Consider the following 115,343-nt stretch of genomic DNA (forward strand, 5'->3'; position numbering starts at 1 on the left):
AATAGTGGTGACGTAGAAACATCGCGCATAAAGCTGGTTTTAAATGTGCCATTGGCAGTACGAGAGAAAAAAGATTACTTGGTATTAGGCGCGGAGTACAATAGGTATAACTTTGAAGTGCCAGATGATTTGTTTCCTAATTCTGACGATTTAAGTAAGTTTCATGTATTGGATGTCAACTTAGCATATATGTATAAGCTAACTGAGAAATGGCGCTTAATAGCAGTGGTAACCCCACGGTGGTCTACTAACTTTGTGGAAGAGTTACAGGAAGATGATTTTAACATGAACTATACCGCAGGTGCATACAAAAATGTAAAAGATGTTGAGAAACCTTATATGCTAGTGTTAGGTATTTCTTATAATGGTACCTCACCAATAGATATTCCTTTGCCTTTTGTGTACTATGAGAAAAGATTTCACCCTAATTGGTCATATATACTTGGAGCACCTAAGTCTGGTATGAAATACTTCACTAAAAAGGGACATTTTTTTCAGACCGAAATTTTTTTAGATGGTTATTACGTTAATATTCAAAACGATATTTTATTACCTGGTAATAATTTATCTACCGATGTTTCTTCTACGGCATTATTATTGACATTAGGGTATCAGTATAAAATAACTAAAGATATGTCCGTTTACTTTATAGGTGGTCGTTCTATTTATCAAAACAGTGCACTAAGAAATGAAGAAAGAGATGATATTTTTACGTTGAACGATGCATCAGGACTTTATTTTAGAACAGGAATAAGAATAGGAATTTAAAAAGCAGTTATGTCAAAAATATTAGTAATCGAAGATGAAGCGGCAATTAGAAGAGTTTTGGTTAAAATTCTATCTGAAGAGAATGATGCGTACTCTGTTGAGGAAGCTGAAGATGGATTGAAAGGAATTGAAACCATAAAGAATAATGATTACGACTTGGTGCTTTGCGATATAAAAATGCCAAAAATGGATGGTGTAGAGGTTCTAGAAGCTGCTCGAAAAATTAAGCCAGAAATTCCTTTTATCATGATTTCTGGGCATGGAGATTTAGATACTGCAGTTAATACCATGAGATTAGGTGCCTTTGATTATATATCAAAACCACCAGATTTAAATAGATTACTTACTACAGTTAGAAATGCCTTAGATAGAAAAGTTCTGGTTGTAGAGAATAAGAACTTGAAGAAAAAGGTGAGCAAGAACTATGAGATGATCGGTGAAAGTGGCGAAATTAATACGATCAAGGAAATGATCGAGAAAGTAGCTCCTACAGATGCCCGTGTATTAATTACAGGGTCTAATGGTACCGGTAAAGAGCTTGTAGCACATTGGCTACATGAAAAAAGTGCAAGAAGCTCAGGTTCGTTTATAGAGGTCAACTGTGCTGCTATTCCTTCAGAATTAATAGAGAGTGAACTATTTGGGCATGTAAAAGGTGCATTTACATCTGCCGTAAAAGATAGGGCGGGTAAATTTGAAGCTGCTAATAAAGGAACAATCTTTTTAGATGAGATTGGTGATATGAGTCTTTCCGCGCAAGCAAAAGTTCTAAGAGCACTTCAAGAAAGTAAGATTTCTCGTGTTGGAACGGATAAAGACATAAAGGTTGATGTTCGTGTAATTGCTGCAACCAATAAAGATTTAAAAAAGGAAATTGAGGAAGGTAACTTTAGAGAAGATTTATACCATAGATTGGCAGTTATTCTAATTCAAGTGCCTAGTTTAAACGATAGACGTGATGATATACCATTACTGATTGAGCATTTTTCTAAGAAAATTACAGAAGAGCAAGGCATGGCTGCTAAAACGTTTTCAGATACGGCTATAAAACTGCTTAAAGCCTATGATTGGACCGGTAATATTCGTGAACTAAGAAATGTTGTAGAACGACTAATTATTCTTGGAGGACAAGATGTATCGGAAGATGATGTAAAACTATTTGCAAGTAAATAACTTGGCCAAATTATTTTTTTGCACAGTCACCTATTTTGTTCAAAGCTTCTTGGGTAATTTCTTTGGTACGTAAGTTGTAATATTTGCTTCCTTCTGAGATGTTAGGTTTTAGCAATTGAGCTTCGCTTTCATTGAAAATTCTTGTAGCAAAAGCAGTAGCATCTTTACAGTTGACAGTTTGAACAACTTTATCTAATGAAACTCGATATTTTTCTAGTGAAATATCAATATTTTCAAATATGTTTTTATCAAATTTTACTTTTTTTCCTGTTTTAACTTCCGTGGATGAATTTGTATTTACCGACAGTTCATTATTAGAGTATATACTATCATGAATATCATGAGATTCTAATACTAAAATTGTGTTATCCGTAAGTTCAATAGATTCGTTCAAATAACTAATTGTTCCTTCTAGTGTAGTTGATTTTGTTGCAAGTGTTAAAACCTCAATGTTCTCGTACACACTTGTTTTGGCATACGTACATCCACAAACCTTTAATTGATCTTTTGATTTTTCTAAGGCGTTTAATGCTTTGTAAGCATAAAACCTAGCTTGGTTTATATCTTGGGTACTTAATGCAGCAGTTATCTGTGATTTTGCGTAACCCATGTTAGAATTTGCATATTCACATTCTACATTAGCTGTAAATGAGGACAAGGATACTAGTGCAATAACGCAGAAAAAATAGATATTTTTCTTCATAAGTAGGTGTATTAGCTGTAAAATTTGGGGTCTTACACGGGTAAATTTATATGCTTTACCTTGTTGAAAATATTATTTTCGATACAATACCTATCAATTTCGATAAACGGAATTTAAATGGTTTTGGTTATGTAGGATATTTTATAGAATTAGTATTCATAAATATTATATTTTATATTTCGGTATGGATAAGATAAAAGTAGACAATTATAGAACCAATAAAAATTTCAAAATAGCTGATAATGAGACTTTTGAAGATTTTGGAAAATCTGATAAAGAACTTAAAAAAGAATTATCAAGCATTAGAAGAGAGCTGGGAGAGTTTCAAGATACCATATATGCACATGGAAAATACAGTATTCTAGTTTGTTTACAGGGTATGGATACCGCAGGAAAAGATAGTTTAATACGTGAAGTGTTTAAAGATTTTAATGTTAGTGGTGTTGAAGTACATAGTTTTAAGGTGCCAACAGAATTAGAATTGAGTCATAACTATTTATGGCGTCACTATTTGGTTTTACCGGCAAAAGGAAAATTCGGAGTTTTCAATAGAACTCATTATGAGAATGTATTGGTAACAAGGGTACACCCAGAGTATATATTAAGTGAGCATATACCAGGTATACATACTGTAGATGATATAGACCAAAATTTCTGGGATAAAAGATTTGAACAAATCAATGATTTTGAGCGTCATTTAGCAGAAAATGGAACATTGATATTTAAGTTTTTTCTAAACCTGTCTAAAGAAGAGCAAAGGCAACGTTTATTAAGAAGACTTGCAATTAAAGAGAAACATTGGAAATTTTCTCCAGGCGATTTAAAAGAACGAAAGCTTTGGGATGTTTACCAAAAGTGCTATGAGGAAGCTATTTCTAAAACAACTCATGATCATGCACCATGGTTTGCTATTCCTGCAGATAATAAAAAAGCTACACGTATAATAGTTGCTTCAATTTTGCTTCAATCGTTAAAAAAATACAAAGATATTAAGGAGCCTATGTTGAGCGATAAAATAAAGGCTAATTTAGACAGCTATGAAGAACAATTACAAGGTGAACAGTAAACTGGTACTATTATTTGTTATTGCTTGCACATCTTTCGGGTTTTCGCAAAGTACAGACCAATTACAGATTAAGAAGCTTTATGATACTGCCTTAACAGAGGGTAAGGGTTATGATTGGTTGAATTACCTATCTAATCAAATAGGTGGTAGGTTATCTGGATCAATACAAGCACAGCAGGCAGTTAATTATACCAAATCTCAGTTAGATTCTTTAGGGGTCGATAAGGTTTGGCTACAACCGGTTATGGTACCAAAATGGGTTAGAGGTACGCCAGAATTTGCATATTTTGAAACGTCTCCTGGAGCCACTACAAATGTACCCATTTGTGCATTAGGAGGTTCTGTACCTACACCACCAAGGGGAATAAAAGCAAATATTATAGAGGTAGAGGGCATTGAGCAACTGGCAATTTTAGGCAAAGAAAAGATAGAAGGTAAGATTGTGTTTTTTAATAAACCAATGGATGCTACACAGATAGATACTTTTACAGCCTATTCTAATTGCGTTGATCAACGATATGCGGGTGCTTTGGAAGCATCTAAATATGGTGCATTTGGTGTAATTGTTAGATCAATGAATCTTCGTTTAGATGATTATCCACATACGGGTTCAATGGGTTATGGTGATCAGGTAGAATCGGAAAGAATACCTGCAGCGGCAATTAGTACTAATGCTGCCGAATTGTTAAGCACTTCCTTGAAATTGAATCCTGAAATTAAATTCTTTTTTAAGCAGAATTGCAAGCAGTTTAATGATGTTGAATCTTATAATGTTATTGCTGAAATTAAAGGAAGTACTACGCCAGAAGAGGTCATAGTAGTTGGTGGGCATTTAGATTCTTGGGATCTAGGCGATGGTTCTCATGATGACGGTGCAGGTTGTGTTCAAAGTATGGAGGTCTTAAACCTTTTTAAGAAAACAGGTTATAAACCAAAACGAACAATAAGAGTGGTTCTTTTTATGAATGAAGAAAATGGTTTAAGGGGAGGAAATAAATATGCAGAAGTTGCTGCGACCAATAATGAAAAACACATATTCGCTTTAGAAAGTGATTCTGGTGGGTTTACTCCACGTGGTTTTACTTTTGACAGTTCAGATAAAGACTTTGAGAAAGTGTTGGAGTGGAAAAGCCTTTTTGAACCATATTTAATACATTCTTTTAAAAAAGGATTTAGTGGTGCAGATATTGGTCCGTTGAAAAAAGAGGGTTTAGTACTTGCGGGATTAAGACCAGATTCTCAACGGTATTTTGATCACCACCATGCTGAAAACGATACGTTTGAACATGTGAATAGACGCGAACTTCAGTTAGGAGCAGCATCAATGGCAAGTTTAATTTATTTAGTAGATACGTACGGGTTTTAATTAACTATGTTCTTCTATCAACATTGATTTCAAAGCATGGTATAGATTTAAGCTTATTAGGTATTAATTATTTGTCATTTGAAATTGTTAAAATGTTCAAATCGTTAAATTTCTTTACCTTTGCGGCATACTTAAAAAAACTAAAATGGAAGAAGGAATTTACGCCAAGTTTAATACAAATAAAGGCGAAATACTAGTTAAATTAACTCATGACAAAACTCCGGGAACAGTTGGTAATTTTGTTGCTTTAGCAGAGGGTAATAAAGAAAATAGCGCCAAAGGTAAAGGTGAGCCTTATTATAATGGTTTAAAATTTCATAGGGTTATTCCAGATTTTATGATTCAAGGTGGTTGTCCGCAAGGTAGAGGTACTGGCGATGCTGGTTACAAGTTTGATGATGAATTTCACCCAGAATTAAAGCATGATGCTCCAGGGGTACTATCTATGGCTAATTCTGGTCCTGGAACTAATGGTAGTCAGTTCTTTATTACACATGTACCAACACCATGGTTAGATAACAAGCATACTATTTTTGGACATGTTGCTGCAGGGCAAGAAGTTGTAGATGATATAGCACAAGATGATGTTATTGAGTCTTTGGAAATTGTAAGAGTTGGCGATACAGCCGAAAAATGGAATGCATTAAAAGCTTTTGAAGATTTCAATGCTTCTGGTGAGGCTAGATTAGCAGCAGAAAAAGCAAAAAAAGAAGCAGAACTTGATAAAGTTGCTGCAGGTTTTGAGTCTACGGCTTCTGGACTACGTTACAAAATGATTCAGAAAGGTGACGGAGATAAAGCCGAAAAAGGGCAAAAGGTCTCTGTACATTATGAAGGGTCTCTTTTAGACGGTCAGGTTTTTGATTCGTCTTACAAGCGTAATTCTCCTATAGATTTTCAATTGGGAATTGGTCAAGTAATCCCAGGTTGGGATGAAGGTATCTCTTTATTACAAGTTGGTGATAAGGCACGTTTTGTAATTCCATCAGACTTAGCTTATGGATCTGCAGGTGCAGGTGGTGTTATACCACCAGATGCCACATTAATATTTGATGTAGAATTAATGAAAGTTGGTTAAGTAGCTTACTTTTTAAATACTATTAAAACACCTGTATTGTAATGATATAGGTGTTTTTTTTGATGCTTATTTTTTTCGGGTAATAAAACTTCCTAAAAGCAATATTACATTAACAATCATTAAAACTAAAAATACGGTCAAAAATGTGGTCATAACTATAGGTATAAGGTCGGGGAACCGTTCTTGTTTAATCTATAGATAGGTATTTATATAAAAGGTTGCGTTTAAGTTGAACAAATTTTAAAATAAAGCGCATAAAAAAACCCAAACCAATTGGTTCGGGTTTTATACTATAAAAAAGTTAAATCGTTACCTAGTCAATTACTTTCACATTAACGGCGTTTAATCCTTTTTTACCTTGTTGTAGTTCAAATTCTACAACATCACCTTCACGAACTTCATCGATTAAGCCAGAAATGTGTACAAAATGATCTTCGTTTGAACCATCTTCAGTGATAAATCCGTAACCTTTAGAATCATTGAAGAATTTTACTGTTCCTTTACTCATAATAGAAAAATTAAATATTAATTAAAGTGCGAAGATAGTTTTTTTTTGTTTAAATACTTAAAAACTTACGCGTTATCTTAATGTTAATAATAATAGTCTAAAGTATTGAGAATGAACTTGTTTTTAAGCCTATGCAGTAGGGTCTGGCGTCATTCTTAAATATGGTTTTACTTCGGTAACTCCCTTAGAAAATATGTCCTTTGCATCTGCTGTAGATATAGCAGGACTAACTACTACATCCTTTCCATGTTCCCAATTTGCTGGTGTTGCAACTTTATGATTAGCTGTAAGTTGCAAGGAATCTATTACTCTTAAAAGTTCGTAGAAATTTCTTCCTGTAGATGCTGGGTACGTCAATGTCAACTTAACGGATTTATCTGGAGCAATTATAAATACAGAACGAACGGTAAGATTGTTGTCTGCATTTGGATGAATCATGTCATATAAATCTGAAACTTTTTTGTCCTCATCGGCTATAATAGGAAAATTAACTACCGTATCCTGAACTTCGTTAATGTCTTTGATCCATTCTGCATGTGATGCTGCGCCGTCAACACTCAAAGCAATCATTTTTACATTTCTCTTATCAAATTCTCCCTTAAATTTTGCAGCTGTACCTAACTCTGTAGTACATACTGGTGTGAAATCTGCTGGGTGAGAAAATAATATTCCCCAGCTATCACCAAGGTAATCGTATAAATTTATAGTTCCTACTGAGCTATCTGCTGTGAAATTAGGAGCTTTGTCTCCTAAGCGTATTGTTGCCATAATGGTATGATTTTGTATAATTAATTTTATATCCTATAAAATTAGTAGATTATATAACCTTGGCTAAAGGTTTTAGGTTAAAAGTCTATTAAAATTTCTACTTTTAAATTATGGAAGAATTAGAAAAATTAAAATACCCGATTGGACATTTTGAATGCCCAAAGGATATCTCAAAAGATGATATTGAAATATGGATTAAGGTATTGGAAACCCTACCTGAACGTTTGTCAAATCTTGTAAATAATTTTTCTGAAAATCAACTCAATACCCCTTATAGAAAAGATGGTTGGACGGTAAGACAGGTAATACACCATATGGCAGATAGTCATCACCATAGTTACACACGTTTTAAATGGGCATTGACAGAGAATAGACCATTGATTAAGGTTTATGAAGAAAAAAAATGGAGTGAGCTGATTGATGCTAGAACGGCCCCAATTTCCTTATCCTTATCCTATCTGACGGCCTTGCATGCCAAATTGGTTTATTTGTTAACCAGACTTTCGGCAGAAGATTTAAAGGTAAGTTACATACACCCAGATGGAAATGTAAATGTTTCTGTGGCAGAGAATATTGGTAAATATGCTTGGCATAGTAATCATCATTTTGCTCACATTGAAAATTTATCTTTGAGACAAAATTGGTAAGATTTTTAAATATCCTTTTTTAATAAATACATTGGTTTTTCTTCTTCAATAACATTGCTGAAAGGTACTTTGGTAGTGCCTACAATTGAGAAATTATTATTTATGTAGAATTGTAGTGCAGGTCCTTTTTGCATAGATTCTAGAAAAATGGTCTTTTTTAAATGCTTCTTGGCTATATTTTCTACAAAATGCAAGCTTTTGGTGCCTATACCTTTGCCAGAGAATTCTTTGAGAATATAAATCTTATCTAGGTAAAGAGCATCAAGCTTATTGTAGGTTTGTAATTCTTTGTGAAGCGTAATTTTAAGTATTCCTATATATTCAATATTTACTTTAATCAAATACAGAACAGTATTCTCATCTTGTTCTTCATTCAATAAAACTTGATGTGTAAAACTGCTTTCAATATAGGTGTCAGTAACTCCATTGGGCCATAAATGTCTATAATGCTGGTTATAAGCTTTTGTGCCTATTTCTATATACGTTTGGTAATGAGATGGCTGTAGTACTTCAAATTTAATAGTATCATCCATAAACTTAACTGATTTACGAATTTTATTAGCTGTTTTTCTTCCATTTAATATTACAGCCAATGCTGGGCTTTTGCATAGGGTCAATTTCTTTCCCGGAGATTAAATTGTCAATCGCATTTCTAAGATCCTTACCATTTAAAGGTAATTCGTTTCCAGGTCTAGAATCGTCTAACTGCCCTCTATAGACTAGCTTAAGCTTATCATCAAAAAGATAGAAATCTGGGGTGCAAGCCGCATCGTATTTTTTAGCTACACTCTGGTCTTCATCATATAAATATGGAAAAGTGTAATTTTCAGCTTTTGCCTTAATTCGCATGAATTGCGGAGCGTCTTCAGGATAATTTTCGACATCATTACTAGAGATAGCAATAAAATGAATACCCTTTTTCCTGTATTCTATAGCCATTTTAGTGATTTCTGGATTTACATGAATAACAAATGGGCAATGATTACAAATGAACATTATTACGGTGCCCTTTTCTCCATTTAAAGCATGTAGGTTCAACGTCTGTTTGCTAATAGTATCTAACAAACTAAATTCTGGAGCCAGTGTGCCTAGTGCCAACATTTTGCTTTCCGTTCTTGCCATATCAACTAAAATTTTAGTGTACTAAGTTAACAAATTAATACCCCTTGCTTTTACTTTATACTATTCTTAAATTCATTAATCCATTAAAAATTATAGTTATGGAAAAATCATATGTATCATTGTCTATTGCAATTAAAGCGTTACAAGAAGAAGGCTATACCGAAGATTTTAACCTTTGTGACGCTGGGGTTGAAAATAAAAACAAAAAGAAGATTCATTCGGCAACCGAATTGGATGTTGTGAAATTTTATCGTTTTGAAGGTATGAGCAACCCAGATGATAACACCATTCTGTATGTTATAGAAACCAATAAAGGAGAGAAGGGCTTGTTAGTAGATGCATATGGCATGTATTCAGGAAATGTACCAAAAGAATTAATAGAAAAACTCAGAATTACATAATGGAAGAAACTATTACATGGGGCGATTTTAGTAAAATTGATATGAGGGTAGGTACTGTAATTGCAGTTTATGACTTTCCGGAAGCTAGAAATCCATCTTACAAATTAGAAATAGATTTTGGTTCGGAAATAGGCGTTAGAAAAACATCTGCCCAAATAACCGAAAAGTATAAAAAAGAGGAAATTATAGGTAATCAAGTTATAGCGGTGGTAAATTTTCCTAAGAAACAAATTGCCAATTTTATGAGCGAATGTCTTATATTAGGTGCTGTAGAAAAAAGTTCGGTGGTGCTAATTCAGCCTCAAATGAAAGTGCCTAACGGATTAAAAATTTCCTAAATTTTTGACAGAAAGTATTTTAGATAAGGTTCTTATTAATTTTGATTCTGGTTCGTTATGGGTTATGAACTTAGTTTTAGGTTTAGTGATGTTTGGGGTTGCATTAGAGATATCAATTTCAGATTTTAAACCTCTATGGTCAAAACCAAAAGCACTATTGGTTGGGTTAACTAGTCAATTCATTTTACTGCCTGCAATTACTTTTTTACTGGTTTTGATTATTGAACCCTTCCCAAGCATTGCGTTAGGAATGTTTATGGTTGCAGCCTGCCCTGGTGGTAATATTTCTAATTTTATTTCTTATCTGTCAAAGGCTAATACTGCATTATCTGTAAGCCTAACGGCAATTGCAACTATTTTGGCAATAGTAATGACACCATTGAATTTTCATTTCTGGTCTATGCTGTATGAACCCAGTTCAAGTCTAATAAATGAAATTTCTATATCACCTTTAGAGATGGTCAAACTGGTCTTTTTGTTGTTAGGTCTTCCGTTAGTATTGGGTATGTATTTAAATTATAGTAACCCTGTGCTAGCTTTAAAAATAGCTAAAAAGCTGAAAATAGTTTCACTAGTATTCTTTATTTGCTTAGTGTTTATAGCACTATATAATAACCGAGTAATTTTCATGGATTATATTCTTTATGTTTTTTGGATTGTTCTAATTCATAATCTGGTAGCTTTTTCTACAGGATATAGTATGGGGAGATTATTTCATTTGCCAGAAGATAGTTTACGATCGATTACCATAGAAACCGGAATACAAAATTCTGGACTTGGGTTGTTATTAATTTTTACCTTCTTTGATGGTTTAGGAGGTATGGCATTACTTGCTGCATTTTGGGGGATTTGGCATATAATTTCTGGTTTAATTTTAGCTGCTTTTTGGAATAGAAAGTCGGTTGTTAAAGAGACTGTAGCTTGAGCGGATTTATTTATTCCATAGTGAAAGTAATAGTGAAAACCGGACTTTACGGTTATCATAAAAAAATTACTATTTCAGGGCTAGAAAATATACCAGTAGATAAACCGGTAATGTTTCTACCTAACCATCAAAGTGCCTTAATGGATGTGTTGTTGATTGCAACAGATTGTAATCGTAAACCTTATTTTTTAACCAGATCAGATGTTTTTAAAGGAAAATTTTTAAAACGTGTTTTTAACTATTTTCAAATGTTACCCATTTATAGAATGCGTGATGGTAGGGGCACACTTTTTAATAATGATGCGATTTTTAATTCTTGTGCAGAAATTTTAAATAGGAGAGAGGCATTGCTTTTATTTCCGGAGGCAAATCATAGTTTGCAGCGAAGGGTTAGGCCGTTAAGTAAAGGGTTCACTAGAATATTATTCAGGGCTTTTGAGCTTTACCCGGATTTAGATGTTCAATTAATTCCTGTAGGGTTTAATTATAAAAATGCAACACATTTTCCAGATGAAGTTTCTATTTATTATGGTAAACCTATATCGGCTAAGAGGCTATTTAATGCAGCGGATTTAAACTCCTCTAGTCTTACTATCAAAAATAAGATTACAAGCAATTTACGGCAATTGACAACTCATATACCAAATGAAGAGCAATACGATGCTATAAACAATAGGCTGATAAATGAAAAAGCAGATTTTTTGAATCCTATTGCTATAAATAAGAAAGTTAAGGCTTATTCAAAGCAGCATTTAGGCGATTCTAATGAAGTGGTTATTCCGAATCAAAATACTGATTTCTACAAATCAGTATTTAGTATTTTGAATTTTCCCGTTGTTATTGTCTGGCGATTATGGCTAAAGCCGAAGGTGCCAGAAGATGAGTTTATGGGAACTTTTAGATTCGCATTTGGCTTACTATCATATCCTATTTACCTACTGTTACTTTTTATACTGTTATCAATATTTTCTACACTTAGTATTGCACTATTGATTACTGTAGTTTTAACTATGATAAACATTCTGCTGGTTAAATATGCTTTACGGTAAAGTATGAAATAAAAAGCCGTAAAATAAAAACGACCCTTATACTTAAGGGTCGTTTTTGATATTTTAGTAAAAGATTTTAATTAAATATCCTCGAAGCTTACATCTGTAAAACTAGAAGTGTTGGTAGATGTATTTTCTACTGGTACTTCAATTTCAGCTTCTTCTTTTTTAAAGTCTTTTTGGTGTCTCTCAGAGATAACTTCAGAACCTTTTTCGTTAATTATAAAATCCATCATTTCTTCAACGTTCTCTTTAAAAGCATCAAAGTCTTCTTTGTATAAATAAATTTTATGCTTTTTGTAATGGAACGATCCATCGTCATGTGTAAATTTCTTACTTTCTGTAATTGTCAAATAATAATCCCCAGCCTTAGTACTTCTTACATCGAAAAAGTACGTTCTTCTACCTGCCCGTAAAACTTTGGAGTGAATTTCTTCCTGATCTGATAAATCTCTTTCGCTCATTTCTAATGTTTAGTGTCGTTATACTATCAAAAATGAAAAAAAAAACGCTATCCGACAACAATTTTCTAATTTTCTTTCTCGGAGAGCTGTTTGTGATAGAGGTCTTTATAATACCCTTCTTGGGTATTTAATTCATCGTGGGTACCCTCTTGAATGAGTCTGCCATCATCTAAAACCAAAATTTTATCAGCATTTTTAGCCGATGATACTCTATGACTTACAATTAATGTAGTTCTATTCTTAGAAGCTTTTTTAAGATTATTTAAAATTTCTTCTTCGGTTTCGGTATCAACTGCAGAAAGGCAATCATCGAATAAATAGATTTGTGGTTTTTTAATTAAAGCTCTTGCAATTGAAACTCTTTGCTTTTGTCCTCCACTTAATGTAATGCCTCTTTCGCCAAGAACAGTATCGTACTTTTTAGAGAAGCCCATAATATTTTCATGAACTACAGCATCTTTAGCTATATCTATAATTTCTTGGTCTGTTGCATTTTCTTTCCCAAACTTAATGTTGTTCTTAATACTGTCAGAGAATAAGAATGCATCTTGCGGTACTGCACCAATAGATTCTCTTAAACTAGTAAGGTCTATGCTCTTTATTGGCTCGTTATCAATTAAGATTTCTCCAGAAGTAGTGTCGTATAATCGTGCTACCAAATCAAGAATAGTAGATTTTCCAGAACCTGTTTTGCCAATAATAGCTGTAGTCTCGCCTTCATTTATAGTGAACGATAAATGTTTTAGGGCATTTATGTTAGTGTCTTGGTAAGTGAAATCTACATCTTTAAATTCAATTTTGCCTTTTACCTTGTGCTCATGAGTAGGAGTGTTTTTTAATTCAGATTCTTGATTTAAAAATTCATTGATACGCTCTTGACTTGCTGCTGCTCTTTGTACAATAGAAGTTAGCCACCCAACAATAGCAACTGGCCATGTTAACATATTTACATATAATATGAATTCAGCTATAAGCCCAACTTCAATTTCACCCGCTAAATATTGTTTGCCTCCAATATATATGACCAAAATATTACTGATTCCTATTAAAAGAATCATTAAAGGAAAAAACCAAGCGTTTACTTTTGCTAGACTTACACTTTTTTCTTTTCCCTCGATGGCAAGATTTACTAAGTCATTATTTGTTTGTGGTTCTAATGCGTACGCCTTAATAACAGATACCCCAGAAAATATTTCTTGTGTAAACGTGGATAAAGTTGATAGGTATTGTTGTACTATAGTGCTTCTTTTATGGATTACTTTACTTATTTGATAAATTAAAACAGATAAGATTGGTAAAGGCAATAGGGTGTAAGCAGCCAATGTTGGTGCTTTAATAAACATTAATGGTATTAAACATGCAAACAAGGTTAAGGTCTGTATACCATACATAATTGCAGGTCCTGCGTACATTCTAACTTCATTAACATCTTCACTAATTCTATTCATTAAATCTCCTGTTCTATTTTTTTTGTAGAAGTTGAGACTTAGTTTTTGGTAGTGATCAAATATTTCATTTTTAAGATCATATTCAATATACCTAGATATGTTGATAATTAGTTGACGCATTAAAAATGTAAAAAAACCAGATAATAAAGCAGCGCCAACAATAATTAAAATATATTCCATTAATAATTCTTGCGCAGTAGATTTTTCTATTTCTGCCTTTATATATTGCTCTACTACGGTAATAGAGTTATTTACATATGAGGGCATAATCAGTTGAAAAAGCCTGGCTACCACGGTAATAATGATTCCGAGAAAAAGCTTAAGCCAATATTTTTTAAAGTATTTATTAAGGTGCTTAAGTTCTTTCATAGGTAGTAAAAAAGAGAATAATATAGATTTCTGAGGTCAAAGATAGTTTTTTGACCTAAAACCATATGTTATAAATAAGCTAAGATAAATACGATTGCTATTGTGACCCTTTAAATAGATACTTACCTTTGCGGCTTTAATTAATAATTTATTAAAAAAAGTTCTTTAAAAATGCTTACAAGAAGGCACATTAGGGTTAAGGTAATGCAGAGTATATATGCTCTTATCCAATCTAAGGATGATTCATTACAGAAACAAGAGAAGTTTTTAAAAGTAAGCATAGAGAATACATATACCCTGTATTTGTTGTGGCTTAGTCTTTTCGTAGAAATACAAAAAAGGGCTGCAGACCAAATTTCTCTTTCTGCTAACAAATATATTAGCGATAAAAAGAATGAATTTCCAAATCCTAAAAAGTTTATTCAAAACAGATTGTTATTACAAATTGTAGAGAATAAAACCCTAGAGGAAGAAATTACCCATAGAAAATTAGACAACTGGTACTTGAACGAAGAGTATGTAAAACTTATCTATAAAGAAATTATAGAGAGCGAAGTATACCAAGAATACATGTCTACACCAGAAAGCGATTATGCTGCAGATAAAGAATTGGTATTGAACTTGTTCAAAAACATCATAGCGCCTAACGAGAAAATCTACGATTATTTCGAAGATGATAAATTAACATGGGTAGATGATATTCCTATTGTTAACACCTTTGTTTTAAAGCATCTTAAAAAAGTAAAGCAAGTTCATCCAGAATCATACTTTTTGCCAAGTCTTTTAAAAGATGATGAGGATATGACTTTTGCTATGCAATTACTTTCTAGAACATTATTGAAAAATGATGCTTTAGAAAAGGAAATTGAAGGCAAAACACCAAATTGGGATAAAGATCGTATTGCAGGTATTGATAGTATACTATTGAAAATGGCAATTTGTGAGTTATTACATTTCCCATCTATACCAGAAAGGGTAACAATAAACGAGTATTTAGAAATTGCTAAAGAATATTCTACGCCAAAAAGTAGCATCTTTATAAACGGAATTTTGGATAAGCTTACTAAAGAATACAAGTCAGAAGGAAAGCTTAACAAAATGGGTAGGGGTCTATTATAAAAATATTTTATAATTTTACAATTAATTGATAAATCTAAATAGTATGAAAAAATTAGTTCTAATTGTTGGTCTTGTATCAATGGTAGCTTTTACTTCTTGTAAAGATAATGCGTCTAGCAAGATAAAAACGGATAACGTAACAGAGGCTGCAGTAAGAGATGAGGCAGCAAAAGCAGTACCTGTAATGTCTTTTGAAAAGGCAGAACATGATTTTGGTACAATTGAGCAAGGAACACCTCAAGAAACAGTTTTTACATTTACCAATACAGGTAATGCGCCACTTATTATTACTGATGCAAAAAGTAGCTGTGGTTGTACTGTGCCTAACCCACCAAAAGATCCAATCGCACCAGGTGAAACAGGTGAGTTGAAAGTTAATTTTAACGGTTCAGGTCAAAACCAAGTAACTAAAACTATTACGGTTACTGCAAATACAGAAAAAGGTTCAGAGCTTTTAAGAATTAAAGCTTTTGTTAACCCAAAAGGAGCAGCTCCATTAGGACCTGTTAAATAATTATAAATTACAGATATACCAAAAATGGGTGATATAGGGCAGTTTCTTCCGATGATTTTAATATTTGTGGTCGCATATTTTTTTATGATCAGACCTCAAATGAAAAGACAAAAGGATGAAAAGAAGTTTTCGGCAGAATTAAAACGTGGTGATCGTGTTATTACCAAAAGTGGTCTGCACGGAAAAGTAGTGGATTTGAATGATAAAGATTTTTCATGTGTAATTGAAACAATGGCTGGAAAATTAAAGTTTGATAGATCTGCCATCTCCATGGAAATGAGCACTAAATTAAATGCTCCAGAAAAAAAATAGATTTTTTTCAAAATTCATATTAAAAACACCGATGTAAACATCGGTGTTTTTTTTTGCTCAAATGTGGTATATTTAAATACACTTAAATCAACAACATGCCACATAACAGAAGAAATTTTATTAGAAAAAGTACTGCAGGATTAGTATTGACAGGTGCCTCGTTTATGTTTCCAATGGAACTCCTGTCAATGATGCGAAAAAAAGTTGGAGCCAATGACACTATAAATGTTGGCTTGGTTGGTTGTAAAGGAATGGGATTTTCCGATTTAACTTCATTTCTTAAAATAAGTGAAATTAATGTCATTGCCTTATGTGATGTTGATGAAAATGTATTGCGAGAAAGAACAGCCGATTTGGAAAAGGCAGGTATTAAGAAGCCAAAATGGTATGTAGATTATAGAAAGTTATTAGAGAATAAAGATATTGATGTGGTGATTATTGGTACGCCAGATCATTGGCACTGTCTGCAATTAACCGATGCATTACAGGCAGGTAAAGATGTATACTGTGAGAAGCCTATAGCCAATTCCGTACAAGAGGCAAATATAATGCTAGACTTTGTGCAGTCTAGAGATAGAATGGTGCAAATAGGACAGTGGCAACGTAGTCAGCCACATTTTGTAGATGCTATTAAATATGTCCATTCCGGTGCGCTAGGTGAAATTCGATTGGCAAAAGCATGGGCGTACCAAGGCTGGATGAAACCTGTACCTGTTGTACCAGATACCACTGTGCCTGCAGGTGTGGATTATAAAATGTGGCTAGGTCCAGCTCCAGAAAGAGCGTTCAATAAAAATAGATTTCATTTCGATTTTAGGTGGTTTTGGGATTATGCTGGCGGATTAATGACAGATTGGGGAGTCCATTTAATGGACTATGCTTTATATGGTATGAAAGCAGAAACTCCAAAATCGGTAATGGCACTTGGTGGAAAATTTGCTTACCCGAACGATGCCTCTGAAACTCCAGATACATTACAGACCGTTTACGAATATGATGGATTTTCCATTTTATGGGAGCATGCAACAGGTATTGATGGTGGTAATTATGGAAGAAACCACGGCATAGCCTTTATAGGTAATAACGGTACACTAGTTTTGGATAGAGGAGGTTGGGAAGTAATTCCCGAAAAAGAGTTTCAGGGTTGGGGCAAGGAAGGTATTCCTAAGATGGAAGCCATGTCTCACGATAATGGTGGTTTGAGTGGCTTGGACCTACACACCCAAAATTTTATAGAAGCTGTAAAAAGCAGAGATAATTCTAAATTAAATGCACCTATTAAAGTGGGGTATGATGCTGCATTAGTTTCACATATGGGGAATGTGGCTTTTAAAACGGGAAACAGAATTTATTGGGATGAAACTGCAGGTCAGTTTAAAAATGAAGAAGCTAATCAGTTCCTAAAAGCTAATTATCATAATGGTTGGAAACTGCCAACCTTATAAAGTATTTATTTTCGGTAAATGTCATTAAGACCTTTACCTGCTAAAATTAACGGAACTATTTTGACAAGTCTTGATAGTTTCGTTTTTTCTTGCTTAGCTGTAGTTATATACTCAACGTATTCTTGTTGTTTTGAATGGGTAAGTTTGCTAAATGAGTCTTTAAGCTCAGAGTTTTTATTAAACTCCTGAGTTAAAAGTAGCGGAACTTCAATTTTACCTTTTGGTTTTTTAGAGATTTTTAATTGTAATCCTTTTTTTTGGTTTTCAATGGCTTCATTTATATAATCTGTAACGCTCGTTTTCTTAACTTCCTCTAGATTTAAAAATTTCCAATGCCGCATGGCTTTTGTTTTGCCTTCTTGTGCATTTTCAAGCACTTTCTTAGGGTCATTTAAAAAGACACCATTAAAAAACCAAATACCAAAATGGGTTTTAAATTTACCGATGGCGATAACATTTTTGCCATCGATCATATAGGTGGGGAAACTCCATTTATAAGTTTCCGTTAAACCACAAGCTAAAGCAAGTTTTCTCAATGCGGCAACACCATTTTTAAAATGGTGCGGCTCATCATAGAATTTATCTAATTTCTCTTGTTTTTCCATAGTGTTACTGGTGTGCCGTCAATTGACAAATACGTACAATAACTTCAACAGCTTTTTGCATACTTTCTACCGGTACATATTCATATTTACCGTGAAAATTATGTCCGCCTGCAAAAATGTTAGGGCATGGTAAGCCCATGTAGCTCAATTGAGACCCATCGGTACCACCACGTATTGGTTTAATAATTGGTTTTATGCCGATGTCTTCCATTGCTTTTTTAGCAGTTTCAACAATATGAAAAACTGGTTTAACCTTTTCTTTCATATTAAAATATTGATCTTTTAATTCAAGTGCTACACAATTATCAAATTCATGATTGTACTTTTTTACAATGGCTTCTACTAATTCTTTACGCTCATTAAAACGTCTTAAGTCATGGTCCCTTATGATAAGCTCTACGGTAGCATTTTCAATTTCACCTTCCATATGGTGTACATGAAAAAAGCCATCTCTACCATCCGTTTCTTCCGGTATTTCATGTTTAGGTAATTCGTTTATAATCTTATTGGCAATTAGCACGGCATTGACCATTTTACCCTTCGCATATCCAGGGTGTACGCTTTTACCTTTTATAGTGATTTTTGCTCCTGCAGCATTGAAGTTTTCATACTCTAGTTCTCCTATTTGACTGCCATCCATAGTGTACGCCCATTCAGCACCAAATTTTTCTACATCAAACTTATGAGCCCCTCTGCCAATTTCTTCATCCGGAGTAAACCCAATTCTAATAGTACCGTGCTTAATTTCAGGATGATTAACTAAATACTCCATAGCGGTTACTATTTCTGTGATACCTGCTTTATCATCGGCACCCAAAAGTGTTGTGCCATCTGTGGTTATAATCGTTTGCCCAATGTATTGCAATAAATCATCAAAATAACTTGAAGATAGTATGATGTTTTCTTCCTTGTTCAATACAATGTCCTTACCATCATAGTTTTTGATTACTTGTGGTTTTACATTGGTGCCAGAAAAATCTGGTGAAGTATCAAAATGAGAAATAAAACCTATGGTAGGTACATCATGTTCTACATTAGATGGCAGTGTTGCCATTATATAGGCGTTTTCATCTATGGTAACGTCAGATAAGCCTATAGCACGTAATTCATCAACTAATTTGTTGGCTAAATTCCATTGCTTTTCAGTGCTCGGTGTGGTCTCTGATGATGAATCGCTCTGTGTATCAATAGTGATGTAGCTTATGAAACGATCAATAATATGTTGCATTGTAAATGGGTTTTATCAAAAATAAGCTTATAAATTGTAAATTAGTAAACGTAATATTCTATATATTTTGGCATGGAAAAATTTAAGTATTTAATAATCACAGCTTCTATTTTATTTTTTGTAAAAGTAAATGCACAGGCAGATTGTGTATTAGGGGTTGGGGTTACCAATGATTCCGTGATTTCAGATATCTTTCAGCTTAATGAAATGCAAAATGAGAAGCTAATAAGTTTTAGTGCCGAATTAAAATATAGAAATGATGTACTGAGTAATGAATTGCAGAATGTTGCAGAACGGCATCCACAGAGCAATGTAACCGAATTACGCCAACTAGCAGATAAGTATAAGGCTGTTATGGATAGTATGAACAGTGTTCAGTCACTTATTGACAAAAGAATGTTGTCTTTATTCAATCCTAAGCAATATGAGTTATACCGAACATTGTGTAAAGAAGCCAATCGTTCTCCATATTTAGTTATGCCTACAATATATGCCGATAGTATTGTTGATGAAAACAGATAAGTTATAATTAACTTTCTCGTTTACAGTTTGTACTTTTGCGACTTCTAAAATATATACATGTACAGGCTTATTATCAGACCTATTTTGTTTCTGTTAGACCCAGAAAAAGTTCATCATATTAGTTTTTCGAGTATAAAGTTTTTTTCTAAAATAGGACTTACTAGTCTTATGAAATCTATGTTTGCCGTCGAGGATAAACGTTTGGAGAAAGAACTTTTTGGCTTAAAATTTAAGAACCCTGTAGGGTTGGCAGCTGGTTTTGATAAAAACGCAGTGTTGTATAACGAGCTATCGGATTTCGGATTCGGATTTGTAGAAATAGGGACACTTACACCCAAACCACAAGAAGGAAATCCTAAAAAGAGATTATTCCGTCTTAAAGCGGATAAAGCAATCATAAACCGAATGGGTTTTAATAATAAAGGTGTTTTTGAAGCGGTAGAAAATTTAAAAAAAGAGCATAAAGTTTTAATAGGTGGTAACATTGGTAAGAATAAAATAACACCTAATAATGAAGCTATCAAAGACTATTTAATTTGTTTTGATGCCTTGTTTGATCATGTAGATTACTTTGTGGTGAATGTTAGTTCACCAAATACACCAGGTTTAAGAGAGTTGCAAGACAAAGAGCCTTTAACGGCATTGTTGAACGAACTTCAATTGGAAAACTCTAAACTTAGTAAACGTAAAAGCACAAAGCGTAAGCCAATTCTACTAAAAATAGCACCAGATCTTACAGATAGTCAGTTGTTAGATATTATTGAAATTGTAAGTACTACTACCATAGATGGCGTTATTGCAACAAACACAACCATTTCTAGAGAGAATTTAAAATCGCACGCACTTTTAATAGAAGAGGCTGGCGGACTTAGTGGTGCTCCTTTAAAAGACAGAAGTACAGAGGTGATTAGGTTTTTAGCGGAAAAAAGTAACAAAGCATTTCCAATTATTGGGGTAGGAGGTATTAACTCTGCCGAAGATGCTATTGAAAAATTAGATGCAGGTGCAGATTTAATACAACTTTGGACAGGTTTTGTATATGAGGGACCGGGTTTGGTAAAGAAAATTAATGAAGCTTTATTAGAAAGAACAGCAGAAGCCTAATACAATATACTACAGCTAAAAAGAATAAATGCCTTTGTACGAACGTGTACAAAAGCATTTGTTTTTATTTGAGATTTTATTTTAATTTTTGATCCAAAAATCAACCACAAAAACATCTTCCAAATGTGGGGTTAAAACTGCACCAAAGGCTTTGTGGTCAGGGTGAGGTAAATATATGGCACGATCTTCTTCGCTTTCAAAAGTAAGAATGAAAGCATGGGTAAACCCTTTATCCAGTCCTTCTGGGCTATTGTTCAAGCCCCATTCATAACCTTTGATTTGTTCAATTTTAGAAGGTAATGCGCTAAAAGCATCTTCAACTTGCTTTATTTGAGCAGGTGTAGTCCCTTCTTTAAATTTAAAAAAAACGGTGTGCCTTAAAAGGCTGTCGGTTTTGATCATTTTAGTTGCTGTTATATTTTCATTTGTTGAAGCAAATGCAGAGGTCATAAACGAAATGCTAATTAATAATACCAGTACTTTAATTTTCATAGTGTCTTTATTTTTAAACAAGATATTAAAAATAGGTGTAATTCTGGGTTATTCGTACATTTCGAGAAGAACTTAAAACTCCTGAATTGAATTACGATATTTTACTTGCCTTTTCTGTAGCTACCTTCATTTTGTCTCTATCGCCTGGTCCTGATAATATTTTTGTTCTAATACAGAGTATAAGTAATGGTAAAAAACAAGGACTAGCAGTTGTTGCAGGTTTAATGTCCGGTTGTTTAGTACATACTTCTCTTTTGGCATTTGGTGTGTCTGCCATCATAAAAAATAACCCAACCATATTTACGGGTATTAAAGCATTTGGAGCTGCGTATTTACTGTATCTCGCAATACTGGTATATAGAGGAGGTGATGCTATAGCCATAGAGGGGGAATCAAAGAATAAAAAAAGCTTAGGGGCATTATATAAACAAGGATTTATAATGAATGTATTAAACCCAAAGGTGATTATATTCTTTCTGGCTTTTTTCCCTGGGTTTCTATTTTCAGACTCTTTAAGTAATGTGTTCCAATTTTATACGCTGGGTTTGTTGTTTATTCTGGTTTCATCAATTGTATTTAGTGGTATTGCCATTTTATCTGGTCAGATTTCAACATTTATAAAAACTAAAGAACATACTGGTTTTATATTAAAATGGGTACAGATTATAGTGTTCACTGGTATCGCTATTTATTTATTCTTCGGTTAGTTTATTTAAAACATTAATATGACATACTTATTTAGAGTTCGTATTTTTACATAATGTCTAATTCTAAGCTTAAAATAGTTGAATGTCCTAGGGATGCCATGCAAGGCATTAAAACATTTATACCAACTAATGAAAAGGTTAGGTATATACAATCATTGTTAGGTTGTGGTTTTGATACCCTTGATTTTGGGAGTTTTGTTTCTCCCAAAGCAATACCGCAAATGGTAGATACCGCAGAGGTGCTAGCTAAGCTGGATCTTTCAAAGACAAACTCAAAGTTACTGTCTATTGTGGCAAATGTACGTGGAGCGGAAGATGCCGTTTCTCATCCAGAAGTAGATTATTTAGGTTTTCCCTTCTCTATTTCAGAGAATTTTCAAATGCGAAACACGCATAAGACCATAGCACAATCTGTAGAGACTTTGCAAGAGATATTTAATTTAGCCGATGCGGCCAATAAAGAGGTGGTTACTTATATATCTATGGGGTTTGGTAATCCATATGGTGACCCTTGGGATATTGATATAGTTGGCGAGTGGACAGAGAAACTCGCAAAAATGGGAGCTAAAATATTGTCACTTTCCGATACTGTTGGATCTTCAGACCCAGAAACCATTTCTTATTTATTCTCTAATCTTATTCCTAAATACCCAAGTATTGAATTTGGCGCGCATTTACATACCACTCCTACTAAATGGCATGAGAAAGTTGCTGCTGCATACGAATCTGGTTGTAGACGGTTTGATGGTGCAATACAAGGATTTGGTGGCTGCCCAATGGCTAAAGATGATTTAACGGGTAATATGCCAACTGAGAAAATGCTATCGTATTTTACATCAGAAAAAGTAGAATCTGGCGTTAATTGGATGGCTTTTGAAGCTTCCTATAATAAGGCTACAGAATTGTTTTCTAAATATCATTAATACCTACCTTTTTTCATTTTAATCAATAGTAATACCTTGCTAAGGTTATTTAGATTTAATACAGATAAGCTTTGTTAAGTCGAATTTAGATTATAAATTCGCGCTCCGTTAATAATTAACGGCCTGTAAAGAAAATTTATCTTGATGAAATACGCTTATCTATTTATTTTGTTATTGTCGGCTAGCTTTTTACAGGCTCAGACTAAAACAGATTCAATTACATTAGTTCCCCAAACTCAAATCAATGCCGCGCAAAGATTACTGTCAGGTAATTATGCATCTGCAGTTACCGTTGGTGCTTATGCAGAGATGTTATATAATCAGCCAGAAGGTGATAATGGTGAATTAGACGTGCAAAGAATGGTTTTGCTTTTTGGATATCGTTTTAATGATAAAACACAATTTGTTACAGAGGTTGAGCTAGAGCATGTTAATGAAATATTTGTAGAACAAGCATTTGTAAATTATTCCGTTGGAAATAATGTGAGCTTACGAGGTGGTTTAATGTTGGTGCCCATGGGAATTATTAATGAATTTCATGAGCCAACAACTTTTAATGGTACTGAAAGACCGGGAATGGATAATGCTATTGTACCAACTACATGGCGTGAAATTGGTGTTGGAGTTGCAGGTAGGTTCAATGATATTAATTTAGGATATCAGGCATATGTTTTTAACGGTTTTAAATCTACAGAGGCTAATGGTGCTGGTGGTTTGTCTGGATTGTTAGGAGGCTCTAGCGGATTACGAGGTGGTCGCCAAAAAGCAATACAATCTACTATAGATAGCCCTACATTGTCTACTAAATTAGATTATTACGGTATTTCTGGCCTTCGCTTAGGTCTTTCTACTTATTTTGGAAAAACACAGGCAGAAGATGATATAGAAACTTTGGAAGGAGCAAATATTGGTATAGCAATGGTTGGTGTCGATGCACGTTATGCATATGATCGTTTTACGGCAAGGGGACAGTTTATAAATGCTTCTTTATCAGATACAGAAGAGTATAATACGGCTACTGGTAGAGATTTAGGTAGTGCTCTAAGAGGATTTTATGTGGAAGGAGCTTATAATTTATTGGCAATGGACAAAGAACAAAAATTATATGTTTTTACAAGGTACGAACAGTATGATACCCATGCTAATACAGCGGGTAGTTTGATACGTAATGAGGCATATGACAGAACAGATGTTACTACAGGATTAACATATCATATTGCTCCAGGTGTTGTTTTAAAAGGAGATTATCAGTTTCGTAGCAATGCCTTAGAAGGAGATGATATTAAGGATAGACTTAATTTTGGAATTGGCGTTTGGTTTTAATAGAATTACTTAAGTTTCCAATTATGAAAAAGAAGGTTGTAAAATCAGTTGTGAGCATGCTTACCATAGCCATGGTAATGGGATTTGGTTTACCCAAAAATCTTCAGAAAAAAGTAGATAAGGAAATTACAGGTTATTTCGAAATTGAAACTTTTACAATGGAGTCTATTCCTGTCCAAAATAACTTAAATAAAGATTTGCCAAGTAAAATTACGGGCGAGAATTTATTTAAATTATTTGATGGTAAAAGTCTTATTGGATATATGTTCATTGAACAGGCACCAAGTAAAACCGCACAGTTTGACTATATGGTTTTATTGGATAAAAATTTTAAAATTTTACATTCCAAGGTTCTTATTTACCGAGAAGAATATGGTGGCGAAATAGGAAGTAAGCGCTGGCTTAAACAGTTTGTTGGTAAAATACCTGGTGATAGGGTAGATCATAAAACAAATATTGATGGTATTGCAGGAGCTACTATTTCGGTTCGTTCTATGACTAATGCCATTGATGACCTTTTACAAACACTTACTATATTGCAGGAAAATAAAGTATTATAATGGAATTTAATGGTCTTTTATTAAAGCTTCCAAAAGCAATTCGCTTATTTATAGGGGCTTTTGTAATTGTACTTTCTATTGGCTATTATACAGGTTTGTTATTTGTTTCAGAAACAAGTACTTCTAATCCTAGTGGTATAGAAGAGAATTATCTTGGCAATGAAGCAGATGAAAACGCAGAGATTATGAAGTTCAAGAAAAGTAAAAGACAAATGCTGACTATTGTTCATACGCACATACTGTCCATGTCTTTTATCTTTTTTTTATTAGGTGTTTTAGTTTGGTTGACTAATTTGCCAACACGGTTGAAACTCTTTTTAACTATTGAACCATTTTTATCGGTTTTACTCACTTTTGGCGGAATTTACTTTTTATGGTCAGGGATATCTTGGTTTAAATATATAGTAATGTTATCAGGTTTTTTAATGACCGCTACATATACTGCATCTGCTTTAATCGTCTTGTATCAATTAACATTTTCAGTGAAGAACGCTAATATTATTAACCAATAATATTCACTATATTTGCACGCAATTAAATCCTTAATTGCTATGCAAGCCCATCAAAATAAAATTCTAGGAGAAGGTCTAACTTACGATGACGTATTATTAGTACCTGCATATTCTGAAGTACTTCCAAGAGAAGTCAATATTCAGACAAAATTCACAAGAAACATTACAATTAACGTGCCTATTATATCTGCAGCGATGGATACGGTTACGGAGTCTAGAATGGCAATTGCCATGGCTCAAGAAGGTGGTATTGGTGTATTGCACAAGAATATGACTATTGAGCAGCAGGCAATGAAGGTAAGAAAGGTGAAAAGGGCTGAAAGCGGAATGATTTTAGATCCGGTAACCTTGCCTTTAGATTCTAAAGTAAAAGATGCCAAGGCCAATATGAAGGAGTATAGCATTGGTGGTATTCCAATTGTTGATGCTAAAGGAAAACTATTAGGTATTGTAACCAATAGGGATTTACGTTTCGAAAAAAATAACGAAAGACCTATATCTGAGGTTATGACTTCAGAAAACTTGGTAACTGCAGAAGAAGGAACTTCATTATCTGAAGCAGAAGATATTCTACAACAACATAAAATTGAAAAATTACCGGTCGTAACTAAAGATAATATCTTGGTAGGATTGATAACTTTTAGAGATATTACAAAATTAACCCAGAAGCCTATAGCGAATAAAGATCAATATGGTCGTTTAAGAGTGGCAGCAGCTTTGGGTGTTACCGGTGATGCTGTAGATAGAGCAGAAGCTTTGGTAAATGCAGGGGTAGATGCAGTAGTTATAGATACAGCACATGGACATACGAAAGGTGTTGTGGCGGTATTGCAAGCGGTAAAGAAAAAGTTCCCTAATCTAGATGTTATTGTAGGTAACATTGCTACGGGTGAAGCGGCAAAATATTTAGTAGATGCAGGTGCAGATGCAGTCAAAGTAGGTATTGGTCCTGGTTCTATTTGTACTACTCGTGTAGTTGCGGGCGTTGGTTTTCCTCAATTTTCTGCTGTATTAGAAGTAGCGGCAGCTATAAAAGGTTCTGGAGTTCCTGTTATTGCAGATGGTGGTATTCGTTACACTGGTGATATTCCTAAGGCTATTGCAGCAGGCGCAGATACCGTAATGTTAGGTTCGCTATTGGCAGGTACAAAAGAGTCACCTGGAGAAACTATTATTTACGAAGGAAGAAAGTTTAAATCTTATAGAGGAATGGGTTCTGTTGAAGCCATGAAACAAGGAAGTAAAGATCGTTATTTTCAAGATGTTGAAGATGATATTAAAAAATTAGTGCCAGAAGGTATTGTAGGTCGTGTACCTTACAAAGGTGATTTATTTGAAAGTATTCATCAGTTTATTGGTGGACTTAGAGCCGGTATGGGATATTGTGGCGCTAAAGATATTGCAACATTACAGGACAATGGTAGATTTGTTAAGATCACAGCCAGTGGTATTAATGAAAGTCACCCACATGATGTAACTATTACAAAGGAGAGTCCAAATTACAGTAGATAGAAAATTAAATATTGATTATAAAAAAAGAGGTCTATTATAGACCTCTTTTTTATGTCTCAAAATATCAGTTTACAGAAGTGTCCAGCGATTTTTGTAAAATTTGTACTCTTCTTAAATCGTCTGAAGCTTGAAGAACTTTTGATTTTAACGACGGATTTAAATCGGGATTTTCGTTAATAAACGTTTGTAATATATCGTATGCTTCTTTTGAAGTGTAATTTCCTATGGTGCTGTTTAACCATCGTTTTGGGAAAAAGATGTCACCGGTTTTTTGAATTTCATCCAGAAGATTAAGACTTGTTCTTAAATAATCAATCGACTCTCGTTGATGCAAAGGGTGATTTAAGTTATTCATTGCATTTGCAACCCAAGATTCTTTAGCTCTGTTTTCTTCTTTGCTAAGAGATTTAAAAAAATCGTTTTTTGTTTGTAAGTCATTTGAAAGTGACGGTAGTAAATATCTAAATCGGTTTAATTTATCTTGATTGGAAATTGATTTTTCAGCCGTAACTAAAATGTTATCGCTATCAGGATGACCATATAGTGCCAAGTCCATTGCCAATTCGGTATAGTCATCATCGTTAAGTTTTAAATCATCAATCTTTATATTCTTCGTCCATATATCATATAATCGTTGAAGTGATTTATCGGTATAACCCACAGATGAAAAAGTAGAGAATAAAGTTTTTTTAATATTTGCGGCAAGTGGTTCTTGTAATTTAGTCCAGACTTGATCGGTTATTTCATTTTGGTAAAAGAGACGTTGTTCTTCGGTTAAGTATTTCCAATATAGGGTAGTGGTGTATCTAGAAATAAGCCCTATCAATAATTCATTCTCTTCATCGTTTAACCCTTTTAGAAATAGTTTTAGAGCAGATGAGGGTGCAACAGCACCGTTAAGCACATTTTCAAATACATTGATATAGCTATAACCACGTGCTACCTGGTCGCTGAGGTTGGTTATTATTTCTAATTGTTTTTCTTGAATAGGAAATACCCCATAACCTTCTGCATTTGAATTATAGATAATAGCCTTAGGTTTAGGTAAACCAATGGTTTCTTTTAAATGAAACTTATCTTCAAGCATATTTACAGTAAAGACTTTAGTTTCTTGTGGGTAAACGAATAGAATTTCGAAAGTCTGCGGCCAGATATTTTTACTTCCATCTTCGGCTTTCTGAAATAATTCAAATGAACTTATCCTGTTGTTTGAATCATATTTTATGTTGTCATTGAAAATAGGTCTACTAGAATTATTGACCCAAACGTTGCTCCATGCTTCAATATCTGTTGATGATTTTTTGTCAAAAATGTCTATGAGTTGACCCCAAACAGCATTTTTATAAGCAAAAATTGTGATGTATTCTTGTATACCACTTTTAAATGCATCCTTTCCTAAAACGGTTTCAAGCTGGCGCATCATTATAGGTGCTTTGTTATAAATGATGCTTCCGTATAATGAACCTGCATTGTTGAGGTTTTCTAAGTCTTGTCTTATGGGATTTGTGCCAAGAGTTCTGTCCTCGCCATAGGCATTGGGATAGTGGGTAATCATAAAAGCCAGTTGATGGTCTATGTTAGGAAAGGCTGGATTCATTATTTTATCTGCCATGAAATTTGCAAAAACTTCTTTCATCCAAACATCATTAAACCAATTCATGGTAACTAAATCGCCAAACCACATATGAGAGGTTTCATGAGCAATCAGTTTTGCGCGACTTAATTTTCGGTTTGCAGTTGCGCTCTCATCTAAGAAAAGAGAGCTTTCTCTGTATTGAATGGCACCAACATGTTCCATACCACCATATTGAAAACCAGGAATTGCAGCAAAATCCATTTTTTGAAAAGGAAAAGGATATGCGGTATACTCTTCTAAAAAGGTTAGTGATTGCTGGTGAAGATCAAAAATGGAATCGGTACTGTATTTAATTTTAGTAGAATCTGTTTCTCTGTACAACATAGTCATTTCCAGATTTGAGGTTTTTTGAGTTGCCGATTCAAATTTGCCTGCTACAAAAGAAAATAGATACGTACTCATTTGGTCAGATTTGCCAAAGTTGTACTGTGTAAATTCTTCTTTTTGAATTTTATTTACCTCTTTAGTACTACATAGCACTTTCCAATCATTAGGGGCTGTAATACTTAGTGTATAAACTCCTTTAATATTGGGTTGATCAAAACAGGGGAATAACGTTCTAGCACGGTCTGGAACTAGTAAAGTGTAGAGGTAATCTTTATTTCTATTCAATGAAAGTTCCCCGGCAATGAACGCTATGCTAACAGAGTTCTGTCCCTTTTTTAAATATTCTATTGGTAGAACAATGTGCTCATTAATATGCTGTATAGCAACAGAATCCTCATTAATAAATACCGATTTTATTTTAGCGGTTTCCTCCTTAAAATCTAGATAAACTGCCTCGTTGGTCTGATCTAAATTGAAATCTAAAATTAAATTAGAATGAATAGGGTCTTTTTGTTCTTTAGGAATTTGAAAACTAAGATTGTACTGTACGTTAGAAATTCTAGTGCTCCTGTTGGTAGCCAATTCTAAAGAAACACCTGATGCTATATCTTTAGGAGCTTCTGGGTTATTTTTACAGGAGATGATTACGAAGACCCCAAAAAACAAGTAAAATACCTTCTTCATATGTTGGTGATTATATGTTGTAGTGAAAGTACTTTAATGGAAATTTCTTTCCAATTTTTAAAGTTTGAAATAATACTAAATAGAAAATTGGTTACTCTATGGAAGAGTAACCAATTTATCATGTTAAGTTTTTATAGGCTTACGTGTAATTTTAAAAGTAAACTCTTGGTTTATTTACCAGCCTCGCCAGCGTAAGCTTTCCAATCTTTTTCTTTATAGATATTGTCTCCAAAATAGCGTGCTATTTCCATGAACGGTTCTGGTTTTTGATATCCTGGTACCGGTGAAAGCATATTTAATTCTTCATCTAAAAAAATTGTAGTAGGGTAGCTTAAGCGTCCTTGCATTAATGCTGCGGCAAACTCATGATATCCTTTTCTGCCAGATGGAACAAATTTATATGTCTTCCCTTTGTATTCAATTGGATCTTTTCCTTCACCATCAAACTTTACCATGTAGTAGTTGTTTTCCATATAAGCAGCTACCTCAGGATTTTGAAAAGTATCCTTATCCATTTTCTTGCACCATCCGCACCAATCTGTATAAACATCAATGAAAACTTTTTTTGGATTCTTATCGGTTGAAGCCAATTTTGCAGCCTCATCCCATGATATCCAATTTACTTCTTGTGCATAGCTAGCTGCCGAAATAAACAGAACGGATAAGAATAAAAAAGATTTAGAAAAAAATAAAGAATACGTCTTCATGAGTTTTTTTTGAGTGTTTAGTCCAACTATTATACCAAAACTAACGTATTTTTAAACGCTTTATTTCACTTTTGCCGTTTCTTTAACAGCGAATAAATCTTTTACATCTACTTGATTACGAATTAAATCATCAAATGTTTCTCTTTCGCGTATAAGAATTGCTTTTCCTTTATGCCAAAGTACTTCTGGTGGTCTAAATCTAGAGTTGTAATTGCTTGCCATTGTAAAGCAATATGCACCTGCATTTTTAAAACAAAGAATATCACCTTCGGTAATTTCATTTATTCTTTTGTTACTAGCAAATGTATCTGTCTCACAAATATATCCAACAACAGAATAGTAGCGTTCTCTACCGGCAGGGTTAGATATGTTACTTATGCTATGTGTAGCGCCATAAAGCATTGGTCTAATTAAGTGATTAAAGCCAGAATCTACACTTGCAAAAACTGTTGATGTGGTTTGTTTTACCACGTTTACTTTTGCAAGAAAAACACCTGCCTCGCTCACTAGAAACTTACCAGGCTCAAAAGCCAATGTTAAGTCTTTACCATATTCTTTACAAAATTGGTTGAAACGTGTACTTAGTTTTTTACCTAATTCTTCTACATTAGTTTCTATATCACCTACTTTATACGGTACTTTAAAACCACTACCAAAATCTATAAAATCTAAATTTTTGAAGTTTCGTGCAGTATCAAATAAAATTTCTGAAGCATATAAGAATACATCAATATCTAAAATATCACTACCGGTATGCATATGTATACCATTGATATTCATTTTAGTCAATTCCACGATACGTAGTAAATGTGGTATTTGATGAATACTAATACCAAATTTAGAATCTATATGTCCTACAGAAATATTAGAATTTCCACCGGCCATTACATGTGGGTTAATTCGAATACAAACAGGAATTGTTGGGTGCTTGCTACCAAATTGCTCTAAAATAGAAAGGTTGTCAATATTGATACGAACACCAAGTTTTGCTGCTTCCTCAATTTCTTCTAAGGAAACTCCGTTTGGGGTAAATATGATTGATTCTGGTTTAAAACCAGCTAATAAACCTAATTGTACTTCTTGGATAGATACTGTATCTAAACCACTACCTAGACTATTCATTAATCTTAGAATAGTAATATTAGAAAGTGCTTTAGCTGCATAATTAAGTTGTAACTTCTTTACAGAACCAAATGCCTTGGTTAATCTATTGAATTGTGAAACTATTTTTTCCGAGTCATAAACATACACCGGATCACCATAGGTTTTTGCTATCTGCAATAAATCCTCATTTCTCATGCTATCTATTTTTAAGCGAATTTACTTTTCTTAATCATTAAGAGCAAAAATAATAACGTAATTACAATAAAAATAACAGATTGTGATATTTATAACAATCTAGGTGGTTGTATATTTTGGCGCAATGTAAAGAGCTTTGTATTTTTAACGGATGAAATTACCTTTATTTCCATTACAATCAATATTCTTTCCTGGGGAAACAGTTCCGCTTCATGTTTTTGAAGAACGCTACAAACAATTAATAAATGATTGTAGACAAGAGGCTATAACCTTTGGTATACCTGTATTTATCAATAATAAAATGGAGTACGGCGTAGAAGTACAATTGGTAGAAGTCGTAAGTACTTATGAGACTGGAGAAATGGATGTAGTTTGTGTTGCTAGACAAGTATTTAAACTATTAGCCTTTGACAATGTGTTGGAAGGTAAGTTGTATGCTGGGGGAATTGTTAAACTGATGGAGTACGATTATGAAGCAACTGACGAAAAAAAACAAGTTATTATTAATGGTATACGACAACTATATTTAATTATGGATGTTCCTTATACGGAGATAAATGTAAAGGAATTCAATAGTTTTACGCTAGCACATAAAATAGGATTGTCGTTTGAACAAGAATATCAATTACTGCAAATACCATCAGAAAATGACCGTCTTAATTTTATAAGTTTACATTTAACTTCCACTATAACGGTATTGTCTCAAGTAGAAAGAACCAAAAAAATTATTGAACTTAATGGTCATTTTAAAAATTTTGACCCTTTAGATTTTAAAGATATTGAGATATAAGAACTAAAAATGCTAAAAAAATCAATTAGATTTTAAGCGTTTTGTGTTTTTATCAGGTTAATTATAATAGTTATTCTAATTAATCACCAGTATTTTTAGATTATTACTTACGGTTTCCTATTTTTGCCTAACAATTAAAATCACCATATATATGAACCTTCACGAATATCAAGGAAAAGAGATATTAGCAAGTTTTGGGGTGCGCATCCAAAGAGGAATAGTTGCCCATAATGCAAAAGAGGCTGTTGAGGCTGCAAAGCAATTAACTGCTGAAACCGGAACTGGATGGCATGTTATTAAAGCGCAAGTACACGCAGGTGGTCGTGGTAAAGGTGGTGGTGTAAAATTAGCCAAAAACCTAAAAGAGGTAGAAGAGATCGCAAACCAAATTATTGGTATGAACTTAATTACACCGCAGACTTCTGCAGAAGGTAAAAAAGTACATCAAGTTTTGGTTGCAGAAGATGTTTACTACCCAGGCGAAAGCGAAACTAGTGAATTCTATATGTCTGTTGTATTAAATAGAGCTACTGGTAAGAATATGATTATGTATTCTACAGAAGGTGGTATGGACATTGAAGAAGTTGCAGAAAGTACACCACATTTAATTTTTACAGAAGAAATTGATCCAGCTACAGGTTTGCTAGGTTTTCAAGCAAGAAAGATTGCTTTTAACTTAGGTCTTTCAGGTACTGCGTTCAAAGAGATGACAAAATTTGTTGCATCATTATATAAAGCATATGTTGAAAGTGATTCTAATATGTTTGAAATTAACCCAGTATTAAAAACGTCCGATGATTTGATCATGGCTGTTGATGCTAAGGTTTCTATTGATGATAATGCACTTTACCGTAGAAAGCAATATGCAGAAATGCGTGATCTTAGAGAAGAGAATCCAATTGAGGTTGAAGCTAGAGAAGTAGGTCTTAACTATGTAGATCTTGATGGTAACGTTGGTTGTATGGTTAACGGTGCAGGTCTTGCAATGGCTACTATGGATTTAATTAAAATGGCAGGTGGTGAGCCAGCTAACTTCTTAGATGTTGGTGGCACTGCAGATGCTAAAAGAGTTGAAGAAGCTTTTAGAATTATTTTAAAAGATCCTAACGTTAAAGCAATTCTAATAAACATATTTGGTGGTATCGTTCGTTGTGATCGTGTAGCACAAGGTGTTGTTGATGCTTATAAGAATATGGGCGATGCAATGAAAGTGCCAATTATCGTAAGATTACAAGGTACTAACGCAGAGCTTGCAAAAGAGATTATCGACAATTCTGGACTTGCAGTTGAATCAGCTGTTCAGTTTCAAGAAGCAGCAGATAAGGTTAAAGCGGTATTGGCTTAAACTCATTTGCTTATCATATTTTTAAAGACCATTCATTTTGAATGGTCTTTTTTTGTTTTAAGTTTTAATGTAATTATTGAAAATGCAGTTTATATGGCTAAAAACTATGTATATTATTAAATTAATATTAAATAGATGTTAAAATTATCATATTGATATTTTAAATACGTTATTTTGTAGTATATGCAATAAGTACGTGTAATTTTCAAACCTTTAAAATATATAGTATGAAAAAAGTCAAAATTATTTTAATCGCAATGTTAACATTTGGGATTGGAACTGTTACGGCTCATGATACCGAGTCTAATGAGGATAAAGGAACAAAGTGGATAACTTCTCAAATTCATGAGATGTTAGCTGATGAGGATATACCTGATCAAATAAGAGGAGCCAAAGCCGAAATTAAAATTGCCGTTGCAGAAGATGGTATGTACAGGTTATTATCAATTGAATCTACCAATAGTAAATTAAAAGAGTTTTTAAAGAACGGTATTGATTTTAAAAATCTTGAACCGGGCAATTCAGATATAGTTTACATTATTCCAATAGAAATAGCAGACTAGTAGAATTACCACTTACCATTTTATAAAGAACGCTTATTTAGCGTTCTTTTTTTTGTCAATTAATATAGAAATATCAGTTATTAAGTATTTATTGTGTGTTCTGTTTTAAGTAATCGTAATCATAAAAGGAGGAAATCTATATTTTATGTTACCGAAATGAAATAATGGTTAAGACTCTGTAATCATGTTTTTCGCATGACTTGTATTTCTAAATTTGGGGTGTATAATTGAGGAATTACTATTAAAGAGATGTTAAAATGAGTTTAAATTGTAACATTCTTATTTTACAATCGTCTTTTTAGTAATTCATCATCAATCAATTATTAATCATACTTCAGAATAACTGGAGTAAAATACAAAAAGTCATGAGAAAATTAAGTTTAGTAGTCGTAGCTGCAATGCTACTTGCAACAGGTAATGTATTAGCTAACGATGTAAAAGGTGAAAACCCTACAAAAAATCTTTCAATACAGATATCAGAAATGTTATCAGAGAATAATTTCTCTGAAATGCATAACGATTTAACAGCACAAGTTCGTTTCACCTTGAACTCAGATGGTGAAATTGTAGTATTATCTGTAAATACAAAATTTGATAAAATGGAAAGTTTTGTCAAAAGCAAATTAAACTATCAAAAGGTTAATTTGGCTGAAGTAGAGGAGGGTAAGGTATATACTATTCCTGTACGTGTAAAGGCGTAATCCCTATTGAGATTGCCGTTTAAAAATCATGATACACAGAGGTGCATCATGATTTTTTTTTGTTTTTATATTTCACATGGCTAATACCAGTATCCACTTTTTTCATTTGCTTAGTTTTAAAATCTTCTCTCACTGTCTTTTTTGGAGCAGATTTCGCCGTATTTCCAGACATACTTAAAAGAACTTCGCCCGGTATTTTGGGGTCCTCTTTTGTGCCACGCAAATGAATGACCAATCCGTTTAAGAAATTACGAAGTACTTGATCACCACACTCCATATAATTAGGATGGTCTTCGCTTCTAAAGAAAGCACCTAATTCACTTTTAGAAATTTTAAAATCTACTAACTGAAGAATTTCAACGATTTGATCATCCCTGAATTTTAAAGCTACTCTTAATTTTTTAAAAACATCATTATTAGTCATATCGCAATTTTAAGGACTGCAAGTTATTATAAAAATATGACCTGTTGGTTTCAATATCATATTAATAGGTGATTCATATATAGTGACCCCATTTTATTTTTTAAAATGAATCTATTTAAACTTGTATATATAATAAGGATGGGTTAATCAATAATATACCTCGCTTGTTATTACTAATATACTTTTGAATTCCTGCTATTAAGATTATCAGTCAATTACTTCGATAAAGTATTTCTATAAAATAAGATAAATACTACGTTGACTATAAGATTAAACTACTGGCCGACACTTACGGTCCATTGCCCGAAGAATCTGTTTTTAAGCTTTGTACCGAACGTAACTTTGTCATGTATAATAACAAAGCCAATTAAAATGAAGTTCTCAATTGTATTCTTAATGTTGATTTTAGTAGTAACAAGTTCATGTAGTAAAACTGAAGCTTTAGAAGAAGAAGTTTTAAGTACAACATCTACCACAGATGTAACATTAGAGAATAATGAAACGGAACTGGAAATATTTAAATTGATAAATAACTATAGATTAGAGAATGGTTTATCTCAATTATCTTATAATAATCAAGCGCAATCTTATACTGTTGATCATAACACTTATATGATTTCTTTAGATGAAATTAATCATGATAATTTTGCACAAAGATCTTCTGAATTATCTGTTGATTTAAATGCCACAAGAGTTTCTGAAAATGTGGGTAGAAACTTTACATCTGCAGAAGGTGTTTTTGAAGCTTGGTTAGCAAGTGCTAGTCACTTAAAAAATATTGAAGGAGATTATTCTGAAACAGCAATTTCTGTATCAGCATCACAAGAAGGTATGTTATACTTCACACAAGTATTTATTAAATAAATAATGATTGACATGGCTTTTGCCAATCAGAAAAAAAGACCTGTATGTTCAGGTCTTTTTTTATTAATTTATTTTGTATCAGTTATTTATGTTTTCATTCTTTGAATTATTATGTAGAAAATTATATCGATTGATGTATTAAATAAATGATTTTATAACACTTAAATAGTCTTTTAGCACGAAATGTGTCGTTCATCGATTTTTTTATGCATTTTATCGATGTTTTATTGTTATATATCGTAAAGTAATAGTTGTCGTATATCTATTATAATTGATTAGCGTTATCATTGTAGGAAAAACCCTTCAAAATTAATGCTATGAAGAAAAAATACTTAAATCGATTTTTACTTGTTTTAGTTTTTATTGTGTTCTTGATAAGTATGCAATCTGCCTTTGGGCAACAGCAATTTGCCAATACCATAATAAGTGAGAGTCAGGTTGTTAATTCTGGGCAAGCAATAGATCAAAATCTTTTGTCAAGTGCCATCATTAATGCTAATTCTGGTCTGGCACTAGGTGTTGGCTCTTATTCAGGATATTTAGAATTAGAATTTCCTACAGAGATACCCGCAAACCAGACAAGTTTTATTCGTTTAGATACTGAAGATGATTTATTACCCTTTTTGTTGGGTGGTAATTTAGGGGGACTTCTTGCCGATGTAGCTGGAATTGTAATTTTAGGGAACCAAGAGTTTGCTATAGATGTTAAAAATAATAACACCACAATTCTTCAAGCAGATTCTGGTATAGCAAATTCATTTAACACGAATGGTGTTAAAGTGGTTACCGATGGTATGGGTGATTACTTTATGTCCGTTTCTCCAAATTCAGCTTATAATAGAATCCGACTTCAAAATAAAGTAGGTTCATTAATTGGGTTAAACACTTTAAAAGAATTAGATGTTTATGGTGCATTTACGGCAGCAAGTTCTAGCAGTTGTTTAAATGCTGATTATACTTCTTTTGATGGTACCGGTATAACATTAGATCTTTTACAATTAGCAGGTGCAGGCGTTACAAATCCTGAATTTGCCATCGATAACGATAAAGACACGTATTCAGAATTAGGTTTAGGTATAGTAGGCGTTGCAGCTTCTATAAGCCAAACGTTTTATTTTGATGCCCCGTCTGATCCTACCGATGTGTTTTATATTACCATAGGTGTTGATCCATCTCTTTTACAATTAAATGTTATAAATAATATTCAAATATCTGCCGATAATGGTTCTTCAACCAACGTGTTTACAGATAATTTAAGTAATCTATTAGATTTAGATTTATTAGGGTTGTTAACAGACACTGGTTCAGTAACTATACCTATTAATCCTGATGTTACTATAGATAGAATTACTATTAATTTAAGTTCGTTATTGGGGGTTAACCTAGATCAGAGCATTAATATATTTGATGTTTTCAGTGCTCCAGCAATTCCAGAATTAGACCCAAGCTCTGAAAATATAACTGTTTGTAACGGATCGCCTGCTATGTTAATTGCAACAACAGAAGACCCAGGTACTGAAGAGTTATTGTGGTATGATACAGAAATAGGAGGAAACCTTTTAGCAGTTTTAGATTCTGGGGAAAGTTATACAACCAATGCATTAACGGCATCTACAATTTATTATGTTTCTTCTCGCGAAATTGGTTGTGTAAATGAGTCGCCAAGAATGGCGGTCGAAGTTTCTGTGAGTCCTATACCAACTGCTAATGATATAACTGTAGTAAAAGAAAATAGCGATTTATGTGCTTCGGGAGATATTATTTACCATCCAACAAGTGAAATTGCGGGTGACTTTAATTGGTATTTTGATGTGGATGGAACTAATGAAATAACTGACAATTTAAATGTTGATGGTGTAGTTTATAGTATAGACTCTAATGGTGAGCTGACCATCTCTGGACTTCAAGATGACTTTACGCCTTTCTCTGTTTATGCAAAATTGACGACCACGAATGGTAGATGCGAAAACCAAGCTGGTGATTTAACATTAGTGAATGTTGATAGTGATGCTTTAGATGTTGAGGCCAATATAGTTATTGATACAATTGTATCTCTTTCAGAATTGTTGAATCTTTCAAACTCAAGTTCAGCTACGCTTAACTCAGAGGAAATTACAATTTGCGCTGGTACTAGTATAGATTTGCTAACTACCATTGAAAATGAAACCGGACTGGAATTAAGGTTCTATGATGACTTAGTTGGCGGTAATTTATTGGCAAACTTAAACTCAGGAGCTTCCTTTAATACAGGTATTTTAAATGCCACTACTAATTTTTATATAGGTGTTGCCTTACCTGGTTGTTCTCAAGAATCTGTTAGGGCAACTATTACTGTAAATGTTTTAAACATACCTACAGCAGCAGATATAGATGTATCTGGGGCAGAGAATCCTGTATGTAGTTCTAATGATGTTGTTCTGGTGCCTACAAGCCTAATAGAGGGTAGCTATGAATGGTTTTTTGATGTGGATGCTACAAATCAAATTACTAATAATATGGTTGTTGGTGATATTACGTATACCATATCTGATGCTGGTACTTTAATTATTAATGGATTGGATGAAGGTAGTTCTCCATATGATTATTTTGTTAGATTACAACAAGAAGTTGTTGATTGTGCAAATGCCGATGGGGATTTAAAAGAGGTGAATGTAACAGTGTTAGATTCTAATTTTGATATTGATGCTACTTTAGATACTACAATTACCCTGCAAGATATTATCGACGTAAATAATATCAATTCTAATATTTCTTTGACCGGTTCTGTTTCGGGAGATGTTAGTGAAGGAGATACGGTTACATTAAGATTAAATGGTGCAAATTACGTTGGTACGTTAGATTCTAGTTTAGAATATATTATTGATATAGCCGGTTTAGATGTACTTTCTGATGCTGATAATATTGTAGAGCTGATAATGAGTTCTGGTGTATGTACCGTAACAGAACAACTTCCTTTACCAATTCCAGATTTACCTATTGGAGATTTAACGCAGGTTTTTTGCGCATCTGAGAATCCTACTATTTTAGATTTACAACTAGATTTAGAAGACGGTGTTTTCTTTGATGCTTTAGTTGGCGGTGGTCTTCTAAGTAACAATACCCCGTTAGTAGATGGCGGTGTTTATTTCACAGGATTATTAAACCTTCCAATAGATATTTTTGCCCGTGTAGCCATAACTGTTCAAGTTATAGAAGTTGATGCACCTACAACGTCTACCAATACACAGAATTTTTGTGCATCTGCTAATCCTGTTATTGGTGATTTAGAAGTAAATCAAAATGAAGTAGTATTCTATGATAGTGCGGTAGGTGGCAATATGCTAAACCCAACCGATGCACTTACTTCGGGTAACTACTATATAGCTCGATTGGAAAATGGTTGTGAAAGTGCCAGTAGGCTAGAAATAGTAGCAACGGTTACTGAAGACGCACCAATTACATTGATTGGACAAACAGAAGAAGCTTGTATTAGCACGGAGTCTTATTCTTATTTCACTGAAAGTAATCAAACCAATTATGTATGGACGGTTACTGGTGGTGTAATTACAGACGGTGGTACTACCACAGATGATTTTGTAACTATCACCTGGAACAGCCTACAGGATGCGGTTATAGAAGTTGCATATTTAAGTACAGATTCATGTACACCAAATAAAGAACTACGTACAGAAATTGAGACTATGCGATGTGGTGAAGTTCTAGGGGCAGAATTTTGTCTAGAAGTCTATAATGAGTTTTCGCCAAATTCAGATGGATTCAATGATTTCTTCGAGGTGGAATGTATTACAGATTATTTAAATACTACACGTGTTTATAATAGAAATGGAAACTTGGTTTTTGAAACACAGAACTATCAGAATAACTGGGATGGAATTGCGAATGTAGGTGGTGTTCTAAGCAAAGGAGATCATTTGCCAGCTGGTACCTATTACTATGTTATTAATATACCTGAGTTGAATAGAGATTTGGTCGGTTGGTTACACCTAGCTAGATAAAATCAAAACTTTAATTCATTCACATTTCCAAATAAATATCAATATGAAAAACAATATATCAATTATAAAAATCCTTTCAACCTTAGCTTTTGTTTTTGTGTCTGTGGTGGGCTATAGTCAGCAAAGAGCACAATACACACAGTATATGTATAATACGCAAACCTTAAATGCCGCTTATACCGGCACGCAGGGTACATTGGCGGCAAGTCTTTTGTATAGATCACAATGGGTGGGTATAGATGGTTCACCAGAAACTCAAAGTTTTTCTTCCCATGGTCTGGTAAAGGATAGAATAGGTTTGGGACTCACTATCGTAAACGACAATTTAGGGGCTACAAATAATTTTGAAGTCAATGCTAATTTTGCATACCATATTAAAACAGGTCGCGAAACTACACTGTCACTTGGTTTAAATGCGGGGTTAGATATTCTAAATGTAGATTATTCTAAAGGTAATTATGCCAATGGTCTAGATCCAATTTTTCAAGAGAACTTAAATGATCTTAGACCAATGGTAGGTGCCGGTATTTTTTATTATGGAGCAAAATGGTATTTGGGAGCTTCAAGTAACAATTTATTGAATTCTCAATTGTACGACAGCGACGACGAAATTATTACAGAGCGCAAGAGTCAATATTACTTTATGGGTGGTTATGTTTTTGATATTAATGATTCGGTAAAGTTTAAACCAGCGGTTCTAACAAAACATGTAGCAGGATCCCCAATAACAGTAGATGTGTCTGCAAACTTTTTACTTAGAGAGCGCTTAAGTCTTGGTTTGGCTTATAGGTATGATGATGCTGTAAGTGCCCTGGCAGGCTTTCATATAACCAATAAGTTCTTTTTAGGTTATGCCTATGATTATACTACCACCAACTTGGGTGATTATAATAGTGGTTCTCATGAAATAATATTAACCTACAATCTAGAGGGCTTGAAAAAGAGAGCCTTATCGCCAAGATTCTTCTAAAAATATAACTATGAAAATAAAATTACTATTTACATACTTAGTGTTAGGTACGGTTTTTATGTCTTATTCACAGACAAAGGAAACACGTGCAGACGAATATTTTGAAAATTTTAAATATGATAAAGCAATATCCTTATATACAGATATTGCCACAAGAAATAAGAAACCAGATACCCGTATTATTCAGAACTTGGCAGATAGCTATTTTAATATAGGTGATTATACCAATGCAGAGAAATGGTACTCTAAATTATATGTTTTAAAAGGTAATGAAGTTGGTGAGAATAATATCATAAAACTTGTGCAGTGTTTAAAGGCAGATTTAGATGCTGAGAGGGCAGATGAGGTTTTGTTTTCATACTATAAAGATCAAGATCGTTTACAAATGATATTGGCGCAGCAAAAACATTTAGATAGCTTATTATTGACAACTTCAATATATAAAATGGATACGCTTGGCTTTAATAGTCCAAAATCAGATTTCTCACCTGCATTTTACAGAGAGGGTAAAATTGTATTTTCTAGTACTAGAGATTCTATTAAAGCTGGTGGCAAAATCTATCCTTGGAACAATCAGCCATATTTAGATTTATTTGTAACCATTCCTGCTGATGGCAACTATATTCCAGAAAAATTTGCGGCCAATAGGTTATCAGATTTTCATGATGCTTCCGTTGCCTTGTCCAAAAATAAAGAGCGTATTTATATTACCAGAAATTATTTCAAAAAGGGAAAATTAGAAGCAAATAAGGATGGTCTATCTAATATGCAAATTGTAAAAGGTAATTTGTATAATGGTGAGGTCAATGATGTTGTAGAACTTTCTATAAATGATAAAGAGTATTCATGTGGTCATCCGGCTTTAAGCTCAAACGGTAGATATTTATATTTCACCTCTAATATGCCAGGTGGTTTTGGTGGGTCAGATATTTATGTTGTTGATTTATCTAGAGATGGTAGAGTGGTCTCCAAACCTATGAATTTAGGTCCTGCTGTTAATACGAAGGGTAGAGAAATGTTCCCCTATGTTGTAAATGATGTATTATATTTTTCTTCTGATGGTCATTACGGACTAGGTGGATTAGATATTTTTAAATCTAAAATTCTGGGTAAGGACGAGTATTCGTTACCAGTAAATATGGGCCAGCCGTTTAATAGCAATATGGATGATTTTTCATTGATTATGGAAGAGCAATATGGCAATGGTTACTTTGCTTCCAATAGAATGGGTGGTGTTGGTGACGATGATATTTATTCATTCGAAAAAATGGCGCCAGTAGATTGTTTAACATATGCGGGGCAAGTTTTAAATGAAATAACAAAGGAACCTGTTCCCTTTGCGAATATTGAAGTTAAGAACCCAAAAGATGGTTTACGTGAAATTCTTTTAACAGATGAGAACGGTAATTATGAAATTAATTTGCCGTGTAATAGGGAGAATAGATTGGTCTTTTTCAAAGAGAGATTTTCTAAGAAAACGGTGTTAGTCCCAACTTCTAAAAATCCTGAAGAGCCATCTTTTGATAATGTGGTTTTCTTGACACCTTATGATATGATTGTGGAGAATGATGGTGAAGTTGAAAAAATAAAAGTAGATCCTATTTATTTTGACTACGATAAATCTGCTATAACATCTCGTGCAGAAATAGAGTTGAATAAGGTGTTATTCGCAATGCAGCAATTTCCAGATATGAGAATTAAAATAGAATCTCATACAGATTCACGAGGAACAGATAGCTATAATCTTCGCCTTTCAGATGATAGGGCAAAATCGACAAGAACATATTTAATAAGTAAAGGAATATCTGCAGATCGAATTTTAAGCGCATTTGGTTATGGTGAAACCATGTTGATTAATAACTGTAGTAACGGAGTTAAATGCTCTGATCAAGATCATTTAGTAAATAGAAGATCAGATTTTATAGTGTTGAAAGAAAAAATAGTAAGTAAGTGATTAAAAGAATCTACTAATTTAAGATTATGGGGACCGAAATCGTAAAATTAAAAATTATCTCAGGCATGATTCAATCCTCAATGATTAATAATGCCTTAGAGCAAACCGAATACGAATTCATTTGCTCTATTGGCAGTCATTTGGGGCTAATGCAAGATGTTATTGATGAGTACATTAAAGAGGAGGAAATATTTATTCTTCCAGATAATTTAACAAGTAAGGTTATACGATTTTATAAGATGGCATTACGTGATAAAAAACAACGTAAAAGTTATTTCAAGTGGGTGAGAGCTTCATATAAACAAGGATTACACATGGGTTTACCTCAGGATACGATTAGAAATTTTTTATATGATTTACATTTCTGTGAAGAGTATTCTGAAGGAGAACAGGTTATAAAAAAATATTTAGCTAAATAAGTTTGGCAATTTCCAGTATCATAAAAATAATATGATATTGCGTCTGATGAAATAAAGAATGGTTTGCTACGTTTAAAAATGTAGTCCCTGAATATCAAATTGTTACGTAAGAATATGCCTACTAATAAAGAGAAGTTAAGTATTTTATCAGAAATGATTTCGTTTGCGAAAATCGATAATAAAATAAAAGAATCGGAGTATGATTTTTTATTTTCCGTTGCTCAGCAATTAGAGGTGAGTAAGAAAACGTTTGATAGTCTTTTTAATACTGATGTTGAGCATGTTATTCCTAAATCTCAGTCAGATAGGCTCGTACAATTCAATAGATTGGTTCTTCTTATGAATGTTGATGAGAATCAAGAACCAAATGAGGTTAAAAGAATATATGATATTGGTTTAAAAATGGGATTGCCACCAGGCGCAATTCAGCAAGTGTTAACTATTATGCATAAATACCCTAGTAAAATTGTGCCACCCAATATGTTAATCGCAATTTTTAAGGCGCATTATAATTAAGACCAAGAAATGAAATTGGCATCTAATTGTTCTAAATCCCTTTTGTTTTCAATATTGGTGTTTGCATCTTCTCTTAATTGTTTTATTTCTTCCTCTATAATGGTTAATTGATTAGAATTAATAACATGATTGCTTAATGTTTTTAGCATGTGTAGTAGTTTTCTCATCACTGTTATATCATGCTTACAGTATAATCTATATGTAGCCATTACATTAAATAATATCTCAGAAAACTTGGCACATTTAATACGCGACCAATTAGTCCCTTCCTCATCCGTCAAGTATTCAAAATCGGCTTTTTTCATTAAATCAATGAATAGAGAGGTTAGATAGTCGATGGTATTTAAAGCAGTGCCAGGATCATTAATACCTGGAGACATTGCCTTTATTCCAATTTCAGAAATTTGCCTAAACCCATAAATATAGTTTTCACCTATAAGTTCTTCATGACTAAAAAGTAGCGTAGCCATAAGTTTAGTTTTTAAATCCGTATTTATAGGTGTTTCTGTTAATAGACCAATGGTACCATCTAATATGAACTGCCCTTTATGTAGTTGAATTATAACTTTTATATCGTTCTCTCTACATAATTCTAATAAATCATCATGAAGTAATCCATGAAAATAACCAGATTCTGTTATTTCATACTCCTCCCAATGATCATGACTTGGAAACTGAAATGAATTATCACTTTGTTCATCTACAATAGATTTTATTTCAGATTTGGTTCGGGAATGAATTGCCGTTAAAATATTACCTACTTGTATAGCCTGTGAAATATGATGAATAAAATAGATGAAGGCTGCTAGGCAAATAACGGTTAAAATAATACCTAATAACACAGAGAAGCCCGGAGTTTGGTATGACTTTTCTGTAGGTTCAATAGAAATTAGAATAAATATATTGTAAAGTATGGTTGCTATATATTGCCCTAGAACAATCTGATGTTTTTCATCTGAAATTATACCGGGCAAAACCCTTGGTGAAAAATTGCTAGAAGCTTGGTTCAATAGCACCATAACCATAGAGAAGCTGAATACGGTCAGCGAGATTAAACCTCCTATTAGAGTGCTTAGAATAGTTTTGGCAGTATCTGTATCATCAATAACTAAAATAGGAGCCACTTTCATGAGGTAACCAGAAATATTCTGTTGTTCTAGAAATATCATAAAGAATGCTAAGAATAAACCTGCTAATGAAATAATAGTAGGGAAGAAGGCAATTTTAGTACGTATTTGATGAAAGAAGTTGGTTAGTTTATCCATTTTAAAAATTCTATCAATAAAACTAGTCATTCTTGTCACTAGAATAGCGCTTAAATAAACATAATACGTACTCTTTAAGATAAATTTAAGACAAAATGGCAGTATTTAATTCTATTTATCGGACAAAATGACATTAAATTTTGCTTGGTACATACTTTGTTCTATTCAAATCAAATAATGAATTAATTTTTTAAAATATACGATTATGAGTTTAACAAAGAGAAATGAGGTTCTGTTCCCAGCTTTAATGAATGAGTTATTTAGACCAGATTGGTTTGGTGGTACAGAAAATAAACGTGCTACCATACCTGCGGTGAACATCAAAGAAAATGAGAAAGATTTTGAATTAGAACTTTTTGTACCTGGAAGGGTTAAAGATGATTTCAAAATTGAAATTGATGATTCAGTATTAACTATTTCAGCAGAAATTAAAGAAAAGAATGAAGAAGTAAAAGAGAATTTTACAAGAAGAGAGTTTAGTATTTCATCTTTTAAAAGATCATTTACTTTGCCGGATACAGTTGCAACAGATAATATTGAAGCGACATATGAAGGCGGAATTTTAAAATTCAATATTCCAAAAAAGGAAGAGGCTTTGCCGAAACCAAAAAGATTGATTGAGTTAAAATAAGTTTTAAGTACTAAGTTTTTTTTAGGTTGGTTAGAGTTGTTTAGTTGAGTGCTTTGAGAAATCAAAGCACTTTTTTTTATGGTAGTTTTTCAGTTAATAACGCAATACATGAAATTATACCCTCCTTATAATTTCCCATTCTTAGATTTTCATTAGGGGCATGTATATTATTATCGGGGTTGGGAATTCGAATAGATACTGCGGGAATATTCAATGCTTCTATAAATGGCGCCATAGGTTGGGATCCACCGGTAGTTCTCATATTTACAATTTTATTACCAAACACTTTAGTTAAAGCCGAATTTAAAAACTCACCGATTGAACTATCCATTTCTGTTCTAAATGGTTTTGAGCCAATTCTATAATCGAGAGACACGAGTTTAGGGTAAGCTGCTCTTTCTTCTTTAGTTGGTATAGAGTCCACGATGTAAAACCCCTCTTCTTTAATATGCGCCCGTAGTAATTTTATTTGTCTTTCCCCTGGTGTTTCAGGTACTAATCGCATATCTATTTCAATAATAACTTCTTCGGGTATTAGAGTGCGGACTTCCTTGCCTGTCCATCCAGCTTTTAAGCCTCTAATGTTGAAAGATGGAAATTGTAATGCCTCTTGATAGGTGTCTGCAACTTTTTCAGAAGTGGCAATGCCCAGTCTCAAATTTAGACTGTCCATATTTTCTGGTATAGAATTAAGTAGTTCTTTATCGCGATCAGATAAATGGACACCTTTATAAAACCCATTAATTTGAACTATGCCTTTTTCATCTTTGAAACTACTTATTAATTGTGCTGCCTTAAAAACGGGGTTCGGTGCATAATTTCCATATTGACCGCTATGCAATGCATCGGTCGAACCAAAAATGGTAATTGTTGCTGTAGTAATACCTCTGGCGCCATATGTCAAAGTTGGTAAATTAGAAAGATGTCTAGTGCCGTCCATTATCAAAAGCATTTCTGCTTGTAAGAGGCTTTTATTGTTAAGAACAGCTTTTGGTAAATCTGGTGAGCCAAGTTCTTCTTGAAAATCCATGACTACTTTTATGTTGTATTCTGGAATAATTTGTTGTTCTTTTAAAATTTTCAGTGCTGAAATTAATGACATCGCCGGACCTTTAGAATCGGATGCAGATCTTGCAAAAATCCTTAGATCATCTGGTATGTTTTTTTGACTAAAATCAAATTCTTCCGTTGTCCATTTTCCATTTTTCAAGGTCTTGAAAACGGGTTCATAAGGATCGTTTTGAGACCACTCAGAACGGTCGACAGGTTGCCCGTCAATTTGTAGATAAAATAGAATACTCTTTCTGTTTTTATGATATATTTTTTCGGCAAAAAGTAGGGGTGCACCTTCGGTAATTATGGTCTGTGTTTTGAATTTTAAACTTTTAAAAACACTATCGCACCAAGCTTTATTATTTTCAATTTGTTCGGGAAAATTACCGTCATTTGGTAATCTTAAAAAATGATGTAAATTCGTAGAAGCGGTCATGAAATTTTCATCGACCATTAATCTAATGTCATCGCTTTTTAACTTCTGTGAAAAGCTATTTAAACTACTACTTATACATACTGCAATAAGCAATAAATTCACTAAATTTTTCATTTAATATAAAAATTATAAGATTTAGTCTTGTCTAAAAATTTTATTTAAATAATTATAATCCAGTATTTTATACAATTTTAAGTGAAGTTTAAATATATCTAAATTCCATTTTGGTTAATTTTTCCTAAACTTGACTTATTCTTGCTCTTGAAGCGATTTTATTTCATCTCTCAATTTCGCAGCCTGCATAAAATCTAATTCTTTTGCTGCTTTTTCCATTGCTTTTCTTTTGTCCTTTATAAGCTTTTCAATCTGCTCTTTGGTTAGGTAATCCATGTCTGGTTCAGCTGCTCTTAACTCTTCTTTTATGAAGTGATAAGTAGAGACAGAATTCTTAGAAAGTACACTATCCAAACTCTTGTTTAATGCTTTTGGGGTTATGTTATTATCTGTGTTATATTGGATTTGTTTTTGTCTTCTGTATTCTGTTTCGTCAATTGTTTTTTGCATGCTTGCCGTTATCTTATCTGCATACATAATTGCCCTTCCATTTAAGTTTCTTGCAGCTCTACCAACTGTCTGTGTAAGCGATCTATTACTACGTAAAAAACCTTCTTTATCGGCATCTAAAATAACGACTAAAGAGACCTCTGGTAAATCTAATCCTTCTCTTAATAAATTGACTCCAATAAGTACATCAAAGATTCCTTTTCGTAGATCTTGCATGATTTCTACACGCTCTAATGTGTCAACATCACTATGAATATATCTACATCGAATATTAATTCTGTCCATATATTTTGCCAACTCTTCCGCCATTCTTTTTGTTAAAGTAGTTACCAAAGTCCGTTCATCTTTCTCAACTCTAATTTGAATTTCTTCTACCAAATCATCGATTTGATTTAAACTTGGTCTAACTTCAATAATAGGATCAAGAAGTCCTGTTGGTCTAATAACTTGTTCCACATAAACTCCTTGACTTAATTGTAATTCATAATCTGCAGGAGTAGCACTAACATGTAAAACTTGATTTTGTAAAGCCTCAAATTCTTCAAATTTTAAAGGACGATTGTCCATTGCTGCCGGTAGACGAAATCCATAATCTACTAAATTTACTTTTCTAGATCGGTCACCACCATACATTGCATGTACTTGTGGTATGGTAACATGACTTTCGTCAATTACCATTAAATAGTCATCTGGAAAATAATCTAATAAGCAGAAAGGTCTTGTTCCGGGTTGGCGACCATCTAAATATCTAGAGTAGTTTTCAATACCTGAGCAATACCCAAGTTCACGAATCATTTCTAAATCAAAATTAGTACGTTCTTCTAAACGTTTTGCTTCTAATGGCTTTGCAATATCTTTGAAATAATCAATTTGCTTAACTAGGTCGTCTTGTATGTTGTGTATCGCATTTTGCAATACATCTTTAGAGGTAACAAACATGTTGGCAGGGTAGATGTTTAAATTCTCATATACCTCTATAATATTATTGTTGAAGGGGTCAAATGCTTCTATTTCTTCAATTTCATCTCCAAAAAAATGAATTCTATATGCGTGGTCTGCATAACTAGGAAAAACATCTACCACATCACCTTTTACCCTAAAGTTTCCATTTTTAAATTCCGCCATTGTCCTAGAGTATAAAGACTGCACTAATTGATGCATAAGCTTTGTTCTGGCAATTACCTGATCTTTTTTTATAGATATAACATTCTTTTGAAATTCTACAGGGTTACCAATACCATATAAACATGAAACGGAAGCAATAACAATTACATCTCGTCTACCAGAAAGTAAAGAAGAGGTAGTACTAAGACGTAGTTTTTCTATATCCTCATTTATTGAAAGATCTTTTTCTATGTAAACACCGCTAGTAGGTATAAATGCTTCTGGTTGATAATAATCGTAATATGACACGAAATATTCAACCGCATTATCGGGAAAAAACTGCTTAAATTCTGAATATAATTGGGCTGCAAGGGTTTTATTATGCGCTAATAAAAGCGTTGGTTTTTGAACTTTTTCAATGACATTGGCTACCGTAAAAGTTTTACCAGAACCCGTAACACCTAATAAAGTTTGGTATTTTTCATTTTCATTTATTCCTTTCACCAATTCTTTAATGGCATTTGGCTGATCCCCAGTGGGTTTGAAGTCTGATACTACTTTAAATTTCATGCTATAAAATTACGAAAGATGTACGAGTTAAAAGAGTTCGATAAACAGAATCATTGCATCTATCGCTTCAATGAAAAATGACCTTTTATTATTTTGTTATTCGTAGAAAAAGCTTTGAACCAATAGTCTGATTCTGGTAAGGATTTTCCATTGAAACTACCGTTCCAGCCATCTGTATTTGGAGCTATTTGAGCCAGTAGAGAACCGAATTTATCGAAAATAAAAATAACGGATACATTGTTTTCACCGGTTTCAATAGGTGGTATAAATTGCCAGAAGTCATTAATACCATCGCCGTTAGGTGTAAAAAAACTAGGGAACCCGTTAACGGTTAAATCTTGTGTCACTAAACGCTTGGCAATACCACACCCTTTTTTGTCTCTAACAAATATGGTATGATTTTGAAATGAAATTCCGTTGAATTGGTTAGAGTTTTGATATGGTCCATTTTCATTATCTAAGGCATATTCATAATCACCATTAGCTGCTGTTGAAATTATATAGTTTAATGAATTTGCGCTTATTTGAACATCGACATTTTCAATTACAGGTGCCTGAGATATAGTTGCTTGAAATGTTTTTGATGATGAGCATTCAAAAGATCTGCCTGAGTCTTCGAAGATGTCGTATGCCTCATAGATATAATCTCCTTCTTCTGTTATAGACACATTTGCGGTACTAGAAATTAAAGTTTCATTTCCTCTGCCATCCAATTTGTACCATCTATAGCCATCGGCTTCATCGGGTGCAGTGATTGTATCTGATGTGTTACCTCTGCATAAGGAAATTGTATCTGGGAATGTCAATGACGGATTTAAGACTAAAAGTTCACCACTTACCGGATCATAATATGGTCCGCAACCCAGTATTGTAGAGAATGTTTCTTGAGTACATCCAATGGCTTCACCAGCTTCATTAAAAGGAATTATTGTAATAAAGAAAGTCCGGTTAGGCTCAAAATCGATAATTGTAGTAGAAGCTTTAAAAAGAATGGCATTTTCTAAAATATTAGTTTCAAAGGGTGATGTGCCAATAGATACCCGGTATCCAGTTGCATTTGCAATTTCGTTCCACTCTAATGTAGGACTCAGGGGCACATTTGTTTCGCCGTTTACTGGGGAAACCATACTTGTGCATAAGGGTAATTCTGCGGCGGCGGCCGTTGTGAAGATAGTGGTGCTGCAACCTGTAGCCAAACCAATTCTATTATAGGGGATTACTGTTATGTAAATATCGGTTTCTGCTGGTAGATCAATAGAAGGATTATAACTCAGTGTATTTTGAACATCTGCATTATTTAGAATTTCACTACCATTTAAAGTTGTGCCTATGGTTAAGTAATATCCAGACGCGCCGGGTGCGGCACCCCAAATAATATTGGTTGCCGTATTAATATCATTTGCAGTATCTGCCGGACTAATGTTTGGGCTACAATCGGGAACTTCACTTAAAGCTGCAGTCGTAAAACTTTGACTCTCGCAGACTATATTTGGTTGATTGAAAAAGAAGAGAGTAATGGTTACAAAAATTTCGGTATTCTCCGGTAATCCAGTGGGTGATATGTAATTTGTTGAAGCTCCAACGTTTCGTTCATTTAAAATATCATTGCCGCCTATTGTTGTACCTAATGAAATTATATAACCTGGTACTCCAGCTACGGCTTCCCAACTAATAGAAGAGTCAACGGATACCATATTGGTACCATCTGCCGGGCTTACCAAAGACGGGCAGTCTTGTGCTAAGGTTTCTAAAGTGCCAAATAGCAGTGCAATGAAAAATATTGGTAGAACCAATACCCTGGGTAATTTTATGTCCCAATTCTTTTTCATAGCATTTTCGTAAACAGTACAATATACTACAAAATGAAAATGTAAACTTCTGTATGGTTAACAAATGGGACTAATTACCTATCTGAACAGATGTATTAAAGGTCTCTCCTTTTTAATATGGCTAATGAACCATATACGAAAATGGCAATCCATGCCAATACAATAACAATTTCATACCAGTGTATGTAATAATCTAATGCTAATTGCTCTCCCATTTGGTTAGCTACAGATTGTACCGCTCCTAATCTTGAGAATGGTTCTTTGATAAGGTTGAACATTGATTGTAAAGGGAAAAACCCCATAATAACATCAGTGGTTTCGCTATCAAAAAACTTCCATCTGATAATGCCACGAAAAATTCCTTCAAAAACTTGCCATAGTATTAAAAAACCTAAGGCAAAAGCAGATCGTTTTACCAATACACCTAAGAATAAACAGAAGGAAAAGAACCCCGTTAGTTTAATGAAAAAAGCCAAAAGGAACTCTAAATCGGTAAGAATGATAGATATTTCATTGAAATCTGAGTAAATAAGACCTAAAATCAACGAAACTATAAAAACAAATATTGTTGAAACTAAAGAGAATGAGACTACCGTTAAGAATTTAGAGAAGATAAATTCTTTCTTGGACAGCCCATCAATCAAGTTTTGTTTTATGGTCTTATTGCTGTATTCATTTGACATCATAGAAACGATAACGATTGCCAAGAATAATTTAAAAAATGCAGTAATAAAAGTATTAAAATGCCAGATGTATGGGAAGTTAAAAATACCTTGATCTGCTAAATGAAATTTAATAGGACCAATGTCAAATTTTATGGCAGCTACCAGTGCTATGGATGTTAGCAGCGCAAAATATGAGATAATCAACACCTTACTAGCTCTGTTGTTCCAAAGTTTTATAAATTCTATATGAAGTAATCGTATCATTTTATTGGTTTGTTAGGCGTTGGCATTTTTGGTTAAAGCTAAAAATTGCTCTTCTAAACTCTCTTTCCTTTTAACTAGGTGAGATGCAATAATACCATTATCAAATAGTAGTTTGTTCAATGTCTGGGCATCTAACTCTGATGTTAAAATTGCGGTAACCAGACCATTTTCTTGTTTTATATTGCCAAAATGCTGATTGTTTTTTAAGTAAGAAGTTAACTTTTCTAAGTCATCAGATTTTAATTCGAAAAATCCGAAACTAGCTTGTAGACTATCAACTCTTCCAGAATATAGTTTTTCCCCTTTTCTTAAAATAACGACATGTGTACACACTTTTTCAACCTCATCCAATAAATGTGAAGCAAGTAAAATAGTAGTGCCTTTTGCTGCAATAGTTTTTATAATTTCTCTAATTTGATGAATACCTTGCGGATCTAAACCATTGGTAGGTTCATCTAATATTAAAATTTCTGGATCGTTCAATAGGGCAGAGGCAATTGCCAAGCGCTGTTTCATCCCTAAAGAGTATGTTTTAAATTTGCTGTTCTTTCTATCAAGCAAGCCAACTAATTCTAGCTTTTCTTCAATTTTAGTTTCCGGTACATCTTTTATTTTGCAGACTAATTTTAAGTTCTGCAAAGCGGTCATATATGGGTAAAAGTTAGGACGCTCAATTATGGCACCTACTTTTTTTAAAGCTTCATGTGTTGAAGATTGACCATTGAACCAAGAAAATTCTCCGCTGGTTTTATTGACTACGTTTAAAACAATGCCAAGCGTAGTCGATTTTCCACTGCCATTTGGTCCAAGAATACCATAAACGTTACCTTTTTCAATGGTAAACGAGAGGTCTTTGACTGCGGTTAGGTACCCGAATTTTTTAGTAAGATGATTGACTGTTAAAATGGTACTCACGTCAAGTGTGTTTTGATTGGTTACACCTACTTGACGAGTAACTTAATGGTTTGTTACAATTTAATATTAAAATCTATTCATCCGTAATGTAAACTTTCTCTTGGAAGGTAAATCTTTTTGGGAAATCAATTCTAAATATCGATGAAATCATGAATCCAATATTTCATATTATAGGATTGATTGGTTACAAGATTTTATCTAAAAAGAAAAGAGTGGTAGTTTAAACTACCACTCTTTAAAGTTTTATCTGTAGAGTGTAAAATTCCCTACAAACTCTCTTGTGTCTGCTTCACCATTTAGTTTGATTATATACCAGTAATCTCCTGTTGGTAATTCTGCATTTTGATAGAAACCATTCCAGCCATCTTCATTGTCCTTAAATGTATAAACTGTTCTACCATATCTATCATAAATGGATATGAATATTTCAGGATATATCTCAATGTTCAATGGCATCCACATATCATTTTCTCCATCACCATTAGGCGTAAAGAAATTTGGTATTTCAATATCAATGAACTCTATAAATATACTTGCAGTAGATTCACAACCATTTTCATCTACTACGGTTACATCGTATGTATTGGTTTCGGTAATGTAATATACATTTTCAGAGCCCATATCCCTATCATCTAAGTAGAATGTATAATTTTCTCTGCCGCCAGTAACCGTTGCAGTTATTTGATTTATGTTACTTTCAACCACAGTTATTTCAAGTGGTTCAAATGCTAATATTTCAACATCATATGTAGCAATACATCCATTTGCATGAGAAATACTAATAAAATGTGTACCCGGTGTCAATTCTCTGAAAATAGGTGTTAATTGCATTTCCATAGGATCAACAGTATCTAATCCAAAAAGAACATCATCTTCTATGCTTGGGTCATTTAATACAATGTTTACATAGTTGCTTGGGAAGTTACCATTACACCCATAAATAGGTTCAACGATAGCTCCAAGGTCAACACCGGTATCAATAGTTACAATAATTGTCTCTTCGCAACCTTGTGCATCTTCAATATAGATGATGTAATCACCTGCAGCCAAGTTTGTAAAGCTTGTTCTATCTTGAACAAAATCTGCTTCGTCTGCTAAACGTGTGCTATATGGTGCGGTACCTCCAATTATGGTTAAATCAATAGTTCCGTCTTCTTCGCCTACACAAATTTCAGGAGTACTTGCCGTAGTTATTTCTAAAACTTCTGGTTCTACAATAGTAGCTTCAACAAGTTCAAAACAACCGTTGGAATCTTGTGCTATAATGATATAATCACCAGGAGCCAATTCATTGAATGTATTGTCATCACTAAAGCGATCCAAATTCGGTGAAATTGCATATTGATAAATACCAGATCCACCAATCATGTTTACCGTAATACTACCATCTTCTTGACCATTACATGTTACATCAGTAATTGATGTGTTTGCGATATCAATTAGAAGTGGGTCAGGCTCCGTAATAGTTATTAAGGCTGATGTTACTTCACAGTCATCACTCTGTACCCTTAAATAATATGAACCTGCCAATAAATCTGTGAACAGACCTGTTTGTTGATTTGGACTTACTTCATTGGTTAAACCTGCATCAGAGAATAAGGCATATTGATAATTACCTAATCCGCCTTGAGCCTCAGCATTTATAACTCCCGTGTTATCGCCGTTACAGTTAATTGTCGGATTATCATTATCCAATGTTACTGTTAATGGAATAATTGGGTTAATGGTAATGCTGTTCGTTAAAACAGAAATACAACCTTCGCTATCTTGTACATAGTATTGATATGTATTTGGTAGAACTCCCGTAAACAAATGGGTGTTTGGACCATTTATTTCATTCATTGCATTGAATGTTGATGTACCATCAATATTCCACATGTAAGGACCGGTACCACCTGATGCTGTTAGCAATAGCTCTGCATCGGATAAACAAGTTGCTCTTTGCGCTGTTACCAATTGACCTTTAACTTCAATAGGCTCAATAATTTCTATAATTGCTGTTTCGTCTGAACAGTTTAAATCATCTAATACAGTAATGCTGTAATATCCTGATCTTAAATTGCTGAAAGTAGGAGATGTTTGTGCACTTGTTGTTTGAATTAGATTGGCTCCAGGAGCGTCGCTGTCGTAAGTTTTAAGAATATATCTATAATTGGTCGTAACCGTTCTAGGTGTAAATCCACCCATTATTTCGGCAATGGTATCGCCTTCACAAACCAAGCCTTGAGTAGTTTGAATATTCGCCACTATCGGTTCTGGAGGAGATAATGTAAATGCATTGGTAAAGGTTTCTGTACAACCTAAGTTATCTGTTACCTGTACTGTATATTGACCATCGCTTAAACCTCTAAATAAATTGCTATTTACTTGATTAGCTGTGTATGCTGTGCTAGTACTAATATGTGTAAGTACAATATTAAAAGGTGCTTCACCACCATTAGGAATAATATTTGCACTTCCCATATCATTGCTGCAACCAACATCATTGGTATCTATTGTTGCCAAAGTAATAGGAGCACTAGGCGAAGTAATGGTAAACGACCTTTCTTGAATACACTGTGGTGTACCAACTTGTGAAGCCCTTAAAATGTAACTACCTGCAGCAACCGGAATAGATGCCGTTGTTCCTGTACCTGTAAAAGTACCAGCGTCATCTGTACGAGTGGTAGCCGTACCATCAGCATTGAAAACTTCCCAGTTAAAGTCACCTGTATATGATGCATCGGTAAATGTTACTTCAATTCCTCCATCGGTACCATAACATATTACGTCTGCAAGTTTATTAACTTCTATATTAAACGTGTTTGGGTCTTCTACTGTGTGGGTTCTTGTAATTTCACAACCTGTAGTAATATTCCTAATACCAATAGTATATGTTCCAATAGCTAGTGTTAAAAATGTATTATCTCCTGTTTGATAAGTGGTAGAAGGCAATATTCTAAATTCATAGTTGGCTAGATTGCTTATAGAGTTCGTAATTGTACTTGATACATTTACTGTGATATTTTCCCCACTATTTACACAATCCAATTCTCTGTCAACTGTAATTGAGGCAGTATCAAATGTATCATAAGGATTTATAGTAACAATATGTTCTGCAGAACAACCTTCGTCATCGTATACACGAACAATAATATCACCCCCAGCCACATCTGTGTGCGTGTAGGTTAAACTACTGCTGTTTTGAAGTACATTGGTTGTTACATCATCTATAAATTCAAAACGATTGTATGTTCCACTACCACCATTAATTGAACTTGCGTCTATTGTTATTGTGGCATTGTCACCATCATTACCTGTAGCACAACCAAATTGGTCAGGAACGGGAGCAGTAAATGTTACAGCTGCATTTTCATCTATAACCACTGTTTTTACTGTGGTACAGTTATTAGGACCTCTTGCGGTTACATCATATGAGCCACCAGGTAAACCTGTGAAAGATTGGGTGGTTGCATCCCAAATAGCCGTTGCAGGCATAGGGTTTATCGTATATGCTAACGGATTATTTCCATTATTTACTTGAACTAGTTCTATACTTCCGTCTTCCGCACCTGAACAACTAACTTCAATAGGAGTAGCCGAGAAATCTGGACGAATAACCGCAGGTATGGTTACTGTAAAAGTTCTAAAACAATTTGGAGAGGCGGTACTAATATCATAAACATTGACGGTATAATCTGTGTCTATAGTATTATCCGGAACACCTACTGGTACATTCATGGCTCCACCTGTAAGAGTTTGCCTTGCTTCAACATCTGCTGAAGAGCTGTCAAGAATTTCGAACTCATAATTACCTGAACCAGAAATACCTTCAATAGCTATTTCTGCCTCAAAACCGGCATCACAACCTAATTGTTTGTCTAAACTAGCTGATGCCTGTAGGGTAGGGTGAACATCTATATTAACTGTGTCTGTACAACCAGTTTCATCTTTTATAAATACATCATAATTGCCGGCAGGGACAGTGTTGTATGTACCTCCGTTATTTTGATATGTACTTCCACCATCTAAAGAATATAATTTAGTACCCGTGCCTGTTGCCGTAATGGTAACAGATGCATTAGTATCACAATTAGCAATTGCCACATCAGTAATACTTGGTGCTGCAGTAAAGTTCATAATTACATCATCAAGCGGATAAGTACAACCGTATTGATCTTCGACGTTTACGGTATACGTTCCTGCAGGTGAATTTGCAGCTATTTCTATTGGGTTGTCACCGATTGCCGTAATAGGAGTAAAAGGGGCAGGTCCCGTAATAGTATAGAAATAAGTGCCACCACCACCTTGTAGGTTGTCAATTAAAATTAAACCTGGGCTTTCACATGAAATATCTTGAATAGATTGTGTGTCTCCTGTAATCTCATCCAACATTTCTAGAATCTCATTTTCACTTGCACTTATACATTGTGGTGCTCCACCATTATATTGTTGTACCTCAATATAATATTCATCTTCTGGTAAGCTTGTCACATTTATTGTACTAGAATAGCTAACAATGCCGCCACTATCTCTAATTATATTACCATCTATATCATATAAGAACCATTCCATATCAGGTTCTATGGAACCATCTGAATCTGTAATAGTATACTCTATTGATCCATTACTTGAGCCTTCACATGCAGGAGTAATAACTGATGTAATCACCATTGGGTTCGTGATGATATCATTTACGTTAACACTACTCTGTCTAACACAACCAACAGCATCTCGTACATAGAATGCATAAGTTCTGCCTGGTACTAGATTATTGAAGGTATGTGTAGTACCTGTAGCATAAGGCGTCGTCCATCCATTTACTGGAGTAACTATGTTAAAATTAGCAGGATCCTCTGAATACGTGTATTCATAAGGTGCAGTACCATTTTGACCTCGTACACTTACTTGTAGTTCATCACAATTTACGATGATTGGAAGTATGGTAATATCTAAATCATCTAAAGGAAAAGGGATGATTAACCTTGGTAAATCTGTTTTACAAATTGTATTACCACTACCATCTACCGTTCTTATTGATGGTTCAACTTCGAAACCTGATGTATATCCTCTAAACTGATCCGATGTTTGCCAAGTTGCACCCCCATCATCACTAAATTCTAGAGTGCCTATTGTTGTTGGATAATTTAGAATATCAAATCCGAAATCATTAGGGTCACCTGTGCATGCAACTGGTGTTCTTCCTTCTGCATCGGCAGTTAATTCAATAGGTGCTGTAATAGTTACGGTCTCTGTCTCTGAACAGCCGCCTTCATCCGTAATGATAACATCATAAGTTCCCGGTGCTAAATTGTAATATGTCTTAGTAGTACCTACTACATCAGTTTGTACTTGGTCTGGTGTTCCATTGGTAACATCTACCAATCGGTAATCGAAAGGAGATAGTCCGTCATTAATGGTCACGGCAATATTACCGGTGCCATCATGACAATCTGGGTCTGTAGCTACTGCTGATATGTCCAATACCGGATTTGCAGCAACGGTCTCTGTAACCATTGTTTGGCAAGCATCTGTAGCATTTGCCTTATCTCTTACATAAATGTCATAACTCCCAATATTTGCCAGCGCAATTGTTGTTGAATTACTTGCCGAGAAATCAGCATCAGTAACTGTATTTCCAGAAGGGATAAAAGCATACATGAAATTGTTGTCTCCGCCTGAAGCTGTTGCCGTTAAGCTACCATCCGCACATAAACTTGCATTTACAGGCACAACGCTAAGTGTAATTGTAGGTGCAATCGTTATTGATTCTATTGTAGAGACACAACCATAAATATCGGTTACTTCTACATTATAGGTTCCTTCAGATAAATTATTGAAGGTATATGCTAAATTGGTTGCAGGAGTAGGGGTTTGCCAAGCACCGTTATTAATCCTGAACGAGTAATTACCATTACCATCCGTAACTGTTGCGGTCACAGTACCGTTACTTTGACCATCATAACATTGTGTTGCGGTTAAACCGAAAGCAATGGTTTCTGGTTGAACTACACTTACAGTTGCCGTTGATACTACTTCACAATTGTTTTGATCTTTAACTCTAACATGGTAATCACCAGCTGGCACGTTTAAGAATTGTGATGATGTATCATAAATTCTAACAATAGTATTATCAGTTCTTTCTAATTGGTATTCATAACTTGGTGTACCTTCAGTAGCAGTTGCCTGTAAAGTTGCACCTGTATTAAAACAAGTAAATTCTGCAGTTTGTTGTAAACTTGCCGTTAACGCATTAGGTGAAGTTAAAGTAACAGATGTTGCTGAAGTTGCAGTACATGAATTGTCATCTATCTTTTCTACCATTAAGTTGTACGTGCCATCTGCCAGGGTAGATGGGGTGGTTATTGGAGAAGTTGTTTCGGTTACCCAATTTGTACCTCCATCCAAAGAATACTGATATCCGAAAGTAGGATCAAAGTTAGAAACCTCAAAACGAATACTACCGTTATCGCTACCGTTACAAGTAAGGTTTGTGCTACCTAAAATGGCTACCTCAAAAGTTTTTCCAGTTTCTACTATAACTGATATATCTTGTGTTTGTTCACATATCTCAGGAGTTTGTGAAGCCTGAATGTCATCTAGTACTAAGAAGTTACCATTATCACTGTCTAAATTGGTACGTAAAACAACACCAACAGCAGTATTGGCTCCTGGGTTAAATGTTACTGTTCTTAAATGCCAATCGTTTGCGTTGTTGTTTTGAGGAATAGACGCTGTTGCCTGACTGCTGATTACAGCACCAGAACCATCAACCAATTCTACTAATACCTCTGGGTCGTTACCAGATGCATTGTCTACTAATATATTATATGCATAAAATGATATGGTGATGTCTTGGTTGGCAAGTGCTTCCAAGCCTGTTCTTGACCATAGAATATTATTATTGCCTGCTGAGGTACTTACCCCAATTGCCATAAATCTACCATCGGTCAATCCTGTATGGTCATTAGGGCTTCTCCAAGATGTATTAGGATTGGTTATTCTGTTTGTTACCGCATATTCAGCATTTACAAGAATACCGGCAGGACCTAAATTACAGTCTGTATCCGTACCATCTTGTGGTTCGTAGCAATATCCTGTACCTATTTCTGCAATCTGTGTAGTAACACCAGATCCAAAATTTTCAAGGAATAAAGTACTTTGGTCGGCAGCTATTGAGCTTGTATAGCCAACAGTAATTGTTTGTGTGCCTGGAGCAACATTATTGAAAATATTGCTATCTAATGGTGTGTTATCTGTACCGTTTAATTTATAAGTATAGGTAAAGTCTGTTGTGTTAGAAGGGGTAATTGTAACTACTCCGTTTCCATCACACTCATACGTTATGTCATTAGTGAATGTAGGGTCAATAGCAGCACTCGGTACTGTAATTTCTAAATCTGTAGAACATTCTAAAGCATCTTTTATGGCTAATTGATAATTTCCTGGTGTTAAACGTTGCTCGTCAACTGCGGTAAACGTACTTCCTCCGTCAAAACTATATTGATACGGAGCTTGACCGCCACTCGCATTTAAAATCTTTACTAAAGCAGTAGGTGTTGCAGCACCAGAAGTATCGCAAGATGCATCTTCTATAATGGAAGGTGATGCCGTTAGCGTAAATGGTTGGGTAACTTCATATTCATAAGTCTCTATACAACCATTACCGGCAGTACCACTAGAATCCATAACTGTAATGGTATAATTACCTGCTGAAATATTGTTGAAGTAATTTTCTGTTTGATAAGTAGTACCACCATCTAGACTGTATTGATATGGAGCATTACCACCAGATGCAGTTATTGTTAAAACAGATGTTGAAGAATCTGCACATGTGATTTCCGTGTTGGTAGCTGATATGGAAATAGTTCCCAAATCTTCCATGGTTACTATATTAGAGAATCCATAACATCCGTTATCATCTCTAATTACAAACATATATTCTCCATCTTCATTAGGTACATATGTTGAAGGAGTACCTTCATATCCGAATAAAAATGATGGATTAGATGTGAAATCTGAATCGGGAATAGTAGTTTCGTCAGTGTATGGAGCATTACCATCTTTACTATAGATAGCATATTCGTACCCTGTTGTACCACCAGTGCCTATTAAATTTATTACACCGGAAGTACACGTAATATTTTCTTGATTTGTTGCTGTTAACCTAAGTTCAGGAATTTCGTCTACAGTAATAGTTTGCTCATCTAAACAGCCATCTGTTGTTGAGGTAACAATTACATAGTCACCTGCCGCTAGCCCAGTAAATGTATGAGTATTATCTGATGAAACTAAGTTGTTAGCAACCAATGATCCTTTACCACCACTGCCATTGTCTAAATAAAGTTCGTAACTGTATTCTGGGGATACATTTAAAGCTTGTATAGCGATAGTACCAGCATCAGTACAATCAAATGGAGTAGTGCTAGGGTTTACTTCAAAAATTCTTTCTGAAATTCCTATTTCTTCCGTTTCAAAAATACAGCTATTTGCTATCGGTGCTCCAGTGGAAGGATTAAGTTGTGTAATCTGAACTTTGTACGTACCAGGACTAGTGATATTAAAGTTAGGACCTTGACCAGCACTAAATGGTACTGCGATTGAATTATTCTCAACATCATATAACTGATAACCGTAACCGCTACCTAAATCGATTACTCTAATAGAACCATCTGTATTACAAATAATATCAGAAGAATCTGGTTCAGGAATATCTAATGTGTTTTGGTACGAATTGAAATAGAACCTACTAAAACATCCACCTTCATAACCAATAACAACTCTATATTTTCCACTTTCGGTAACAGTAAAGTTATCTGAATCGGTTTGTTCGTTCCAAGTCCAATTTCCATTGGTATTTGCGCAATTGTCACTAGCATCGCCACAAGTTGCAACATCACAACTTGTTTCATCTAGTTTTTCCCATTTTATGCTTAGTGCATCGGTAATACCTAATTGTATAAAAGCACTATCGGTATCTCCACAAAGGAAGATATGTGGCATTGAGCTGTTGTCATTTGAACATGTAACAGTTTCCCCTTGAATATCATTATCAGGATTACTATCTGAATTTACTTGGTTCAAATAACTAATAATTGGGTTCGTTTGGGTTTCTCCATAACGCTCAACAGAAATTAATTCTGTATGGTTAGCACAACCAGATGTTGCCGTCTTTTCAACAATGTAATTACCTATTGTGGTTACTACTAAAGTATTAGATGTTCCATCATTTAATATTGTATCTCCAGAATCTATTGATCCATTGTTGTTGTTATCTATGGCCCAAGTATATGTGTCAAAGCCCAAACCAGCCGAAAGGGTACCACTGGCACCACAAAGCTGAACCGTACGTGCTACGTTACAATTTGCCAATGCATCGGATACATTGTTTGCGGCAACTTCTAGAGTTGTTGTACAAGCACCTGCCGGGTTACTACCATCTTCATCAGAAAAGGTATTGGTATTTAGAGTACCCGAGTAATTAGCATAGGCATTGTTTTCTAGTTGAGAGGCACAAGCCGCTACGAACTCAGAACAGTCGCCCGCAACAGATACCGTTATCTTTATTTTGTATTCCGGATCACCAATTTGAACCAAAGCATCTGGTATAGTAAAAGTTATAGTTCTAGTACTTTCGTCATAACTGCTGGTTACTCCTGGTGCATCGTCAATGTTTATATCATCTAAGCTTACGTTATTTGGTAGAACATTTTTTATCGTAAAGTTAGTTGCATGATCATCACCGGTGTTCTGAAATCTTAATACGTAATTGTAAGTATCTCCTAAATCAACATCTTCACCGTTAATGTCAGTACCACCTAGTAATTCTGAGGTATTGCCTAAAACAATTACCGGAGCAAATACCTGAGTATAAGATGCAGCATTTACGGTACCATCGGTTGGGTCAACCGCAGGAGCTCCTGTTCCATATTCACCACCATCGCCACCGTCAGTAGCATCATCTTTGTAAAATTCGTTGGCATCACTACAACCATCATCATCGCTATCTAAGTCTAAATGATCAGGATAGCCATCCATATCAGTATCTAGATTAGCACAGAATCCAGAAAAAGACGCGGTATTGTAAGATAAAAAGGCAACATCGGCATTTGAACTAAGTTGTAATCGTAGATAAGAAACGTCAGCTAAACTAGCGGCGGGAATACCAAATTCTGACAATTCTACTGTAGCCAAACGATAATCTCTTGTAGTATTGTTATAGAAAATGCTTCCGTTTGCGTGGTAAATATCTAATCTGTACGAGCCAACAACATCGGCAAGTGCTCCACCACTATAAGCCTGTACACGTACAGCATTTCCAAGAGGAGCACCTGTAGCATCATAAAGACTTACAACATGACCAACACCACTTGGGTCTGCAACTTGGGTTAATAATATATCTGGTATACCATCGCCAACGTTAGTTGCTACGATAGGGTCTATTTCATAAGTCCATGTGTCACCAATGTTAACAATACCAGAACCAAGATCCAATCCATTTTGCCCATGGGTCAACAAAGGATTTAATGGGTCTGTGGTAGGGTCATTTATAACGGTTAATCCTAAAGCATTATCATTATTCCCATCATTTAAATTAGCTTCAAAGGTTGCCTCGCTATAAATATTATTTGAAGGGGTCAATGCCATCCAGCTAGATTCTGTAGCTGAAATATCTGAAATTCCATCATTATTGGAGTCTATGCCGTCTGATAAACCATTTCCGTTGGAGTCATAAAGATTATCGTCTGCAACCCCAGTGGTAAATGTGGTTCCTCCGGATGTAAATGCTAATAATTCGTGTGATAAGTTTGGTAATACTGGATTTCTAGAAGTCGTAGAACTTCTCCAAAAACCAGAGAAATTGGAGAAAATTTCTGTTACGGCAGTACCACCTTGTGCAGTGCTTGATGGTGAAGTGAAATTTACATCACTAGAAATGATACACATTTGTTCAACGGAATCATAAATACCATCATTATCATCATCTAAATCAACGCTATCTACAACGCCGTCATTATCAAAATCGTTATGTACTATAATTCTGGCGGAAGGCTCATCTCTTGTAATGTTTGCTTCCGTTTGGTCTTGAGTATTGGTAGCTATATTGACGAGGTTGAGTAAAGGCAGAATGTCTATTTCGTCTGCAGTTACTTCTAATGTTAAGAATGCAACTTCGCCCGGTGCCAATGTGCCTATATTCCAAACATTTCCATTCCAAGATCCTGTTATGGTAGAAGCCCCTTTCAAGGTTAACCCTGTAGGAATATTATCTTTTACCTGAAGATTAGTGATTGGCAAATACCATAAGTTCTCTGCTCTGATAGTAAATGTGGCAGTTTCCCCCTCTGTTATCTCAGGTTTGTCAACGGTTTTTATAATTTGAACATCTGGCTCACAATAGAAAATTTTAATGGTTTGTGAATCGTAAGTACATGGTCCTTTTGTTCCTCTTACATAGTAATCACCAGCAATAGTTGCGGCATAATCATAGGCATTCGCTCCAGGGATGGCAACACCATCAAAAAACCACTGGTAAGCATCGAAATTATCATCAGAAGCTTCAAAAATACTTGAACCAGAAAAACAATCACCTTCAACACCTCCGTTAATTTGTAAAACAACTTCTGGTACGGTGTCAAACCCTGAAAAATAACCAGCAACACCTTGAGCACCATTATATCCAAAGAATCCAATAGCCATTGGTCCAGTTGAAGTCACACTAATATCTCCGTCTAAGTTTGGTATATAGAAAGTTTTCCAATCACTTGATCCAGCTACTGGTGTAGAGGCGGGTTTTGAAATTTCAACTCCGTCTTCAAATACTTTTACATTAGAGTCAATAGTATTTACGGAAGCTATAATGGTTAATCCCCCGGTTACTGTTGTTCCGGCAATGTTTCTAATATCTGGTATATTATCCATTACATCAGGTAACAGACAGTTAACAGGAGCCACAAAATTTAATCCTTGAGTATATAAGTTGCTTGATCCCGCCATTGACTGGTATGCATAAACATCTTTTGATGTTTGTACCAACATGTTGGCACCTACCGTATTAGAAGAGTAATTATTGCTTGGAATTTTAAAGTATTCACCATTATTAATTGTAGCAATGGCAGTAGTACTTCCATTCACATATATTTGAGTATTATCTGCTGTTGCAATAACTAACGGAAATTCGGTAAGTCCATTAGTGTTACCATTTCCTCTTATAAATACATATTCTTTACCTAGTTTATTAATAGGTACTGGTTGATCAATACCCGCATCTCTATGGCTCTGACCATCTTCACTACCAAAGTTTATAGAACCATTACTAATTACAATATCTTTTGTAGAAACTATTGATGCCCCGATCCAACCATCTTCATGTGCTTGGGTAGGTGATGTTCCTATATAGGTTTCATAAACAAAAGATTCGTTTGCGTTTAGTGTTATTGTATGTGAGTTTGCAGTTATACCAGCTCTGTTTCCGCCTACTCTAAATTCGCAACCAGGATCATAACCAGATAATACTACTGTGGTATTATCCTCGGTTGCCATAATACCTAAGGTGTTAGATTTTGAGGAGTGACTTCCTTTATTTGGAACACCGCCCCATTTAAAATTAGTACCCATAGCTTGTCGCCCCTTAGCGGTTAACGATGCAGCTTGCGAGCCAGATTTACCTCTATAATTAACATAAAATTTTTGTCCCCCAGCAGAAATAAACCGTAATCCGCTATTGGTAAGTACTTTACCGGTGTTGTTGTTATCTACTAGCGTAATGTTGTTATCACCGTTACCTAAGGTCCAAACACCAGGATTTAAATTATCTATGGTGATTGTTCTTTCGATTGTATTTGAAGTTCCACGATAAACGAAAACGTCGAAAGGTGTCGTTTCTGGTGTAGATAAATAAATAGCTTGGTTCTGAATACCTGCGTTGTTTTGACCTTGCTTCATTGGTGGTAAAAAATGAAGGTCGCTTAATTGTGCATACCCTAAAAATGAGTTGAATGCAATTAGTAAAAACAGGAGTAATTTGATGTTGGATTTGATATGCGTAATCATTGGTTTGGTTTCATATGGTATGAATAGCAAATAAAACGAGGTTTTAGTTCTTAAATAAAAAAATGTTGTATACACGCGGTATTATGTTGTTGTAGGTGTTAATTCTATATACTAGCTTTCAATTATTAGTTTGAATTGATTATTTTGTAAGTAAATTTGAAGCATGTCAGAAGAAAGATTAATGTCTAAAAAAAAACCTGCTTATCCTGTAAGCGAGGCTTTAGATGGCTATTTGGATCATTATAGTCGTAAGATTGAAATTCCTATATTTTACGACGATTTGCTTCGATTTTCAGGGTCGGTAGTTGTATATGATAAAAATGATGAAGACACCCTTTGGATTCGAGCCTATTATTCTGAATTCGATAGAAAAGAAATTGATGATAGTTTAAAGAAAGTGTATTCGATTTTACTTTCAGATGGTAGTGATAATATTCACCAATATCTTAATGTAGATGCAGTAGATTTTTGCACGTTTGGAAACTCTAAACCTTTTCGTATTAAAATACGTAATATTTTAAACGATAACTTCACATATTTTTATATCAAAAAAACGGATGCATCTCGTATCTACGGACTAGAATTAGAGCATATGCTGTCTCCATATAACCTAAACTTTTTGGTGTATAAAGACACGTTAATTGAAGAGCATATTGCAGGAATACCAGGCGATGAATTTATAAAAAACAATTTGCCAAAATGTACACCACGAGAAAAAGCGCAATTGGCTAAGGAATTTGTAAAATTCAACGAGCGTTGCATGATTCGATTATTGGGCGATATGCGCTCTTATAATTATGTTATTGTACCTACGCATGATTTTGACCATGTAGTGTATAAAATACGAGCCATTGACTTTGATCAACAATGTTTTGAAGGTAAATTGAAGGTATACAGACCGCAATTTTTTAAAGAAAACTTTCAAATGGTTGAGTTGGTGCGGAACAAATTAACGCATGATTCTGTTGATCAATATAAGTTAGAAGAGCGTTCTATGGTAGCTAAACGTATTTTAAGTTCTGGAAATAGAATTAAAAAGTTACGGGCTATCTGTAAAACCGATGAAATTTCTACGCCAGAGAACATAGCTATGCTAAGAGAACAAATCGAAGTTCTTACTATGGATATGGATTTTAAGAACTGTAAGACAATGGGAGAAGTGTTAGATCTTGCCCTTAATTTTGTGCGAAGAAATTATGAAGATGTTAGTGTAAAACAGATTATTGAGCATAATATTAAAATTAATAATTAAAACATTTTCTACTATTTGAAAAGCCCCTTATTTCTTTAAAATAAGGGGCTTTTTATATGATGTATTGATTTTTTAAGTCAATGATATTAGCTCTTTTGCTCTTTGTTAAAGTAAACTAAGTAGTAATACATTTGTTTTTCTTCATCCCATCCTTTTTCTACATATTTCTCTGCAGATTCTGGATTAATGAAGTCCATTTTAATTTGAATATTGGTATCCAAATTAATAACGTTTTTTATCTTTTTACGAGCATCTGAAACTGCTTTATTTGCAATATCAAAATTAGATACATCCTCAATGCTATACTTAGGACCTTTCTCGGTTTTGTAATGCTTAAACTCCGGTATCAATTCTGGGTTTTCCATTACTTCGTTCAAAAAAGTAGATTCTTCAAATGAATCATTTTTTGCAAAATGGTTCACCGCACGGTTCATGAATAACACTTCTTGTTGTTTGTCTTCTGCTGGTAAAACAACATCTTTTGCAAAATTCTGGCAGAACTTTAAATAGTTTTTAGTCTTAAAGTTATCATCTGAAAGTGGATTAACACCCAAGAAGTTCTCTAACCAATATTTAGTATCATATTTGTTACTATCTACAGAAAGTACCTTATAACCCTCTTCTTTATCTACATTGAAGATTAAACAACCTTTATCAAGCTTGTTAATGTTTATACCTTGCTGAATAACAATATCTAGGTTGCTATCTTTTTCTTCGAACTGAATAAAATCATGTTTCAACTCACTTTTGAAAATACCGATGGCATCTACCTTTTTGTTATCTAAAAGCAACCCAGAAAGAAGAGCTACGTAGACCTCTCCACTTTTAATATGTGGGTGGTTAGATTGTTCAAATAATAAAGAAGCTATTTTTTTAGAATTTATATGAGCCGTAGAAGTATCTTCAAATATTTGGCTGACAATTTTATGCAGTTCGTTAAATTCTACATCAATTTCATTATCTAGTTTATAGTAGTTTTCTTCTTTTTCTCTAAAAGGTTTAAAAAAATATTCCTTTAATAAACCCGTAGTTTCATCGTTAAGTCTAAAAGGCTCTTCTGATAGAAAAACACCTTCGTTCTTATTTTTGTTACCAACTCTATGTATAGAAATACTTTCAATTTGGGTAGCATATAAGTTGATCATAAAAAGCTTTTATTTTTAATGGTTAGCAAGGGTAATAAAATGTATTATATATAATTTAATTCCAATTTTCATCGAAATCCAAATCATCATAATTTTCAAAAGTATCATCAAAATCAAAGGCGCTATTCTCAGCCTCAAAGTTTTTTTCTGGCGGAGTTTCTGGTAATTCACCAAATGTAAAAAGTACATTAGGATATGAATGACCATCTTCATTTTCTTGAATATCTGCAAGCTCAACAAAAAACGTCCACATGTTCATAAAATCATAAACATAAATAAGCTTTGGGTTGTTCTCGGTCATGATATCCTCCAAAAAGGTTTCGTTCATTAACCGTACATCAGATCCAGATTCGCTCATATCAAAAAGAGCAATTTCTTCATCTTGTTTCCATTCTTCGTCACAAGTGTAAAAAGAAGCCATTTCATTACCTAAAAAGCCAAATGCCTGAGTAATGGCATTATGAAACTCTTCTAATGAATTATGGGATTCAATCTCTAAATCTCTGAAAATATCCTCTTCAGCGTCTAGAATTACACGAATTTTATAGATCATACCTTATTTTTTGTGGGACGGCAAAGTTACGAAGTTTCCAAGTTTTTTCTAGGCATTAATGCATCTAAAAGTATGTAGAATTGAACACCGAATAAAATTGAAGCTAACACCAGGTGTAATGGCTGACTAGCAAAGGGGAAATCTAAATAATTCATAGCTATACCCGTAAATACTTCAACTACAAGTAAGAACATGACCCAATAAATTTTAAAATGACCTAGGTCTAGCTTCGTAATCCTATATGCCAAGAAAGCATTTACTGCAATTACTAGTATGGAAAATGACCTATGAACGTAAAATAACAATTCCGGACTTTTTAACCAATTACCTCTTGCGGTATACCCGTAAATGTCTATTTGCTCATCTACAAATTGACGAACTTGTGTACCCATGGTTATCTGAACTAGAGTAAGCAGAAGAGCTATGATACTTAAGTTCAATACCAATTTGTCATATCTAATACGTTTGTTCTCAGTATTGGCCAAGTATATTATATATAGTAATATGGCAACAATAACCAACGCCATTAGCATATGAACGGTAATTTTTGCGGGCTCTAAAACCGAATACACAACCGTTGCGCCCAGCCATGCCTGGAAAACCATGCCCAGCACAACTAACCAAGATAATATAGGTATGCGTTTTTTCTTTTTCCAAAATTTAATAGACATAATCGCTAAAATTAAAGTGGCTAGTCCCGCTAATGCGCCAAAAAGTCTATTTATATATTCTATCCACGTATGCCAAGGATTAAATTCTGCATAATCATGTTTGGTATATAATTCCCAGTTTTCTGAATTGAACGAATTGGAAGTTGTGAAATCTTTTTTTGAAACCTGTAATGTCTCTCGCCAAATAATAACTTGACCTTTTTCAAAAGCCCTATTTGGTTGCCATTGTATTTCGGTAACCTCAGTTGGGGGTATGTAGTATCCAAAACATTTTGGCCAATCTGGGCAACCCATACCGCTTCCTGTCATTCTAACTACAGCGCCGGCAACAATCACTAAATAAACTAATACCAAAGATATTTTGGCAATTTTTCTAAATGTAATATCCATAAATAATAGCCATTCTATTTCGTAACCTGTAAACCTAATTGGGCACCCTTAAGATACATAAAATCTTGTGCCGCTTTATATTCATTCGGGATTTCTCCTTCTAATATAGCCTCTTTGATCGCTTCTTTTATAATTCCGATTTCTTTTGATGGTTTTAATGAAAATGCTTCCATAATTTCTTCTCCACTAATAGGCGGTTGAAAGTTTCTAACATGATCACGAGCTTCTACTTCTTCAATTTTTTGACGAACAACCTTAAAATTCTGACGATACTTGCGTTGCTTTTTAGGGTTCTTTGTCGTAATATCTGCTTCGCACAACGTCATTAGGTCCTCTACATTATCGCCTGCATCAAAAATTAATCTACGTACGGCAGAATCTGTAACGAAGTCTTCAGAAAGAACAATTGGTCTAGAGCTCATTAAAACCAACTTTTGAACGAATTTCATTTTATCGTTCAAAGGCATGCGGAGGCGTTTAAATAATTTCAACACCATTTTTGATCCAACAAATTCATGTCCGTGAAATGTCCAACCAATTTTTTTATGGAATCTTTTAGTAGGGGCTTTTCCAATATCATGTAAAAGAGCGGCCCAGCGTAGCCAAAGGTCATCTGTAGCTTCAGATATATTATCAACTACCTCTAAAGTATGCCAAAAATTGTCCTTATGTTTTTGACCTTCAATTTCCTCTATACCTTGTAAAGCGGTTAATTCTGGTAGAATTAGTTCTAGTAGTTCTGTTTTATGAAGTAAAGAAAAGCCTATAGAAGGCTTTTTACACAACATAATTTTATGAAGTTCATCTAATATTCGCTCATTAGAAACAATTTTTAAACGGTCTTTATTCTCAGTAATAGCTTGTAAAGAGGGTAGTGCAATTTGAAAATCTAATTGTGTTGCAAAACGAATGGCCCGCATCATGCGTAAAGGGTCATCTGAATATGTAACGCCCGGCTCCAAAGGTGTCTTAATGATTTTGTTTTCTAAATCTTTAATACCATTAAAAGGGTCAAGTAATTCACCATAACTGTCTTTGTTTAGCGAAAGTGCTAAAGCGTTAATGGTAAAGTCTCTTCTTTTTTGATCGTCTTCTAACGTACCATCTTCAACGATGGGCTTACGACTATCTCGATTATAACTTTCTTTACGAGCGCCAACAAATTCTAATTCAATTCCGTCATTTTTAATCATGGCGGTACCAAAATTTTTAAAGACAGAAACTTGTGGTTTCCCCTTTAATTTTGATGCTACTTTTTCGGCAAGTGCAATACCGCTGCCAATGGCAACAACATCTATGTCTTTTGGTATTGATCTTTTTAAAAAATAATCTCTTACAAAACCACCAATAACATAGCAGTCTACAGAAAGTTCTTCTGCGGCTTCTGAAATTATTTTGAATATTGGGTTGTTTAAAGCGTCTGTATAGCTCTCTTGCATGTTCTTATTCTCGAATAATCTTCACCGTATTATCATTAGAAAGTCTAATAATTGATGAGGCGGAGCTATTCTGTTTCTCACGATGCAAATTTACCACATAGTCTACACCTTTTAAAATAGCTTCATCTATATTTTGAAAAGATTTCGGTGTGTTTACCCCAGAAATATTGGCAGAAGTAGAAACTAAAGGTTTTTTAAACTTGCCTATAAGATAGGTGCAGAATTTATCTGATGCTACTCTTATGGCTAATGTATTATCTGATGCAATTAGGTTTTTGGCTACACCACGTGGCTTATCGTATATAATTGTAGTAGGTTTAGTAGCTAGATCCATAAGATCGTATGCAAGTTCAGGTACTTTTTCTACATGTTTTTCAAGCATAGCATCATTGGCTACTAAACAAATTAGCGCCTTGCTATCATCTCGTTGCTTAAGTTGAAATACTTTCTGTACAGCTTCTTCATTGGTAGCATCACAACCAATACCCCAAACCGTATCGGTAGGGTAGAGTATAAGTCCGCCGCTTTCTAAAACTTCTATGCATTTGTTGATTTCCTCTGTCATTTGTTTTTTGCTTGTATTAAAGAAAATTATCTGGAGTAATGTTGAAGTAATTAGTTATAGCTAGCCATTGAGTCTTGTTTTTATCTCCTCCAATATTTGACTTTTTTAGAGATTGCTTTTGAGACCCAATTATAGGTATGGGTGTTTTTGCTTTATTCTTAGCTTGTATAGAAGCTGTTCCTTCTAAATGAGCCATGGCTTTAAACCACAGGTCATCTGCTTTAGGAGCCAATTCTAAAAATAATGTTGAGTCTGTTACTTTTTCAGAAAGGGTTTTGGGTGGATATAAAACACCCTCAGCACCTATAGGTATGACCGCAGATGTATTAAATTTTGAACCTTCAATATAAACCCAGCTTCTATACGATTGTAATTCACCAACATTAGTATAGGTGATATATCTGGTCTGGTTAGCTATTATTTTATTCGGATGTGTTTGATGTTCTTCATATAAGGTTCGAAGCCAATTACATCGATACATCATATCATCATCACAAGTGACAATTATTTCATTCGGGAACAATTCTAAGCTATGAATTAATTTTCTATGAGAACAGGTTAAATCGGAATACATGATTTCAAATAAATCAGATTCTAATACCGCTAGTTTTTTTGGAATTTCACCTTTTAAAGAATGATGCAACCATAAAATAATTTTTTTAGGCCGTACATCTTGATTCAAAATACTTCTAATGGTTAGGTGAAGTGTACCTAATCTTGATGGAATAGAGGTTAAAGAAACAATTACAGGAATTTCTTCTTTCTGCGTAGTATGCATTCTTTTAACAGAAATAGCTAAAAGTTTAGCTGAATTGTAAATTGATACAGGTATTTCTTTTAACTTCATTTTACAATGCTGTAATTTGTCTTTTAATATTGAAGACTGTCTATTCTAATTCAAAGATAGATAAGAGTTTTATATTTTTGTAGTAATTTGAAATGCAGTATGGAGATTCCTAAAATAAGTATCATAGTTAGTACGTATAATGCCGAAGAGTGGTTGCGAAAGGTACTTTGGGGTTTTGAACAGCAAATTTTCAAAGATTTTGAAGTTGTTATTGCCGATGATGGATCAAAAGCACCCACCAAAGAATTACTAGCTGAGATGTCTGCGAAGGTGCATTTCCCAATAGTTCATGTTTGGCAAGAAGACGAAGGCTTTCAGAAATCTAGAATATTAAATAAAGCTGTAACCGCCTGTTCTGCAGATTACATTATCATGACTGATGGTGATTGTATACCTCGTGAAGATTTTGTTCAGGTGCACTATATTAATAAAGAACCTGGTTATTTTATCTCTGGTGGGTATTATATGCTACCCATGAATATTTCTAAACTAATTACGCTTGATGATATTGAAAAACAACGTTGTTTTAATATTCAATGGCTAAAGGAAAAAGGAATTCCGCAGACATTCAAGAACAATAAACTAACTGCTCAAGGTTTTATTTCTAAAATTCTTAACTGGGTGACACCTACCAATGCTAGTTGGAACGGGCATAACTCTTCTGGTTGGAAAAAGGATATAGAAAATGTAAACGGATTTGACGAGCGCATGCAATATGGCGGTCAAGATAGAGAGCTAGGTGAGCGTTTGTTCAATTTCGGACTAAAGTCTAAGCAACTAAGATATAGTGCTGTTTGTGTGCACTTAGACCATAAAAGAGGGTATAAAACACCAGAATCTATTGCAAAGAATGTGGGAATAAGAAATACTACAAAAAAGGAAAAAAGCGTGTGGACGTTTTATGGCATTACCAAGTAATACGCTAACTCGTTTTTTTGTTCCAATTGTTTAAGTTCATTATAACGTTCTAAAACGCCCAATGAATTTAGATAACAAATTATAAAACCTTTTTTACCATCTAATATACCAAGACGTAAAATGTAGTGGTTGAAAAATTTCCAGCTGGTTTTTAAAACCATCATTACGTAACTAAACTTTTTTTCTTTGTAAAATGATTCAATAGCCTTTAAGCGGCCATACTTCAACATTTTACCTTTATAGTCTTCGTAATTTTTATAACAGTAGTGAGTCAATTTTTCTTTTAAAATACCAGATGTGCCATCAACGTCTAATGTTTCATGAACTATCTTGCAATCAGAAAAAACTGCTTTACTCTTTCTAAAAAGTCTATAATTTTTATCGGTCTGCCATCCACTATAGTTCAATTTTTCATTTTGAAACATGAACTGGCGGTAAAACCAAAATGCAGAGATATCAGTATCACTTGCTACCGTTTCTGTAATTTCATTTTGTAATGCATCAGAAACTATTTCATCGGCATCTAAAAATAAAACCCAATCATTTGTTGCTTGTTTTAAGGCAAATGATTTCTGAGCGGTAAAATTCTCAAACGGATTTTGAATGACTTTTACTTTCGGATGGTCTTTTAAAAATTCATAAGTTCCGTCGGTACTAAAAGAATCAACTACAATAATTTCATCAGCAAAAGAAACAGACTCAATACACTTTTCAATGTATCCAATTTCGTTAAACGTAATTACTAATGCGGTAAGTTGTTCTTTTTTGGTAATCATATAATCCAATTTGATAGGTTTGCTCTAATCGGAGCGAACAAAGTTATAACAAAAAAAGAATTAAAAAATTGTGTTAAGAAGTAAATTTCTTACATAATTGAAATCCAATGTTATAGCATGGTTCAGTTAATAAGAGGGCGCATTTTAGAATGGTTGCGTTCAATTATCAAAAAGTTTTTTAGTTTTTGCTAACGCTGCGCCAACAACCTGATGCATATCGTAATACTTGTACTCGGCAAGTCTGCCGCCAAAGATGACTAAGTCATTGGAAGCCTTGTTTTTATACTGTAAATACCTATTGTTGTTCTTGTCGTCATTAATAGGATAGTATGGTTCTAAATCTGTTGAAGCTTCTAAAGGATATTCTTTTGTAATGACTGTTTTCTTCTGTTGTCCGAACTCAAAATGTTTGTGCTCTAAGATTCTGGTATAGGGTATATCTGCTTCTGTATAATTAATTACAGCGTTACCTTGGTAGTTATCGGTATCTAAAATTTCATGATCAAAACGTAATCCGCGATATTCTAATTTTCCAAATTCGTAATTGTAGTATTCATCTATTTTTCCTGTGAATACGGTTTTGTTGGCCAAGCTGTCCAATGCAATTTTGTCTTTAAAATAATTAACTCCAAGCTGCACATCTATACCTTCTAATAGTCCGCCAGAGAGTTCATTGTAACCGCCAATTGGTATTCCTTGGTAACTGTCATTAAAATAATTGTTATCAAAAGTGTAGCGTAAGGGCAATCGTTTAATTATAAATGATGGTAATTCCGTAGCTTTTCTTCCCCATTGTTTTTCGGTATATCCTTTTATCAGTTTGTAATAAATATCTTCCCCAACAAGTGATAATGCTTGCTCTTCTAAATTTTTGGGTTTATTTTTTTGATGCTTTTTACTTTGCTCCTCAATTATGGCTTTTGCCTCGGTCGGTGTTTTTACACCCCATAATTGGTGAAAAGTATTCATGTTAAAAGGTAAATTGTATAATGACCCGTTATAATTGGCGACGGGAGAGTTCGTGTATCTATTGAAAGGGACAAAATCATTTACATAATCCCAAATTTTCTTATCGTTAGTATGAAATATATGCGCACCGTAGGCATGCACATTAATATCTTCTATTTTTTTGCAAAAAGTATTTCCACCAATATGTTCTCTTTTATCTACTACCAAACAAGTTTTTCCTCTTTTTTTAGCCTCATGGGCAAAAACTGCTCCGTAAAGCCCTGCACCTACAATGAGAAAATCATACTTTTTAATGGACACCATATTATTTATTTGGAGCTCAAAGATAAGGTTTGAAAATACATTTTTTTGGTAGATTATATTTTGAAAAAGAAAATATTAAGAGTGTTTTAATTGTGAAAGAAGAACCTTAAACTTGCAATTGATAAACCTAACTAATCATTTATGAGTTCTGAAAAGCACTTTTATATTTCTAGAAATTACAAGTTTTCAAAAAATGCAGCTTCCAAACCAAAGATGGACTGCGAGACGGTTCTAGAAAAAAATGGATTTAAGAATTTGGGTTTTAAGCAAAGTAATCACCCCAGTTCCGCTATCGGTGCGGTTATTAGTTTTTTCGGAATAACAAAAGGTTTATTTCTATTACCAAGAAAATCCGTTTTCTGTATGCAATATCCGTTAAGCAAGTTTTTCCGATATATAACTAGCATTGTTTCTTTGAGGAAATGTACTCTCATTATTATTATACATGATGTAAAATTTTTAATGGGTAAGTCTACTGACTTAAAAGGTGAAATGGCAAAATTCAACAAAGCAGATTTCATCATTGTACATAACGATTCCATGAAAAAGTGGTTTCAAGAAAATGGATGTACAGCACGATTGGTAAGTTTAGAGTTGTTCGATTATATACATGCAAGTAATAAACATGCGACATTAAATACGCCTTATGATGTAGTTTTTGCTGGAGGATTGGGGAAAGAGAAAAGTGAGTTTTTATATAGTATGGACAGTCTTAAGCCGTCAAATTATAAACTGAAGTTATATGGTAATGGCTTTAATGCGAATGATGCTGAAAGCGATAGTTCCATTTTAGATTACCAGGGTGTTTTTTCACCAGATGAGGTTATTGACGAAATAGAAGGTTCGTTCGGTTTAATTTGGAACGGTAATGCTTTGAACGAATGTTCAGGAGATTTTGGAAAGTACCTTTTGTATAACAATCCGCATAAAACATCTTTATATCTGTTGTGCGGATTACCGGTTATTGTTTGGAAAAAAGCTGCTATCGCTAAATTCATTGAAAAAGAACAAATTGGTATTACCTTAAATTCCTTAGATGATTTGGATGCTACATTAGCAAACCTTGATCCTAAAGATTATGCTACTATGATTTCTAATGTAGAAAAGGTAAAAACCAAAGTTGCCTCCGGTCATTACCTTTCTCAAGCTATTACTAAAGTAGTTGAATTGGTTTAAAAATTAAACCGCAACATCGTACTCTCTAAGTGCATCGTTCAATGATGTCTTTTTGTTTGTGCTTTCTTTTCTTTTACCTATAATTAAGGCGCATGGCACTTGAAATTCCCCAGCAGGAAATTTCTTTGTATAACTACCAGGTATCACTACTGAACGTGCTGGAACAACACCTTTTGTTTCTACGGGAGTTTCACCTGTAACATCAATAATTTTGGTGCTCATTGTTAAAACAACATTCGCCCCTAGAACTGCTTCTTTTTCAACTCTAACACCTTCAACTACAATACAACGAGATCCAATAAATGCACCGTCTTCTATAATAACAGGCGAAGCTTGTAATGGTTCAAGAACACCACCAATACCAACGCCACCACTTAAGTGAACATTTTTACCGATCTGCGCACAGCTACCAACAGTTGCCCAAGTATCTACCATAGTACCTTCATCAACATAAGCACCGATGTTTACATAACTAGGCATTAGAATTGTACCTGGTGCAATGTATGCACCATGTCTTGCAACTGCATTTGGTACAACACGAATTCCTTTTTCTTTATAGCCTCTTTTTAAAGGCATTTTATCGTGGTACTCAAAAATACCAGCTTCTAAGGTTTCCATTTTCTGAATAGGGAAATACATAACTACCGCTTTCTTTACCCATTCGTTAATTTGCCATCCATTTGCGGTTGGCTCTGCACATCTTAATTTTCCTAAATCTAAAAGGTCAATAACCTCTCTTATAATATTTTGGGTTGCAGTTTCCTTTAAAAGGTCTCTATTGTCCCATGCTTTTTCTATTTGTGCTCTTAATTCTGTCATTTTCATAAAATTTTCTCAAATATAAGTTGAAGTACAGTAATTCCCCATGCTCAAGGGCACATATAACAAATTATCCTTTATTTTTGCCAAAAATTAAGTTTGGGAAAGATTCTTGCAATTGATTACGGAGAAAAACGTATTGGCTTGGCAGTTACCGATGACATGAAAATGATAGCTTTCGGTTTAACTACTGTTGCCACATCAGAAATCTTCACATATTTATCAGATTATATTCCAAGGGAAAATGTAGAAACTATTGTTGTGGGCGAACCCAAGCAAATGAATAATACAGCTTCTGAATCTGAAGTATACATTATTCCATTTTTGGAAAAACTGAAAGAGAAATTCCCGACAACTCCTATTAAAAGGCATGACGAGCGTTTTACATCTAAAATGGCATTCCAAACCATGTTAGATAGTGGCTTAAAAAAGAAACAACGAAAAAACAAGGCATTGATAGATGAGATCAGTGCAACTATTATATTACAAGATTTTTTAAAGACATTATAAATGATTTTACCCATTATTGCATACGGTGATCCCGTATTACGAAAAGTTGCGGATGATATTGATAAAGATTATCCTAAGCTGAATGATTTGCTTTCTAACATGTGGGAGACCATGTATAATGCTAGTGGTGTAGGTCTTGCAGCACCTCAAATTGGGTTGCCAATTCGTATATTTTTAGTAGATACCACACCTTTTGCTGGTGATGAAGATTTAACTGCAGATGAGCAAAAGCAACTTGACGGATTTAAACAAGTATTCATTAACGCATACATTGAAGAGGAAACTGGCGATGAATGGGCTTTTAACGAAGGCTGTTTAAGTATACCAGATGTTCGCGAAGATGTAAATAGAAAAGGTACCATTAAGATTACTTATTTAGATGAGAATTTTAAGGAACATGTAAAGACTTTTGATGGTTTATTGGCTCGTGTAATTCAACACGAATATGATCATATAGAAGGTATCTTGTTTACAGATAAATTATCTGCCCTTAAAAAGCGAATGTTAAAAGGTAGATTAACCAATATATCTAAAGGGAAAATTAGCGTAGACTATCGCATGAAATTTCCGGCAATGAAAAAAGGGCGTTAAAATGCCTATATAATTAATAGAAAAGTGTAATATTTGTCCACTTAAAATTTTAAATGAGTTTATGGGGTTAGAGAAAATTTTATCCGTTGCAGGAAAACCAGGTTTATATAAATTAATTACTCAAACCAGAACAGGATTTGTAGCTGAGTCTTTGTTAGACGGTAAAAGAATTACTGTGAGTTTACGTAGCAGTGTAAGTGTCTTGTCTGAAATAGCTATATATACTTTAGAGGAAGAAGTTCCATTAAGAGATGTGTTTAAAAAGATTCAAGAAAAGGAAAATGGTGGTAAAACATCAATAGGACATAAAGAAGAGAAGATTAAATTAGAAGAATATTTCTTTGAGGTATTGCCTAATTATGATGAAGATCGTGTTTATGTAAGTGATATTAAAAAGGTTATTCAGTGGTATAATATATTAACTGATAATAAGATAACTGATTTTTCTAGTGAAGAAATAGAAAAAGAAGAAGCCTCTGAAGAGGAATAGAAATTAAGTTTAGTAGAATTAAAAAAGCCCTTTTGGGGCTTTTTTTTTGTTTCAAATTTTTGTAAAAATGCTATTTCATATTTATTTGAGTGTTGTTCATCTATAGTTTAGGGTATTTCATCGGTAGCTTTCTTTCAGTCATCAGTTATTACAAGGAAATTTATGTAAAACCCTGCAAATTAGCACTGTATAAATTTTGATGAATAAATTAAACCTAAATAAACATGAAGCGTAGTTCACCGGAAATTGATAACGATTTAAAAGGAGCATTTTTTGAAAATGCATATTCACCCTTTGTTATTTTAAATCGTTATATGGATTTTGTTGATGTAAACCAAGCAGCGGTTACTACAATAGGGATTGCTAAAGAAAACTTTATAGGTAAGAATATATTGGACATATTCCCTTATTTAGAAGGTACAGAAAGATATAATTCCTATAAAGATGTAATGAAAACAGGAATATCAACTGGTTTTGATGAGCTCATGTTTAAAGGTGAGAATGCTGAGATTAGATTTATGAGTAGGGCATTTAAAATAGGAGATTATCTTGGTATTACTACACTTGATGTAACTAATGTAATTAATACGATAGAAAAATTAAAGACTGCACAAACTTCTCTAAAAGAAGTCAATGAAAATTTACAAAGAAAAAATAAAGAGCTTGAAGATTTTTCTTATGTAGCTGCACACGATTTAAGGGCGCCGTTAACTAATTTAAAAAGTCTTTTACAGATGGTATTAAATTCTGATCCTACCTCTAATGATTTTGTGCCTATAGTTGATAAAATGAAAGTTGTTACTAAGGTAATGTGCGACAAGATTAGGGCGTTAAATGAGGTGATTGCTATTAAATCTAATTTTAGTGAGGATAAAGAGGAAATGGTTTTTTCTGAGGTAATGAGTAAAATTAAGTTGTCGAATTCCAAAGAAATTATTGATGGACGAACAATAATAAAGGAAGATTTCTCTAGTTGCCCAACCATCAATTATAATCCGGTACAGTTACAAAGTATACTTCAAAATTTAATGTCTAATGCACTTAAGTATAGGCATCCTAAAAGAAAGCTAAGTATCAAAATTACAACCAAAGAAATCGATGGTAAATTAACATTGACATTTAAGGATAATGGATTGGGTTTTGAACAGAATTTAGCTGATAAAATCTTTAGACTTTTTAAGCGTATGCATACTCATGTAGAAGGCTTAGGTATAGGTCTATACATTATACACTCTGTTATTAATAGAAATGGAGGGGATATTAATGTTAATAGTAAAGTCAATAAAGGAACCGAATTTGTAATCCAATTTAAATAAGAACCAAAACTATAATGATGATAAAAATACTAATTATTGAAGATGATGAAATTACTAATTTCATCACCAAAACAAATCTTGAGAAACTTGGCTATAAGAATATTGCTGTAGCGCTAAATGGTCAAGAAGGGCTAGATTATTTAAAGAATAATACGTGTCCAGATTTAATCTTACTAGATATTAATATGCCAATATTAGATGGGTGGGATTTTCTTGAGGCTACAACACGTTTAAATTTAGGTGTTAAAATTCCAGTTGTAATAATAACATCATCTATAAGATTTGAAGATAGGTCAAATGCTGAACTATATTCTAATGTAATAGATTATATGGAGAAGCCTATAAATTTTGAAGAACTGAATAACTTACTAGCTAACTTGAAAACTAAGAAAATTGAATCTTAATTAAAAAAGCCTTGATTTTTATATTAAGGCTTTTTTAATTGTTTAAACACCATCAGTCTTTTTCTATGGTCTCATAAGTGAAATCACTTTTTTTCCAATCTATTAATGGGGATGGATAATACTTTACATCCATTCTATCTAGAAAAGGAGCTTGGTCTGCCAATCTAACTTTATAATCTTCCCAATCTCTATTTTCTTTTATACTCCAACTTAATTCAGAATAACCAATTATTCTAGGGAAAGCTAAGTACTCTAATTCATCAATATTACTGATCGTTTCTGACCAAAGAGGAGCTTCAACCCCTAAAATATTTTCTAATGGTATGCCATATTCTTCAGGTGTCCAAATATATGCTGTATCTACTGGTATATAAGCTGCCCAGTGTAGTCCAAACTTAGATAGGGTGTCGTATTCCATATCCAAATATGCTTTGTTGGCAGGAGATACTATAATTTTCATTCCTTTGTCCACAGCTTTTTTAGCATTTTCTTCACTTGCCCACCATTGAGAGATAGAAGTGGAGTCCACATTTGCAATGGCAACTTCATCCCAACCGATCATTCGCTTACCGTGCTTCTGAACAATTTTTTCAACCTTATCTATAAAATAGATATAATCGCTTTTTTTGGTTACATGACTTTCATCTCCACCAACATGAAAATAAGGACCAGGGGTTATAGCAGAGATTTCTCTTACCACATCGTCTATAAAGGCATAAACAGTATCCTTATGAGTATCAAATGTGCTGAAACCAACGCGCATACCTTCGTATAGTTTTGGTGTTTTGCCATTTCCATTTAAAAACGGATAGGATACCGATGCGGCATTTGTATGCCCTGGCATATCAATTTCTGGTATTATGGTCATGTACCTTTCAGCGGCATATCTAACTATTTCCTTATAATCTTCTTGGGTGTAGAATCCGCCAGATTCGCCACCAACTTCTGTACTACCGCCAACCTCGGTCAATTTTGGCCAAGATTTTATTTCTATTCTCCAACCTTGATCATCACTAAGATGTAAATGCAGTACATTTATTTTATAGTAAGCTAATAGGTCAATATATTTTTTAACATCATCTACACTAAAAAAATGTCTTGCAACATCTAGCATAGAACCTCTATATCCAAAATTAGGATTGTCAATTATTTTACCAGAAGGTACTGGCCAAATCTTTTGAAGCGCTAATGTATCGTTACTTTCTAAGGGTACTAATTGTCTTAAAGTCTGTATACCTCTAAAAGCACCTTCAGCGGTATTAGAATTGATGATAATAGAATCTTGATTAATATATAGTTGATATGCTTCTGGTGATTCTAAATCTGTGCTGTCACTCTGGTTAATGTAAATAACTCTTTCTATCGTATTTGCACCCTCAGAATTCACAGGTATCGTCAGGTTAATTTTGCTTTTAAGCTTATCGGCCAAAAATGTACCAACTTCTTCAAAACCTGTTGCATTTTTAGAAGTGTATATTGCCGTAAACTGGTCTAAAGCAAATGCCGAGTTGGTAGGTATTGTTTTTAAAGGCTTAGGTATTAAGCTAATTTTAGACAAATCTGTCGTAGGCATTGCAATTCTTTCTTTCTTTTCTTCAGCGCAGGCAACTAGCAATATTGCCAAACTTGCAAAAAATAGACTTCTAATAAAAAAGGTCTTCATCATTTTGTGTAATTATGGTTGGTTTACTAAATCTTTCATGGCTTCATACCAAATATCATAGCCTTTTTGGTTCATGTGTAGACCGTCTTCAATAAAAATATCGGTTATAAGTTTTCGTTTATTCAACATAGGATTCCATACATCTACGTAATTCAACTGAGCATCCTTTTTAGTAAAACGCTCCATTTTTCTATTTAACCTTTTATATTTTCCACGAATTTTCCATCTACTAATACTAGGCTTAGCCGCTATTAATATAATTTGGGTAGATGGGTTGTCGGCTTTTATTCGACGGATGATCTCTGCGGTCGTATCAAGAACATTTGCAGGTCTTTTTTTTGACCATAAATCATTGTCTCCCTCGTAAATAAAAACTTTTTTGGGATTGTAGGATAGAATTAATTCATCAATAAATAATAGTAAATCTGATGCTTGTGAACCTCCAAAACCACTATTTACAATTTGATGATCAGGAAACTCTTCTTCTAATTTTTTCCATAAACGCACACTAGAGCTACCGGTAAAAACAATAGTTTCTTTACTGGAATCCCAAATACTATCGTATTTCTTGGTAATGTCTTTTACTTCATTGGTAAATATATTTTGAGTTTGAGCGAAACTCGCTAATGATATTAAAAATAAGCTAGCTGTTAAGATTTCAATTTGTTTTAAACTCTTTATAAAAGATAATTTTTTAAGCATTTTTTATTTATTGGTAGTTACTGTTAAACCTTCTGTAATTGCCCATTTGTGAAACTGCGAAATCCAATCGTCAGATGCAAGATTTTGAGTTTTCATTCCAAATCCATGCCCGCCTTTAGAATACATATGCATTCCGGTATTTTTGCCATTTGTTAACCATGCAGCATATAAGTTTGTGCTTGGTTTTGCTAATTCTAACGGATCATCTGAAGCACAGATAACTAACATTGGTGGTGCATCTTGTGGTACAGTATATTCACCTAAAACGGTCATCCACGGATAAACAGGAACTATAAAATTTGGTTTATTTTCTTCTATATAATTAAAGGTTACTCCCATAGTTACTGCCCCACCGGCAGAAAAGCCCATGAAACCTATTTTGTTAGGGTCCAATTTCATTTCATTGGCATTAGTTCTAACGTACGTAATTGCAGAAAGACCGTCTGCAATGGATAGTGGTAAAACTGGCGTAACTCTTTCACCAATTTTTGCGGGGTTACTTGCACCTTCATCCGTAATTTCTTTAATGCCATCTTCACCCGTTGGTACTAACCTATACTTTAGAACAAATGCAGTTATACCTTGTTTGTTTAGCCATTTGGCTACATCTCTTCCTTCGCTATTTATACTTAAACCATAGAGTCCGCCACCTGGAGCAACAATGACACTGGTGCCATTGGGTTGGTCTGCTTCATAAACTTCTAATCGTGGTATAGCTACATTGGTTACAACTTTTGTACCCCAAATATCTGAGTAATACTCATTTTCTGGTGTTGTCCAAGTTACTTCAGCATTGGTTTCAAAAGGTAGGTCTACCATTTTCTGGGCAAGTATATTCATAGAGATAAAAATACAGGTAAGTAAAATAAAATGTTTCATATGTTTAAATATTATTGAATTGTTTCAATTAAAATAAATAATGCGGCAGCTAATACTCCGCCTATAATTGGTCCAACAATAGGAACCCAAGCGTAACTCCAATCACTTTTTCCTTTATTTCTAATAGGAAGTATGGAGTGTAATAATCGAGGACCAAAATCTCGTGCAGGATTTATGGCATAACCCGTTGGTCCACCCAAACCAAAGCCAATACCCATCACTAAAAGAGCTACAGGTAAAGCGTCTAGCGATCCTAGTGAAATGTCGCTATCACCCATGGTGCCACCTGCTATATAAAATACACCAAAAACTAATGCAAATGCTCCAATAATTTCAGTTATCAGATTCCAAAACGGACTACGTATAGCGGGTTGTGTAGAGAAGGTGGCTAAAATAGCACCGGCATCTTCCGTTGCTTCGTATTGTTTTTTATAGTTAAGCCAAACTAAAAGATTACCCATCATTGCTCCTAATATTTGAGCTACAATATAGCCAGGTACTAAAGCCCATGAAAATTTTCCTGCCACGGCAAGTCCCACCGTTACTGCAGGGTTTAGGTGAGCTCCACTAGCATCGGCAGAAATGAACACTCCAATGAATACGGCAATACCCCATGCAAGAGATATACCTACCCAGCCAGAATCTGATCCTTTTGTACCTTTTAAAACAAGATTGGCAACAATACCGTTTCCAATTAAAATTAGCATTGCTGTGCCAATAAATTCAAAAATATATGTAATCATGGGTTGGTTATATTTGAATGGTTTAAGATAAAGAAAATAGAGTAATTATTAAATTTTATAAGGTTTTGTTATGTAATAGATAATAATCAATGTTTAAATATGTGAATTTCAGTATAATGTAGGTAATGTATTGATTGTAGAAATAAAAATTATTGATGACTGAGTTATATTTTTATTGGCTATTTCTTCAAAGTCTTTTCAAAAAATATTTAAATGTTTTAACTACCTTCAATTTTAGATTAAATAATTAGGTTACAACTATGAATAAATACACTTACTTCTTTTTTATCTCTTTGGTGATGCTTTTGTCAGGTTGTTCTTCTGATGATAGTGATGATGAAGTTGATAATAGCGCGTTAGTTATTGGAACTTATAATTTAACTGAAGTTAATGTTAATGTAGCTCAAGATGTCAATGAAGATGGTGTTTCTTCAAACAACATGCTCGATGAGCTTGAATGTTTAAATGGAATTTTGATTATTAGTGATAATAATACATGGACTTTAGATTTGGTTAATCTGGATATTACCAGTGTAACCGGCGATTTTTACGCAATTCGTTGTGGTAGAACAAATAGTTTCACCGGTAAGTGGTCTTTTCAAGGTAGTACACTTAATTTAAATGCTACGGATTTTGGTACTATGACACTTAACAATTTAGTATTGACAGAAGGTATTAATGAAAATTTACCTGGTGTACTAAATAGAAAGTTTACGAAACAATAAAACTAATATCTTACTCCGTTTACATTCATTTTTAGGGTGTAAATAGAACCCATTGCGGTAATAAATAAAATGTCTTGGTTTTTGCCGCCAAAAGTTACGTTGGCAGTCCATTTTTCATCAACTGCAATATGATGTATTTGCTTTCCATTTTTATTAAAGATTGTTACTCCGTCGCCAGTTAAATAGATATTGCCTTGATTGTCTATGGTCATACCATCTGAGCCCATGTCTGTAAATAGCTTGCGATTTTTCAATTTTCCATCATCTTGTATGGAAAAGGAATATGTATTTTTATCTCCAATATCTGCTACATAAAGTATTTTGCCATCAGGTGTTCCTATAATTCCGTTAGGTTGTGTTAAGCCTTCAGCGACTATGGAGACTTGTTTCATATCTGGAGAAATATAGTACACATTCTTTTCTTTAATATCTGCAGAAGTTCTGGACCAATATTCTCTTTGGTAATATGGGTCGGTAAAATAAATACCTCCACTTAAATCGACCCAAATATCATTAGGTCCATTTAATTTTTTACCATCAAAAGTGGTTATTAAGGTATCTATGTTTCCGTTAGTATCAATTCGCCATAACTCATTATTTTCATCAGCAGCTGCCAATAATTTGTTATTATGATCAAAATATAAACCATTAGCTCTACCTGCTGGTTCTTTAAAAATACTAAGGGAGTTGTTAGCGGCATCCCACTTTATAATCTTATCATTTGGTTGGTCGGTAAAGTAAACGTTACCGAATTTGTCAGATGCAGGTCCTTCGGTAAAACTATATTCGTTTGATACTTGAACCAGCTTAGCATTTTCTTTAACAACAGATGAATGTTGTGCTTTGCATGACGTGATAAAGACAGTAAGTAGTATTGCGCCGAAGTATTGAAGTTTATATTCCATAGTTAATATTTTAAATATTCTTCAAGTAATTCATATTATGACGCATGCTTTCAACAGGAGTGCTAGCATATTCTTCTTGTTCTATATAGATATGTTTAGCTCCAGAAAGGTCTTTGTTCTTAAGCATTAATTCTATATCAAGTATACCTTTTCCGAATTCGGTACTTTCTTTTCCGTGAATATCCATGTCTTTTAAGTGCCAAAGTGGAAATCTACCAGGATACTTTTTAAAGTAATGAAGCGGTTCTTTTCCAGCAACTACCACCCAACCAAGATCTAACTCCATGTGAACTAAATCCTCTTCAGTGTTATCCATTAAAACATCATAAAGGATTTGTCCGTCTTCAGATTCAAATTCGTATTCGTGATTATGGTAACCAAATTTCAATCCCAATTTTTTACACGCTTCACCTGCAACATTAAATTGCTCTGCTACTTTTTTGTAGTTATCTACTGTTTGTCCGTCAGTAGGCATAGATGAGCATATTACATACTCTTGTCCAGAAGCAACGGCATCTGCCATAGTTTGTTCAAATTTGTCGTCTAAGCGCACATGTCCACTAGTTAGCTTCATACCTAGTGCCTTACAAGTTTTACCCATTTCAGAAGGCGTTAGTCCATAATAGTAACCCAATTTAGAACCCGCACTTTCAATTTCTTTGAATCCTAAGCTTGCAATTTTCTCTAGAGTAGCCTTAGGGTTTTCTAGCATAGCATCTCTGAAAGAATATAACTGCACTCCATAGCTAGCTTTTTTTATAGCTGCCATACTTAATTGAGGCATTAGTAGGGTAGAAGCACTTAGTAAACTGGCATTTTTAAGAAAATTTCTTCGTGTATTCATTGGTTTGGTATAAAGGTGTTGTTGTTTGTTGTTGATTTTGCAAAATATAGCTCTTAATCAATAAAACGATGGACTAGAAATCTTGCGATTTTAAATGTACAAAATCTAAACAGGATTTTTAGTTGGGCAATCAGTGGTTATGTATTTTTGTAAAAATATTACGCATGAACAGTAGGGCTGAACAATTAAAGGCATTAGATAGGTTGTTAACAATAATGGATGAGTTGCGAGAGCAATGCCCTTGGGACCAAAAACAGACCATGCAATCACTTAGGCACTTGACTATTGAGGAAACTTATGAATTAGGTGATGCTATATTAGATAATGATCTTAATGAGGTGAAAATGGAATTGGGCGATGTGCTGCTTCATATAATGTTCTATTCAAAAATAGGATCAGAAACCAATGACTTTGATATTGCAGATGTTGCCAATGCTATTTGTGATAAATTGGTGCATAGACATCCTCATATTTATGGTGATGTTAAAGTAATAGATGCCGAAGATGTAAAACGAAATTGGGAACAGATTAAATTAAAAGAAGGTAAGAAAAGTGTATTGGAAGGAGTTCCAAGAAGTTTGCCTGCCTTGGTTAAAGCGAGTAGAATACAAGATAAGGTAGCTGGAGTCGGTTTTGATTGGGAAGAGCCTAAACAAGTTTTTGAGAAAGTGCAAGAAGAATTGGGTGAACTGCAAGTGGAGGTAGATGCCGGAAACAAAGAAAAAATTGAAGCTGAATTTGGAGACGTACTTTTCTCCATGATTAATTATGCTAGATTTCTTGGTATAAATCCTGAAAATGCACTTGAACGTACCAATAAAAAGTTTATAAAACGTTTTCAATACCTAGAAGCTACCGCTAAAGAAAAGGGTAAAGAATTAAGAGATATGTCTTTAGAGGAAATGGATGTGTATTGGAATGAAGCAAAATCTAAAGATTAGATTTTACGACTATACTACTGTACTCATAATTCTAGCTAAATCTCTATGTTTTATAGGTTTAATGAAATAGTCTGTTATTTCAGGAAACGATTTGGCATGGTCAAGATCTTCAGAATTAATAGAAGAAGTAAGCATGATAATATCAATTTTCTTATCAATATTTTTAGCAATTTCTTGAAATTCTTTCAGAAAATCAAAGCCGTTTAAAATAGGCATATGTAAGTCTAGAAAAATAGTATCAGGCAATTTATCCAAAGAATCTAAATTTTCGTTTAATAACGTCAATGGTTTTATAGAATCTGGGAAATCAACAATTTTAGTTATAGATAATTGTTTGAGATATCGTTTCATAACGTATTTCGAAATATCGTCATCGTCGATAATCCAAACTAATGGATTTTGAATCATAAGGTTAATAATTAATGGTAATTGGTGTGTTTGTTTTATATAACGACTTGGTAGGGTGTTATAGTATTCATGAAATGTATATTAAGAATGTTTACGCGTGTTATTGATTGTGTAGGGTGTATTTGTGTTCAATTTTGGATATTTTATATTTCTGAATATCAATTAATTACAAGTGTGTTTTTTGAGGAATTTTAGTTTGGAGTGTTGTATGGATAATTCTATAAATTGTTTTTAAGTAATTACATGTGTCCGTTATTTTTTACCTGATTATACAGAACATAAATTGTTCAATTAACGGTACCTTTGACGAAATTTTATTTTAGGTTTTGTTACAGAATTACACCAAAGAATTTCGTTATAATATTAAGCTTTCCGTACCTGTTATTTTAGGAATGTTAGGTCATACATTCGTTCAATTGGCAGATAATATAATGGTTGGGCAATTAGGTACAGCAGAATTGGCAGCGGTATCTTTAGGTAATAGTTTTGTTTTCATAGCTATGTCTTTAGGCATTGGTTTTTCAACTGCAATTACCCCCTTAGTAGCAGAAGCCGATGGGGCAGGGAATAAAGAAAATGCCAAAAGTGCTTTAAAACATGGTTTGGTGCTCTGTACAGTTCTAGGGTTGACACTTTTTGGTCTAATTTTATTAGCTAAGCCAGTAATGTACGCTATGAAGCAGCCTATTGAGGTTGTTGAACTTGCTTTACCATATTTAGACTTAGTCGCTTTTTCATTAGTGCCATTAATAATTTTTCAAGCATTTAAACAATTCTCAGAAGGACTCTCGCAGACCAAGTACCCAATGTATGCAACAATTGTTGCCAACATCATTAACATACTTTTAAACTACCTGTTAATCTTTGGTAATTTTGGTTTTCCTGAAATGGGTATCGTAGGTGCGGCAATAGGTACATTGGTTTCCAGATTTTTTATGGTATTCTATCTTTGGTTCATTCTAAAAACAAAAGAAAAATTTAAATATTACGTAACCGGATTCAATTTTGCCAAAATTGAAAAAACGGTGATGAAAAAAATTGTTGAATTAGGTTTTCCTTCTTCTTTACAAATGTTTTTTGAAGTTGGAATTTTCACATCGGCCGTATGGTTAAGCGGAGTTCTTGGTAAAAATGCTCAAGCAGCAAACCAAATAGCATTGAACTTAAGCAGCATGACGTTTATGTTTGGTATGGGGTTAGGTATTGCTGCCATGATACGTGTGGGAAACCAGAAAGGGTTGACAAATTTTAAAGAGCTAAGAAGAATTGCCCAATCAATATTCTTATTGACATTCTTGTTAGAAATTATATTTGCCGCGCTATTTTTAATAGGTAGGCACTGGTTCCCATCATTGTATTTGGATATCGATGATATGACTAATTTTGCCGATAATACAGAAGTACTGGTAATAGCTGCAGAGTTGTTGTTGGTGGCAGCATTCTTTCAAATTTCAGATGGAATTCAAGTTGTTGTGCTAGGTGCCTTACGTGGTCTGCAAGATGTTAAAATACCAACGGTGATAACCTTTATTTCTTATTGGTTAATAGGTTTTCCTGTAAGCTATTATTTATGTTTACACACAGATTTAAAAAGTACAGGAATATGGATAGGATTGCTTACCGGATTAACGGCATCAGCGATTATGTTGTATATTCGATTTAATTATTTAACTAAAAAACTAATTGCCGGATAACCTTCTTTTGATAGTTGTCTGCAGTTAAATTTATATAGTATATTTCTTATGGAGTTTCCAAAATTTTTATTGGGTGATAATACAGATTTCCCAACAGCAATATTCGTAGTACATACTGAGTTTCCAAGATTCATTATAAACCTAGAAGATGATGAGGTAGAATGGCTTGAAGAATTTTCTAAAGAAGATGAGAAGGAGTTAGAAGAAGAAGCCGAAAACTTAATTGAAGCTGCAACAGCATTTTATGATCGCGAAGTATCTAGATACGAAGATTAACCATTATTATGCTTGAAGACCTTTTACAGTTAGACAAAGACTTTTTTTTATACTTAAATGGACTTGGTACTCCGCAATGGGATAATCTTTTTCAGTTTATCTCTCATAAATTTAGTGCCATACCATTGTATCTATTTTTGCTCATTCTTTCATTTCAAAAATATGGAGGGAAAAGAACATTGGTCTTATTGGTAACGGTGGCTTTATTAATTACAGTTACGGATCAACTGGGTAATTTTTTCAAGTATGGCGTGGCAAGACTACGCCCTTGTCATGATCCAGAGATTGAACCCTACATGCGCTTGGTAAAAAGCTATTGTGGCGGTAAATTTGGTTATTTTTCTGCTCATGCATCTAATTCATTTGCATTAGCAGTCTTTTTCGGTAGCATTCTAAGATCTAAAATAAAATATATAGGTTTCTTTTTAGTCCTCTGGGCAGCCTTGGTAGCATACAGCAGAATATATTTGGGAGTTCATTTTCCACTTGATATTATTACTGGTGCCTTTATAGGTTCGTTGTTCGGCTGGTTGTTTGTAAAGTTATTTATATTTGCACTTCGCAAATTCTCCCTATGATATCTAATCTAAGGTACTGGTTCTTAATAGTTTTAATTTTCTTGGTATACGTTGCAGGTATGTTTGTAACGTTGTTTGAAAATGATTCTGCACAATTTTCTGTAATGGCAATGCGAATGGTACAAGAGAATGATTTTTTTAGTTTATTCAAAGGTCCAGAAGAATATTTAGATAAGCCGCATATGCATTATTGGTTGGCGGCATTATCTTATAAGATATTTGGTATTCATGATTGGGCTTATCGCATTCCTGGAATCTTATCTACATTACTAGCTGCCCATAGCTGTTATGGTCTTGGAAGTCTTCTATATAACAAACATGTAGGTAAGCTCGCAGCTTTAGTTTTTATGACTGCCCAGACAATTGTATTGGGAGCTATAGATGTACGTACAGATGCAGTATTAACCGGGTTTAGCATTTTAGCTATTTGGCAACTAACAAAGTATATAGAAAAAGGAAGTATTAAAGCAATAGGTATTGGAGCTTTTGCTGCTGGTATTGCATTTTCTACAAAGGGTCAAATTGCACTTTTAGTCATTGGTTTACCTATTTTATGTCACTTGACTTATACCAGAAAATGGAATGCATTTTTAAGTTGGAAAGTGTTATTGGCACTCTTAGTTTTTGCAGTGACAATTACCCCAATGTTATATGCGTATTACTTACAGTTTGATCTGCATCCAGAGAAAGTAATACGTGGTAAAGACCATCGTAGTGGTATATTTTTTATTTTTTGGGAACAAAGTTTTGAAAGATTAAGCGGAGAAGGTATTGGCAAGAACAGTAGCGATTACTTTTTTTTCTTCCATACTTTTTTATGGGTTTTTCTTCCTTGGACTATATTAGGAATTACTGCATTTTATAATAAGGCGAAGAGCTTTATTAAACTAAAATTTAAATATGTCCCTGGTTATGAGTTTTTAACCATTGGTGGTATTACCTTAATTTTTATTATTATCAGTTTTGCCCAATTTAAGCTTCCACATTATTTAAATATTACCATACCATTATTTGCAGTAATTACGGCTTCATATATTTACAACCTATATACAACCGATAAAGAAAAAACGATAAGATTATTAATGTATGGGCAATACTTTGTACTTAGTATTGTATTCATAGCATCAGCATTAATTTGTTTCTATGTGTTCAAACTAAGAAGTATGGTTGCATATGTTTTTTTAATAGCAGCTTCGGTTATGATTATTTATTACGCTTTAAAAAGAGAAGGTGTATATATGAAACTGGTGACAATTTCTGTTTGTGCTTCACTGATGTTAAATGCTGTTTTAAACTTACATTTTTACCCAAATTTATTAGACTACCAAGGCGGTTCTTCCATGTCTAAAGTCATTAAAGAAAAAGATATACCTGTAGATCGTATTTACAAAGTGGGTAAAGATTATAGTTGGTCTTTAGATTTTTATAATCAATATCCTGTTCAACTCACAACAGTAGATTTTTTGAAAGATAAAAAGGATGTTTGGGTATATGTAAATGATGAGGAAATGAGTTTACTGCAGAGTAAAGGCTTTGACTGGGACTCTCAATTATCAGTAGATCAATTTAGAATAACACGTTTGCAGGGCAAGTTCTTAAACCCCAATACACGTAAAAAGGTTACGCGTAAAATGCACCTATTGCATATCTATTAAGAGTTTTAATAAGCATTCGTTGTTGAAGTATCTGCTAACTCTAGTTTGATTTTTTTAAAATGATACCAAACACCTATTAAAGAAACTATAGCGGTTATTAAAAAGAACAAAACACTTACTCCTACAGATATATTTTGGTCTAGTCCTAAAAATTTGGCTCCGTAGAAAAAGGTGACCTCACGACTTCCAATACCACCTAAGGTTAATGGAACTACAGCTACAATTGATGAGATAAGGAAAATGATGAGATATGAAATTTGATTTAACTCGATGTTTAAGGCTAACAGTATAAACCAGATACTAATTAATTGTGCAAATTGCACTACTGCTGATAATGCCGTTGTTTTCCAAAAAATAGGGAGCACGTAATTGAAGAATTTTTTGTTCAATAGCCAAAATACAACTACAGCTAATGGAATAGCTACCAAGAACATCCAACGGTATCCCTTTAAAAGGTCTACATCAAGAAAAGCGAGTAAAGCACAGGCATATATAAAAAGTAATAATAGTCCGCCTAAACGGTCTAATACGAGCACGCTCACTATTTTTTTTGTTTTTACCTCAAAAGTTTTCTTTAAAATATACCCCTTATAGGCATCGCCACCTATACCGCCTGGTAAGAATAGATTGTAAAACATACCCAACAGATACAACTTAAAATTACTTACATGCGTAAGCATAATGTTAAGCCGATGAAAGTAAAGATTTAGCCGAATAGCCCCAATGAATTTGGATAGTACAAAGAAAACAGCGGCTAAAATTAAGTAAAGCGGGTTACTTCGAATCAATATATCTTTTATCTCGCCCACATTAATTTTTGTGAAGATGAAATATATTAAAACGGCACTTATAAGTACTTTTAAACCGGTAGTTACTTTCTTATTTAACTTCGCCACCTACACTTATTTTTTTAACGCGGTAAGGTCTTTTGTTTTGAGATTCGTAATAAGTTCTTATCAATAATTCCATTACAATACCTATTGTGAATAGTTGAATTCCAGCAAAGATTAACATCATTCCAAAGGTCAATAGTGGTCTTGTACCAATGTCTTCTCCAAACCCTAGTTTAACGATCAATAGATAAAGATTAATAAGAACCCCAGACATTATCATTAGAAAACCAGAAATTCCGAAAAGATGAATAGGGCGCTGAAAGTATTTACGAATAAAAAGCAATAACATCATATCTGCTACTACTTTAAAAACACGTTCTAATCCGTATTTAGAAACTCCTGCATGTCGTGCGTGATGCTTTACGGGTACTTGTTTTATTTGTCCGCCTTCTAGAAAAGCTAATAGCGTAATAAACCTATGCATTTCACCATAGAGATTTAAATCTTTAGCAATATCCTTAGTAAAAACTTTAAGGGCACAACCGTTATCTTTAATATCTAATTTGGTAACACGTCTTACCAGAAAATTGGCAATTTTAGATGGTATTTTTTTAACAAGGGAATCTTTCCTCTTTTGGCGTATACCGGTTACAACATCAAACTCTCCACTAACGGCATAAGTAAGCATTTGTGGAATATCAGACGGATCATTTTGTAAATCGCCGTCCATGGTAATAATATACTCTCCTTCGGCATAATCTAGACCTGCAGCCAAGGCTAAACTTTGACCGTAATTTTTCTTCAACTCAATTAAATGAACCTTTTCATCTTTAAGACCTTTGACTACTTTTTTGGTATTGTCCGTCGAGAAATCGTCTATGTAAATAATTTGATAATCGTAGCCAACCAAGCTTTCGTGGATTTTCTGTGTCAGAAGAGCCGCATTGTCTTGTTCGTTATATAAAGGAACAACGACCGAAAGTAGGGAAGTGGTAACAGGTTGCATTGGGTTGTTTTTGGAATAGCTGCAAAGTTATGTTTTTTATCCTAAATATAATGTACCTAAACAGTGGTAACCTTTTAATCTATTTAGGTCACTTTTATTGCTTTCAATAGCTTTTCAGCAGCTAAAAACGGAGAGATATTACCGCTAATAACTTCTTTTTTTAATTGCGGTAGCATTTCTTTAGTCTTCGGATTATGGTAGAATTCAGTTAATAGTTCTTGCTCTAGATATTGAATTAACCAATTTTCATTTTGTTGTTGTCTGTTGGCGTTAAAATATCCGGATGCCTTCATGCTTGTGCAATAGGTATCTATTAACTGCCAAATTTCGTCTAAGCCTCTATTTTCAATAGCAGAACAGCTTAAAACTTCGGGTATCCAGCCATTTTCTTTAGGTGGAAACATGTGTAAAGCTCTAGTGAACTCCATCCTCGCAAACTCTGTACGTTCTATATTATCTCCGTCAGCTTTGGTAATAACAATAGCATCTGCCATTTCAATAATGCCTCTTTTTATACCTTGTAATTCATCACCGGCACCAGCTAATTTCAGTAATAGAAAGAAATCTACCATATCATGAACGGCTGTTTCACTTTGTCCAACACCAATTGTTTCAATCAGAATACAATTAAAACCGGCAGCTTCTAGAATAACTATACTCTCTCTCGTTTTTCGAGTAACGCCACCTAATGAAGAACCAGATGCAGATGGTCTTATATATGCATTCGGATTTTTAACTAATTCTTCCATACGAGTCTTATCGCCCAAAATACTTCCTTTTGTTCTGCTACTAGATGGGTCTACGGTTAAAACGGCTACTTTTTTGCCAATTTGGGTAAGCATACCTCCAAATTGCTCTATAAAGGTGCTTTTGCCAGCACCAGGTACTCCTGTAATGCCAATTCTAATAGAATCTTGTTTTTTAGAAATACAATGTGCTATAATGTCATTGGCAATATTTCTATGTTCTGGTTTGGTACTTTCTACAATTGTAATTGCCCTACTTACAATAGCTACATTATTAGCGTAGATACCCTCAAGTATTTCTGATGTAGTAAGATTGGCTAAATTCATTTTAACAATGTAATATAATAGCGAGTAAGGTACAAAGTTACTATTTGTAAATAGGAACCATAATTTTTGTGGAATCCCAGGCTAGACTTAAAAAATCTTGAGTTTTCTGGTTTACTGCAACATTCTCAAAATTGATGGATAAATCTTCTACAGGTTCAGCTAATTTTTTTACCGGGACTTCTACGGTCAAATAATCGTATTTTCTTTCATGGGTAGTTTGGTTACCATCTACCCGAGTAACGCCCCAACTTGGTATTTGAGTGTTGAATATTACTTTCCAGCTATTTTGATCAGGTATGGTCCATAAAGAATACTTACCTGCAGGTAGTGTTTTGTCAATTATTTTAATGGGCTCAGTGGTAGTGAATGTTGTAGGTTCATTAGCCCCTGTTCGCCATATTTTTCCATAAGGCACTAAATTTCCAAAAATGACTCGCCCTTTTTTAGAGGGGCTGGAGTAGTCGATCTCAAGTTCACTACCTTTTAAATCTAGGACTACCGTTTTTGCAGGACTAAATTTTCTAGCCTCACTGTGTATGTAAGGAATAACAACTAAATATACCAATGCCACTAGTACTGCAATACCAATGATAATTCTTTTTAACGACTTCATTTAATTTGATGAATCTAGATCAAACTTAAAGATAGAAATGTTGTTGTAGATATCTCCTGGTCTTAAGACGCTTTTAGGAAAATCTGGCTGATTAGGTGCATCAGGATAATTTTGAGCTTCAAAACAAATTCCAGGAAAATCAGATGGAGTATAAACTACCAAAGCAGGTTGGTTGGTGTAAACTTTCATAGTTATACCAGAACTTTTGGAATGAAGCTCTGCCACTTTTTCATTACCAATGTCCTTAATAAAAATGGCATCTAGCCTTTGTACACCTATTTTTCTTGGTAAAAGAAAATCGAATCCCGTTTTACGTACAGGTATAATATCTCCTGTAGGTAGCAAATTCTCTTTTGTTTCTAGTCTGTAAGGGCAGTTTAATTGTAATTCGTATTCGTCTATATACGGACTCTTATCTAGCTTAAAATAAGAATGATTGGTAAGGTTAATAACCGTACTTCTATCTGTCATGCCTTCATAAATAATCTGTAAGGCGTTATTCATTAATTTATAAGTAACACTAACGGTTAGGTTTCCTGGGTAACCTTCTTCTAAATGTTTACTGGTATAGCTAAGTTTAACAAAAGGTTTGTCACTATTATCAACTTCATCTATATTCCAATATTTTTGATGAAAACCTTCTTTTCCACCATGTAAATGCACACCATCTTCATGGTAAATATGGTACCTTTCTCTGTCAAGTGTAAATCCGCCTTCAGAAATTCTACCGGCATAACGGCCAACACTTGCGCCCAATACGTTGTCATCTAAACGATATCTACTAGGGTGATTGTACCCAACAACAACATTAGTATATTCATCATTCTCACCTTTAACAAGTAATTTTTGAATGGTGGCGCCATAATCAAGAACCATTAAGGTTAAATAGGCATTGGAAATTGTAACTTGTTTCAAGGGAATTATTTAATAGTGTGGTGTAAAAATAAAAATTTTTGCAACATTCTATTTTTTATATCGTCCTTATTATAACAACAACTAAAAACCAATCAATTAAACCGATGTTTCAAAGCAGTGTCGTAGAGAAATGTAAAGCAAACGACCGGGCTGCGCAATTGCAGCTATACAGGAAATATTGCGATGGAATGTTTATCGTGGCAATGCGGTTTGTAAAGAATGCCGATGATGCAGAAGATGTTTTACAAGAATCATTTATTAAAGCATTTCAAAAAATACATCAGTTTAAAGGAGATGTAACATTTGGAGCTTGGTTAAAGCGCATAGTTGTTAATAAGAGTATTGATTTTTTAAAATTAAAAAAGGAAAAGATTTCTCTTAATGAAGATAACATGCATGTGGTCGTAGAAGATGATAATTGGAATGTATCATCAACTATAAGTATAGAACAAGTAAGATATGCTATTGATGAATTACAGGATAAGTACAAATATGTAGTGCTCATGTTTTTGGTAGAAGGTTATGATCATCAAGAAATTGCTCAAGTATTAAATATATCAGAATCTGCTTGTAGAACTCGATTGTCGAGAGGAAAAAGTTATTTAAAAGAATTATTAAAAGGAAACAATTATGGAACAGGATCTTAGGGAAATGTTCAAAAAGGATAGAGAAGCGAAAAAGTATACCATAAAACATGGTCATGAAGAGCGCTTTTTAGAAAGACTAAAACAGTCATCATTAGAGAACAAGAACCAAACTAGTATTTGGTTGAAAATTGCGGCTTCCATAGTAATTATAATAAGTATAGGTTTTGGTTTTAAGTATTACAATATAGTTACTAATAGTACTCCGCTTGTGGTAGATAATACCACAATTGAAAATGAGAAAACTGAATTCACTTTTGGAGACCTTTCACCAGATTTGAAAAAAGTAGAAAACTATTATGTAGCCAATATAAATATGGAATTGGCAAAATTAGAAGTGTCGCCAGATACCAAAGAGCTGATAGATAGTTTTATGGAACAGCTTAATAATCTAAATCTAGAATACAAGACTTTAAATACAGAATTGAAGGATTTGGGACCTAATGACCAAACAATAACCGCATTAATAGAGAATTTACAGTTACGCTTACAATTATTACAGAAATTAAAAAGAAAGTTAAACGAATTAAAATTATCAAAAAATGAACAGATCATTGACAATAGTATCTAAGCAACTCATCATTGCATTAGGACTTCTATCTTCTACTGTGCTAATTGCACAGGCAGAGAGTAAAACATTTCAAGAACGGTTTATTGTAGCTGAAGATGCTGTAGTAAATATTAATACCAGTTATGCTGATATTGAATTTGAAACGTGGGACAAGGATGAGGTGGCTATAACGGCCACCATCACCCTAGAAGGAGCAACCAAAGAAGAGGCTGAGGATTATTTTAAGAATAGCCCTATTGAAATATTAGGAAACAGCAAGGAGGTTAAAGTATCTTCTAAATCTAAGAACAACGATTTTTTTGCAAATTTTGATTCTAATAGCGACTTCGATTTTAACAATATGCGAATAGAGGTGCCAGAAATTGCATCGTTTGTAGTTGCTGTACCACAGATAGCTCCGTTTCCAGAAATGCCACCGTTACCACAAACCGATGCTTTCATTTTTAATTATGAGGAGTATCAAGAAAATGGTGATAAGTATATGAAAAAATGGCAAAAGAATTTTGAAAAGAGTTTTGATAAAAAACATCAAAAACGATTGGAAGAATGGGCAAAGCGCATGGAAGAAAAAGCAGAAGAGTTGGAAATAAGAATGGAAGAACACAATGCAAAAAGAGCTGAGTTAATGGAAGATCGTCATGAAGCTTTGCAACAAAGACTTGAAGAACGAGAGGAAAAACGTGCCCATTTACAATCAGAAAAAGATGAGCTTAGAGCATTTATCCATACTTCTAGAAACAGCTCTGGTGATGCACCAAATGTTTTCTATTATTCTTCTGAAGGGGAACAAAAGAATTTTAAAATTAAAAAAACCATTAAAATAAGCTTACCAAAGTCTACCAGAATAAAAATGGATGTACGTCATGGTGAGGTGAAATTAGCTGAAAATACCAAAAACTTGAATGCGAATCTTTCGCATTCAAGCCTTTGGGCAGTGACTATTGACGGAGAAGAAACAAACGTTTCAGCTTCGTATTCACCGGTAACTGTTCAAAAATGGAATTATGGTCAATTGAATACATCATATTCTGAAGAAATTTCTTTGTCAGAAGTTGTTCAATTACAATTACAGGCAACTTCATCTACGGTTACTATAAATAAATTATTTAAAAATGCTTTTGTAAAAAATAACTTTGGTGCAGTGCATATTTTAGAAATGAGCAATGACTTTGAAGAGTTAGATGTAAGTGTAAAAAATGGAGAGTTAAATATTGCTTTACCAGTAGTAGCTAGTAATATCTATGTAAAAGGTAATTCATCAACATTAAAATTGCCAACAGGTGTAGAGGTTGTTGAAACTAAAAATGGAACTACCTCAATTAAAAAAGGGTATTATTTAAACAATAACAGTAATCGGTCAATTGTAATAACTTCAGACTATAGCGAAGTTGTTCTTCAGTAATTATTTTACCAATTGTAGTGTCCCAAAAACATTTGCATCTATCCATCCCGCATTTTTATTCTCTCCAGGAACAAATACCGATCCAATTAAATTCTCGCGCTCCTCACTATTATCATTGTCCGCATAGGCTACGGCAAAACCAATTCTTTTATCTGCAGTAAGTATTACTGGCTTTATATTAGGCTCGTCATTATAAAGGCTAGGGTAAATTTTTATATGCATTTCCCAATATGTAGTATTGCCCTCTGTCTGGTGTTTCGAAATAATGTGATCATTATATAATGTAGGTTTCTCATTAACACCTAAGTCTACAACATTACCATCTAGGGCAACATGGTAGGTAAAGGCATTGTGATTAAACCTGTGCTGTCCACCAGAGTTGTCTTCGTCAACATAGACAATTACGCAATCATCGTTCCACCAAAGTTTTAATGGGTCTTCTGTTTGGTCTAAAATGGTGTCATCAACTATTTCTAATAATAGATAAAGTCCGTCTTCGTTCCATGCCATTTTATATTTGCCATTATAATCATTGTGGTCAAAAGGACCGCCTATCCAATTCTGATCTATTGGTTGCCATTCTAAAAGGTTCCAATAATTCTCAATAGGTCTACCATCTAGGGTAGGAGTATCTTTAATATAGGAGACGGGCGTTACTTGAGAGTTTTTTTTGGTTTTTATTTCTGTACACGAAACAAAGCATACAAGACTTAAAAGATAAATAGTCCACTTCATATTACTGGTTTGAAATCTATGATTTATATACCATTCTCTTAAGTACTGTAAGATTATTAGTACTTAGTTAAGAGGGGACCAAGATAGAATAAAATTAAAACAACCCACTAATTCGTATGTTAACTAATAGATTAATAGGAATATATAATTATTTAAAGCACAAAAAAAGCGTCCCTTTTGGGACGCTTAACTATAGAAATTTTTTGGGAGATCTTTAATGGGCACTCTTCTTCAGATAATCTCCAAAGTTTTCTTTAAACCTATTTAATCTCGGTACCGATACGTTTTTAATATATGAGTTGTTAGGATTATTCTTCTCATAATCTTGATGATATGATTCTGCTTTGTAAAATATAGTATAAGGTACAATTTCTGTAGTAATTGGATCATTATCATACACTTTATTATCAGTAAGTGCCTGAATATAGCTTTCTATGATTTGCTTTTGCTCATCATTTTTGTAAAAAGCAATAGAACGGTACTGTCTACCTTTATCTGGTCCTTGCCTGTTTAACTGGGTTGGATCGTGTGAACCGAAGAATACTTGTACTAGTTCTGTGAAAGATATTTCGTTGGGGTCATAATAAACCTCTACAGCTTCTGCATGGTCAGTTTTTCCATATCCTACCTCTTCGTATGTGGGATTCTTTTGTTTCCCGCCAGCATATCCGGATACTGCTTCTTTAACACCTTTAACACTCTCAAAAATAGCTTCTACGCACCAAAAACATCCACTTGCAAAATAAGCAGTTTCATATTTACTTAATTGTTGAGGACTCAGTTTTATATCTTCTTGTAATTCTTCTTTGTCAACTGCTACATTTTCCGAGTTTTCAGAAAGTGTATTTTTCTTGACTTTTGACTGGCAACTGGTAGCAAGCAAGCTTGCACAGACCAATAAAGAGATTTGTAATAATTTCATAACAATTTTTCTTTTAGCAATTTGTAGGTAATTTACAAAGACCTTACGAGTAAAAGGGTTAAAAAATGTTAACTACATAGAACGATTATATATTTTTGAGACATGAATATATTACTTCATTCACTTGAGTCTTACTCAACAGCAACCATTAGTATTTTAGATGCTACAATTCCAGTTCATAATTACGTGCCTTTAGATTTATCTAAAAACAATAGGGAACTAATTGATTTGGACATTACCGATTATAATGTTTGTCAAGATTACATTGATAAAGTTCTAAAAGACAACAACGGAAGTATTGCTTACGGAGGATATTTAGAGCAACGAAATTTATACAGTGATAAGGATGGTTTTACTTCTAACAATAGACCCATACGCGATATACATTTAGGAATAGACTTTTGGTGTATTGCAGGTACCAAAGTAATTGTACCCATTGATGGTACAGTGCATAGTTTTAAAAATAATAATACAATAGGCGATTACGGACCTACGATTATTTTAAAACATGTTTTAAACAATACTTCTTTCTATAGTTTGTATGGACACTTATCTGAAGATTCTTTAGCCGGACTAGAAAAAGGAAAGGAATTTAAAGCTGGGAATCAGTTGGCTATATTAGGTACGCCAGATATTAATGTCAATTACGCACCGCATCTTCATTTTCAAATAATATATGACTTGGAAGGTAATGAAGGAGATTACCCTGGCGTATGTGCAAAAGCTGATTTGCATCATTATAAAGAGAACTGTCCGGATCCAAATATTTTACTCAAATTGAAAGGATAACCGAAATTTCAGAAGTTGGTAGATTGATTTTTTTTTAATATCAATCAAGATGGCATGTCTTCTTTGTAGTCCGCCTATAGCTATTTTAAATAATTTGTAGGAAAAAACCTATTAAGTCGATGAAGTGCACAAATTCGGCTGCCAACGGAAGAAAATTTTGTAGGAAAAAGGACTACAAATTAGAGTAATACATCGAAAACCCGACTTTTCATCGTAAAAACGATACCTCTTGTCGAAATCGAAATACGTTTACCTACACTGGTGGGTTATCTATAGACCAAATTTACCTACTTTATTATGCGTACAATTATTTTTTTATTCCTTGTTGTCTGTTTGGGAACCCAGTCCCAAGCCCAAGCCAAATCACCAGTTAGCAAAGTGCAGACCATTGTCATGCCCATGGCAGATGTAACAATAAAGTCTGATGTAAACTCTCAGGGTTTTCAAACAGCTGCAAGGTTTTTTAAAGTTAAAAATGCAAGAGTTAAACAAGCTTTACTTTTTAAACCAAGAGTAAGAACTTTGTTTTTCGCTTAGTTTAATTCTTCAACTTCAACTTCAACATCTACTGTTGCCTCGGTTCCCCTTACAGGCAATACAATAGTTTTCAAAATTTCCCAAACATTGTTAGTTACTATTCGCTGTCCTTCTGCAGTTGGGTGAATTCCGTCTTCTAAGTTTAATTCTGGTATGCCAGCCACACCTTCCAGTAAGAAAGGAATTAAAAAGGTATTATTGGATTTTGCTAAAGCTGGGTACATAGTTTTAAATTGAGAAGCATAATCTGCACCCATATTTGGTGGTATTTGCATGCCGGCCAATATTATTTTTGTTTCAGGATTTTTGTCCTTCACCATATCTATCATCTCTTGTAAATTATTCATAGATTCTGCAATAGGTATACCTCTTAAGCCATCATTTGCGCCTAATTCCAAAACAAAAATATCAACGGGTTGGTTTAAAACCCAGTCTAATCTATTTAATCCTCCAGAGGTTGTTTCACCACTTAAACCGGAATTAATCACTTTGTAATCTAATCCTAAAGAATCTAATCGCTGTTGAATTCTATTTGGGAATCCTTCTTTTGTATCTAGACCATAAGCTGCTGTAAGACTGTTGCCATAGAACAAAATTACTTTGTCATCACTAGTTGTCTCTGACTTTTCAGAAGAACTTACGGCTTCTGTTTGATTCTCAGTTTCCTTCTTTTCTGGGGTTTCTCCACATCCAACAAACAACAAAGCCAATAAAAAATAACGAAACTTTAATACTTTCAACATAGTCTTAACTGATTAGATTCCAAATCATTTCTTTATTTTGTCCTCTTGTAGCAAAATGATTTATGGCAAAGATATTAAACGTACGTAATCTAAAGAAAACGTATACGAGTGGATCTAAGAATTTAACTGTAATTGATGATATTTCTTTTTCTATAGAGGAAGGTGATACTTTCGCAATTGTGGGTCCATCTGGTAGTGGTAAAACAACCTTATTAGGACTATGTGCAGGGTTAGATGAAATTAATGAAGGTGTAATAGAACTTTGTGGTGAAGATTTGAGTGGTCTTAACGAAGATCAAAGAGCATTACTAAGAAATGAGAAAGTAGGATTCATATTTCAGGATTTTCAATTATTACCAACACTTACGGCCTTAGAGAATGTTAGCGTGCCTTTAGAACTGCAAGGTGCATCTAATGCTGCTAAAGATGCTATGGAGTTGCTTTCTAAAGTTGGTCTTGGTGATCGCTATGATCATTACCCTTCTCAATTATCTGGCGGTGAACAGCAACGTGTGGCTTTAGCACGGGCTTTCTCTAATAAACCTTCTATTCTTTTTGCTGACGAACCTACGGGTAACCTAGATGAAGAAACTGGTGAAAAGGTAATTAAACTTTTATTCGACCTAAATAAAGAAATGGGAACTACCTTGGTTATCGTTACTCATGATTTGGAACTGGCAAATTTGAATAAGCACGTATTACGACTTAAAGGTGGTAAAATAGTAATCAATGAAACCATCGCACTATCTTGAATCTAACACAAAGAACTTCAAAAGCATCATATAATTGGTTGTTGAAAATGGCTTGGCGAGATGGCAAAGCTAGCGGTAAACGACTGTTGTTATTCATGGCTTCAATTATTTTAGGTATTGCGGCTGTGGTATCTATTCAATCTTTTAGTGACAATCTTAAAGAAAATATTGGCTTACAATCAAAGGCGCTTATGGGTGCCGATTTTCTAATAGATAGCAACCAGCCTGCCAATGAGCGGGTTTCAGAATTAATGGATTCGTTAGGTGGATTCAATGCAAGAGAGGTCAATTTTGCATCTATGGCAGCATTCCCAAAAAGCTTAGCTACCAAATTGGTTCAGGTACGTGCAATTGAAGGTAGTTTCCCTTTTTATGGGGAATTGGAAACAGAACCTGCAAATGCCGCTTATGAATACCAAAATAAAGGAGGAGCTTTGGTTGATGCTACCGCAATGTTGCAGTACAATCTTAAACCGGGCGATAGTGTAAAATTAGGCACAACAACTTTTGCTATTATTGGCTCTTTAATTACTGCACCTGGTAGTACTGGTATTGGCGCTACTGCTGCACCACCTATTATTGTACCGTTTCGTTTTATGGAAGAGAGCGGACTTTTACAACGTGGAAGTCGCTTGGGTTATAATTACTACTTTAATAATGACAAGGCAGATTTAGATGTATTAAGTAAAAAGGTAGACCCTTTGCTTGATGCCGAAAATGCAGATATGGATACCCATATCGATACTAGTGAGCGATTAGGACGTAGATATGAAAACGTGGGTCGTTTTCTTAATCTAGTAGCATTTATAGCACTTTTGTTAGGGTGTGTAGGTATTGCCAGTTCTGTCCATATTTACATAAAAGAGAAATTAAAGGCTGTTGCGGTACTAAAATGTTTAGGTGCCACACGTAAGCAAACATTTTTAATCTACCTGATTCAAATTGCCGGTATGGGCTTATTAGGTGGTTTAATAGGTACAATTATAGGATTGCTGTTACAACAGACATTTCCGCTAATTTTACAAGAGTTTTTACCTTTCGAGGTTGAAATTTCAACTTCTTTTCAAGCTATATTTATTGGGTTGCTACTTGGTGTTTGTATGTCTGTATTATTCGCACTTTCCCCATTAATTAATACATGGTTCGTATCTCCGTTGCAAGTATTGCGTGTGCAAGATGATACTAGTAAAAAATCCAGACCATATCAAATTTGGGTAGTTATAGCTATAGTGCTTTTTATATTGTTATTTGCCTATTGGTTATTAGGAAGGTGGACGTTTGCACTTAGTTTTGTTGCGGGCATATTAGTGGCCTTTTCTATTTTAGCGGGAGTTTCTATTGGCTTTATGCGTTTAATAAAACATTACTTTCCCAAGTCTTGGAGTTTTGCGGCAAGACAAAGTTTGTTGAATTTATACCGCCCCAACAATCAAACTGTAGTATTGATTTTAGCTATTGGAATTGGAACTTTTTTGATCAGCACCTTATATTTTACAAAAGATTTTCTTCTAGCAAAAACTTCTTTTGAGGCAAGTGCAGAAAGTCCTAATTTGATTCTCTTTGATGTACAGACCGACCAACGAGATGCTGTAGCGAATACTATAACTCCAAAAGGGTTACCGGTAATTGATAATATTCCTATCGTTACCATGAGGTTAGAGCGTATTAAAAATAGAAATGTCAATGATATTCGTTTAGATACCACAACACGAGTTAATAAATGGATTCTAAATCACGAGTTTAGAACAACGTATCGCGACTCAATGATAGGTTCAGAGAAATTGTTGGAAGGCGAGTGGATACCTACCGTTGATCCTAACGCGAAGGTTATACCTATTTCTTTGGCAGATAATGTGGCAAATGATGCGCTAGTAACTATTGGAGATACCTTATTGTTTAATGTACAAGGTAAATTGATGACTACTGTAGTGGGTAATATTAGACAGGTAGATTGGGCTCGTATGCAACTTAATTTTTCTATTGTTTTTCCAAAGGGTGTGCTAGAAAATGCACCACAGTTTCATGTAGTTACTACTAATGCACCAGATAAAACATCTTCGGCTAATCTACAGCGAGAATTGGTAAAGAAATTCCCAAATGTTTCCATCATAGATTTAAGACAGGTGGTTACATTGGTAGAGAATATTTTGGATAAGATTTCATGGGTTATCTCCTTTATGGCTTTCTTTAGTATACTAACGGGAATAATTGTTTTAATAGGCTCTGTTAGAAATAGTAAGTACCAACGTATTAGAGAAAGTGTATTGCTAAGAACATTGGGAGCACAGAGTAAACAGATTTTGAAAATTAATGCTTTAGAATATCTGTTCTTAGGTGTTTTAGGTAGCGGAGTAGGAGTATTACTTTCTTTGCTAAGCAGTTTTTTACTTGCCTATTTTATTTTTGATACACCGTTTATTCCTTCTTGGGTTCCCTTTTTGGTAGTGCTACCAGGTATTACTCTTTTGGTATTGTTAATTGGTTTGTTGAACAGTAAAGGAGTATTAAATAGTCCGCCATTACAGGTTTTAAGGAAAGAGGGCAGCTAATTTTATTTGATGGAAAAGATTATGGAAAACACACATACTTTTCTATCTTTAAAAGCATGATAAAGCAGTTGTTTTTTTCTCTAGGAATAGCCATTTTCATTTGTTCTTGTACCTCCAATGAAACTGTGAAAGCAGATTTAATAATAACCAATGCCAATATTTGGACGGGTGATTTAGATGCTTTAAAAGCAGAGGCAATGGCAATAAAGGCAGATACACTTTTGGCTGTTGGTTCTTTAGAAGAAATTTTAAAGTTTAAAGGCAAAGTTACAGAAGTACAAGATGTACAAGGCAAATTCATTACTCCGGGATTTATTGATGCTCACGTTCATTTATTAATGGGTGGCAATAGTCTATTAAGTGTACAATTAAGGGATGCAGATAGTAAACAAGAGTTTATAGATAGAATAGCATCTTTTACAAAATCTCTTAGTCCAGGTCAATGGATTGTTGAAGGAAACTGGGATCATACCCTTTGGGGAGGAGAATTACCTAATAAGGGTTGGATAGATGAATTTACCGGTAATAATCCCGTAGCTATATATAGAATGGACGGGCACATGATTTTGGCAAATTCTGCTGCCTTAAAAATTGCCGGAATAGATAAGTATAGTACAGATGTGGAGAATGGAGAAATCGTTAAAAATTTAGACGGTACGCCTACTGGTATTCTTAAAAGTGAAGCCATGTATTTGGTATTGAACAAAATACCAATTCTAACAAAGGCGGAAAAGGAAAAGGCAATTAGTGCCGCACAAGATTATTTAGTTTCCCAAGGTGTAACGACAATACATGATGTCGATAGTTTAGGCGGTTATGAGGTTTTAGATAAAATGAACTCAGAAAAGAAACTAAAAATAAGAGTCTATTCTGCAAATCCTTTAAAGTATTGGGAAAGTATTTCAACAAGTGATAAAAACTCTAAATGGCTAAAAAGAGGACTGATGAAAGGTTTTGTAGATGGTTCATTAGGTTCACATACAGCTGCATTCAAAGAGCCTTATTCAGATAAGCCAAATGATAAAGGGTTGTTCATCGTTAATGAAGATAGCTTATATAATTGGGTATCTAGTGCCGACAATAAAAATTTACAAGTTACCGTACATGCCATAGGAGATAAGGCAAACCATACGCTATTGAATATTTTTGATAGCGTAATTAAGAAAAATGGGAAAAAGGATAGACGTTTTAGGTTGGAGCACGCGCAACATTTAGCGTTGGAAGATATCAAAAGATTTTCTGAGCTTGGTATAATCGCAAGTATGCAACCTTACCATGCCATAGATGACGGTAGATGGGCAGAAGAACTTATTGGTTCGGAACGTATGAAAACAACTTATGCTTTTAAATCACTATTAAATGCAAATACCACTTTGGTTTTTGGAAGTGATTGGCCCGTGGCACCGGCTTCTCCAATTTATGGTATTTATGCTGCTGTTACCAGACGGACTATTGATGGCAAGAATCCTAAGGGTTGGGTTCCTGATCAGAAAATTAATGTAGTAGAAGCACTAAACGCATATACCAAAGATGCCGCTTATAGCTCTTTTGATGAAGGGATAAAAGGAACTTTGGAACCTGGGAAATTGGCAGATTTTGTTATTCTGAGCGATGATTTAATGAAAGTAGAACCAGTTAAGATTAAGGATGTGAAAGTTTTAGAAACTTACATTGGTGGAGAAAGGGTGTTTAAAGAAAATTAAATAAGAATTTTGAAGCCAGAAGCTCTAAATGAATAAACAGAAAAATACACTACTAGATTTAAGCCATACCATAGACAATGGACTAATAACTTATAAAGGGTTGCCTGCGCCTATAATTTGTGATTATTTAAGTAGAGAAGATTCCAAGCATAATTACGCCGAGGGAACCCAATTTCAAATAGGAAAAATTGAAATGGTGACTAATACAGGTACTTATATAGATTGTCCTTTTCATAGGTTTGAAGATGGTAAAGACGTTTCTCAAATGCCCTTAGAACGCTTTGTAGATTTAGATGCTATCGTAATTCATATTCCATTTACCGAAACTATTGAGATAACTGAAGAACATTTAAAAGGTTATGATGTAAAGAACCGTGCAGTTCTTATACACACAGGTTGGGATACTAAGTGGAATACTGATGCCTACTTTGAAAGTAATCCATATTTAACAAAAGGTGCAGCAGAATATCTTAGGGACGCTTCCGTTTCATTGGTAGGGATAGATTCACATAATATTGATGATACTAGAGGAAATAGCAGACCGGTGCATACTATCTTGCTGGGTGCAGAAATATTAATCGTAGAGCATTTATGCCAACTCAATTTGCTGCCAGACAGCAAATTTATGTTCAGTGCTGTTCCTCCAAAATTTATAGGTGTAGGCACTTTTCCAGTACGGGCGTATGCTAAGTTTTAATACAAGACATTTATCACATTTAAAAGCTGATTACTTTTGAGTGGGTTTACCAACATACATATAAAACACACCATCTGAGTTTGGGTCTATAAATCTGAATAGTTGTAATCTAATTGTAGGTAATTGAAAATCATTTTCATCATATACATCCAATAGAAGTTGGGCATAGTCAGCGCGAGAAACACCTCCTTTTTCTTTGTAAACCTCACCAGCTTTTTGATTTAAAAGCATACTTTTAGCTTTATTATTTTGCATATATTTCGCTAAACCAATAGTTTTCATCTGTTTTAAGCCATTATAATTAAAACGTTTAGCCAGTTTTTGAACAGAATCTCCAATAGCATAATTACTGGTTACTTCAAAAGTACTGTCTTTGCTAATTTGGTTTAATAAATGCACATAGCTATTGTAAGTAGTGTCGGCAATACTATTTCTAGTAAAGAGTTCTTTTTGAAAACCATCTAAAATTTTTATAAGTCCTGTGTAATACTCTGGGTCATTTATTTTGATGCTCTCATTAACAGCTACTTCATATGTATTGGTCGTTACTTGTGAAGCAATTTTACTTGTATAAAAGAGGGGAATTAATATTAAGAATATTGATGATATCTTCATAGTGAATAAAATATTGGCGTATTCGAAAGAAACTAAGCTAAACATAATTTTGGTTTTCTACATTTAGCCGTTTTAATACGAAAGATTTTTTATTATAAATCTTAGTATATAAATTCGGTAAAATATAGTAATTGCAATTTCAAATTAATAGTATGGGAAAGGAACACAAGTATGAAACGAAGGTGGAATGGACCGGTAATAAAGGTACAGGCACATCTAACTATCGTGAGTTTGAAAGAAGTCATACGATATCCGTAGAGAAGAAAGTATCTATTTTGTGTTCTTCTGACCCAGCATTTAGAGGAGATTCCTCAAAGTATAACCCAGAAGAGTTATTGGTATCTTCCATTTCTTCTTGCCACATGCTTTGGTATCTGCACTTATGTTCAGAGGCTAAAGTGGTTGTTTTAGAATATACAGATTTTGCTACGGGGACTATGGTTGAAAAAGCAAACGATAGTGGTCAGTTTTCAGAAGTAGTTTTAAAACCTTTGGTGAAAGTGAAAGACGCTTCTATGATAGATGAGGCACAAGCCTTGCACAAAAAAGCAAACGAGTTTTGTTTCATTGCTAATTCCGTCAATTTTGATGTAAGGCATCAGTCTACTTGTGTAGAATTTGAAGGGTAAAAAAATAGTTTCTTGATTTCTTTCATGGTAAAAAGTATATTAAATAGATTAATAATCAGTAAAAGTCATTATTAAAACCGATAATTGGCTCAGTTTTCGGGAATTGTCAACTAATCAGCATAGCTTTGCACTCATAATACAAATGTGATTCTTATGCCGTTGTTTACCGATTTAAAGATTTCAAGAAATTTAGAAAAAGCGCTTACCGATTTAGGTTTTGAAAACACAACCCCAATTCAAGAGAAAGCTTTTCCTATTGTTATGAGCGGTAGCGATGTTGTAGGTATTGCACAAACGGGTACAGGTAAGACTTTTGCTTATTTACTTCCTATTTTAAATACACTAAATTTTTCAAAGGATATTCACCCTAAGGTTGTCGTTCTTGTGCCTACACGTGAGTTGGTAGTACAAGTTGTTGAAGAAGCGGAAAAGCTTGCTAAATATTCCGGAATTCGTGTTTTAGGAGTTTTTGGTGGTAAGAGTATGCTTCGTCAAAAAGATGCCTTGGCATTAGGTACAGACGTTCTGGTAGCCACACCAGCAAGATTGTATGACTTAATCTTAACCAAAGCTGTTCAATTGAAACAGGTAAAAAAACTTGTTATCGATGAGGTCGATGTAATGTTAGATTTAGGCTTCAGATTTCAATTGGTGAATATTTTTGAGTTGTTGCCGCAAAAGAGACAGAACATTATGTTTTCTGCCACAATGACGGACGATATTGAATTATTTATTACCGATTTTTTTACCGGAGTTAAAAAAATAGCCATTGCGGTAAGTGGAACACCATTAGAAAATATTACGCAATATGGTTATGCTACACCCAATTTTTATACGAAAGTGAATTTATTGGTAAGCTTATTACAGGACGAAGAAATGTACCATAAAGTTCTGGTCTTTGTTTCTAGTAAGCGAAGTGCAGATTTATTATTTAAAGAAATGTCTGAATTTTTTAGTGAAGAAATCTGTATTATTCACTCTAACAAGACACAGAACTACAGATTACGTTCTATAAACCAATTCGATGAAGGTAAGAACCGCATTTTGGTTACTACCGATGTAATGGCACGTGGATTGGATTTACAGGAGATATCTCATGTAATAAATTTTGATACACCAGCTTATCCTGAAAACTATATGCACCGTATTGGTAGAACAGGTAGGGCAGAGAAGGAGGGAACTTCAATCTTATTGTTTACACCGCAAGAGGAAGAGGCAAAAGATGCTATTGAAGAATTAATGTCTCATAAGATTAACCAACTGCCATTACCTGAAAATGTAGCAATAGCTACTCAACTTACTTTTGATGAGCAACCTAAGCACAGGGAGCGAGAGAATCCGCTAAACATCAATGAAGAGGAACGTGGTGCAAGTTTTCATGAGAAATCAGATAAGAATAAAAAAGAAAATCAAGGTGGTTCTTATCAACGTATCATTCAAAAGAAATATACCAAACCTAAAACCCGTGGTGATAAAAACTACGGTAAACGAGGACGAAATAAAAAATAACTCCAAGAATTTTTTATTGCCGCCCCTATCTTCTACAGGATTAGTTAGCTTCATTTAGCCTTATTTTTAAGGGAATTAATTTTTCATCCATTTAAATTCATCGACGAAATGCATACTGAGTCGGTATGCTGATCTTAGACTAAAATCCGTTCGTCGACACTTTTTGTCGATTCATCATAGATTTTTACGCTAGGCGAAAATTATAGCAGTTCAGCGAGGCGAAAAGGCTTATTGATGGGGCTGAAGGTACCTTTATATTGTTCAACATTGAGATATGAAAGCAATATTTACCTTACTAATAATACTTTTCGCTGGCGTAATAGCTTCAGCACAAACACCCCAAACAGATGATAAAGTTAACACTATTGAAATGGGTACTGTTATGGTTGATAGCCTTAACCATATTAGTAACAAGAAAACGATTACAATCACTACTGAAACTTTGGTAGCTCGTTTGTACAGATATAAGAATGCAAGAGTTAATAAAGAATTAGGTTTTATTACTGCTAAGGGTTACGGTAAATTGGCATAATCTTTGCCCTATATAAAAAGGTGCAACGAAGCACCTTTTAAATTTGAAATTATGATGTTATTTACAATTTTAATATCTGCTTTTATTGTTATTGCTACTATTGCTTTCGCGGCAAAAAACAAAAAGAAAGTTCGTACTATCAAAGTACTAGTAGACAAACGTAAATTTTAATTTTTAACACCTGGCTGCTTTATAGTATAATTCCTTTTAGCTTTTGCCTCGTCTACCTGGCGTTTTACGTCAGCTAATAGGGCTTTGGAGTCATAAACAATTCCATCCTTTATAGTATATTTTATACCACCAACACGAACCACCTCGTTATCCTCGGTAAGTTTAATAGCTCCCGTACCATATAATACTTTAAGATTTTGTAGCGGATTTTCTTCTACTACGACAAAATCTGCCAATTTCCCGATAGTGACAGATCCTAATTTGTCATCCATACCTAATGCTTCAGCACCATTTAATGTGGCAGATTGTATTATTTCTAATGGATGAAAGCCTGCTTCACGCATTAGTTCTAGTTCTCGTATATAAGCAAAGCCATAAAGTTGGAAAATGAATCCAGAATCTGACCCTGTAGTCACTCTACCACCTCTGTTTTTATATTCATTAATAAAGGTCATCCACAGTTTATAATTATTTCTCCATTCCACTTCTTGTTCGGTACCCCAATCATGCCAATATGACCCATGTGATATCTTACTAGGCTGGTAAAATTCCCAAAGAGAAGGTAATGTATAATCTTCATGCCATTCTGCACGTCTGGCACGTTGTAAATCTCTACTTGCCTCATAAATATTAAAAGTAGGATCCATAGTAAAATCTAATGCAATCAACTCATTCATTACATTGTTCCAATGTTCAGAGTAAGGTTCTGCTGCCTGCGCCCATAATTTACCTGCATTTTCAAAACGATGTTGCTCATTTTGGTAATTATAATCTAAAGGAAAATCTTGTACTGTACGGTCTTCAAATAAAGCTTCTGGTAGTCCGTACCAATGTTCCATAGAGGTTAGCCCTGCTCTTGCAGAGTGCAGTACATTCCATCTTGCAACACTCATTTGCGCATGATGACAGGCTGAACCTAAGCCCAATTTTTTGTTTTCATCTAATGCTGCTTCCATAATCGCAGGTTCGGCACCAAAGAACTTAATACCATCAGCTCCTTTTTTTGCATTAGCTCTTACCCATTCTCTTGCTTGCTCTGTAGTGGAAATCGGAATGTCGTTTAAAGGGTTGAATGATTTACTAGTTTGCCCAAATGCGGTGTATGAAATAATGCGGGGAGCCGTTATTTCATTCTTTTCACTTTTATGTTTTAAATCTAAAGCAATATCAATACCTCTGCCAGCAACTTCACGTACCGTAGTAACACCATGTGCCATCCAAAGTTTAAAAACATAATCAGGGTCAGCTCCTTGTGAGTCACCACCCATGTGAGTATGCATATCTATAAAACCTGGCATTAAGTACATTCCTGTACAATCTAATTCTTTGCCTCCCGCTTTAAGTTGTGGTCTTTTGCTATCATCAATAGCTACACCGGGGTAACCAACAACCTTAACATCTTTAATGATATTGTTTTCTACAACAATATCTATAGGACCTTGCGGTGGTGCTCCATTTCCATTTATGAGCATTACACCTCTAATTATCAATTGTGAATGTGGGCCATCACCTTCTAAGGATTGCGATAATAAAGGTGTTGTCATTAAAAAGAAAATTCCTAATAGTAGCAGTGCTTTTATGTTTTTCATTTTTCCGTATTAATTAGTAGAAATTAATGTTAGTCTTCTGAAGGTATTTTTATTTTATCTCCTAGAATAAGCGC

At 34.1% G+C, this 115,343-nt stretch carries 107 protein-coding genes (2 of these 107 only partly in view); 59 read left to right on the forward strand and 48 right to left on the reverse strand.

Annotated elements, in window-relative coordinates:
* Positions 1–768, forward strand: the 3' portion of a protein-coding gene (locus BM296_RS09285; protein ID WP_091902762.1) for a DUF6268 family outer membrane beta-barrel protein. 126 nt of this gene lie to the left of the window's left edge; only the last 768 of its 894 coding nucleotides appear in the window; its start codon lies off the left edge, out of view; it ends in the stop codon at positions 766–768.
* A 9-nt stretch (positions 769–777) separates the two neighbouring features.
* Complete coding sequence (locus BM296_RS09290) at positions 778–1,941, forward strand: sigma-54-dependent transcriptional regulator (protein WP_027064342.1); 1,164 nt, start codon at positions 778–780, stop codon at positions 1,939–1,941.
* Between the two features lie 10 nt (positions 1,942–1,951).
* Here the strand turns inward: BM296_RS09290 and BM296_RS09295 are convergent, their stop codons facing one another.
* Complete coding sequence (locus BM296_RS09295) at positions 1,952–2,644, reverse strand: hypothetical protein (protein ID WP_091902763.1); 693 nt, start codon at positions 2,642–2,644, stop codon at positions 1,952–1,954.
* Positions 2,645–2,828: 184 nt separating this feature from the next.
* Between BM296_RS09295 and BM296_RS09300 the strand changes: the two genes are divergently transcribed.
* The 3 genes from BM296_RS09300 (at position 2,829) to BM296_RS09310 (ending at position 6,154) form a co-directional block, all read left to right on the forward strand.
* Positions 2,829–3,710 carry a PPK2 family polyphosphate kinase gene (locus BM296_RS09300; RefSeq protein WP_091902764.1) on the forward strand — a complete coding sequence of 294 codons (882 nt, stop codon included), beginning with the start codon at positions 2,829–2,831 and terminating at the stop codon, positions 3,708–3,710.
* Entirely contained in the window at positions 3,682–5,076 is a 1,395-nt protein-coding gene (locus BM296_RS09305; RefSeq protein ID WP_091902765.1) for a M20/M25/M40 family metallo-hydrolase, read from the forward strand. Before BM296_RS09300 ends, BM296_RS09305 begins: the two co-directional genes overlap by 29 nt.
* A 145-nt stretch (positions 5,077–5,221) precedes the next feature.
* Complete coding sequence (locus BM296_RS09310) at positions 5,222–6,154, forward strand: peptidylprolyl isomerase (protein WP_091902766.1); 933 nt, start codon at positions 5,222–5,224, stop codon at positions 6,152–6,154.
* Between the two features lie 313 nt (positions 6,155–6,467).
* Here the strand turns inward: BM296_RS09310 and BM296_RS09315 are convergent, their stop codons facing one another.
* Together BM296_RS09315 and BM296_RS09320 are read right to left on the reverse strand one after the other, a co-directional pair.
* Complete coding sequence (locus BM296_RS09315) at positions 6,468–6,662, reverse strand: cold-shock protein (RefSeq protein WP_027064347.1); 195 nt, start codon at positions 6,660–6,662, stop codon at positions 6,468–6,470.
* Positions 6,663–6,791: 129 nt separating this feature from the next.
* Positions 6,792–7,430 (reverse strand): peroxiredoxin, encoded by a 639-nt coding sequence (locus BM296_RS09320; protein ID WP_027064348.1) that lies wholly within the window; start codon positions 7,428–7,430, stop codon positions 6,792–6,794.
* A 110-nt stretch (positions 7,431–7,540) separates the two neighbouring features.
* On the opposite strand from BM296_RS09320, the gene BM296_RS09325 reads away from it, so the two are divergent.
* Complete coding sequence (locus BM296_RS09325; protein WP_091902767.1) at positions 7,541–8,077, forward strand: YfiT family bacillithiol transferase; 537 nt, start codon at positions 7,541–7,543, stop codon at positions 8,075–8,077.
* 5 nt (positions 8,078–8,082) lie between these two features.
* Here the strand turns inward: BM296_RS09325 and BM296_RS09330 are convergent, their stop codons facing one another.
* Positions 8,083–8,610, reverse strand: a complete 528-nt coding sequence (locus tag BM296_RS09330) for a GNAT family N-acetyltransferase (RefSeq protein WP_143099057.1) — start codon at positions 8,608–8,610, stop codon at positions 8,083–8,085.
* A 25-nt stretch (positions 8,611–8,635) separates the two neighbouring features.
* Positions 8,636–9,199 (reverse strand): thioredoxin family protein, encoded by a 564-nt coding sequence (locus BM296_RS09335; protein WP_091902769.1) that lies wholly within the window; start codon positions 9,197–9,199, stop codon positions 8,636–8,638.
* Between the two features lie 98 nt (positions 9,200–9,297).
* Between BM296_RS09335 and BM296_RS09340 the strand changes: the two genes are divergently transcribed.
* The 4 genes from BM296_RS09340 to BM296_RS09355 are packed head-to-tail and all read left to right on the forward strand — an operon-like array spanning position 9,298 to position 11,912.
* Positions 9,298–9,600 carry a phosphoribosylpyrophosphate synthetase gene (locus BM296_RS09340; protein WP_091902770.1) on the forward strand — a complete coding sequence of 101 codons (303 nt, stop codon included), beginning with the start codon at positions 9,298–9,300 and terminating at the stop codon, positions 9,598–9,600.
* Positions 9,600–9,938: a tRNA-binding protein gene (locus tag BM296_RS09345; protein WP_027064353.1), complete on the forward strand. Its 339-nt coding sequence runs from the start codon at positions 9,600–9,602 to the stop codon at positions 9,936–9,938. The genes BM296_RS09340 and BM296_RS09345 overlap by 1 nt, the downstream gene beginning before the upstream one ends.
* Positions 9,939–9,942: 4 nt before the next feature.
* Positions 9,943–10,863 carry a bile acid:sodium symporter family protein gene (locus tag BM296_RS09350; protein ID WP_091902771.1) on the forward strand — a complete coding sequence of 307 codons (921 nt, stop codon included), beginning with the start codon at positions 9,943–9,945 and terminating at the stop codon, positions 10,861–10,863.
* Positions 10,860–11,912, forward strand: coding sequence for a lysophospholipid acyltransferase family protein (locus BM296_RS09355; protein ID WP_091902772.1), 1,053 nt, complete (start codon positions 10,860–10,862; stop codon positions 11,910–11,912). Before BM296_RS09350 ends, BM296_RS09355 begins: the two co-directional genes overlap by 4 nt.
* Positions 11,913–11,992: 80 nt before the next feature.
* Here the strand turns inward: BM296_RS09355 and BM296_RS09360 are convergent, their stop codons facing one another.
* Together BM296_RS09360 and BM296_RS09365 are read right to left on the reverse strand one after the other, a co-directional pair.
* Positions 11,993–12,376 carry a PUR family DNA/RNA-binding protein gene (locus tag BM296_RS09360; RefSeq protein WP_027064356.1) on the reverse strand — a complete coding sequence of 128 codons (384 nt, stop codon included), beginning with the start codon at positions 12,374–12,376 and terminating at the stop codon, positions 11,993–11,995.
* A gap of 65 nt (positions 12,377–12,441) precedes the next feature.
* Positions 12,442–14,193, reverse strand: coding sequence for an ABC transporter ATP-binding protein (locus BM296_RS09365; protein ID WP_027064357.1), 1,752 nt, complete (start codon positions 14,191–14,193; stop codon positions 12,442–12,444).
* 171 nt (positions 14,194–14,364) lie between these two features.
* Between BM296_RS09365 and nusB the strand changes: the two genes are divergently transcribed.
* From nusB to BM296_RS09385, 4 genes are all read left to right on the forward strand, one after another.
* A complete protein-coding gene (gene nusB / locus BM296_RS09370) occupies positions 14,365–15,312 on the forward strand; it encodes a transcription antitermination factor NusB (protein ID WP_027064358.1) in 948 nt (315 codons plus the stop codon).
* Between the two features lie 43 nt (positions 15,313–15,355).
* Complete coding sequence (locus tag BM296_RS09375) at positions 15,356–15,826, forward strand: DUF1573 domain-containing protein (RefSeq protein ID WP_091902773.1); 471 nt, start codon at positions 15,356–15,358, stop codon at positions 15,824–15,826.
* Between the two features lie 24 nt (positions 15,827–15,850).
* Entirely contained in the window at positions 15,851–16,138 is a 288-nt protein-coding gene (yajC, locus tag BM296_RS09380) for a preprotein translocase subunit YajC (protein WP_027064360.1), read from the forward strand.
* A 95-nt stretch (positions 16,139–16,233) separates the two neighbouring features.
* Positions 16,234–17,583 (forward strand): Gfo/Idh/MocA family protein, encoded by a 1,350-nt coding sequence (locus tag BM296_RS09385; RefSeq protein ID WP_091902774.1) that lies wholly within the window; start codon positions 16,234–16,236, stop codon positions 17,581–17,583.
* Between the two features lie 5 nt (positions 17,584–17,588).
* Here BM296_RS09385 and BM296_RS09390 read toward each other — a convergent pair whose 3' ends face one another.
* Complete coding sequence (locus BM296_RS09390) at positions 17,589–18,188, reverse strand: YdeI/OmpD-associated family protein (protein ID WP_091902775.1); 600 nt, start codon at positions 18,186–18,188, stop codon at positions 17,589–17,591.
* A gap of 4 nt (positions 18,189–18,192) precedes the next feature.
* Positions 18,193–19,416, reverse strand: a complete 1,224-nt coding sequence (pepT, locus tag BM296_RS09395) for a peptidase T (protein WP_091902776.1) — start codon at positions 19,414–19,416, stop codon at positions 18,193–18,195.
* Between the two features lie 72 nt (positions 19,417–19,488).
* Between pepT and BM296_RS09400 the strand changes: the two genes are divergently transcribed.
* Both BM296_RS09400 and BM296_RS09405 read left to right on the forward strand, forming a co-directional pair.
* The gene (locus BM296_RS09400) at positions 19,489–19,938 is read left to right on the forward strand and encodes a hypothetical protein (protein ID WP_091902777.1); all 450 of its coding nucleotides are present in this window, start codon (positions 19,489–19,491) and stop codon (positions 19,936–19,938) included.
* A gap of 57 nt (positions 19,939–19,995) precedes the next feature.
* Positions 19,996–21,042, forward strand: coding sequence for a quinone-dependent dihydroorotate dehydrogenase (locus tag BM296_RS09405; protein WP_091902778.1), 1,047 nt, complete (start codon positions 19,996–19,998; stop codon positions 21,040–21,042).
* 81 nt (positions 21,043–21,123) lie between these two features.
* Here the strand turns inward: BM296_RS09405 and BM296_RS09410 are convergent, their stop codons facing one another.
* On the reverse strand, positions 21,124–21,534 hold the full coding sequence (locus tag BM296_RS09410) for a Dabb family protein (RefSeq protein ID WP_091902779.1): 411 nt from the start codon (positions 21,532–21,534) through the stop codon (positions 21,124–21,126).
* Positions 21,535–21,620: 86 nt separating this feature from the next.
* Between BM296_RS09410 and BM296_RS09415 the strand changes: the two genes are divergently transcribed.
* The 6 genes from BM296_RS09415 (at position 21,621) to guaB (ending at position 27,071) form a co-directional block, all read left to right on the forward strand.
* Positions 21,621–22,241: a LysE family translocator gene (locus BM296_RS09415; protein WP_091902780.1), complete on the forward strand. Its 621-nt coding sequence runs from the start codon at positions 21,621–21,623 to the stop codon at positions 22,239–22,241.
* A 53-nt stretch (positions 22,242–22,294) separates the two neighbouring features.
* Positions 22,295–23,164 carry a hydroxymethylglutaryl-CoA lyase gene (locus BM296_RS09420; protein ID WP_091902781.1) on the forward strand — a complete coding sequence of 290 codons (870 nt, stop codon included), beginning with the start codon at positions 22,295–22,297 and terminating at the stop codon, positions 23,162–23,164.
* A 144-nt stretch (positions 23,165–23,308) separates the two neighbouring features.
* On the forward strand, positions 23,309–24,487 hold the full coding sequence (locus tag BM296_RS09425) for a putative porin (RefSeq protein ID WP_091902782.1): 1,179 nt from the start codon (positions 23,309–23,311) through the stop codon (positions 24,485–24,487).
* Positions 24,488–24,510: 23 nt separating this feature from the next.
* Entirely contained in the window at positions 24,511–25,047 is a 537-nt protein-coding gene (locus BM296_RS09430; RefSeq protein ID WP_091902992.1) for an FMN-binding protein, read from the forward strand.
* Positions 25,047–25,559 (forward strand): Aq_1264-related membrane protein, encoded by a 513-nt coding sequence (locus tag BM296_RS09435; protein ID WP_091902783.1) that lies wholly within the window; start codon positions 25,047–25,049, stop codon positions 25,557–25,559. The genes BM296_RS09430 and BM296_RS09435 overlap by 1 nt, the downstream gene beginning before the upstream one ends.
* A gap of 39 nt (positions 25,560–25,598) precedes the next feature.
* The gene (gene guaB, locus BM296_RS09440; protein WP_091902784.1) at positions 25,599–27,071 is read left to right on the forward strand and encodes an IMP dehydrogenase; all 1,473 of its coding nucleotides are present in this window, start codon (positions 25,599–25,601) and stop codon (positions 27,069–27,071) included.
* A gap of 64 nt (positions 27,072–27,135) precedes the next feature.
* Here guaB and BM296_RS09445 read toward each other — a convergent pair whose 3' ends face one another.
* From BM296_RS09445 to lysA, 3 genes are all read right to left on the reverse strand, one after another.
* The gene (locus tag BM296_RS09445; protein WP_091902785.1) at positions 27,136–29,718 is read right to left on the reverse strand and encodes a M1 family metallopeptidase; all 2,583 of its coding nucleotides are present in this window, start codon (positions 29,716–29,718) and stop codon (positions 27,136–27,138) included.
* Between the two features lie 170 nt (positions 29,719–29,888).
* A complete protein-coding gene (locus BM296_RS09450) occupies positions 29,889–30,425 on the reverse strand; it encodes a thioredoxin family protein (RefSeq protein ID WP_091902786.1) in 537 nt (178 codons plus the stop codon).
* Between the two features lie 60 nt (positions 30,426–30,485).
* A complete protein-coding gene (lysA, locus tag BM296_RS09455; protein ID WP_091902787.1) occupies positions 30,486–31,724 on the reverse strand; it encodes a diaminopimelate decarboxylase in 1,239 nt (412 codons plus the stop codon).
* Between the two features lie 151 nt (positions 31,725–31,875).
* Between lysA and BM296_RS09460 the strand changes: the two genes are divergently transcribed.
* From BM296_RS09460 to BM296_RS09475, 4 genes are all read left to right on the forward strand, one after another.
* A complete protein-coding gene (locus tag BM296_RS09460) occupies positions 31,876–32,514 on the forward strand; it encodes an LON peptidase substrate-binding domain-containing protein (RefSeq protein WP_091902788.1) in 639 nt (212 codons plus the stop codon).
* A 151-nt stretch (positions 32,515–32,665) separates the two neighbouring features.
* On the forward strand, positions 32,666–33,859 hold the full coding sequence (sucC, locus tag BM296_RS09465) for an ADP-forming succinate--CoA ligase subunit beta (RefSeq protein WP_027064377.1): 1,194 nt from the start codon (positions 32,666–32,668) through the stop codon (positions 33,857–33,859).
* A gap of 227 nt (positions 33,860–34,086) precedes the next feature.
* The gene (locus BM296_RS09470) at positions 34,087–34,422 is read left to right on the forward strand and encodes a hypothetical protein (protein ID WP_091902789.1); all 336 of its coding nucleotides are present in this window, start codon (positions 34,087–34,089) and stop codon (positions 34,420–34,422) included.
* A 365-nt stretch (positions 34,423–34,787) separates the two neighbouring features.
* Entirely contained in the window at positions 34,788–35,123 is a 336-nt protein-coding gene (locus BM296_RS09475; RefSeq protein ID WP_091902790.1) for a hypothetical protein, read from the forward strand.
* Positions 35,124–35,169: 46 nt separating this feature from the next.
* On the opposite strand, the gene BM296_RS09480 is transcribed toward BM296_RS09475, so the two are convergent.
* The gene (locus tag BM296_RS09480; RefSeq protein ID WP_036145404.1) at positions 35,170–35,547 is read right to left on the reverse strand and encodes a DUF1456 family protein; all 378 of its coding nucleotides are present in this window, start codon (positions 35,545–35,547) and stop codon (positions 35,170–35,172) included.
* Positions 35,548–35,919: 372 nt separating this feature from the next.
* Here BM296_RS09480 and BM296_RS09485 point away from each other — a divergent pair, with 372 nt between their 5' ends.
* The 6 genes from BM296_RS09485 (at position 35,920) to BM296_RS09510 (ending at position 44,265) form a co-directional block, all read left to right on the forward strand.
* Complete coding sequence (locus BM296_RS09485) at positions 35,920–36,411, forward strand: CAP domain-containing protein (protein ID WP_091902791.1); 492 nt, start codon at positions 35,920–35,922, stop codon at positions 36,409–36,411.
* 317 nt (positions 36,412–36,728) lie between these two features.
* Positions 36,729–40,406: an Ig-like domain-containing protein gene (locus BM296_RS09490; protein ID WP_091902792.1), complete on the forward strand. Its 3,678-nt coding sequence runs from the start codon at positions 36,729–36,731 to the stop codon at positions 40,404–40,406.
* 43 nt (positions 40,407–40,449) lie between these two features.
* Positions 40,450–41,376, forward strand: a complete 927-nt coding sequence (locus BM296_RS09495; RefSeq protein ID WP_091902793.1) for a PorP/SprF family type IX secretion system membrane protein — start codon at positions 40,450–40,452, stop codon at positions 41,374–41,376.
* Positions 41,377–41,386: 10 nt separating this feature from the next.
* Positions 41,387–43,330 (forward strand): OmpA family protein, encoded by a 1,944-nt coding sequence (locus tag BM296_RS09500; protein WP_091902794.1) that lies wholly within the window; start codon positions 41,387–41,389, stop codon positions 43,328–43,330.
* 26 nt (positions 43,331–43,356) lie between these two features.
* Positions 43,357–43,749, forward strand: coding sequence for a hypothetical protein (locus tag BM296_RS09505; RefSeq protein WP_091902795.1), 393 nt, complete (start codon positions 43,357–43,359; stop codon positions 43,747–43,749).
* A gap of 114 nt (positions 43,750–43,863) precedes the next feature.
* Positions 43,864–44,265 (forward strand): hypothetical protein, encoded by a 402-nt coding sequence (locus BM296_RS09510; RefSeq protein WP_027064380.1) that lies wholly within the window; start codon positions 43,864–43,866, stop codon positions 44,263–44,265.
* Here the strand turns inward: BM296_RS09510 and BM296_RS09515 are convergent.
* Positions 44,262–45,530 carry a DUF2254 domain-containing protein gene (locus tag BM296_RS09515; protein WP_177214938.1) on the reverse strand — a complete coding sequence of 423 codons (1,269 nt, stop codon included), beginning with the start codon at positions 45,528–45,530 and terminating at the stop codon, positions 44,262–44,264. The genes BM296_RS09510 and BM296_RS09515 overlap by 4 nt on opposite strands.
* A gap of 205 nt (positions 45,531–45,735) precedes the next feature.
* Between BM296_RS09515 and BM296_RS09520 the strand changes: the two genes are divergently transcribed.
* Positions 45,736–46,161 (forward strand): Hsp20/alpha crystallin family protein, encoded by a 426-nt coding sequence (locus BM296_RS09520; RefSeq protein ID WP_091902797.1) that lies wholly within the window; start codon positions 45,736–45,738, stop codon positions 46,159–46,161.
* A 76-nt stretch (positions 46,162–46,237) separates the two neighbouring features.
* Here BM296_RS09520 and BM296_RS09525 read toward each other — a convergent pair whose 3' ends face one another.
* The 6 genes from BM296_RS09525 to BM296_RS09550 all read right to left on the reverse strand — a co-directional run bounded on the left by BM296_RS09525 (position 46,238) and on the right by BM296_RS09550 (position 66,593).
* On the reverse strand, positions 46,238–47,764 hold the full coding sequence (locus BM296_RS09525; protein ID WP_091902798.1) for a M20/M25/M40 family metallo-hydrolase: 1,527 nt from the start codon (positions 47,762–47,764) through the stop codon (positions 46,238–46,240).
* Between the two features lie 135 nt (positions 47,765–47,899).
* Entirely contained in the window at positions 47,900–49,888 is a 1,989-nt protein-coding gene (gene uvrB / locus BM296_RS09530; protein ID WP_091902799.1) for an excinuclease ABC subunit UvrB, read from the reverse strand.
* Between the two features lie 59 nt (positions 49,889–49,947).
* Positions 49,948–51,717, reverse strand: a complete 1,770-nt coding sequence (locus BM296_RS09535) for a T9SS type B sorting domain-containing protein (protein ID WP_091902800.1) — start codon at positions 51,715–51,717, stop codon at positions 49,948–49,950.
* Between the two features lie 95 nt (positions 51,718–51,812).
* Positions 51,813–52,646: an ABC transporter permease gene (locus BM296_RS09540; protein WP_091902801.1), complete on the reverse strand. Its 834-nt coding sequence runs from the start codon at positions 52,644–52,646 to the stop codon at positions 51,813–51,815.
* Between the two features lie 12 nt (positions 52,647–52,658).
* Entirely contained in the window at positions 52,659–53,561 is a 903-nt protein-coding gene (locus BM296_RS09545; RefSeq protein WP_091902802.1) for an ABC transporter ATP-binding protein, read from the reverse strand.
* A gap of 243 nt (positions 53,562–53,804) precedes the next feature.
* Positions 53,805–66,593 carry a T9SS type B sorting domain-containing protein gene (locus BM296_RS09550; protein ID WP_091902803.1) on the reverse strand — a complete coding sequence of 4,263 codons (12,789 nt, stop codon included), beginning with the start codon at positions 66,591–66,593 and terminating at the stop codon, positions 53,805–53,807.
* Between the two features lie 163 nt (positions 66,594–66,756).
* On the opposite strand from BM296_RS09550, the gene BM296_RS09555 reads away from it, so the two are divergent.
* Positions 66,757–67,845 carry a hypothetical protein gene (locus BM296_RS09555; RefSeq protein WP_027064389.1) on the forward strand — a complete coding sequence of 363 codons (1,089 nt, stop codon included), beginning with the start codon at positions 66,757–66,759 and terminating at the stop codon, positions 67,843–67,845.
* An 86-nt stretch (positions 67,846–67,931) separates the two neighbouring features.
* On the opposite strand, the gene BM296_RS09560 is transcribed toward BM296_RS09555, so the two are convergent.
* The 6 genes from BM296_RS09560 to BM296_RS09585 are packed head-to-tail and all read right to left on the reverse strand — an operon-like array spanning position 67,932 to position 73,455.
* Entirely contained in the window at positions 67,932–68,990 is a 1,059-nt protein-coding gene (locus tag BM296_RS09560) for a nucleoid-associated protein (RefSeq protein ID WP_091902804.1), read from the reverse strand.
* Positions 68,991–69,045: 55 nt separating this feature from the next.
* Positions 69,046–69,543 (reverse strand): IS1096 element passenger TnpR family protein, encoded by a 498-nt coding sequence (locus BM296_RS09565; protein ID WP_027064391.1) that lies wholly within the window; start codon positions 69,541–69,543, stop codon positions 69,046–69,048.
* A gap of 26 nt (positions 69,544–69,569) precedes the next feature.
* Entirely contained in the window at positions 69,570–70,604 is a 1,035-nt protein-coding gene (locus tag BM296_RS09570; protein ID WP_027064392.1) for a COX15/CtaA family protein, read from the reverse strand.
* A 14-nt stretch (positions 70,605–70,618) separates the two neighbouring features.
* Positions 70,619–72,043, reverse strand: a complete 1,425-nt coding sequence (locus tag BM296_RS09575) for a CCA tRNA nucleotidyltransferase (protein WP_091902805.1) — start codon at positions 72,041–72,043, stop codon at positions 70,619–70,621.
* Positions 72,044–72,047: 4 nt separating this feature from the next.
* Positions 72,048–72,608, reverse strand: a complete 561-nt coding sequence (locus tag BM296_RS09580) for an L-threonylcarbamoyladenylate synthase (protein WP_027064394.1) — start codon at positions 72,606–72,608, stop codon at positions 72,048–72,050.
* A gap of 16 nt (positions 72,609–72,624) precedes the next feature.
* Entirely contained in the window at positions 72,625–73,455 is an 831-nt protein-coding gene (locus BM296_RS09585; protein ID WP_091902806.1) for a zinc-binding alcohol dehydrogenase, read from the reverse strand.
* A 99-nt stretch (positions 73,456–73,554) separates the two neighbouring features.
* On the opposite strand from BM296_RS09585, the gene BM296_RS09590 reads away from it, so the two are divergent.
* Positions 73,555–74,373, forward strand: a complete 819-nt coding sequence (locus tag BM296_RS09590; protein ID WP_091902807.1) for a glycosyltransferase family 2 protein — start codon at positions 73,555–73,557, stop codon at positions 74,371–74,373.
* On the opposite strand, the gene BM296_RS09595 is transcribed toward BM296_RS09590, so the two are convergent.
* Positions 74,355–75,149, reverse strand: coding sequence for a glycosyltransferase family 2 protein (locus BM296_RS09595; RefSeq protein ID WP_027064397.1), 795 nt, complete (start codon positions 75,147–75,149; stop codon positions 74,355–74,357). The genes BM296_RS09590 and BM296_RS09595 overlap by 19 nt on opposite strands.
* A gap of 159 nt (positions 75,150–75,308) precedes the next feature.
* A complete protein-coding gene (glf, locus tag BM296_RS09600; RefSeq protein ID WP_177214939.1) occupies positions 75,309–76,421 on the reverse strand; it encodes a UDP-galactopyranose mutase in 1,113 nt (370 codons plus the stop codon).
* Between the two features lie 141 nt (positions 76,422–76,562).
* Between glf and BM296_RS09605 the strand changes: the two genes are divergently transcribed.
* On the forward strand, positions 76,563–77,597 hold the full coding sequence (locus BM296_RS09605; protein ID WP_091902808.1) for a glycosyltransferase: 1,035 nt from the start codon (positions 76,563–76,565) through the stop codon (positions 77,595–77,597).
* Positions 77,598–77,600: 3 nt separating this feature from the next.
* Here BM296_RS09605 and BM296_RS09610 read toward each other — a convergent pair whose 3' ends face one another.
* Entirely contained in the window at positions 77,601–78,416 is an 816-nt protein-coding gene (locus tag BM296_RS09610; protein WP_027064400.1) for a 2,3,4,5-tetrahydropyridine-2,6-dicarboxylate N-succinyltransferase, read from the reverse strand.
* Between the two features lie 99 nt (positions 78,417–78,515).
* Between BM296_RS09610 and ruvX the strand changes: the two genes are divergently transcribed.
* The 5 genes from ruvX to BM296_RS09635 all read left to right on the forward strand — a co-directional run bounded on the left by ruvX (position 78,516) and on the right by BM296_RS09635 (position 81,727).
* The gene (gene ruvX / locus BM296_RS09615; RefSeq protein WP_091902809.1) at positions 78,516–78,926 is read left to right on the forward strand and encodes a Holliday junction resolvase RuvX; all 411 of its coding nucleotides are present in this window, start codon (positions 78,516–78,518) and stop codon (positions 78,924–78,926) included.
* Positions 78,927–79,517, forward strand: a complete 591-nt coding sequence (gene def, locus BM296_RS09620) for a peptide deformylase (protein ID WP_027064402.1) — start codon at positions 78,927–78,929, stop codon at positions 79,515–79,517.
* A 61-nt stretch (positions 79,518–79,578) separates the two neighbouring features.
* Positions 79,579–80,007, forward strand: a complete 429-nt coding sequence (locus BM296_RS09625; protein WP_091902810.1) for a DUF5606 family protein — start codon at positions 79,579–79,581, stop codon at positions 80,005–80,007.
* Between the two features lie 224 nt (positions 80,008–80,231).
* Complete coding sequence (locus tag BM296_RS09630) at positions 80,232–81,323, forward strand: PAS domain-containing sensor histidine kinase (protein ID WP_091902811.1); 1,092 nt, start codon at positions 80,232–80,234, stop codon at positions 81,321–81,323.
* 17 nt (positions 81,324–81,340) lie between these two features.
* Complete coding sequence (locus BM296_RS09635; protein ID WP_177214940.1) at positions 81,341–81,727, forward strand: response regulator; 387 nt, start codon at positions 81,341–81,343, stop codon at positions 81,725–81,727.
* 52 nt (positions 81,728–81,779) lie between these two features.
* On the opposite strand, the gene BM296_RS09640 is transcribed toward BM296_RS09635, so the two are convergent.
* The 4 genes from BM296_RS09640 to BM296_RS09655 are packed head-to-tail and all read right to left on the reverse strand — an operon-like array spanning position 81,780 to position 85,714.
* A complete protein-coding gene (locus BM296_RS09640; RefSeq protein ID WP_394365305.1) occupies positions 81,780–83,390 on the reverse strand; it encodes a beta-N-acetylhexosaminidase in 1,611 nt (536 codons plus the stop codon).
* Positions 83,391–83,402: 12 nt separating this feature from the next.
* Complete coding sequence (locus BM296_RS09645; protein WP_091902814.1) at positions 83,403–84,092, reverse strand: GDSL-type esterase/lipase family protein; 690 nt, start codon at positions 84,090–84,092, stop codon at positions 83,403–83,405.
* A gap of 3 nt (positions 84,093–84,095) precedes the next feature.
* Positions 84,096–84,971 (reverse strand): alpha/beta hydrolase, encoded by an 876-nt coding sequence (locus BM296_RS09650; protein WP_091902815.1) that lies wholly within the window; start codon positions 84,969–84,971, stop codon positions 84,096–84,098.
* 11 nt (positions 84,972–84,982) lie between these two features.
* Positions 84,983–85,714: an MIP/aquaporin family protein gene (locus BM296_RS09655; RefSeq protein WP_091902816.1), complete on the reverse strand. Its 732-nt coding sequence runs from the start codon at positions 85,712–85,714 to the stop codon at positions 84,983–84,985.
* A gap of 260 nt (positions 85,715–85,974) precedes the next feature.
* On the opposite strand from BM296_RS09655, the gene BM296_RS09660 reads away from it, so the two are divergent.
* Complete coding sequence (locus BM296_RS09660) at positions 85,975–86,439, forward strand: hypothetical protein (protein WP_091902817.1); 465 nt, start codon at positions 85,975–85,977, stop codon at positions 86,437–86,439.
* Positions 86,440–86,441: 2 nt separating this feature from the next.
* Here BM296_RS09660 and BM296_RS09665 read toward each other — a convergent pair whose 3' ends face one another.
* Positions 86,442–87,344, reverse strand: coding sequence for an SMP-30/gluconolactonase/LRE family protein (locus tag BM296_RS09665; protein ID WP_091902818.1), 903 nt, complete (start codon positions 87,342–87,344; stop codon positions 86,442–86,444).
* A gap of 10 nt (positions 87,345–87,354) precedes the next feature.
* Entirely contained in the window at positions 87,355–88,188 is an 834-nt protein-coding gene (locus tag BM296_RS09670; protein ID WP_027064412.1) for a sugar phosphate isomerase/epimerase family protein, read from the reverse strand.
* Positions 88,189–88,352: 164 nt separating this feature from the next.
* Here BM296_RS09670 and mazG point away from each other — a divergent pair, with 164 nt between their 5' ends.
* On the forward strand, positions 88,353–89,129 hold the full coding sequence (mazG, locus tag BM296_RS09675) for a nucleoside triphosphate pyrophosphohydrolase (protein ID WP_027064413.1): 777 nt from the start codon (positions 88,353–88,355) through the stop codon (positions 89,127–89,129).
* 9 nt (positions 89,130–89,138) lie between these two features.
* On the opposite strand, the gene BM296_RS09680 is transcribed toward mazG, so the two are convergent.
* Positions 89,139–89,537 carry a response regulator gene (locus BM296_RS09680; protein ID WP_091902819.1) on the reverse strand — a complete coding sequence of 133 codons (399 nt, stop codon included), beginning with the start codon at positions 89,535–89,537 and terminating at the stop codon, positions 89,139–89,141.
* A 326-nt stretch (positions 89,538–89,863) separates the two neighbouring features.
* On the opposite strand from BM296_RS09680, the gene BM296_RS09685 reads away from it, so the two are divergent.
* Genes BM296_RS09685 through BM296_RS09700 form a run of 4 tightly spaced genes read left to right on the forward strand, consistent with a single transcriptional unit; the run spans position 89,864 to position 93,740 of the window.
* Positions 89,864–91,231 (forward strand): MATE family efflux transporter, encoded by a 1,368-nt coding sequence (locus BM296_RS09685; protein WP_027064415.1) that lies wholly within the window; start codon positions 89,864–89,866, stop codon positions 91,229–91,231.
* A 48-nt stretch (positions 91,232–91,279) separates the two neighbouring features.
* Positions 91,280–91,507 (forward strand): DUF8828 family protein, encoded by a 228-nt coding sequence (locus BM296_RS09690; RefSeq protein ID WP_027064416.1) that lies wholly within the window; start codon positions 91,280–91,282, stop codon positions 91,505–91,507.
* A gap of 8 nt (positions 91,508–91,515) precedes the next feature.
* The gene (locus BM296_RS09695) at positions 91,516–92,085 is read left to right on the forward strand and encodes a phosphatase PAP2 family protein (protein ID WP_091902820.1); all 570 of its coding nucleotides are present in this window, start codon (positions 91,516–91,518) and stop codon (positions 92,083–92,085) included.
* A complete protein-coding gene (locus tag BM296_RS09700; RefSeq protein WP_091902821.1) occupies positions 92,082–93,740 on the forward strand; it encodes an ArnT family glycosyltransferase in 1,659 nt (552 codons plus the stop codon). Before BM296_RS09695 ends, BM296_RS09700 begins: the two co-directional genes overlap by 4 nt.
* A gap of 5 nt (positions 93,741–93,745) precedes the next feature.
* Here BM296_RS09700 and BM296_RS09705 read toward each other — a convergent pair whose 3' ends face one another.
* The 5 genes from BM296_RS09705 to BM296_RS09725 form a co-directional block, all read right to left on the reverse strand.
* On the reverse strand, positions 93,746–94,636 hold the full coding sequence (locus tag BM296_RS09705; protein WP_091902822.1) for a lysylphosphatidylglycerol synthase transmembrane domain-containing protein: 891 nt from the start codon (positions 94,634–94,636) through the stop codon (positions 93,746–93,748).
* A complete protein-coding gene (locus BM296_RS09710) occupies positions 94,620–95,579 on the reverse strand; it encodes a glycosyltransferase family 2 protein (protein WP_027064420.1) in 960 nt (319 codons plus the stop codon). Before BM296_RS09710 ends, BM296_RS09705 begins: the two co-directional genes overlap by 17 nt.
* 83 nt (positions 95,580–95,662) lie before the next feature.
* The gene (gene meaB, locus BM296_RS09715; protein ID WP_091902823.1) at positions 95,663–96,652 is read right to left on the reverse strand and encodes a methylmalonyl Co-A mutase-associated GTPase MeaB; all 990 of its coding nucleotides are present in this window, start codon (positions 96,650–96,652) and stop codon (positions 95,663–95,665) included.
* Positions 96,653–96,692: 40 nt separating this feature from the next.
* Entirely contained in the window at positions 96,693–97,265 is a 573-nt protein-coding gene (locus tag BM296_RS09720) for a DUF2911 domain-containing protein (protein ID WP_027064421.1), read from the reverse strand.
* Positions 97,266–98,180 (reverse strand): aldose epimerase family protein, encoded by a 915-nt coding sequence (locus BM296_RS09725; protein ID WP_027064422.1) that lies wholly within the window; start codon positions 98,178–98,180, stop codon positions 97,266–97,268.
* A gap of 104 nt (positions 98,181–98,284) precedes the next feature.
* Between BM296_RS09725 and BM296_RS09730 the strand changes: the two genes are divergently transcribed.
* Genes BM296_RS09730 through BM296_RS09740 form a run of 3 tightly spaced genes read left to right on the forward strand, consistent with a single transcriptional unit; the run spans position 98,285 to position 100,797 of the window.
* Positions 98,285–98,827 (forward strand): RNA polymerase sigma factor, encoded by a 543-nt coding sequence (locus tag BM296_RS09730; RefSeq protein WP_027064423.1) that lies wholly within the window; start codon positions 98,285–98,287, stop codon positions 98,825–98,827.
* Positions 98,811–99,395 (forward strand): hypothetical protein, encoded by a 585-nt coding sequence (locus tag BM296_RS09735; RefSeq protein WP_091902824.1) that lies wholly within the window; start codon positions 98,811–98,813, stop codon positions 99,393–99,395. Before BM296_RS09730 ends, BM296_RS09735 begins: the two co-directional genes overlap by 17 nt.
* Positions 99,367–100,797 carry a hypothetical protein gene (locus tag BM296_RS09740; RefSeq protein WP_091902825.1) on the forward strand — a complete coding sequence of 477 codons (1,431 nt, stop codon included), beginning with the start codon at positions 99,367–99,369 and terminating at the stop codon, positions 100,795–100,797. The genes BM296_RS09735 and BM296_RS09740 overlap by 29 nt, the downstream gene beginning before the upstream one ends.
* Here BM296_RS09740 and BM296_RS09745 read toward each other — a convergent pair whose 3' ends face one another.
* Together BM296_RS09745 and msrA are read right to left on the reverse strand one after the other, a co-directional pair.
* Entirely contained in the window at positions 100,798–101,532 is a 735-nt protein-coding gene (locus BM296_RS09745; RefSeq protein WP_027064426.1) for a sugar-binding protein, read from the reverse strand.
* A 214-nt stretch (positions 101,533–101,746) separates the two neighbouring features.
* The gene (msrA, locus tag BM296_RS09750) at positions 101,747–102,454 is read right to left on the reverse strand and encodes a peptide-methionine (S)-S-oxide reductase MsrA (RefSeq protein WP_027064427.1); all 708 of its coding nucleotides are present in this window, start codon (positions 102,452–102,454) and stop codon (positions 101,747–101,749) included.
* A 102-nt stretch (positions 102,455–102,556) separates the two neighbouring features.
* Here msrA and BM296_RS09755 point away from each other — a divergent pair, with 102 nt between their 5' ends.
* Together BM296_RS09755 and BM296_RS09760 are read left to right on the forward strand one after the other, a co-directional pair.
* On the forward strand, positions 102,557–103,243 hold the full coding sequence (locus BM296_RS09755; RefSeq protein WP_027064428.1) for a peptidoglycan DD-metalloendopeptidase family protein: 687 nt from the start codon (positions 102,557–102,559) through the stop codon (positions 103,241–103,243).
* A gap of 297 nt (positions 103,244–103,540) precedes the next feature.
* Entirely contained in the window at positions 103,541–103,780 is a 240-nt protein-coding gene (locus tag BM296_RS09760; RefSeq protein WP_027064429.1) for a hypothetical protein, read from the forward strand.
* On the opposite strand, the gene BM296_RS09765 is transcribed toward BM296_RS09760, so the two are convergent.
* Positions 103,777–104,523: an arylesterase gene (locus BM296_RS09765; protein WP_081819367.1), complete on the reverse strand. Its 747-nt coding sequence runs from the start codon at positions 104,521–104,523 to the stop codon at positions 103,777–103,779. The genes BM296_RS09760 and BM296_RS09765 overlap by 4 nt on opposite strands.
* A 62-nt stretch (positions 104,524–104,585) precedes the next feature.
* Between BM296_RS09765 and BM296_RS09770 the strand changes: the two genes are divergently transcribed.
* The 4 genes from BM296_RS09770 to BM296_RS09785 are packed head-to-tail and all read left to right on the forward strand — an operon-like array spanning position 104,586 to position 110,224.
* Complete coding sequence (locus BM296_RS09770; protein WP_027064430.1) at positions 104,586–105,275, forward strand: ABC transporter ATP-binding protein; 690 nt, start codon at positions 104,586–104,588, stop codon at positions 105,273–105,275.
* 47 nt (positions 105,276–105,322) lie between these two features.
* A complete protein-coding gene (locus BM296_RS09775) occupies positions 105,323–107,824 on the forward strand; it encodes an ABC transporter permease (RefSeq protein WP_091902826.1) in 2,502 nt (833 codons plus the stop codon).
* A gap of 56 nt (positions 107,825–107,880) precedes the next feature.
* Positions 107,881–109,527, forward strand: coding sequence for an amidohydrolase (locus BM296_RS09780; RefSeq protein WP_091902827.1), 1,647 nt, complete (start codon positions 107,881–107,883; stop codon positions 109,525–109,527).
* Between the two features lie 28 nt (positions 109,528–109,555).
* On the forward strand, positions 109,556–110,224 hold the full coding sequence (locus BM296_RS09785; RefSeq protein ID WP_091902828.1) for a cyclase family protein: 669 nt from the start codon (positions 109,556–109,558) through the stop codon (positions 110,222–110,224).
* 30 nt (positions 110,225–110,254) lie between these two features.
* Here BM296_RS09785 and BM296_RS09790 read toward each other — a convergent pair whose 3' ends face one another.
* Positions 110,255–110,839 (reverse strand): hypothetical protein, encoded by a 585-nt coding sequence (locus tag BM296_RS09790; protein ID WP_143099058.1) that lies wholly within the window; start codon positions 110,837–110,839, stop codon positions 110,255–110,257.
* Positions 110,840–110,991: 152 nt separating this feature from the next.
* Here BM296_RS09790 and BM296_RS09795 point away from each other — a divergent pair, with 152 nt between their 5' ends.
* From BM296_RS09795 to BM296_RS09805, 3 genes are all read left to right on the forward strand, one after another.
* A complete protein-coding gene (locus BM296_RS09795; RefSeq protein WP_091902830.1) occupies positions 110,992–111,468 on the forward strand; it encodes an OsmC family protein in 477 nt (158 codons plus the stop codon).
* 153 nt (positions 111,469–111,621) lie between these two features.
* Complete coding sequence (locus BM296_RS09800; protein ID WP_091902831.1) at positions 111,622–112,977, forward strand: DEAD/DEAH box helicase; 1,356 nt, start codon at positions 111,622–111,624, stop codon at positions 112,975–112,977.
* A 274-nt stretch (positions 112,978–113,251) separates the two neighbouring features.
* Entirely contained in the window at positions 113,252–113,509 is a 258-nt protein-coding gene (locus tag BM296_RS09805) for a lysozyme inhibitor LprI family protein (RefSeq protein WP_091902832.1), read from the forward strand.
* A gap of 167 nt (positions 113,510–113,676) precedes the next feature.
* On the opposite strand, the gene BM296_RS09810 is transcribed toward BM296_RS09805, so the two are convergent.
* Both BM296_RS09810 and BM296_RS09815 read right to left on the reverse strand, forming a co-directional pair.
* A complete protein-coding gene (locus BM296_RS09810) occupies positions 113,677–115,224 on the reverse strand; it encodes an amidohydrolase family protein (protein ID WP_245787002.1) in 1,548 nt (515 codons plus the stop codon).
* Positions 115,225–115,298: 74 nt separating this feature from the next.
* Positions 115,299–115,343 carry the 3' portion of a M14 metallopeptidase family protein gene (locus BM296_RS09815; protein WP_091902834.1) on the reverse strand. It continues 2,475 nt past the right edge of the window, so 45 of the gene's 2,520 nt are visible here — the last part of the coding sequence; its start codon lies off the right edge, out of view; the stop codon is at positions 115,299–115,301.

Source organism: Maribacter stanieri, assembly GCF_900112245.1.
GTDB classification, from domain to species: domain Bacteria; phylum Bacteroidota; class Bacteroidia; order Flavobacteriales; family Flavobacteriaceae; genus Maribacter; species Maribacter stanieri.

Excerpts from the sequence above, each read along its gene's own strand:
- BM296_RS09290 (WP_027064342.1), top strand. The coding sequence starts at position 778 with ATGTCAAAAATATTAGTAATCGAAGATGAAGCGGCAATTAGAAGAGTT.
- BM296_RS09295 (WP_091902763.1), bottom strand. The coding sequence starts at position 2,644 with ATGAAGAAAAATATCTATTTTTTCTGCGTTATTGCACTAGTATCCTTG.
- BM296_RS09300 (WP_091902764.1), top strand. The coding sequence starts at position 2,829 with ATGGATAAGATAAAAGTAGACAATTATAGAACCAATAAAAATTTCAAA.
- BM296_RS09305 (WP_091902765.1), top strand. The coding sequence starts at position 3,682 with ATGAAGAACAATTACAAGGTGAACAGTAAACTGGTACTATTATTTGTT.
- BM296_RS09310 (WP_091902766.1), top strand. The coding sequence starts at position 5,222 with ATGGAAGAAGGAATTTACGCCAAGTTTAATACAAATAAAGGCGAAATA.
- BM296_RS09315 (WP_027064347.1), bottom strand. The coding sequence starts at position 6,662 with ATGAGTAAAGGAACAGTAAAATTCTTCAATGATTCTAAAGGTTACGGA.
- BM296_RS09320 (WP_027064348.1), bottom strand. The coding sequence starts at position 7,430 with ATGGCAACAATACGCTTAGGAGACAAAGCTCCTAATTTCACAGCAGAT.
- BM296_RS09325 (WP_091902767.1), top strand. The coding sequence starts at position 7,541 with ATGGAAGAATTAGAAAAATTAAAATACCCGATTGGACATTTTGAATGC.
- BM296_RS09330 (WP_143099057.1), bottom strand. The coding sequence starts at position 8,610 with ATGGATGATACTATTAAATTTGAAGTACTACAGCCATCTCATTACCAA.
- BM296_RS09335 (WP_091902769.1), bottom strand. The coding sequence starts at position 9,199 with ATGGCAAGAACGGAAAGCAAAATGTTGGCACTAGGCACACTGGCTCCA.
- BM296_RS09340 (WP_091902770.1), top strand. The coding sequence starts at position 9,298 with ATGGAAAAATCATATGTATCATTGTCTATTGCAATTAAAGCGTTACAA.
- BM296_RS09345 (WP_027064353.1), top strand. The coding sequence starts at position 9,600 with ATGGAAGAAACTATTACATGGGGCGATTTTAGTAAAATTGATATGAGG.
- BM296_RS09360 (WP_027064356.1), bottom strand. The coding sequence starts at position 12,376 with ATGAGCGAAAGAGATTTATCAGATCAGGAAGAAATTCACTCCAAAGTT.
- BM296_RS09365 (WP_027064357.1), bottom strand. The coding sequence starts at position 14,193 with ATGAAAGAACTTAAGCACCTTAATAAATACTTTAAAAAATATTGGCTT.
- nusB (WP_027064358.1), top strand. The coding sequence starts at position 14,365 with ATGCTTACAAGAAGGCACATTAGGGTTAAGGTAATGCAGAGTATATAT.
- BM296_RS09375 (WP_091902773.1), top strand. The coding sequence starts at position 15,356 with ATGAAAAAATTAGTTCTAATTGTTGGTCTTGTATCAATGGTAGCTTTT.
- yajC (WP_027064360.1), top strand. The coding sequence starts at position 15,851 with ATGGGTGATATAGGGCAGTTTCTTCCGATGATTTTAATATTTGTGGTC.
- BM296_RS09385 (WP_091902774.1), top strand. The coding sequence starts at position 16,234 with ATGCCACATAACAGAAGAAATTTTATTAGAAAAAGTACTGCAGGATTA.
- BM296_RS09390 (WP_091902775.1), bottom strand. The coding sequence starts at position 18,188 with ATGGAAAAACAAGAGAAATTAGATAAATTCTATGATGAGCCGCACCAT.
- pepT (WP_091902776.1), bottom strand. The coding sequence starts at position 19,416 with ATGCAACATATTATTGATCGTTTCATAAGCTACATCACTATTGATACA.
- BM296_RS09400 (WP_091902777.1), top strand. The coding sequence starts at position 19,489 with ATGGAAAAATTTAAGTATTTAATAATCACAGCTTCTATTTTATTTTTT.
- BM296_RS09405 (WP_091902778.1), top strand. The coding sequence starts at position 19,996 with ATGTACAGGCTTATTATCAGACCTATTTTGTTTCTGTTAGACCCAGAA.
- BM296_RS09410 (WP_091902779.1), bottom strand. The coding sequence starts at position 21,534 with ATGAAAATTAAAGTACTGGTATTATTAATTAGCATTTCGTTTATGACC.
- BM296_RS09420 (WP_091902781.1), top strand. The coding sequence starts at position 22,295 with ATGTCTAATTCTAAGCTTAAAATAGTTGAATGTCCTAGGGATGCCATG.
- BM296_RS09425 (WP_091902782.1), top strand. The coding sequence starts at position 23,309 with ATGAAATACGCTTATCTATTTATTTTGTTATTGTCGGCTAGCTTTTTA.
- BM296_RS09430 (WP_091902992.1), top strand. The coding sequence starts at position 24,511 with ATGAAAAAGAAGGTTGTAAAATCAGTTGTGAGCATGCTTACCATAGCC.
- BM296_RS09435 (WP_091902783.1), top strand. The coding sequence starts at position 25,047 with ATGGAATTTAATGGTCTTTTATTAAAGCTTCCAAAAGCAATTCGCTTA.
- guaB (WP_091902784.1), top strand. The coding sequence starts at position 25,599 with ATGCAAGCCCATCAAAATAAAATTCTAGGAGAAGGTCTAACTTACGAT.
- BM296_RS09445 (WP_091902785.1), bottom strand. The coding sequence starts at position 29,718 with ATGAAGAAGGTATTTTACTTGTTTTTTGGGGTCTTCGTAATCATCTCC.
- BM296_RS09450 (WP_091902786.1), bottom strand. The coding sequence starts at position 30,425 with ATGAAGACGTATTCTTTATTTTTTTCTAAATCTTTTTTATTCTTATCC.
- lysA (WP_091902787.1), bottom strand. The coding sequence starts at position 31,724 with ATGAGAAATGAGGATTTATTGCAGATAGCAAAAACCTATGGTGATCCG.
- BM296_RS09460 (WP_091902788.1), top strand. The coding sequence starts at position 31,876 with ATGAAATTACCTTTATTTCCATTACAATCAATATTCTTTCCTGGGGAA.
- sucC (WP_027064377.1), top strand. The coding sequence starts at position 32,666 with ATGAACCTTCACGAATATCAAGGAAAAGAGATATTAGCAAGTTTTGGG.
- BM296_RS09470 (WP_091902789.1), top strand. The coding sequence starts at position 34,087 with ATGAAAAAAGTCAAAATTATTTTAATCGCAATGTTAACATTTGGGATT.
- BM296_RS09475 (WP_091902790.1), top strand. The coding sequence starts at position 34,788 with ATGAGAAAATTAAGTTTAGTAGTCGTAGCTGCAATGCTACTTGCAACA.
- BM296_RS09480 (WP_036145404.1), bottom strand. The coding sequence starts at position 35,547 with ATGACTAATAATGATGTTTTTAAAAAATTAAGAGTAGCTTTAAAATTC.
- BM296_RS09485 (WP_091902791.1), top strand. The coding sequence starts at position 35,920 with ATGAAGTTCTCAATTGTATTCTTAATGTTGATTTTAGTAGTAACAAGT.
- BM296_RS09490 (WP_091902792.1), top strand. The coding sequence starts at position 36,729 with ATGAAGAAAAAATACTTAAATCGATTTTTACTTGTTTTAGTTTTTATT.
- BM296_RS09495 (WP_091902793.1), top strand. The coding sequence starts at position 40,450 with ATGAAAAACAATATATCAATTATAAAAATCCTTTCAACCTTAGCTTTT.
- BM296_RS09500 (WP_091902794.1), top strand. The coding sequence starts at position 41,387 with ATGAAAATAAAATTACTATTTACATACTTAGTGTTAGGTACGGTTTTT.
- BM296_RS09505 (WP_091902795.1), top strand. The coding sequence starts at position 43,357 with ATGGGGACCGAAATCGTAAAATTAAAAATTATCTCAGGCATGATTCAA.
- BM296_RS09510 (WP_027064380.1), top strand. The coding sequence starts at position 43,864 with ATGCCTACTAATAAAGAGAAGTTAAGTATTTTATCAGAAATGATTTCG.
- BM296_RS09515 (WP_177214938.1), bottom strand. The coding sequence starts at position 45,530 with ATGGATAAACTAACCAACTTCTTTCATCAAATACGTACTAAAATTGCC.
- BM296_RS09520 (WP_091902797.1), top strand. The coding sequence starts at position 45,736 with ATGAGTTTAACAAAGAGAAATGAGGTTCTGTTCCCAGCTTTAATGAAT.
- BM296_RS09525 (WP_091902798.1), bottom strand. The coding sequence starts at position 47,764 with ATGAAAAATTTAGTGAATTTATTGCTTATTGCAGTATGTATAAGTAGT.
- uvrB (WP_091902799.1), bottom strand. The coding sequence starts at position 49,888 with ATGAAATTTAAAGTAGTATCAGACTTCAAACCCACTGGGGATCAGCCA.
- BM296_RS09535 (WP_091902800.1), bottom strand. The coding sequence starts at position 51,717 with ATGAAAAAGAATTGGGACATAAAATTACCCAGGGTATTGGTTCTACCA.
- BM296_RS09540 (WP_091902801.1), bottom strand. The coding sequence starts at position 52,646 with ATGATACGATTACTTCATATAGAATTTATAAAACTTTGGAACAACAGA.
- BM296_RS09550 (WP_091902803.1), bottom strand. The coding sequence starts at position 66,593 with ATGATTACGCATATCAAATCCAACATCAAATTACTCCTGTTTTTACTA.
- BM296_RS09555 (WP_027064389.1), top strand. The coding sequence starts at position 66,757 with ATGTCAGAAGAAAGATTAATGTCTAAAAAAAAACCTGCTTATCCTGTA.
- BM296_RS09560 (WP_091902804.1), bottom strand. The coding sequence starts at position 68,990 with ATGATCAACTTATATGCTACCCAAATTGAAAGTATTTCTATACATAGA.
- BM296_RS09565 (WP_027064391.1), bottom strand. The coding sequence starts at position 69,543 with ATGATCTATAAAATTCGTGTAATTCTAGACGCTGAAGAGGATATTTTC.
- BM296_RS09570 (WP_027064392.1), bottom strand. The coding sequence starts at position 70,604 with ATGGATATTACATTTAGAAAAATTGCCAAAATATCTTTGGTATTAGTT.
- BM296_RS09575 (WP_091902805.1), bottom strand. The coding sequence starts at position 72,043 with ATGCAAGAGAGCTATACAGACGCTTTAAACAACCCAATATTCAAAATA.
- BM296_RS09580 (WP_027064394.1), bottom strand. The coding sequence starts at position 72,608 with ATGACAGAGGAAATCAACAAATGCATAGAAGTTTTAGAAAGCGGCGGA.
- BM296_RS09585 (WP_091902806.1), bottom strand. The coding sequence starts at position 73,455 with ATGAAGTTAAAAGAAATACCTGTATCAATTTACAATTCAGCTAAACTT.
- BM296_RS09590 (WP_091902807.1), top strand. The coding sequence starts at position 73,555 with ATGGAGATTCCTAAAATAAGTATCATAGTTAGTACGTATAATGCCGAA.
- BM296_RS09595 (WP_027064397.1), bottom strand. The coding sequence starts at position 75,149 with ATGATTACCAAAAAAGAACAACTTACCGCATTAGTAATTACGTTTAAC.
- glf (WP_177214939.1), bottom strand. The coding sequence starts at position 76,421 with ATGGTGTCCATTAAAAAGTATGATTTTCTCATTGTAGGTGCAGGGCTT.
- BM296_RS09605 (WP_091902808.1), top strand. The coding sequence starts at position 76,563 with ATGAGTTCTGAAAAGCACTTTTATATTTCTAGAAATTACAAGTTTTCA.
- BM296_RS09610 (WP_027064400.1), bottom strand. The coding sequence starts at position 78,416 with ATGACAGAATTAAGAGCACAAATAGAAAAAGCATGGGACAATAGAGAC.
- def (WP_027064402.1), top strand. The coding sequence starts at position 78,927 with ATGATTTTACCCATTATTGCATACGGTGATCCCGTATTACGAAAAGTT.
- BM296_RS09625 (WP_091902810.1), top strand. The coding sequence starts at position 79,579 with ATGGGGTTAGAGAAAATTTTATCCGTTGCAGGAAAACCAGGTTTATAT.
- BM296_RS09630 (WP_091902811.1), top strand. The coding sequence starts at position 80,232 with ATGAAGCGTAGTTCACCGGAAATTGATAACGATTTAAAAGGAGCATTT.
- BM296_RS09635 (WP_177214940.1), top strand. The coding sequence starts at position 81,341 with ATGATAAAAATACTAATTATTGAAGATGATGAAATTACTAATTTCATC.
- BM296_RS09640 (WP_394365305.1), bottom strand. The coding sequence starts at position 83,390 with ATGAAGACCTTTTTTATTAGAAGTCTATTTTTTGCAAGTTTGGCAATA.
- BM296_RS09645 (WP_091902814.1), bottom strand. The coding sequence starts at position 84,092 with ATGCTTAAAAAATTATCTTTTATAAAGAGTTTAAAACAAATTGAAATC.
- BM296_RS09650 (WP_091902815.1), bottom strand. The coding sequence starts at position 84,971 with ATGAAACATTTTATTTTACTTACCTGTATTTTTATCTCTATGAATATA.
- BM296_RS09655 (WP_091902816.1), bottom strand. The coding sequence starts at position 85,714 with ATGATTACATATATTTTTGAATTTATTGGCACAGCAATGCTAATTTTA.
- BM296_RS09660 (WP_091902817.1), top strand. The coding sequence starts at position 85,975 with ATGAATAAATACACTTACTTCTTTTTTATCTCTTTGGTGATGCTTTTG.
- BM296_RS09665 (WP_091902818.1), bottom strand. The coding sequence starts at position 87,344 with ATGGAATATAAACTTCAATACTTCGGCGCAATACTACTTACTGTCTTT.
- BM296_RS09670 (WP_027064412.1), bottom strand. The coding sequence starts at position 88,188 with ATGAATACACGAAGAAATTTTCTTAAAAATGCCAGTTTACTAAGTGCT.
- mazG (WP_027064413.1), top strand. The coding sequence starts at position 88,353 with ATGAACAGTAGGGCTGAACAATTAAAGGCATTAGATAGGTTGTTAACA.
- BM296_RS09680 (WP_091902819.1), bottom strand. The coding sequence starts at position 89,537 with ATGATTCAAAATCCATTAGTTTGGATTATCGACGATGACGATATTTCG.
- BM296_RS09690 (WP_027064416.1), top strand. The coding sequence starts at position 91,280 with ATGGAGTTTCCAAAATTTTTATTGGGTGATAATACAGATTTCCCAACA.
- BM296_RS09695 (WP_091902820.1), top strand. The coding sequence starts at position 91,516 with ATGCTTGAAGACCTTTTACAGTTAGACAAAGACTTTTTTTTATACTTA.
- BM296_RS09700 (WP_091902821.1), top strand. The coding sequence starts at position 92,082 with ATGATATCTAATCTAAGGTACTGGTTCTTAATAGTTTTAATTTTCTTG.
- BM296_RS09710 (WP_027064420.1), bottom strand. The coding sequence starts at position 95,579 with ATGCAACCTGTTACCACTTCCCTACTTTCGGTCGTTGTTCCTTTATAT.
- meaB (WP_091902823.1), bottom strand. The coding sequence starts at position 96,652 with ATGAATTTAGCCAATCTTACTACATCAGAAATACTTGAGGGTATCTAC.
- BM296_RS09720 (WP_027064421.1), bottom strand. The coding sequence starts at position 97,265 with ATGAAGTCGTTAAAAAGAATTATCATTGGTATTGCAGTACTAGTGGCA.
- BM296_RS09730 (WP_027064423.1), top strand. The coding sequence starts at position 98,285 with ATGTTTCAAAGCAGTGTCGTAGAGAAATGTAAAGCAAACGACCGGGCT.
- BM296_RS09735 (WP_091902824.1), top strand. The coding sequence starts at position 98,811 with ATGGAACAGGATCTTAGGGAAATGTTCAAAAAGGATAGAGAAGCGAAA.
- BM296_RS09740 (WP_091902825.1), top strand. The coding sequence starts at position 99,367 with ATGAACAGATCATTGACAATAGTATCTAAGCAACTCATCATTGCATTA.
- BM296_RS09745 (WP_027064426.1), bottom strand. The coding sequence starts at position 101,532 with ATGAAGTGGACTATTTATCTTTTAAGTCTTGTATGCTTTGTTTCGTGT.
- msrA (WP_027064427.1), bottom strand. The coding sequence starts at position 102,454 with ATGAAATTATTACAAATCTCTTTATTGGTCTGTGCAAGCTTGCTTGCT.
- BM296_RS09755 (WP_027064428.1), top strand. The coding sequence starts at position 102,557 with ATGAATATATTACTTCATTCACTTGAGTCTTACTCAACAGCAACCATT.
- BM296_RS09760 (WP_027064429.1), top strand. The coding sequence starts at position 103,541 with ATGCGTACAATTATTTTTTTATTCCTTGTTGTCTGTTTGGGAACCCAG.
- BM296_RS09765 (WP_081819367.1), bottom strand. The coding sequence starts at position 104,523 with ATGTTGAAAGTATTAAAGTTTCGTTATTTTTTATTGGCTTTGTTGTTT.
- BM296_RS09770 (WP_027064430.1), top strand. The coding sequence starts at position 104,586 with ATGGCAAAGATATTAAACGTACGTAATCTAAAGAAAACGTATACGAGT.
- BM296_RS09775 (WP_091902826.1), top strand. The coding sequence starts at position 105,323 with ATGGCTTGGCGAGATGGCAAAGCTAGCGGTAAACGACTGTTGTTATTC.
- BM296_RS09780 (WP_091902827.1), top strand. The coding sequence starts at position 107,881 with ATGATAAAGCAGTTGTTTTTTTCTCTAGGAATAGCCATTTTCATTTGT.
- BM296_RS09785 (WP_091902828.1), top strand. The coding sequence starts at position 109,556 with ATGAATAAACAGAAAAATACACTACTAGATTTAAGCCATACCATAGAC.
- BM296_RS09790 (WP_143099058.1), bottom strand. The coding sequence starts at position 110,839 with ATGAAGATATCATCAATATTCTTAATATTAATTCCCCTCTTTTATACA.
- BM296_RS09795 (WP_091902830.1), top strand. The coding sequence starts at position 110,992 with ATGGGAAAGGAACACAAGTATGAAACGAAGGTGGAATGGACCGGTAAT.
- BM296_RS09800 (WP_091902831.1), top strand. The coding sequence starts at position 111,622 with ATGCCGTTGTTTACCGATTTAAAGATTTCAAGAAATTTAGAAAAAGCG.
- BM296_RS09805 (WP_091902832.1), top strand. The coding sequence starts at position 113,252 with ATGAAAGCAATATTTACCTTACTAATAATACTTTTCGCTGGCGTAATA.
- BM296_RS09810 (WP_245787002.1), bottom strand. The coding sequence starts at position 115,224 with ATGACAACACCTTTATTATCGCAATCCTTAGAAGGTGATGGCCCACAT.